The 115343-nt window shown below is 43.9% G+C and carries 111 protein-coding genes, 1 pseudogene and 1 riboswitch (2 of these 113 cut by a window edge); of the genes and pseudogenes, 74 read left to right on the forward strand and 38 right to left on the reverse strand.

Annotated features, from left to right (window positions below):
* The 3 genes from IE164_RS00445 to rocD form a co-directional block, all read right to left on the reverse strand.
* Positions 1 to 1576 carry the 5' portion of an ATP-binding protein gene (locus tag IE164_RS00445; protein ID WP_189628217.1) on the reverse strand. 668 nt of this gene lie to the left of the window's left edge, so only the first 1576 of its 2244 coding nucleotides appear in the window; it begins with the start codon at positions 1574 to 1576; its stop codon lies beyond the left edge, outside the window.
* 182 nt (positions 1577 to 1758) lie between these two features.
* Complete coding sequence (locus tag IE164_RS00450) at positions 1759 to 1926, reverse strand: hypothetical protein (RefSeq protein ID WP_189628218.1); 168 nt, start codon at positions 1924 to 1926, stop codon at positions 1759 to 1761.
* Between the two features lie 161 nt (positions 1927 to 2087).
* On the reverse strand, positions 2088 to 3368 hold the full coding sequence (gene rocD / locus IE164_RS00455; RefSeq protein ID WP_189628219.1) for an ornithine--oxo-acid transaminase: 1281 nt from the start codon (positions 3366 to 3368) through the stop codon (positions 2088 to 2090).
* A gap of 83 nt (positions 3369 to 3451) precedes the next feature.
* Here rocD and IE164_RS00460 point away from each other — a divergent pair, with 83 nt between their 5' ends.
* The 10 genes from IE164_RS00460 (at position 3452) to IE164_RS00505 (ending at position 11535) form a co-directional block, all read left to right on the forward strand.
* Positions 3452 to 3613: a C1orf53 family protein gene (locus IE164_RS00460; RefSeq protein WP_189628220.1), complete on the forward strand. Its 162-nt coding sequence runs from the start codon at positions 3452 to 3454 to the stop codon at positions 3611 to 3613.
* On the forward strand, positions 3610 to 4149 hold the full coding sequence (locus IE164_RS00465) for a PH domain-containing protein (RefSeq protein WP_189628221.1): 540 nt from the start codon (positions 3610 to 3612) through the stop codon (positions 4147 to 4149). Before IE164_RS00460 ends, IE164_RS00465 begins: the two co-directional genes overlap by 4 nt.
* Positions 4130 to 5647 (forward strand): PH domain-containing protein, encoded by a 1518-nt coding sequence (locus tag IE164_RS00470; RefSeq protein WP_189628222.1) that lies wholly within the window; start codon positions 4130 to 4132, stop codon positions 5645 to 5647. Before IE164_RS00465 ends, IE164_RS00470 begins: the two co-directional genes overlap by 20 nt.
* 162 nt (positions 5648 to 5809) lie before the next feature.
* Complete coding sequence (gene rpmB, locus IE164_RS00475; RefSeq protein WP_189628223.1) at positions 5810 to 6049, forward strand: 50S ribosomal protein L28; 240 nt, start codon at positions 5810 to 5812, stop codon at positions 6047 to 6049.
* A gap of 25 nt (positions 6050 to 6074) precedes the next feature.
* On the forward strand, positions 6075 to 7544 hold the full coding sequence (locus tag IE164_RS00480; RefSeq protein WP_189628224.1) for an aminopeptidase P family protein: 1470 nt from the start codon (positions 6075 to 6077) through the stop codon (positions 7542 to 7544).
* Between the two features lie 30 nt (positions 7545 to 7574).
* Positions 7575 to 7856 (forward strand): tyrosine-type recombinase/integrase, encoded by a 282-nt coding sequence (locus IE164_RS18495; RefSeq protein ID WP_189628225.1) that lies wholly within the window; start codon positions 7575 to 7577, stop codon positions 7854 to 7856.
* A gap of 285 nt (positions 7857 to 8141) precedes the next feature.
* A complete protein-coding gene (locus IE164_RS00490) occupies positions 8142 to 8447 on the forward strand; it encodes a helix-turn-helix domain-containing protein (RefSeq protein ID WP_189628226.1) in 306 nt (101 codons plus the stop codon).
* Positions 8444 to 9358, forward strand: a complete 915-nt coding sequence (locus IE164_RS00495) for a hypothetical protein (protein ID WP_189628227.1) — start codon at positions 8444 to 8446, stop codon at positions 9356 to 9358. The genes IE164_RS00490 and IE164_RS00495 overlap by 4 nt, the downstream gene beginning before the upstream one ends.
* 1 nt (position 9359) lies before the next feature.
* Positions 9360 to 10862, forward strand: coding sequence for an Eco57I restriction-modification methylase domain-containing protein (locus tag IE164_RS00500; RefSeq protein ID WP_189628228.1), 1503 nt, complete (start codon positions 9360 to 9362; stop codon positions 10860 to 10862).
* Positions 10863 to 11100: 238 nt separating this feature from the next.
* Positions 11101 to 11535: a hypothetical protein gene (locus IE164_RS00505; RefSeq protein WP_229838467.1), complete on the forward strand. Its 435-nt coding sequence runs from the start codon at positions 11101 to 11103 to the stop codon at positions 11533 to 11535.
* A gap of 301 nt (positions 11536 to 11836) precedes the next feature.
* Here IE164_RS00505 and IE164_RS18500 read toward each other — a convergent pair whose 3' ends face one another.
* Positions 11837 to 12160, reverse strand: a complete 324-nt coding sequence (locus IE164_RS18500; protein ID WP_229838469.1) for a group II intron maturase-specific domain-containing protein — start codon at positions 12158 to 12160, stop codon at positions 11837 to 11839.
* A 506-nt stretch (positions 12161 to 12666) separates the two neighbouring features.
* Here IE164_RS18500 and IE164_RS00515 point away from each other — a divergent pair.
* The 6 genes from IE164_RS00515 (at position 12667) to IE164_RS00540 (ending at position 17618) form a co-directional block, all read left to right on the forward strand.
* On the forward strand, positions 12667 to 13080 hold the full coding sequence (locus tag IE164_RS00515) for a hypothetical protein (protein WP_189628229.1): 414 nt from the start codon (positions 12667 to 12669) through the stop codon (positions 13078 to 13080).
* 269 nt (positions 13081 to 13349) lie between these two features.
* The gene (locus tag IE164_RS00520) at positions 13350 to 14069 is read left to right on the forward strand and encodes a hypothetical protein (protein ID WP_189628230.1); all 720 of its coding nucleotides are present in this window, start codon (positions 13350 to 13352) and stop codon (positions 14067 to 14069) included.
* A gap of 213 nt (positions 14070 to 14282) precedes the next feature.
* Positions 14283 to 14798, forward strand: coding sequence for a hypothetical protein (locus IE164_RS00525; RefSeq protein WP_189628231.1), 516 nt, complete (start codon positions 14283 to 14285; stop codon positions 14796 to 14798).
* A 228-nt stretch (positions 14799 to 15026) separates the two neighbouring features.
* Positions 15027 to 15485 carry a hypothetical protein gene (locus IE164_RS00530; protein WP_189628232.1) on the forward strand — a complete coding sequence of 153 codons (459 nt, stop codon included), beginning with the start codon at positions 15027 to 15029 and terminating at the stop codon, positions 15483 to 15485.
* A 171-nt stretch (positions 15486 to 15656) separates the two neighbouring features.
* Entirely contained in the window at positions 15657 to 16547 is an 891-nt protein-coding gene (locus tag IE164_RS00535) for a TolB family protein (protein WP_189628233.1), read from the forward strand.
* Positions 16548 to 16946: 399 nt separating this feature from the next.
* Complete coding sequence (locus IE164_RS00540) at positions 16947 to 17618, forward strand: class I SAM-dependent methyltransferase (protein ID WP_189628234.1); 672 nt, start codon at positions 16947 to 16949, stop codon at positions 17616 to 17618.
* A 45-nt stretch (positions 17619 to 17663) separates the two neighbouring features.
* Here the strand turns inward: IE164_RS00540 and IE164_RS00545 are convergent, their stop codons facing one another.
* From IE164_RS00545 to IE164_RS00560, 4 genes are read right to left on the reverse strand one after another with little or no spacing between them, the layout of a single operon-like run.
* Entirely contained in the window at positions 17664 to 17936 is a 273-nt protein-coding gene (locus IE164_RS00545; protein WP_229838471.1) for a Trm112 family protein, read from the reverse strand.
* A 17-nt stretch (positions 17937 to 17953) separates the two neighbouring features.
* A complete protein-coding gene (locus tag IE164_RS00550; protein WP_189628236.1) occupies positions 17954 to 18601 on the reverse strand; it encodes a thiamine phosphate synthase in 648 nt (215 codons plus the stop codon).
* Positions 18598 to 19665: an AIR synthase-related protein gene (locus IE164_RS00555; protein ID WP_189628237.1), complete on the reverse strand. Its 1068-nt coding sequence runs from the start codon at positions 19663 to 19665 to the stop codon at positions 18598 to 18600. The genes IE164_RS00550 and IE164_RS00555 overlap by 4 nt, the downstream gene beginning before the upstream one ends.
* Positions 19665 to 20390: a class I SAM-dependent methyltransferase gene (locus IE164_RS00560; RefSeq protein WP_189628238.1), complete on the reverse strand. Its 726-nt coding sequence runs from the start codon at positions 20388 to 20390 to the stop codon at positions 19665 to 19667. Before IE164_RS00560 ends, IE164_RS00555 begins: the two co-directional genes overlap by 1 nt.
* A 55-nt stretch (positions 20391 to 20445) precedes the next feature.
* Positions 20446 to 20548: riboswitch (TPP riboswitch) on the reverse strand.
* Positions 20549 to 20676: 128 nt separating this feature from the next.
* On the opposite strand from IE164_RS00560, the gene IE164_RS00565 reads away from it, so the two are divergent.
* The 9 genes from IE164_RS00565 to ftsY all read left to right on the forward strand — a co-directional run bounded on the left by IE164_RS00565 (position 20677) and on the right by ftsY (position 26339).
* A complete protein-coding gene (locus tag IE164_RS00565; RefSeq protein WP_189628239.1) occupies positions 20677 to 21219 on the forward strand; it encodes a GNAT family N-acetyltransferase in 543 nt (180 codons plus the stop codon).
* A gap of 125 nt (positions 21220 to 21344) precedes the next feature.
* Positions 21345 to 22406, forward strand: coding sequence for a sensor histidine kinase (locus tag IE164_RS00570; RefSeq protein ID WP_189628240.1), 1062 nt, complete (start codon positions 21345 to 21347; stop codon positions 22404 to 22406).
* Positions 22407 to 22409: 3 nt separating this feature from the next.
* Positions 22410 to 22826 (forward strand): response regulator, encoded by a 417-nt coding sequence (locus IE164_RS00575; protein ID WP_189628241.1) that lies wholly within the window; start codon positions 22410 to 22412, stop codon positions 22824 to 22826.
* 73 nt (positions 22827 to 22899) lie between these two features.
* Positions 22900 to 23475 carry a Crp/Fnr family transcriptional regulator gene (locus IE164_RS00580; protein WP_189628242.1) on the forward strand — a complete coding sequence of 192 codons (576 nt, stop codon included), beginning with the start codon at positions 22900 to 22902 and terminating at the stop codon, positions 23473 to 23475.
* 56 nt (positions 23476 to 23531) lie between these two features.
* A complete protein-coding gene (locus IE164_RS00585; protein ID WP_189628243.1) occupies positions 23532 to 23969 on the forward strand; it encodes a carboxymuconolactone decarboxylase family protein in 438 nt (145 codons plus the stop codon).
* A 5-nt stretch (positions 23970 to 23974) separates the two neighbouring features.
* Positions 23975 to 24664, forward strand: a complete 690-nt coding sequence (locus tag IE164_RS00590; protein WP_189628244.1) for a DJ-1/PfpI family protein — start codon at positions 23975 to 23977, stop codon at positions 24662 to 24664.
* A 176-nt stretch (positions 24665 to 24840) separates the two neighbouring features.
* On the forward strand, positions 24841 to 25023 hold the full coding sequence (rpmG, locus tag IE164_RS00595) for a 50S ribosomal protein L33 (protein WP_189628245.1): 183 nt from the start codon (positions 24841 to 24843) through the stop codon (positions 25021 to 25023).
* A 2-nt stretch (positions 25024 to 25025) separates the two neighbouring features.
* The gene (locus tag IE164_RS00600) at positions 25026 to 25181 is read left to right on the forward strand and encodes a DUF4295 domain-containing protein (RefSeq protein ID WP_084375596.1); all 156 of its coding nucleotides are present in this window, start codon (positions 25026 to 25028) and stop codon (positions 25179 to 25181) included.
* A gap of 204 nt (positions 25182 to 25385) precedes the next feature.
* Entirely contained in the window at positions 25386 to 26339 is a 954-nt protein-coding gene (gene ftsY / locus IE164_RS00605; protein ID WP_189628246.1) for a signal recognition particle-docking protein FtsY, read from the forward strand.
* A 16-nt stretch (positions 26340 to 26355) separates the two neighbouring features.
* Here the strand turns inward: ftsY and IE164_RS00610 are convergent, their stop codons facing one another.
* Entirely contained in the window at positions 26356 to 27456 is a 1101-nt protein-coding gene (locus tag IE164_RS00610; protein ID WP_189628247.1) for a hypothetical protein, read from the reverse strand.
* Positions 27457 to 27641: 185 nt separating this feature from the next.
* Here IE164_RS00610 and IE164_RS00615 point away from each other — a divergent pair, with 185 nt between their 5' ends.
* The 4 genes from IE164_RS00615 (at position 27642) to IE164_RS00630 (ending at position 31533) form a co-directional block, all read left to right on the forward strand.
* The gene (locus IE164_RS00615) at positions 27642 to 27902 is read left to right on the forward strand and encodes a hypothetical protein (RefSeq protein WP_189628248.1); all 261 of its coding nucleotides are present in this window, start codon (positions 27642 to 27644) and stop codon (positions 27900 to 27902) included.
* A gap of 108 nt (positions 27903 to 28010) precedes the next feature.
* A complete protein-coding gene (gene rimO, locus IE164_RS00620) occupies positions 28011 to 29324 on the forward strand; it encodes a 30S ribosomal protein S12 methylthiotransferase RimO (RefSeq protein ID WP_189628249.1) in 1314 nt (437 codons plus the stop codon).
* 63 nt (positions 29325 to 29387) lie between these two features.
* Positions 29388 to 30971 carry a bacillithiol biosynthesis cysteine-adding enzyme BshC gene (gene bshC / locus IE164_RS00625; RefSeq protein ID WP_189628250.1) on the forward strand — a complete coding sequence of 528 codons (1584 nt, stop codon included), beginning with the start codon at positions 29388 to 29390 and terminating at the stop codon, positions 30969 to 30971.
* On the forward strand, positions 30964 to 31533 hold the full coding sequence (locus IE164_RS00630; protein ID WP_189628251.1) for a 5-formyltetrahydrofolate cyclo-ligase: 570 nt from the start codon (positions 30964 to 30966) through the stop codon (positions 31531 to 31533). Before bshC ends, IE164_RS00630 begins: the two co-directional genes overlap by 8 nt.
* Positions 31534 to 31536: 3 nt before the next feature.
* Here the strand turns inward: IE164_RS00630 and IE164_RS00635 are convergent, their stop codons facing one another.
* The 5 genes from IE164_RS00635 to IE164_RS00655 form a co-directional block, all read right to left on the reverse strand.
* Complete coding sequence (locus tag IE164_RS00635) at positions 31537 to 35247, reverse strand: T9SS type A sorting domain-containing protein (RefSeq protein ID WP_189628252.1); 3711 nt, start codon at positions 35245 to 35247, stop codon at positions 31537 to 31539.
* Position 35248: 1 nt separating this feature from the next.
* Entirely contained in the window at positions 35249 to 35647 is a 399-nt protein-coding gene (locus tag IE164_RS00640; protein WP_189628253.1) for a hypothetical protein, read from the reverse strand.
* A gap of 74 nt (positions 35648 to 35721) precedes the next feature.
* Positions 35722 to 36402, reverse strand: a complete 681-nt coding sequence (gene mnmC2, locus IE164_RS00645; protein WP_189628254.1) for a tRNA (5-methylaminomethyl-2-thiouridine)(34)-methyltransferase MnmC2 — start codon at positions 36400 to 36402, stop codon at positions 35722 to 35724.
* On the reverse strand, positions 36399 to 36878 hold the full coding sequence (gene ispF / locus IE164_RS00650) for a 2-C-methyl-D-erythritol 2,4-cyclodiphosphate synthase (protein ID WP_189628255.1): 480 nt from the start codon (positions 36876 to 36878) through the stop codon (positions 36399 to 36401). Before ispF ends, mnmC2 begins: the two co-directional genes overlap by 4 nt.
* Positions 36868 to 38121 (reverse strand): M16 family metallopeptidase, encoded by a 1254-nt coding sequence (locus IE164_RS00655; protein ID WP_189628256.1) that lies wholly within the window; start codon positions 38119 to 38121, stop codon positions 36868 to 36870. Before IE164_RS00655 ends, ispF begins: the two co-directional genes overlap by 11 nt.
* An 84-nt stretch (positions 38122 to 38205) precedes the next feature.
* Between IE164_RS00655 and IE164_RS00660 the strand changes: the two genes are divergently transcribed.
* Together IE164_RS00660 and ytxJ are read left to right on the forward strand one after the other, a co-directional pair.
* The gene (locus tag IE164_RS00660; protein ID WP_189628257.1) at positions 38206 to 40185 is read left to right on the forward strand and encodes an alpha-ketoacid dehydrogenase subunit alpha/beta; all 1980 of its coding nucleotides are present in this window, start codon (positions 38206 to 38208) and stop codon (positions 40183 to 40185) included.
* A 66-nt stretch (positions 40186 to 40251) separates the two neighbouring features.
* Entirely contained in the window at positions 40252 to 40560 is a 309-nt protein-coding gene (gene ytxJ, locus IE164_RS00665) for a bacillithiol system redox-active protein YtxJ (protein WP_308440948.1), read from the forward strand.
* A 9-nt stretch (positions 40561 to 40569) separates the two neighbouring features.
* On the opposite strand, the gene IE164_RS00670 is transcribed toward ytxJ, so the two are convergent.
* Together IE164_RS00670 and IE164_RS00675 are read right to left on the reverse strand one after the other, a co-directional pair.
* Entirely contained in the window at positions 40570 to 41073 is a 504-nt protein-coding gene (locus IE164_RS00670; protein ID WP_189628258.1) for a hypothetical protein, read from the reverse strand.
* Between the two features lie 110 nt (positions 41074 to 41183).
* Complete coding sequence (locus IE164_RS00675; protein WP_189628259.1) at positions 41184 to 41930, reverse strand: DUF4488 domain-containing protein; 747 nt, start codon at positions 41928 to 41930, stop codon at positions 41184 to 41186.
* Between the two features lie 197 nt (positions 41931 to 42127).
* Between IE164_RS00675 and rpsT the strand changes: the two genes are divergently transcribed.
* The 13 genes from rpsT to IE164_RS00740 all read left to right on the forward strand — a co-directional run bounded on the left by rpsT (position 42128) and on the right by IE164_RS00740 (position 61182).
* Complete coding sequence (gene rpsT / locus IE164_RS00680; protein WP_189628260.1) at positions 42128 to 42379, forward strand: 30S ribosomal protein S20; 252 nt, start codon at positions 42128 to 42130, stop codon at positions 42377 to 42379.
* Positions 42380 to 42488: 109 nt separating this feature from the next.
* Complete coding sequence (radC, locus tag IE164_RS00685; RefSeq protein ID WP_189628261.1) at positions 42489 to 43178, forward strand: RadC family protein; 690 nt, start codon at positions 42489 to 42491, stop codon at positions 43176 to 43178.
* A gap of 98 nt (positions 43179 to 43276) precedes the next feature.
* Positions 43277 to 43894 carry a DUF1684 domain-containing protein gene (locus IE164_RS00690; protein ID WP_189628262.1) on the forward strand — a complete coding sequence of 206 codons (618 nt, stop codon included), beginning with the start codon at positions 43277 to 43279 and terminating at the stop codon, positions 43892 to 43894.
* Between the two features lie 64 nt (positions 43895 to 43958).
* On the forward strand, positions 43959 to 46373 hold the full coding sequence (gene pheT, locus IE164_RS00695) for a phenylalanine--tRNA ligase subunit beta (RefSeq protein WP_189628263.1): 2415 nt from the start codon (positions 43959 to 43961) through the stop codon (positions 46371 to 46373).
* A complete protein-coding gene (locus tag IE164_RS00700; protein WP_229838473.1) occupies positions 46373 to 46666 on the forward strand; it encodes a coiled-coil domain-containing protein in 294 nt (97 codons plus the stop codon). Before pheT ends, IE164_RS00700 begins: the two co-directional genes overlap by 1 nt.
* An 11-nt stretch (positions 46667 to 46677) precedes the next feature.
* Positions 46678 to 46965 carry a cell division protein ZapA gene (locus IE164_RS00705; protein ID WP_189628264.1) on the forward strand — a complete coding sequence of 96 codons (288 nt, stop codon included), beginning with the start codon at positions 46678 to 46680 and terminating at the stop codon, positions 46963 to 46965.
* A 59-nt stretch (positions 46966 to 47024) separates the two neighbouring features.
* Complete coding sequence (gene rny / locus IE164_RS00710) at positions 47025 to 48590, forward strand: ribonuclease Y (RefSeq protein ID WP_189628265.1); 1566 nt, start codon at positions 47025 to 47027, stop codon at positions 48588 to 48590.
* 294 nt (positions 48591 to 48884) lie between these two features.
* A complete protein-coding gene (locus IE164_RS00715; protein ID WP_189628266.1) occupies positions 48885 to 50633 on the forward strand; it encodes a LytTR family transcriptional regulator in 1749 nt (582 codons plus the stop codon).
* 27 nt (positions 50634 to 50660) lie between these two features.
* Positions 50661 to 52439, forward strand: coding sequence for a LytTR family transcriptional regulator DNA-binding domain-containing protein (locus tag IE164_RS00720; protein ID WP_189628267.1), 1779 nt, complete (start codon positions 50661 to 50663; stop codon positions 52437 to 52439).
* 188 nt (positions 52440 to 52627) lie between these two features.
* Positions 52628 to 52858, forward strand: a complete 231-nt coding sequence (locus IE164_RS00725) for a response regulator transcription factor (RefSeq protein ID WP_189628268.1) — start codon at positions 52628 to 52630, stop codon at positions 52856 to 52858.
* A 143-nt stretch (positions 52859 to 53001) separates the two neighbouring features.
* Complete coding sequence (locus IE164_RS00730) at positions 53002 to 55902, forward strand: tail fiber domain-containing protein (RefSeq protein ID WP_189628269.1); 2901 nt, start codon at positions 53002 to 53004, stop codon at positions 55900 to 55902.
* 15 nt (positions 55903 to 55917) lie between these two features.
* Positions 55918 to 60720, forward strand: coding sequence for a tandem-95 repeat protein (locus tag IE164_RS00735; protein ID WP_189628270.1), 4803 nt, complete (start codon positions 55918 to 55920; stop codon positions 60718 to 60720).
* Positions 60721 to 60726: 6 nt separating this feature from the next.
* Positions 60727 to 61182, forward strand: coding sequence for a hypothetical protein (locus tag IE164_RS00740; RefSeq protein WP_189628271.1), 456 nt, complete (start codon positions 60727 to 60729; stop codon positions 61180 to 61182).
* 635 nt (positions 61183 to 61817) lie between these two features.
* On the opposite strand, the gene sucD is transcribed toward IE164_RS00740, so the two are convergent.
* Entirely contained in the window at positions 61818 to 62693 is an 876-nt protein-coding gene (gene sucD / locus IE164_RS00745; protein ID WP_189628272.1) for a succinate--CoA ligase subunit alpha, read from the reverse strand.
* A gap of 416 nt (positions 62694 to 63109) precedes the next feature.
* On the opposite strand from sucD, the gene IE164_RS00750 reads away from it, so the two are divergent.
* The 3 genes from IE164_RS00750 to IE164_RS00760 all read left to right on the forward strand — a co-directional run bounded on the left by IE164_RS00750 (position 63110) and on the right by IE164_RS00760 (position 66108).
* Entirely contained in the window at positions 63110 to 64558 is a 1449-nt protein-coding gene (locus IE164_RS00750; RefSeq protein WP_189628273.1) for an SLC13 family permease, read from the forward strand.
* A 1-nt stretch (position 64559) separates the two neighbouring features.
* Positions 64560 to 65288, forward strand: a complete 729-nt coding sequence (locus IE164_RS00755; protein WP_189628274.1) for a nitroreductase family protein — start codon at positions 64560 to 64562, stop codon at positions 65286 to 65288.
* Positions 65289 to 65418: 130 nt separating this feature from the next.
* Positions 65419 to 66108: a hypothetical protein gene (locus tag IE164_RS00760; protein ID WP_189628275.1), complete on the forward strand. Its 690-nt coding sequence runs from the start codon at positions 65419 to 65421 to the stop codon at positions 66106 to 66108.
* A gap of 58 nt (positions 66109 to 66166) precedes the next feature.
* Here IE164_RS00760 and IE164_RS00765 read toward each other — a convergent pair whose 3' ends face one another.
* The 3 genes from IE164_RS00765 to IE164_RS00775 form a co-directional block, all read right to left on the reverse strand.
* Positions 66167 to 67822: a M28 family metallopeptidase gene (locus IE164_RS00765; RefSeq protein ID WP_189628276.1), complete on the reverse strand. Its 1656-nt coding sequence runs from the start codon at positions 67820 to 67822 to the stop codon at positions 66167 to 66169.
* 218 nt (positions 67823 to 68040) lie between these two features.
* Entirely contained in the window at positions 68041 to 68610 is a 570-nt protein-coding gene (locus IE164_RS00770) for a hypothetical protein (protein WP_189628277.1), read from the reverse strand.
* Positions 68611 to 68682: 72 nt separating this feature from the next.
* Positions 68683 to 69951: a replication-associated recombination protein A gene (locus IE164_RS00775; RefSeq protein WP_189628278.1), complete on the reverse strand. Its 1269-nt coding sequence runs from the start codon at positions 69949 to 69951 to the stop codon at positions 68683 to 68685.
* Between the two features lie 401 nt (positions 69952 to 70352).
* Here IE164_RS00775 and IE164_RS00780 point away from each other — a divergent pair, with 401 nt between their 5' ends.
* From IE164_RS00780 to IE164_RS00815, 9 genes are all read left to right on the forward strand, one after another.
* Complete coding sequence (locus tag IE164_RS00780; RefSeq protein ID WP_189628279.1) at positions 70353 to 71729, forward strand: cytochrome ubiquinol oxidase subunit I; 1377 nt, start codon at positions 70353 to 70355, stop codon at positions 71727 to 71729.
* Position 71730: 1 nt separating this feature from the next.
* Positions 71731 to 72765: a cytochrome d ubiquinol oxidase subunit II gene (gene cydB / locus IE164_RS00785; RefSeq protein ID WP_189628280.1), complete on the forward strand. Its 1035-nt coding sequence runs from the start codon at positions 71731 to 71733 to the stop codon at positions 72763 to 72765.
* Positions 72766 to 73135: 370 nt separating this feature from the next.
* Positions 73136 to 74017, forward strand: a complete 882-nt coding sequence (locus tag IE164_RS00790; protein ID WP_189628281.1) for an alpha/beta fold hydrolase — start codon at positions 73136 to 73138, stop codon at positions 74015 to 74017.
* Between the two features lie 154 nt (positions 74018 to 74171).
* The gene (locus IE164_RS00795) at positions 74172 to 75212 is read left to right on the forward strand and encodes a sensor histidine kinase (RefSeq protein WP_189628282.1); all 1041 of its coding nucleotides are present in this window, start codon (positions 74172 to 74174) and stop codon (positions 75210 to 75212) included.
* Positions 75209 to 75928, forward strand: a complete 720-nt coding sequence (locus IE164_RS00800; RefSeq protein WP_189628283.1) for a LytR/AlgR family response regulator transcription factor — start codon at positions 75209 to 75211, stop codon at positions 75926 to 75928. Before IE164_RS00795 ends, IE164_RS00800 begins: the two co-directional genes overlap by 4 nt.
* Before the next feature lie 81 nt (positions 75929 to 76009).
* Positions 76010 to 76540, forward strand: a complete 531-nt coding sequence (locus IE164_RS00805; RefSeq protein ID WP_189628284.1) for a DinB family protein — start codon at positions 76010 to 76012, stop codon at positions 76538 to 76540.
* 1066 nt (positions 76541 to 77606) lie between these two features.
* Positions 77607 to 78245: a Gfo/Idh/MocA family protein gene (locus IE164_RS18585; RefSeq protein ID WP_308440949.1), complete on the forward strand. Its 639-nt coding sequence runs from the start codon at positions 77607 to 77609 to the stop codon at positions 78243 to 78245.
* A gap of 9 nt (positions 78246 to 78254) precedes the next feature.
* Positions 78255 to 78704, forward strand: a complete 450-nt coding sequence (locus IE164_RS18590) for a Gfo/Idh/MocA family protein (RefSeq protein ID WP_373298960.1) — start codon at positions 78255 to 78257, stop codon at positions 78702 to 78704.
* A 1-nt stretch (position 78705) separates the two neighbouring features.
* Positions 78706 to 79221, forward strand: coding sequence for a hypothetical protein (locus IE164_RS00815; protein ID WP_189628285.1), 516 nt, complete (start codon positions 78706 to 78708; stop codon positions 79219 to 79221).
* 495 nt (positions 79222 to 79716) lie between these two features.
* Here IE164_RS00815 and IE164_RS00820 read toward each other — a convergent pair whose 3' ends face one another.
* From IE164_RS00820 to IE164_RS00850, 7 genes are all read right to left on the reverse strand, one after another.
* The gene (locus IE164_RS00820) at positions 79717 to 79986 is read right to left on the reverse strand and encodes a hypothetical protein (protein WP_189628286.1); all 270 of its coding nucleotides are present in this window, start codon (positions 79984 to 79986) and stop codon (positions 79717 to 79719) included.
* Between the two features lie 272 nt (positions 79987 to 80258).
* Positions 80259 to 81431, reverse strand: a complete 1173-nt coding sequence (locus IE164_RS00825; RefSeq protein ID WP_189628287.1) for a lactonase family protein — start codon at positions 81429 to 81431, stop codon at positions 80259 to 80261.
* Positions 81432 to 82448 carry a threonine aldolase family protein gene (locus tag IE164_RS00830; RefSeq protein ID WP_189628288.1) on the reverse strand — a complete coding sequence of 339 codons (1017 nt, stop codon included), beginning with the start codon at positions 82446 to 82448 and terminating at the stop codon, positions 81432 to 81434. It abuts the gene before it with no gap.
* Positions 82438 to 83379, reverse strand: coding sequence for a glycerophosphodiester phosphodiesterase family protein (locus IE164_RS00835; RefSeq protein ID WP_189628289.1), 942 nt, complete (start codon positions 83377 to 83379; stop codon positions 82438 to 82440). Before IE164_RS00835 ends, IE164_RS00830 begins: the two co-directional genes overlap by 11 nt.
* 166 nt (positions 83380 to 83545) lie before the next feature.
* Positions 83546 to 84004, reverse strand: coding sequence for a MarR family winged helix-turn-helix transcriptional regulator (locus IE164_RS00840; protein ID WP_189628290.1), 459 nt, complete (start codon positions 84002 to 84004; stop codon positions 83546 to 83548).
* Between the two features lie 216 nt (positions 84005 to 84220).
* The gene (locus IE164_RS00845) at positions 84221 to 84634 is read right to left on the reverse strand and encodes a DUF2721 domain-containing protein (RefSeq protein ID WP_189628291.1); all 414 of its coding nucleotides are present in this window, start codon (positions 84632 to 84634) and stop codon (positions 84221 to 84223) included.
* On the reverse strand, positions 84631 to 84864 hold the full coding sequence (locus IE164_RS00850) for a hypothetical protein (RefSeq protein WP_189628292.1): 234 nt from the start codon (positions 84862 to 84864) through the stop codon (positions 84631 to 84633). The genes IE164_RS00845 and IE164_RS00850 overlap by 4 nt, the downstream gene beginning before the upstream one ends.
* Before the next feature lie 137 nt (positions 84865 to 85001).
* On the opposite strand from IE164_RS00850, the gene IE164_RS00855 reads away from it, so the two are divergent.
* The 5 genes and pseudogenes from IE164_RS00855 to IE164_RS00875 all read left to right on the forward strand — a co-directional run bounded on the left by IE164_RS00855 (position 85002) and on the right by IE164_RS00875 (position 90303).
* The gene (locus IE164_RS00855) at positions 85002 to 85655 is read left to right on the forward strand and encodes a DUF4331 family protein (RefSeq protein ID WP_189628293.1); all 654 of its coding nucleotides are present in this window, start codon (positions 85002 to 85004) and stop codon (positions 85653 to 85655) included.
* 22 nt (positions 85656 to 85677) lie between these two features.
* Entirely contained in the window at positions 85678 to 86217 is a 540-nt protein-coding gene (locus IE164_RS00860) for a DUF4331 family protein (RefSeq protein WP_229838474.1), read from the forward strand.
* 71 nt (positions 86218 to 86288) lie between these two features.
* Positions 86289 to 87590, forward strand: coding sequence for a tetratricopeptide repeat protein (locus tag IE164_RS00865; RefSeq protein WP_189628294.1), 1302 nt, complete (start codon positions 86289 to 86291; stop codon positions 87588 to 87590).
* Positions 87591 to 87962 carry a hypothetical protein gene (locus IE164_RS00870; protein WP_189628295.1) on the forward strand — a complete coding sequence of 124 codons (372 nt, stop codon included), beginning with the start codon at positions 87591 to 87593 and terminating at the stop codon, positions 87960 to 87962. It abuts the gene before it with no gap.
* A 79-nt stretch (positions 87963 to 88041) separates the two neighbouring features.
* A pseudogene (locus IE164_RS00875) lies at positions 88042 to 90303 on the forward strand (TonB-dependent receptor).
* Positions 90304 to 91152: 849 nt separating this feature from the next.
* Here IE164_RS00875 and IE164_RS00880 read toward each other — a convergent pair.
* The 3 genes from IE164_RS00880 to lpdA are packed head-to-tail and all read right to left on the reverse strand — an operon-like array spanning position 91153 to position 93935.
* On the reverse strand, positions 91153 to 91977 hold the full coding sequence (locus IE164_RS00880; protein WP_189628296.1) for an anti-sigma factor: 825 nt from the start codon (positions 91975 to 91977) through the stop codon (positions 91153 to 91155).
* Positions 91978 to 91979: 2 nt separating this feature from the next.
* Positions 91980 to 92507, reverse strand: a complete 528-nt coding sequence (locus tag IE164_RS00885) for an RNA polymerase sigma factor (RefSeq protein WP_189628297.1) — start codon at positions 92505 to 92507, stop codon at positions 91980 to 91982.
* Positions 92508 to 92540: 33 nt separating this feature from the next.
* Positions 92541 to 93935, reverse strand: coding sequence for a dihydrolipoyl dehydrogenase (lpdA, locus tag IE164_RS00890; RefSeq protein ID WP_189628298.1), 1395 nt, complete (start codon positions 93933 to 93935; stop codon positions 92541 to 92543).
* Positions 93936 to 94089: 154 nt separating this feature from the next.
* On the opposite strand from lpdA, the gene fabG reads away from it, so the two are divergent.
* The 4 genes from fabG (at position 94090) to IE164_RS00910 (ending at position 98373) form a co-directional block, all read left to right on the forward strand.
* Positions 94090 to 94836 (forward strand): 3-oxoacyl-[acyl-carrier-protein] reductase, encoded by a 747-nt coding sequence (gene fabG / locus IE164_RS00895; protein ID WP_189628299.1) that lies wholly within the window; start codon positions 94090 to 94092, stop codon positions 94834 to 94836.
* 106 nt (positions 94837 to 94942) lie between these two features.
* Positions 94943 to 97030 (forward strand): vWA domain-containing protein, encoded by a 2088-nt coding sequence (locus IE164_RS00900; protein ID WP_189628300.1) that lies wholly within the window; start codon positions 94943 to 94945, stop codon positions 97028 to 97030.
* 80 nt (positions 97031 to 97110) lie between these two features.
* Positions 97111 to 97923, forward strand: coding sequence for a tetratricopeptide repeat protein (locus IE164_RS00905; RefSeq protein WP_189628301.1), 813 nt, complete (start codon positions 97111 to 97113; stop codon positions 97921 to 97923).
* Positions 97924 to 97959: 36 nt separating this feature from the next.
* Positions 97960 to 98373: a DoxX family protein gene (locus IE164_RS00910; protein ID WP_189628302.1), complete on the forward strand. Its 414-nt coding sequence runs from the start codon at positions 97960 to 97962 to the stop codon at positions 98371 to 98373.
* On the opposite strand, the gene IE164_RS00915 is transcribed toward IE164_RS00910, so the two are convergent.
* Positions 98324 to 99061: a hypothetical protein gene (locus tag IE164_RS00915; protein ID WP_189628303.1), complete on the reverse strand. Its 738-nt coding sequence runs from the start codon at positions 99059 to 99061 to the stop codon at positions 98324 to 98326. The genes IE164_RS00910 and IE164_RS00915 overlap by 50 nt on opposite strands.
* Before the next feature lie 252 nt (positions 99062 to 99313).
* Here IE164_RS00915 and IE164_RS00920 point away from each other — a divergent pair, with 252 nt between their 5' ends.
* Positions 99314 to 100624, forward strand: a complete 1311-nt coding sequence (locus tag IE164_RS00920) for a hypothetical protein (protein ID WP_189628304.1) — start codon at positions 99314 to 99316, stop codon at positions 100622 to 100624.
* A gap of 50 nt (positions 100625 to 100674) precedes the next feature.
* On the opposite strand, the gene IE164_RS00925 is transcribed toward IE164_RS00920, so the two are convergent.
* Positions 100675 to 101127: an Lrp/AsnC family transcriptional regulator gene (locus IE164_RS00925; protein ID WP_189628305.1), complete on the reverse strand. Its 453-nt coding sequence runs from the start codon at positions 101125 to 101127 to the stop codon at positions 100675 to 100677.
* 135 nt (positions 101128 to 101262) lie between these two features.
* On the opposite strand from IE164_RS00925, the gene IE164_RS00930 reads away from it, so the two are divergent.
* The 5 genes from IE164_RS00930 (at position 101263) to IE164_RS00950 (ending at position 106575) form a co-directional block, all read left to right on the forward strand.
* Complete coding sequence (locus IE164_RS00930; RefSeq protein WP_370299794.1) at positions 101263 to 102522, forward strand: cystathionine gamma-synthase family protein; 1260 nt, start codon at positions 101263 to 101265, stop codon at positions 102520 to 102522.
* Positions 102523 to 102803: 281 nt separating this feature from the next.
* Positions 102804 to 103139, forward strand: a complete 336-nt coding sequence (locus IE164_RS00935; protein WP_189628307.1) for a PadR family transcriptional regulator — start codon at positions 102804 to 102806, stop codon at positions 103137 to 103139.
* Positions 103126 to 105696: an ABC transporter permease gene (locus tag IE164_RS00940; protein ID WP_189628308.1), complete on the forward strand. Its 2571-nt coding sequence runs from the start codon at positions 103126 to 103128 to the stop codon at positions 105694 to 105696. The genes IE164_RS00935 and IE164_RS00940 overlap by 14 nt, the downstream gene beginning before the upstream one ends.
* Before the next feature lie 139 nt (positions 105697 to 105835).
* Positions 105836 to 106201: a hypothetical protein gene (locus IE164_RS00945; protein ID WP_189628309.1), complete on the forward strand. Its 366-nt coding sequence runs from the start codon at positions 105836 to 105838 to the stop codon at positions 106199 to 106201.
* Between the two features lie 80 nt (positions 106202 to 106281).
* Positions 106282 to 106575 (forward strand): hypothetical protein, encoded by a 294-nt coding sequence (locus tag IE164_RS00950; RefSeq protein WP_189628310.1) that lies wholly within the window; start codon positions 106282 to 106284, stop codon positions 106573 to 106575.
* On the opposite strand, the gene IE164_RS00955 is transcribed toward IE164_RS00950, so the two are convergent.
* On the reverse strand, positions 106554 to 107408 hold the full coding sequence (locus IE164_RS00955) for an aminotransferase class IV (RefSeq protein WP_189628311.1): 855 nt from the start codon (positions 107406 to 107408) through the stop codon (positions 106554 to 106556). The two genes, IE164_RS00950 and IE164_RS00955, sit on opposite strands and share 22 nt — an antisense overlap.
* Positions 107409 to 107502: 94 nt before the next feature.
* On the opposite strand from IE164_RS00955, the gene IE164_RS00960 reads away from it, so the two are divergent.
* The gene (locus tag IE164_RS00960) at positions 107503 to 108306 is read left to right on the forward strand and encodes a J domain-containing protein (RefSeq protein ID WP_189628312.1); all 804 of its coding nucleotides are present in this window, start codon (positions 107503 to 107505) and stop codon (positions 108304 to 108306) included.
* On the opposite strand, the gene thiL is transcribed toward IE164_RS00960, so the two are convergent.
* Together thiL and mce are read right to left on the reverse strand one after the other, a co-directional pair.
* Positions 108292 to 109329: a thiamine-phosphate kinase gene (gene thiL / locus IE164_RS00965; RefSeq protein ID WP_189628313.1), complete on the reverse strand. Its 1038-nt coding sequence runs from the start codon at positions 109327 to 109329 to the stop codon at positions 108292 to 108294. The genes IE164_RS00960 and thiL overlap by 15 nt on opposite strands.
* Positions 109330 to 109598: 269 nt before the next feature.
* The gene (gene mce / locus IE164_RS00970; RefSeq protein ID WP_189628314.1) at positions 109599 to 110000 is read right to left on the reverse strand and encodes a methylmalonyl-CoA epimerase; all 402 of its coding nucleotides are present in this window, start codon (positions 109998 to 110000) and stop codon (positions 109599 to 109601) included.
* Positions 110001 to 110128: 128 nt separating this feature from the next.
* Here mce and IE164_RS00975 point away from each other — a divergent pair, with 128 nt between their 5' ends.
* Together IE164_RS00975 and IE164_RS00980 are read left to right on the forward strand one after the other, a co-directional pair.
* Positions 110129 to 110536, forward strand: coding sequence for a hypothetical protein (locus IE164_RS00975; RefSeq protein ID WP_189628315.1), 408 nt, complete (start codon positions 110129 to 110131; stop codon positions 110534 to 110536).
* 1 nt (position 110537) lies between these two features.
* Positions 110538 to 110864: a HesB/IscA family protein gene (locus tag IE164_RS00980; protein ID WP_189628316.1), complete on the forward strand. Its 327-nt coding sequence runs from the start codon at positions 110538 to 110540 to the stop codon at positions 110862 to 110864.
* A gap of 387 nt (positions 110865 to 111251) precedes the next feature.
* Here IE164_RS00980 and IE164_RS00985 read toward each other — a convergent pair whose 3' ends face one another.
* The 3 genes in view from IE164_RS00985 to IE164_RS00995 are tightly spaced (at most 9 nt apart) and all read right to left on the reverse strand, a layout consistent with a single transcriptional unit that may run on beyond the window.
* Positions 111252 to 113138 (reverse strand): amidophosphoribosyltransferase, encoded by a 1887-nt coding sequence (locus IE164_RS00985; protein WP_189628317.1) that lies wholly within the window; start codon positions 113136 to 113138, stop codon positions 111252 to 111254.
* A gap of 9 nt (positions 113139 to 113147) precedes the next feature.
* A complete protein-coding gene (locus tag IE164_RS00990; RefSeq protein ID WP_189628318.1) occupies positions 113148 to 114668 on the reverse strand; it encodes an NADH-quinone oxidoreductase subunit N in 1521 nt (506 codons plus the stop codon).
* Positions 114665 to 115343, reverse strand: partial view of a complex I subunit 4 family protein gene (locus IE164_RS00995; RefSeq protein ID WP_189628319.1) — the final stretch only. 1019 nt of this gene lie beyond the right edge of the window; 679 of the gene's 1698 nt are visible here — the last part of the coding sequence; the start codon falls outside the window, past its right edge — the gene reads right to left on this strand; its stop codon occupies positions 114665 to 114667. The genes IE164_RS00990 and IE164_RS00995 overlap by 4 nt, the downstream gene beginning before the upstream one ends.

The raw sequence follows: 115343 nt of genomic DNA on the forward strand, positions 1-115343 counted from the left end.
TTACTGCGTTAATCTCTGCCTCTCTTAACTTTAGCTTGGTCTCTTGCTCCAACAGAGCTTTTTCTTTCTGCGATCGGTTGCGAACGAGCAGTACAATAACAACCAGCAGAACGGCCATTATTATCAAACTAACGATAACAATCTGATTGCGCTGCAATTCTACATCTTGCTGCATAAGTCGGGCGTTTTGCAGGGCTATTTGTTGTTCTTTCTTTTCGGTTTCGTAGCCAATGTTTAGGTCTGCCACGGTGGCCAAATGCTCCCGGTTGAGCAGCGAGTCTTTGGCTATATTCATTTTTTCCAGGTAGTTGAGGGCGGCTTTGTATTGGTTGCCAGATTTATAAAACTCATAGAGTGCTCCATAGGCTCGTTCCCTGTCGCCCAACTCGTTAATTTCTTCGGCCAACTTTAGGCCTGACAGCAGGTTTTCTTCAGCCTTAGCTCTGTTTCCCATGCTCTGGTAGGCTTCTCCCAGTCCCACATAAACAGCCGATAGGCCCGACCGCTCCCCCATGGCGGTCTTCAGCTCCCTGGCGCTCTCCAGGTATTCAATGGCTTTGTGGTAGTCTCCTTTATCGGCATAGATCGACCCTAAGTTATTGTGGCTAATGGACAGCAGGTAATTGCTCTGAGCCTGCCTGGCGTTGTCAGCTCCCAGCGAATAATAGTGCAGGGCAGAGTCGGCATCGGTATAGACTTTTTCGTGTACGACCCCAACGCCATTGTAGGCAAAGGCCAATAGCTGAGGGTTAGGATCGGTCTTCAGTAAAATATTGAGGCTTTGCCGATAGCCCGCTTCTGCATCATCCCAATTGTCCAGCTCAACCGCCACCGTTGCCATGTTAATGAGCGCGTAGGTCATCATCACATTGAGCCCGAGTTTTTCATAGGCCTTGAGAGAACTCTGAAAACTGAGATAGGCCGAATCAAGGTCGCCTTTATTGGTCAACAAGTTGCCTTTGTTGAGGTAAGAGTCGGCCATGGAGCGCTCCATACCCAGTTCTTCATAAATTTTAATACTCCTATCAATGAGTTGTGCCGCCCTGGCATAGTCGGCTGTTCGCTGATATATTATGGAGAGGTTGTTCATTGAAACAGCTTGAGAGGGCAAGTCATTGGCCTCTACCCGCTTGGCCAGGGCCAATTCATTGTAGTAAATGGCGCTGTCGAACTGATTGCGATTATTGAAAATACTACCAAAAGTATTGTAGATATCAGAAGTGACCAGTGCATCGTCCAACCCTTCGGCATGGGTCAGAGCTTGCCGCGCATAGCTGGTGGCCGAATCGAACTCGAACCTGTTTTTTAAACCCCAGGCTACCTGATTCAGGGATAAGGCCTTGTTTTTATCGGACTGTGAAAGCTCAACGGCTTGCCGGGCCCATTGCAAGGCTTCAGACTTATCGGCCGCAGATTTCGATAGCTGCAAAAGTATTGCCACCCGATCCTCTCCTTTGGCACTTTTCAGTGCTCGTTCCAGACTATCGGTAAAGGAGGTTTGTGCCTGAAGATCCTGAAACAAAAAAATAGCTAACAACAGGTATGCAAAAGTGAGCGGAAAGGTTCTTTTTTTCAAAAGGATTGGTTTGAAGTTGTTTTGAAAATAGCAAAAAGACACAAAAGATGCTCAAATAAAATTGCGGCTTCTCAACAACCATTGGGACCGATGCCGGCAGAGGACGGTTCTCCACGGGCATAAAAAAAGCAGGAATTAAGACTGATGGTCCTAACTCCTGCTTCATTCAAATCTATACACAACTAGTCCGGTTCGGCAACCCGAAGGGTTCTATCCTTGAGGGGTGTTGAATCGTCTGTATGTTTTACCAGCTCGGAAGAGTGTCCTTTGCTTTCCAACGTTTCCGGCTTGTTCGAATATTTTAAGAACAGGCCATAACCGAAGGCTATTAGCGCAAGTGTAACACTCACGATGTGAAAAATTCTGCGACTTTTGGTTGAAGACAGCATAAAAATTAACTCTTACTGTGTGATAACGCACAAGTTAGTTACAACCCTACCTAAAAACTCATCTTTTTCCATAAAAGCTGGAAAAAATTTGATAAGTGACACGATAGCTGGGTTTTGGTCAACTACCGACCTTGCTTTTCGAACTCACGAATGGTCTTCTCTATGATATCGCAGCACTCATGTAGCTGTTCTTCTGTCATTACCAAAGGAGGGGCAAAACGAATGATGTTTCCATGAGTTGGCTTGGCCAACAAACCATTGTCTTTGAGCTTAACACAAATATCCCAGGCGGTAGAGCTGGATGGCTTGTCGTTGATCACAATGGCATTGAGTAAGCCTCTGCCTCTTACCAAAGTAACCAACTCTGTGGTTTCGATGAATTGATTCATCCGCTCTCTGAAAATCTCGCCAAGCTTTCTGGCATTTTGGGTAAGTTTTTCATCTCGAATTACCTCTAATGCGGCCATGGCTACTGCTCCGGCAACGGGGTTTCCGCCAAAAGTAGAGCCGTGGGTTCCGGGCGTTATAACTTCCATAATGTGGTCATCGGCCAGCACTGCCGACACTGGGTAGACGCCTCCGGAAATAGCCTTTCCTAATATGAGCATATCCGGACGAGCATAGCTTGATTTGCGCTCGCAATGCCCTGCACAGTCACACTCACCACAAACGGCCAGCAGAGAGCCTGTTCTACCTATACCGGTCTGAATCTCATCGGCCATAAAGAGCACATTACTCTCTTTGCACAGTCTGGCTACCTCTTTCATAAAGTCAGTGGCCGGCACATTTACTCCGGCTTCTCCCTGAATTGGCTCTATGAGCACCCCAACCACATTGTCTATTTTCAGAGCTTCTTCCAAAGCAGCCGTATCGTTGTAAGGTATTTTAATGAACCCTTCAGTAAAAGGTCCAAAGTTTCTTCTGGCGTCCTGATCGCTACTAAATGAGATAATGGTAGTGGTACGGCCATGAAAGTTTTGGTCGAAGACTATGATTTTACTCTCGTTTTCTTCTACTCCCTTCTTCTCGTACCCCCACTTTCGGGCAATTTTTATGGCTGTTTCTACAGCTTCGGCTCCGGTGTTCATTGGCAACACCTTATCGAAGCCAAAATACTCGGTCACAAAGCGTTCGTATGGTCCCAGTACATCATTGTAAAAAGCTCTGGACGTAAGGGTAAGCTGTTCGGCCTGCTCTTTGAGAGCTCCAACAATTCGGGGATGGCAATGCCCCTGATTTACCGCACTATAGGCCGACAGAAAATCGTAGTATTTCTTTCCCTCTACATCCCACATGAAAACGCCATCGCCCTTAGACAACACCACCGGTAGCGGGTGGTAGTTATGAGCTCCGTGCTTATTTTCTAATGCGATTGCTTCTTTGCTAGATTGTACCAATTCCATATTGTTTACTTTAACTTTGTTTCTGTTTTCCTCCAAACAAATTTCCTGAACCAAAGGTATCAAAATCATTGCAGCCTTAAAACATGACAAAGCAGAGAAAGGAACAACGTACTTTTGCCAGTAAAACGGAAGATTACTACATTGACAAAAATGGGTTGTTGGTATTTACTGAGCACTACCTGAAAAAGCGCGGCTATTGCTGCCAAAACGGATGCCGACATTGCCCCTATGGCTTTAAAAAATGACAGACACTTTTCAGAACCTATCCGTCAATATCTCTGAATTACCGGAGGTAAAACATTCAACTTTTTTTGGCATTGAGCAAAAGTACCTGTCGGTGACGCTCATTGTTACGGGGGTTACTTTTTTGGTACTTATGGTTGGTGCGGGGTGCATCGTCTATTTCAGCGATGAAATAGACAATGGCCTTACCGAATTTGGCCTGGCTCTGGGTCCGCTGCTCTTACTCTGGATCGGTAGCAGTCTGTACTCCATCAAGGCCTTTGCCAGAAAACGCTATAGCCTGCGAGAAAAAGACATCATTTATTGCAAGGGTCTGCTATGGCGCAAGCGCACCTCTGTTCCCTTCAACCGCATTCAACATGCCGAAATAAAGCAGGGACCCATTGAACGAATTTTCCACCTGCATAGCCTAAAGGTATTTACAGCCGGGGGCGATAGCAGCGATTTGGTAATTCCCGGGCTCAAAGAAGAAAATGCTCAGAAAATAAAAGAATATATAATGGGTAAAACCGCACTAGATGGAGTCGATCAGCAGTAAATATGCTTCGCCCACCAGGCAATCGAGGGTAGCCATTGGTATTATTCTTATCAAGTTTATTCGCTTTACCTTGCGATCTTTCTGGCCATTGGTGCTCAGCCTTTTTATTGGCCGAAAGGCCGGCAACTCCTTTGAGGAGGTAATTGGCTACGTAGCATTGGGCATTGCCGCACTCAACCTTCTTGGTTCTGTACTTACCTATTTCAGGTTCTATTTTCATATCGAAGGAGGAGCCTTTATTATCGACAAAGGGGTGCTTAAAAAAACCAAGACCAACATTCCCTTTGAGCGCATTCAAACCATCAACTTACAGCAAAACCTGTTGCATCAGATGTTTGGCGTAGTGAGCCTTGAGATTGATACGGCCGGAGCCAAAAAATCTGAACTGACCATAGATGCGCTTCGAAAAGAAGATGCCGAAGCTTTGCGCAAGTATATACTGGAAGAGCGAGAGCAACTGGTAGACAAAACAAGCCAGGAGAGTGCCCAGGTAACTACTGCCGAAAGAGAAGAGGAAGTAGAAGAAACTATTCTGAGCCTTTCGATAACAGACCTTTTTAAAGTTGGTGTGAGCCAGAACCATTTGAAGTCGATGGCCATACTCTTTGCCTTTGTTTTTTCTACCCTCAACGAATTGACCGATGATGTGGAGGACCTGGTGAGGGAACAGCTTTCGGGTTTTGAAGAATACGTGGTCACCAATAGCTGGATTGTCTTTTTGGGGTCGGTTATTATTGTGGCCATAATTGCCTTCCTTTATTCACTCATCAATACCGTGCTCAAGAACTTTGAGCTAAAGCTTTCTACCCGTAAGCGAGGTCTGAAACTAGTAAGAGGCCTTTTCAACAGGGAAGAAATAAGCATTAATCGTTCTAAGGTGCAAACCATTAGCTGGTCCGACAACCCATTGCGCAAAGCATTTAAAATGTTCACTCTGGAGATTGAGCAAGCCAGTAGTGCTCAGGCCGACCAGTTAAAGGCTAAAATTAAAATTCCGGGTTGCTACCACCAGCAAGTAAAACATGTGGTTCAAATGGTTTTTCCTTTCGATATAAGCAGCGAACACGAAAAACACCGGGTGAGTCACCTGCTCAGGTATAGGTTATGGCTTACGGTTAGTCTATTGCCGGCACTGGTCGTTATACTGCCAGCCTATTACTTCTGGAACCCCAATGCGCTTTGGTTGCTGCTTTGGATTCCTACCTCCCTGCTGGCCATAGAACTCTACTATCGTAAACGCTCTTTTGAACTCACAGCTGAAATGTTGAGAAATAACAAAGGTACATTTGGCAACACCCACGAGATCATTCAGCTTTACAAAGTACAGGCGGTAATTATTAAACAAAGCTGGTATCAGCGAAGAAAGAATTTGGCCACCGTAGAGCTAAGTACTGCAGCCGGAGACATTAGTATTCCGTTTATAGCCATGGAAAAAGCGGAGGCATTGGAGAATTATGTGCTCTATAAGGTAGAGAGCAGTACAGAAAAGTGGATGTAAGCCACTTGTACTTGGGGCCAAAAATGCACTGTACAGCCTCTGGAAGGCTTCAATACCTTAGAGTTTATTTAGACCGGGAGATTTTTTAAAGATTGTTGGCAGTTTTAGGAATAATTCAGATATTTGCAGTCCGTTTAGAAAAAGCGGATAATTCACTAAGTTATGGCAAGAGTTTGTGACATCACAGGAAAGAGAGTTCAGGTAGGAAACAACGTTTCTCACGCTAACAATAAAACCAAAAGGAAATTCTATCCTAACCTTCAAAAGAAGAGGTTCTATATTCCGGAAGAAGACAAATGGATTACTTTGAAAGTATCTACTTCGGCAATCAGAACCATCAATAAAAATGGTATTTCCGCTGTTCTAAAAAAAGCAAGACAAAACGGCAACATTTTAGTATAATAGCGTCTCAGAACGTTATTATGCTATGATTAGACCTAACAAAATATACGCAATCCTGATAGTATTTTTCCTGTCAGGATTTTTTGTTTCCAGGGCTCAGGAGAAGCCTACCGACTATCTTTCTACCGAGTTTCATAAAAACAGGCGCGATGAGCTACGCAAGCGCATGCCTAAAAACTCAGTGGCCGTATTTTTTGCTAATCCGGTGCGCAACCGCTCCAACGATGTAGACTATGTCTACCATCAGGACCCGAACCTTTACTACCTCACAGGCTACAAGGAACCTCATGCCGTGTTGCTCATTTTCTCAGAAAACCAGACGGATGAGGAAGGCAGCAGTTATAATGAGATATTTTTTGTTCAGCAGAAAAACCCAATGGCCGAAATGTGGACGGGCAGACGCCTGGGCGATAGCGGGGTAAAAGAACAACTAAAGATTGAGAACGCCTATAACGGCTCGGCCTTCAAAGACTACAACATAGACTTTGCAAAATTCGACAAAGTGTTGTTTTACGACTTTAAAAACGATGTGCGCGATAACCCAAACGATCAGGCAGACCTTTATAGCCTGATTGAGCAGTTCAAACAAAAGGCGGGCTACTCCAGCGGAACCAACTCTTTAGGCAGAGAGCCTCAGCGCAACAACCTGGATACCCGCAGCCTCAATAGCATTATGGCTTCATTGAGAGGCATTAAAACCCCCGAAGAAATTGAGCTCTTGAGAAAGGCCGTATTTATTTCGACCGTAGGCCAGGTAGAGGTAATGAAAGCCATGAGACCGGGCATGTCTGAAACAGAGGTACAGGGTATACATGAATTCGTCTTTAAAAAATACGGCTCGGAATACGAAGGCTATCCATCCATTGTGGGAGCGGGAAACAACGGCTGCATTTTGCACTACATTGAGAATCACAAGCCCCATATTGAAAGTACGGAAATGATATTGATGGACTTGGGGGCAGAATACCACGGCTATACGGCCGATGTAACCCGCACCATACCGGTTGACGGTGAGTTTTCTCCTGAAGAAAAGGCCATATACGACCTCGTATATAAGGCACAAGAAGCGGCTATTCAGCGGTGCAAACCTGGGGTTAGCTTCGCAGAGCTTACCAAACTAACCAAAGATATTATAAACGAAGGCCTGGCCGAATTGGGCATTATAGCCAACCCCAGCAGCCCGCATCTCTACTTTCCGCATGGCCTATCGCACCACATAGGGCTTGACGTACACGACCTTGGCCCCTACGATGTGCTGCGCGAAAACATGGCCATTACCATAGAGCCGGGCATCTACATTCCCGAAGGCAGCAAGTGCGACCCTAAGTGGTGGAACATAGCCGTGCGCATTGAAGACGATGTGCTTATAACCAAAGATGGTTTTGAACTGCTTTCGGCTTTTGCCCCACGAACTACAGAAGAAATCGAGGCATTAATGAAGCAGTCGAGCCCGCTGGACGCCTTTAAGCTACCTGAGCTAAAAGGAGGTAAATAGTTTAGCAATAGGGTTACTGACTTAAACCGCATGGCATTAACATTTTGCCTCCATTTGTGTTTTCACAGTGCCCCTATAAGGCACTGTGAAAACACAGTTTGTGGCTTAAGCTTCCAAACCGAGGAAGAAATTACATTACATGCTTGGCGACATAGTTTTGCCACACATCTTTTTTTAGAGCAAGGTGTTGATATTCGTTATATTCAAGAATTGCTAGGTCATAGCTCTAGCAAGACGACAGAAATTTATACACATATAACTCATAAAGGATGGAAAAAAATCGCTTCACCTTTGGACAAACTCAATATTTGAGAGATTCATTAAAAACTCCTTATAGCACACCCTATTGAAAGGCTATAAGCACCTTTTCTCAATCTATATTAAATATAACCGCCACCACAGTGGCGCATAGCTAACGTTACCTGCAAGCTGGAAAAAGCCACCACACGTTCAAGCACATTTCATTTTGCTCGTTCCTCACAAAATAAAAAGAGCTTTCACTTCCCCACCACCACCCAAAAAATAAATGACAAATTCGACTGAAATTCAAAACCAATTCTTATATTTGACAAATATTGTCAAGACAATTATAAGCGAATGAAAAATATAGGACAGACATTAAGGGAGTTACGTGAATTGAAAGGATTGCTTTTACGAGAAGTCGGAGCTGCATTATCAATCGACCCAACTCTATTGAGTAAAATTGAGCGTAATGACAGAATGCCCACAAAAGAACAAGTTATTGCCTTATCAGAATTCTATCAAGACAAAAAAAATGAAGTCATAATTGCTTGGTTAAGCGACAAACTTGTTTACGAAATCCAAGATGAAGATTTGGCATTAGCAGCAATGAAAGTTGCAGAACAAAAAATTGAATACTTAAAAACTCATAAAGCTCAATGAATATAACTAAGGAAACAGCAAAGAATAAAGAAGGTCTCTTGCAATACTTTAGAGATAGGTCAAGTGAATTTTTGTCAGAAGTAAATGGCGAGTATGGTAATACTGAATACAAAAAGAAAGCAAAGAAATTAAACACACTTCTTGTTAAAGCCAGAACTACGATTATTGAAATAATTGAGCAAAAAGGAAAAAAAGAAAATTGGACAAATAAAGAAATTCTCGAGTGCGTGTTGATGGTTACTTACTGCAATTATGTTGTAATGCTTGAAGTTCGTCATTCGGTTTGGCCTTATGAATATATGGCTTTCTCACGTAGAATAGGAGAATTATGGGAACCATTTTGCAAATTAGCTTTTGAGTACCCCATAAACGATTTAGAGCTTTTTGTTCCACCTTTATTTGCTGATGTAAAAAAGCAATTAGCTGATGAAATTGAAGATTTCATTAACGGATTGAATCTCACGAATGAAGAAAAGGAGCAACTAATCAAATACTACAACAAAGTTTGGAGTTTGGTAATGTCTGGAGAAATTCAACTTGAACTTGATTTACATTTCATATTTGAAGGCAAAAAATATGTTGTGGATTTTAAAAGTGGATTTGGCTCAAATGAAAAAGGAAATACGAATAGACTATTATTAGTTGCAAGTATCTACCACAACCTTGAAGATAATTACGAACCGTTAATCTTCGTGAGAGCGTCAGAAAACAACAATTACTTTAACACATTGAAAAACTCTGGAATTTGGAGTGCCTTTTCAGGTTCAGAAACCTATGACGAACTTCATAAATATTCAGGATTTGACATTCGCTCTTGGATTAACCAAAATGTGAATTGGGCAGAAGATTTAGATGATGACTTTGTAGAGCATTTAGAGTCTAACGATTTAACACAATATTTAACTTGGTAATATGATAAGCGAGCAAAGAATATTTCAAGCATACTACACAAAGTCAGAGCCAATAGTGTCTTATATGGTTGATTTGTTAGACCTTAATGGTACAGAAACCATTTTTGAACCTTGTGCTGGAGACGGAGTTTTTTTAGACTCTATTTTGAGTAAATATGAAACAGTAAAAGTTGATGCTTTTGAACTTAATCTTTCTGCTTACAATAAATTAAAAAATAAATATTCTGATTTAGAAAATGTTTCAATAAAACAAACAGACACGTTAACCGATTTGGATTTGGAATTTCTATGTTCAATGGGCGGGAAATATGATGCTGTAATTGCAAATCCACCATACGGAGCTTGGAGAAACACCGAAGATAAAGCCTCTTTAAAAAGAAGATTTAATGGTTTTTATGCCAAAGAAAGCTACTCACTATTCTTATACAGAAGTATTGAAGCATTAAATGAAGGTGGTAAGCTTGTTTTCATTATTCCCGATACTTATCTAAACTTAAATATGCACAAGGATATTCGAAAATATATCCTTACAAACACCAAGATTAAAGAAATCTCATTGTTCCCTTCTTCATATTTCCCAGGAGTAAATTTTGGTTATGCTAACTTATCAATTATTGCTTTGGAAAAATGCAGTAATTATTCTTCAAACCTGAACAATTCATTCAATATCTACAAGGGCTTTAAATCGGTTGAAGAACTTGGAAAAAATGAATTGCAACATTTAACGAAGTTGAATTTCAAACAAGAAAATGTTTTAAATAATGATGGTCATATTTTTTTAACAAGTAAAAATCAAAATGTTTCTGATACAATTAGAAAGGCTAAATTAACTATCGGAGATATTTGTGATTGTGCTACAGGATTTTATTCAGGTAATGACAAAGACAGATTGAAAGTTTTAAGCAAGTCAATCAGAAACTCAAAAAGATATGAAGAAGTTGATAAGACCAAAATAACTTATGACTGTAGCTCAAGACCGTTAAATGGGATTGAAACAGAAAAGGTATATGTTCCAATTGTTAAAGGCGGTAATGTAAAATATTTCAAAGCAGACAATTGGTTTATGGAATGGTCAAAGGAGATTGTCGACTTCTACAAAAAGGACAAAAAAGCACGTTATCAAAATTCGTCATATTATTTCCGAAAAGGAATAGCAGTACCAATGGTAAGTTCAAGTTCAATAACTGGAGCGATAATAGAAAACCGACTTTTTGACCAATCAATTGTTGGAATTTTCCCTAAAAATGAAGAATTGATTTATTATTTGTTAGCATTTTTCAATTCACCAACTTGTAATAAATTAATTAGGACAATTAATCCTTCAACAAATAATTCTTCTAACTACATAAAGAAAATTCCATTCTTAGAACCTACACCAGAGCAAGAGAGAATAATTACAGAAAACATAAAGCAGATAATTGAACAAGTCAAACTTTCAGGCAACTATGATTCAGACCTTGAAAATGAGAACAACAAATTAATAAATGAACTGTACGGATTTTAGCCAACGCAAAGTTCAAGCACATTGCAATCCTCGTTCCTGCGGTTGCAAAGAGCTTTTACGCCAACGCTGACGGACTAGAAAAAAGAAAGCCAGCAGGTAACAATGTATATAAAAAATAGGCGAAATAGTAGTAAAATCAAGGGTTTTAGCTCGTATCAAAGTTCGGGTTTAACTGAAAGTTTGGTGCTTGGAAATCGCCTACTTTTCATATACTAAACGTTGGCATTAATTAAAAAACATGAGAAATCAACTACTATTTACTTGTACCCTTTTTGGACTACTTTCTTGCTCGACAACGAAAAAAATTTCTAAGGATACTAAACAAACATTATTAGATGATAATACTTTCTTGATTACTGAAATATCTTCTGACCCTTCATATGGACTTACTCCAAAAAATCCTATTGAAGTTGGCAGTGAAGATAGTGGGCCTAAAAATGAACGAAGATTTCTAAACGCATTAACTGGACCAAACGGAGAAGCAATTTCATATTATAGATCTGGCAGTTGTTGTCCAGTTAAAAGTGATAAAGCAATATATGGCAATAAGGTTATGCTTGATAAATATAGGGTGACATGGGAAGGATCTCAGGACACTATTTCAATTTATATAAACATGTATGATTCAGGAGAACTTAAGGCTCCTAAAGGATTTGGAATAAAGAAAAACTAATGCCAATCGAGTAGACGGCCGTGAGCCATAAGCCCACGGTGCGCCTCTCACACCACCAAGCGTACGGGTCTCGTACTTGGCGGTTCATTGAATTTGAGGTTTGAGTTTCAAGTAGTAATCCATCATACTTTCATAACCTTTCTTCCTAAGTCGTGATAAGGTGATCGTAGTACCCAAGATGGGGCTTTGGGCTACAGCCCAGCCTCCCATTCTAGTTCTACTCCAAGCGTATGCCTGACCTTGGTTCACTCCTAGTCTAATAAGGTTTTTACGCTTCCTTTCCAGCTTTTTCTCCCGATAGCTATCGGGACCAAATGCAGTATCGAAGCCGGTTTCGAAGCCACTCATCGAGCTGTTTGAGTTTATGATGAATACTTGCCAAACGGTAGTTATTCACCCAGCCCATCCATATCTCTTTGAGTTTTTGCAATCGCTCTCTAAAACTGTAAGGCATCGTTTTCTTGGTTGCTGCTTTCAATTTGCGCTTAAGGCTTTCCCAACCTCCCTTCTTCACTATCAACTGGTATTTGCCTCTTTCCCCTTTCTTATAGGTCGGCACAAAACCGTGGCCTAAAAACTCAAAATTGTTGGCTAACTGCTTGCTGAAGCCCTCTGTCTTTATCATTGAGGTGACAGCTCGTTTCCCGATCCGTACTATGGCCTCTGCTGACTTCCTGACAGAGTTTACTCTCGTCAGGATCTCCCCAGGTAAGGACATATTCCTTCCCCCAATATCCACTGGATCTACTACACAGGTGCTTTATAGTTTCCTACCACTTAGGACGTCAGTATGATGTGCTACCTCATCCCACCTGTAAAGCCTCTGTATCCAGTTCCTGTTCGTTGGAACCGGGGTTTGCAGTCTCACTTCCTTCAGCGTGAACCTCACGGTAAACCACTTTGCGACTTGCTAGTGCTTCGGGACACGACTCCCGCACACAAGGGACTTACACCCTCTGGAATAATTTGGTATCTTAGATACCAGATGCCCATGCTGGGCAAACACATTGCGTATAAGCAATAGCAGGTTCAGTGCTATTTTGAAACGTAAAACTATAAATCAAAGGTCACAGTTTAGTGGGTTAAAATCCGCTACTGCTCATACACGAGACCGTTGGCAAGCATCCCAGAATGGAATTAGATTATTTACTTTTAGGAATAGCTCTTTCTCTTGGAATAAACTTTGGGCTTTTATACACTCGAAAGTATAAGTGGAATTCTGATGCTCTTAGGTGGTCATTAACAGTTATCCTTTTAATCTTAGGTTTTCTTGGGTTATTAGGAATAATAGAAAATGACTCTCCTAACTTTTCTTATTTTTCTTGGTGTTTAATTACACCGTTCATCTACAATGTTTTCGACTGGACATTTAAAAAGATAAGTATTAAAAGAAATAAAAGAGATTTTTATCTCTGGCTTCAGGGCTCAAACGAGATTGATGACACTATTGATGGTAAGAACCCACATGTAAATAGTATAGACAAACTATTCTCATTAATACTTTTAATCATAATTATAAGTTTGCCACTAATGGGAATGACTTAAACGCTTGCCAACAAAACCTAAAGTGCAGTACCTCATAAAGTTTCGATTTTCAAAAGACCACTTAAACTAAGCCTTGCCGCAAAGCCTCGTGGGTGAGCTATGGCTGTATAAGTATCGGTATAGGCCAATCTTGATACTATATCGCGTGGGCGTTCTTTCCTGCTTCTATACTTTCTCGGACTTTGCTATATTTCGTTATATCAAACAAAACACGAAAGCGGCAGCCGCACACTAGCCAGACCGTTACCAGCAATTAAAGCTAATCTAAGATGAATAAACTATCCTCTATCTTTCTCCTATTCGTTGTGGTTGGGTGTACGTTTTCACAGCCCGAAGAGAATTCTCTTAGAATAATAGAACTTAAAAATGAAATTGATCAGAGGAACAAGATAATTGATTCACTAGAGCTGGAAATTGAAAGACATGATTTAAGCTATAGCAAAGAAATTGGAAGTCAATACTCTAGTAATGAAGAGGTATTATGGTATGCTTTTAAACCAAACACTGAACACAACATCGTAAAACTGAGTAATGGTGAATCAATAAACATTGATGAAATTGAACTCAGCGATTCTGTAGATACCAAATATCGCTTTGATCATGCTGCGATCATCTCACAGATTAAAGATTTGAGACTTGATAACCTCCTATCAAATTTTGTCGAAACTAGGGACATTTATCATGAGAGTGATAAGTATGGCCCTATGGCTGATAATCTGACTTATTATGTTAGGGTTTTAGTCGTATGTGAAGAACCAGGATTACCCATAGAAACTGAAAATTGTACTAGTAATATTTATATACTAGTTGAACCCACCGAACTTGGATTCGAAAATAATCTTTTCAGAATTTCTAGACTCTACAGGGCTAAAATTAAAAAGCTTGAGGATAGCAAAGACGGTATTATTCTCACATTGGAACACAGTAAATTTCCCCCCAAAGATTTGAAAGTTTTGATCAAGCCTCAACTTGTGAAATTCATCAAATAAAAGCTGTTAACATTACCTATACGCAATGCAGTTGAAGTGGTGTCGAAACTTCTCCGCTTCCACCCCACCAAAGCTGCGCTTTTGCATTTATGAAAATGAAATATAACTTAAACCACAGCTTTGGCTACCGAACGTGCGTGATTCAAAACTATCGCTTTTGAATCACGCACTGCGCATAGCCAGACCGTTACATGTCAGTTATGCCTCGATCATATGAAAGCAATAATTTCAAAAGAACTATTTAAAAAGGAACCGAAAAAGATAATTCGAACGGTCGGACTATCCTATGCAGGAATTGGAGCGTGGTGCTTCTTCGGACTAACACTGATGAACTCGACTATGAACAACTTCCCTGAAGAAGAGGAATTTGACGGATTCAACAGAACCTCCGAGATACTCCAGAACATCTGGACAACTTACATGCCGCTGCTGATCATGATTGGACTGAGCATGGTTGCTTTTTCATTTGCCCTTGAACGACTTAAAGAACAACGAATAGCAATTCAAACTGGAATTTTGATGGCGTGTACAATCTGGGTAATTGCTTACTCAATAGCCAGCATCCCCTATCTTGAATCATTTCGGTCAATCTCACCTGAACAGGAGGGTGTATTTAACGGACTAACTTACATTTTCGCAATATTTGGATTTGGTGCTGTATTCACACTAATGACAATCCCTAATTACAAAGTACTCCAGAAACTGAAAGCGGAGAATACCGCCATGTAACAAACGATATTGCGCATGGCCTTACTTAGTCATCTGCAAAGTTCCTACCAAACACTCCACTTATTTACCAAGGAACAATTGCGTTTTCCACCCCATTATGCTTGCAGGGGTTCTTTATCATTCTAATGCAGGGGCTATTTGATACTTTGCCTGTTTCGATAGATTCGTTAGTTTAACCCTATGCTTGGCCCTCTTCCATTGTGCCGTGCATAGAGTAGTTGACAAAAAATGAAACAAAATAAGAAGCCGCTTTATAGAAAAGTCAATACGCGTGCGCGGGGTGTTCCCCATAAATTTGGTAACGATTTTAAACACACTAGAAGCAAGAAAAAGGAAACCACGGGGCAAGTTCGAGGATCCATGCGCGGCAAAACTCAAAGAGGACTAGATTATACACCACTCTTTCAATTTCTTATTTCTAAAGTTGGCAAAAACTGGGACGAAGTTCATCAAGAAGCCGTTTCCCGCTTGGATAAGCCCGACCCCATTTTCTGGGTGGTAGCCTTAAACCAAAAGGATAAGAAAGACTTTGTTAGGGTAGGCGAAAGCACCTACTTTTCAGGACTGTACGTAGACCACAGCAATACACTCCAGCTCACCAACCCTGGCTTAAAAGCCAAAAATATGATACCCTTCTGTGAATGCTGTACACACACTCTGAATGGAAAAGTGTTTGGCACAGAATAAAAAGCCTTACACTATTTTTTTGAGAGGCATGCAGTCCATCCCACCCCAATAATTCATCCATAGAAATCCTAAACAGCCACCACTAAACCCACTTACACAACCCTTATAACTCACTGATAACCATTTACATAAAACCAAAAAAGGCAATATAAACCCTCCGTTAGCTGACCTATGAACTATGCTAAAACTACTTCAATTGTTCTGGCCACGCTTATGGTTCTCTCAGCTTGCCAAAACAACCGATCTTCAAAACCTACCTATGTAATCGCGTACTCTTCGGCCGAATCCGGCAATGGAGAAATCTATCTGACCGATGCTGCCGGTCTGGCGAAAATTAAGCTCACCGATCATCCGGAAAATGATGGCTACCCGGCCTGGTCGCCCAGTGGTGAGCAAATTGCCCTATACGCCTACCACGACAACCGAACAACCTGGTCCATACACACCATAAACGCTGATGGCAGCAATAGAAAGCGGCTCACCCATGCCAAGGGCATGTGGGACAGCTCCCCTAGCTGGTCGGCAGACGGCAAACAAATAGCTTTTGCCAGAGAGTATCCTGATGAGGCCGGAAATTGGCAGGAAGAAATATGGATAATGAACTCCGATGGCAGCAACCAGCGTCAGATCATGTTGCTTGAGGGTGGCGGGCCTTATTTTACACCCGACAATAAGCTATTGTTTCACTCCAAAACTGGGCAAAGCGAAATTTGTATGGCCAATGCAGACGGAAGCGATTTAACTCAGCTAACCAGCAATAAAGCCGAAGACTGGCATCCGGAACTTTCGCCCGATGGCCAACAGATTGCCTTTATGTCGGACAGAGATGGAAATCACGAGATCTATATAATGAACATAGACGGCTCCGACCAAAGACGCATCACCCGAAACCCCGCCCGCGATTCCAGCCCCTCATGGTCGGCCGATGGTTCTAAACTTATATTTGCCAGAGAAGATGCCAGTGGCAATTATCACACCTATATGGTGAATAAAGATGGCACCATGGAAAGGAAGCTCATAGACAATGCAGGAACCCCGGTATGGCTCAAACTCAAGCGGTAAACCATTCGCTACATTAAGCTTAATCAGCCCCTCATTTTGGACTTACTCTAACCAGAAAAGTAATCACAAGGAAGAAGACCTGTTTTTATGGTTTCACCACATTTCAACAATCTCTTTTCGGTAACTTACTTGAATTATTTAAGGCAAGTAATATAGATTTAAAGCATATTGAGGAGATAAAAAAATACTAACTATGCTCTTGTTGCTCAACCTGAGAACAATTTCTTCTCGAGATAAAAAGACCTCATGTACACGTAAAAGATGGAGCGACACCATAAAAAACCATATCCTCAAAATCAACAATAACCCAAAAACCTTAGATGTAGAGGTATTTTTCAAACTTCTTGCAACTCTTGCCTAAGAACACGGGTTTATGAGCATAGTAAACCCACCCCAACCATGAGCGCTGTAGAGTTATTCGAAAAACAAAGAGCGGCCGGCTACAACCGGTTTGTTGAAACCTGGATCCCTAATTACAGATACTTTTTGAACCTCTTACCCAAATTATTGCTTCCGCTGAAGGAGCAAAAACTACTGGTGGTAGGTTGTGGCACCGGCAACGAAATTGAGCCTTTGGTTTCGGTTCATAAGAACTGGGATATTACGGGCATAGACCCTTCTCCGGAAATGATTGATCAGGCTCGCCAGAAGTTGCAGCCCTACTCCAACGTAAAGCTCATTGAGGGAGTAGTGCAAAACCTCAAAGACAGCGAACGGTATGGTGCCTCCACGCTGCTGCTGGTACTGCACTTTCTAAAAGATGATGGTAGCAAGCTGGAGCTGTTGCAGCAAATTGCTCAACGGTTGACCCCGGGAGCTCCTTTAATTCTTTTAGACATTACTGGCGACAGTCAACAAATAGAAGGAAACCTAAACGTTTTGCGTGCCATGATTCCTGAAGATGTGACTACGGAAGAAATTGAGCAGCGAATCAACCGAATTGCCAACGAACTCCACCATGTTTCCGAACCGCGGCTAAGTGAGTTACTGGTTCAGGCAGGGTTTACCTCTCCGCTACGATTCTTTCAGTCGGCTATTTACATGGGCTGGCTGACCACCAAAGCCGGATAAGCTTTCGATTATCCGGATCTTGATTTCGTATGGTGCAAACCGAAGTTATTTAAGCAATGGCCGGTGATTTTCGAGCAAAAATGTTCCGTTTTCCTCCTTGCCCACATCAATACCCCACCGCTCCATCATAGGCGCTTCGAGGGCCTTCTGACGATATTCATCCGGGGTCATTATGGGAATGCTATAAATAATGGGGTAATAACGCTTGCAAGTTGGGCATACCATTAGCCCCTCCAGTACTTCGCCCGTTTCATCTTCATTGTATATATCTATGTGCAAATCGCTTTTATCAATAGGACAGCACAGTTTTTTAAGCATTGATTTTTGCATGGTTGCTAATTCTTTTTTGTTGCTTTCAATTCATGGAGTAACGCTCTGTAGACACCAATTTGTCCGGCAGGATCTTCCGTATTCATAATACCGGAAATAATGGCCACACCATCGAAGGGCAGTTGAGCAAGTTTTTTGAGGTTATCGGGCCGAATGCCCCCGGACAGAAAAATAGGCAGGGAACTAATGGATCGCGCCTTTAGTACCGTTTCCGGCCTCACTATCTCACAGCTGTCTACAGAGGCTGAAGGGAATAAAGCGCAAAAGCTCACATAATCTGCCCCTTCACTTTGCGCCCACCGTATTCTTTCCACATTGTTGCCCACCGTAAATCCTACCAGACGCCCCTTTAAAGCCTCTTTTATAGCAGGCCAATCTTGTGGTATGGTATCAAAATGCACTCCGGCTGCATTGCACTGCAGCGCAAGTTCCCAGTCTTCATTCATTAAGACAGGCGTACCGTACGGCTCGGCCATGTCTACAACCTCTTTGGCCAATTGTATTTTGTCGCTATGCGTAAACTCCGGGGGCCAATGGTTCCATAGCTGCAACACATCGACACCCGCCCTGAGCGCTTCTTGAAGCTTACTGAACAGCAGGTTGCCTTGCATGGCCGGATCGGCCACTAGATAAACACCCTCCAACCGCTTCATTTCCACCCGGCTTTAAGGGCTTTGAAAAAAGCTCCCCAATAAGGGTCTTTACCCTCTATACTAAACTCAGACTGCCTTCCGTCAGCCTCTGTTATTCGATAAACTCCCTGTTGCGGAGTAAACTTTCCCACCACTGCAGACGGAATACCTTCCTGCTCGAGAGCTTTAATAAGTTGCGCTTCGCAGCCGGATTTAACCGCCAAGGCCATAGCTCCCGCTCCAATGGAAAGTCTCGGATCAATCTCAAACAACCGAGCCACTGCATCTACTTCAGGCTTTAGTGGCAAAGCCTCCCCCAACAGGTCTACACCACACTTGGATGCTCCGGCCATTTCGGCCATTGCCCCCAACACTCCCCCTTCCGTTACATCGTGCATGGCATGTAGCCCTTTGTGTATTCCCAGGGTTTGAGCGGCCAACCGCGCCTCTTTGAGCACCGAAAGATTCCAAAAATTTGATTCAGCCTGCTGCTGCACCTCCGTGCCGCAATGCCGGCTCACACTTTCCGGAAAGGCCATGGCCAAAATGGCCGTAGAGGAAAGTGCCATGCTTTTAGTGAGTATAATGCTATCGCCAGGCTGCGCACCATTGCTGCTAAGAATCTGGTCGCGGGGAGCTGTAAGAAACATAGTTCCTCCTCCTGCTATGGTTGAGTTTTGTCCTTCAATTTGCCCGGTATGCCCCCCTGTAATGGCCACCCCCATTTGCTCACAAAGCTCATGGATATGTCGCCAATAGTCCTGAAAGGCTGATAACCCCATGGCTGTAGGCAGGTTAAGGACAAACTGAGCGAACTGCGGAGCATGGCTGGTTGTACTCATATCGTTGGCCAGCAAGTGTACAGAAAGCCAGGCCGAGGCTTTTGCCCCCATGGAGGGTATCCACGATAGCGGATCGCTGGAGGTGGCCATAGCCAAACCATTACCCAAGTCTATTATTGCGGTATCTACACCAAACTGTGGCCCTTGAATAACTCGTTGGCTAGCCGCACCGGTATAAGGAAACAGTTCCGACTTGAAAACCTGTTCATCTACCTTTCCACTCTCATCTACGAATGCCGCCATCACACATCATTGAGTTGAACATGAAGACCAAAAAAGTCGCCATAAGGCTGGTGCCACTGCTGTACCGGAAACCACTTGGGCAGCCCGGTAGCCTGCCATTTTATGCTATAATCTCTGTCGAACAGTGCTTCATCAATGAGTTCTTTAAGACTGGAAGGCGTGTAGAAATGAGCTGTAACATAGTAGTTGTTTCTGCCAAAAACCTGCTGCACACGCCTCCTCACAAGCTTGGGCGTGTTGCGGTTCATCATACCAAATACGATTCCGTACTTCCCTACCCTAACGGCTTCGCGAATTACTTTCACGGGGTCCTTGTAATACTCAAATGTGGTAACGAAGGCCAGGGCATCGAAACTATGATCTTTGAAGGGCATATGGTGCGAGTCGGCCAACACCAGGTCGCCATCAAAGAGATGCACCCCTTGCCCCAGCATAAATGGTGAAATATCTCCCCCTGTGGCCTCTATACCTATTTCTTTCCACCACCGGGTAAAACGGGTGGTACCACAGCCAAACTCAAGAAGGGTTTTCACCCTTGAATCGCTTTTTATCAGGTTTTCCAGGGTTTTCTTTTGCCACACCTCTTGCCTTTTATAAGGGCCTTCGTAGTACATTTCGTAATGATCGGTGTCATCGCGATTGAAGAACCACTCCTTACGCCCCTGCCAGTTGCGCAACTCACCGGTGGCTACATCGAATTTTTGCTTTTTTTCAATATTACTCATTGATCAACAGTATTGTTGATCGGATGAATGCCTGAAAAACAGAAGGATAATGATAATGGACATCATTACAATTCCCTACGCTGGCATTATCCAGATCAGGTTAGCGGGTATAATCTCAGCCGTGCCTAATTTCCGACACAACACCCCGGTTGTAACATTAACTAATGCAAAGGTATACAGCGGTAGCAGTTTGCAAAACGCTGCTCCTCTTTTCCGGAAAATATTTTATGACAGCTACACCCGGAGAGCTACATTGTATATGGCCAAGCCTGATTATCTTTAGCTCATGACTTTTAGCCTGCAACCCTCTTTGGCCAATGAAAAAGTGCGTCTGGAACCATTACTTCCTTCCGACTTTGACGCTCTTTATGCAGTAGCCTCCGACCCGGAGCTTTGGAAACAACACCCTAACCAAAACCGATGGCAGAAGCCGGTGTTCGAAAACTTTTTTAAGGGAGCCATAGAAAGCAAAGGGGCTTTTATAATTATAGATAGCCAAACGGGTGATGTTATTGGAAGTACCAGACTATACGATTACAATGCGAAGCAGAACAGCATACTTATAGGCTATACCTTTTTTGCTAAAAACAGGTGGGGAAAGGGATATAACCATGCCACTAAAACCCTGATGCTGGACTACTTATTTGAACATATCAGCCGGGTCGATTTTCACATTGGTGCACAAAACTTTAGATCGCAATCTTCGATTGAAAAACTGGGGGCAAAAAAGATCGATGAACTTGAGGTAGCCTACTATGGTGAAGCGCCCAAACTGAACTTTGTGTACCGAATATTGCGCAACGACTGGCTCAAATGGAGAGAGAATTAACTCCTTAAAAATAGACTCCTGCTCAACGACCCCAGGCAGCTTACAAAACCCTCATTTGTAACTTAGCGCGATTAGTGTCGTAAATCTATTTAATTTTCTATATTTAATAGAAACATAGGTGCAACATGATTACTCAAGACAACTTGCAAAGCAGTACCCTGTTGGGGCCCGGAAAGTCTTCAGGACCAACCCGGGAGGTTCAGCTTAGCTTGTTCATGATTCTTGTAGTATTTGCCGTAGATCTTATCATTCCTCTTGGAGTAGCCGTGGGTATATTGTATGTCTGTTCAATGGCAGTCATATTAAGCCAAAAGCCTAAAACACTGCTTTATTTCTCTATACTCATCTCAATACTTATTTGGTTAATCCCGCTTATTACCTTCAACAACCAAACCACATGGATGGCCTTTGCAAACCGTGGCATTTCTACGCTGGCCATATGGGTTATGTACATTATTGGAATACGGCACTCTCGGTTAAATTTACAAGTACAAAAGCACAACCGGGAACTGGCCCACAAAAACAAAGAGCTGGAACAGTTTACCTATGTGGCCTCTCACGACCTGCAAGAACCACTGCGCACCGTTACTAACTTCACTAAAATTCTGGTTGAAGACTACGGCACCAAGCTAGACGATACCGGCAAAAAAAGCCTGAAATTCATTAGCGAGTCGGCTACCAGAATGCGACAACTGGTAAAGGACTTACTGGACTACAGCCGAATAGGTCAGGAAAGGCAGCTTACCATGGTAGACTGCCATAGTCTTCTGGTTCATATTCAGAAAGATCTTTCTTCGGTACTGGAATCTACCCACACCACCCTGGTTTTGGGTGAGCTGCCCGAGGTAAGAGGTTACCAAACAGAACTTCGGCTTCTATTTCAAAACCTCATTAGCAATGCTATTAAGTTCAGAAAAAAGGAGGTAGCCCCGCAAATTCAAATTACTGCAAAAGAAGACAACGGATGGGTCTTTGCCATACAAGACAATGGTATTGGTATATCTAAAAAACACCAGGAAAAGATCTTCACCATTTTTCAACGTATTCATTCCAGAGAAGCTTATGAAGGCACCGGCATTGGCCTGGCCCATTGCCGCAAGATAGCTGAGGTACACAAGGGCAGAATCTGGGTTGAATCTGAGCCTGACCAGGGCAGCACTTTCTATTTTTATTTACCAAAACTATGACCCATGAAGCCCATACTCAACTCTATTTTGCTCATCGATGACAGCGAATCTGACAACTTCTTTCATCAGCGCGTCATCAATCAAATAGGATGCACCAACCATATAGTAGCTGTTGAAAGTGGGCAGGCCGCTTTAGACTACCTCACCTCCAAAGTAGGCGGAGAGCATCCTCAGCCCGATCTTATCTTTCTGGACATTAACATGCCCGGCATGAACGGCTGGGAGTTTATTGAGGAGTATGACAAGCTGGACCCCAAGTACAAAGGCAATGTAATTGTAGTAATGCTCACCACCTCTCTAAACCCGGACGACAAACACAGGGCGGAGGATATTGAGAACATAAAAACCTTTATGAGCAAACCTCTAACCAAAGAAATGGTGAACAACCTGCTGCTAAAGCATTTTAAAGACCGGCTTTAGTAGACTTTCAGTTACCTTTACAAGGCCTAAAGCATTAATTTACGGCAGGAGCAACTGCCAAAGCCACTGTTGTATGCAAGACTCCTTATTCCGGCACATCAATAGATTTGTGGGTATTTCTCAAGAAGAGTTCGGCCAGATCTTGGGCTATTTCGATCCCATAACTACAGAAAAGAAAGAGAATTTAACCCACTCAGGCCACCTCTGCGATCACCTCTTTTTTGTAGCAAAAGGATGTGTGCATGCCTTTTTTACCGATCGCCAAGGAGTAGAAAAGACCATTATGTTTGCCATTGAAGATTGGTGGATTACTGATTTTCTGGCCTTTCACCACCAGAAGAATACAGATCTAAGCATTCAGGCTGTTGAACCCAGCGAATTATGGCATATCTCTTACGGCAACTACCAACAGCTCCTCCGGGCCCATCCTTTACTGGAAGTATATTTTCGCAACGTATACGAAATTGCCTACGGAGCCTCTGTAGTTCGCACCAAATATGTTTTCGACTATTCGAAGAAGGAAATATTTAATCACTTTAGAAGAGACTTTCCTGAGTTTGTCAATAGGGTGCCTCAGTATATGGTTGCCACTTACCTGGGCCTTACTCCGGAGTATTTAAGCAAAATAAGGGCGGAGAAGCTTTCTTAAACCAGTTCAAGTTTTTTGGTTCGCAGGGCCTATACATTTGCTCAAAACAAAAGCAAATGAAAAAGAGAATTCAGATTGAAGAAGTTGAGCCAAAGAGCTATGAAGGCATGTTTGCCCTGGAGAACTATATAAAAAACTGTGGAATTGCCGGCAAAATGGTTCACCTGATTAAAATGCGGGCATCGCAAATCAACGGCTGCGCATTTTGCATAGACATGCACAGCAAAGAGGCTCTTAAAGATGGTGAAACTGCCAGGAGGCTTTTTCTCTTAAATGCCTGGCAAGAAACCACACTTTTTACACCAGAAGAGCGCATTGTGTTGAAAATTACCGAAGAGGTAACCTTAATACATAAAGGAGGCCTAAGCACAGAAACCTATAATGAAGCTGTCGCCACTCTTGGCGAAAACTACCTGGCTCAGGTAATTATGACTGTTGTGGCCATTAATGGCTGGAACAGAATAGCCGTTAGCACTCACAAACCCATCAATTGAGCACTATGAAAAAGACCAGCCTACTCATACTAACTATCTTTTGTGGCCTAATCAGTTGCCAGGATCACAAAAACCGGCCCTCTAAATCTTTCAACAATGAGTTACCCACCATAGGGCTACTCATTTTTGAAGGAGTACTAATGACAGAGGTCACCGCTCCAATGGATGTTTTTTCCAAACCCGATCAAGATGGCACACCGCTGTTCAATGTCGTCACCATTGCCCAAACTCCCGAACCGATAACCACCGAAGAGGGACTAACCATAATACCCGACTATACTTTTGCCACTGCGCCCTCTCTCAACGTGCTCTTTGTGCCCAGCGCCTACGATATGTGGTCTATGGTGCGCAACCAAACACTTCTGGAGTTTATAAGGGCCAAAAATGAAGAAACCACCTATACGGTAAGCAATTGTGCGGGAGCTCAGCTCATAGGAGCATCTGGCATTGCCAATGGAAAGAAAATAGTAACCTGGATTGGCGGAGGAGAACAATTACAGAAAGACTACCCCAAACTGCTGGTTCAGAACGACAGTCTTGTAACCTATATTGAAGATGGAAAATTTTCATCTTCAAACGGCAATCTGGCCACTTACGTGTCGTCTTTAGAACTTCTGGAAAAAATGACAACACAAGAACACCGCCATTTTGTAGAGTCCTATTTATACCTAAACCGACTGAAAATGTGGGAGTAAGCAGAATTTGATATATTCGAATTCCATGGCCAAATTAGCAGCCAACATTTGGGTAGTGTGGCAGGGTCATCTACCTGAAAGACAGTGTATTTATTTTAAAGATTTTTTGATTCTTAGGTTTTAATATCAGAATCACTTCCCTATATTTGCAGTCCGAATTTTGAAAGCATAGAGAAATGGCTAAGAAAGGCAATAGAGTTCAGGTGATATTAGAGTGCACAGAGCACAAAGAAAGCGGCATGCCAGGAACATCTAGATACATCACCACCAAGAACAGAAAGAACACAACTGAAAGATTGGAGTTGAAGAAATACAATCCAATTTTGAAGAAACATACCGTTCACAAAGAAATTAAGTAATCATGGCTAAGAAAGTAGTTGCAACCCTAAAGAAAGAAGGTGGTGTAAAATACGCCAAAGTGATCAAAGCAGTAAAATCTCCTAAAACTGGTGCATATACCTTTAAAGAAGAGATGGTTACTGAAGATATGGTTAAATCTGTTTTAGCCGATAAATAAGAAATTGCATTTATCAATTATATTAAAGTCCCGTTAAGGGACTTTTTTGTTTACCATTCTTTTCGTCATTCTGAACCTGCCTTTGTCGGCAAACAAGCTAGTTTCAGAATCTTTGTATACGGGGGGATATATTCCGAAATAATTTCGGGAACGTACTTTAGCTATATAGGCTTATTTAAGATAACTTCATCAAACCTTACTGTTATGGCACTATTCGGTTTATTTTCTAAAGAGAAAAAAGAGAAGCTCGATCAGGGACTCGAAAAGACTAAAGAAAGCTTATTTAGTAAGCTCGGTCGTGCCGTAGCCGGAAAATCTAAGGTAGACGATGAAGTACTCGATGAGCTGGAAGAAATACTAATAACCAGCGATGTTGGTGTAGAAACTACCGTAAAGATTATTGAGCGCATTGAAGAACGAGTGGCACGAGACAAGTACATGAACACTACCGAGCTCGATCGCATTTTGCGCGAAGAAATTGCCGAACTGCTAGCCGAAAATAATACCCAGGATCTTGCCGACTTTAAACTACCCGAAGGCCACAAACCACATGTTATTTTGGTGGTAGGTGTGAATGGTGTGGGTAAAACAACCACCATTGGCAAACTAGCCGCTCAATTCAAGAGCAAAGGTAAATCTGTTGTACTGGGTGCTGCCGATACCTTTAGAGCCGCAGCTGTAGACCAGTTAAAGCTTTGGGGCGAAAGAGTGGGCGTACCAGTAGTTGCTCACGGCATGAATACTGATCCAAGTGCTGTAGCTTTCGATGCCGTAAAGCAAGGAGTTGAAACCGGTGCGGACCTTGTAATTGTAGATACTGCCGGTAGACTCCACACCAAAGTGAACCTGATGAATGAGCTGACGAAGATCAAACGCGTGATGCAGAAATTCATTCCTGAAGCTCCTCACGAGATTCTGTTGGTGCTCGATGGCTCTACTGGTCAAAATGCCTTTATTCAGGCCAAAGAATTTACCAAAGCCACTGAAGTTTCTGCTTTGGCCATTACCAAGCTCGATGGCACAGCCAAAGGTGGAGTAGTGATTGGCATCTCAGACCAATTCAAAATCCCTGTGAAGTACATTGGCGTTGGTGAGAAGGTAGAAGATCTACAGGTTTTCAACAAAGCTGAGTTTGTAGACTCTCTTTTTAAGAAATAGACAGATCGATTAGCCTTCAAGGATTAGCCTTTAGCGCTTTCAACACAGACTCAATATTGTATCTAAAAAGGGTCTCCTGCTGATAGGAACCTCCATATAGATATCCATTTTCCTCATCTACAGATAAATTCCAAAGTTTATCAGGGCAGGCCAGCTGAGCTTTTAAGTTTCCTTCCCAATCAAAAATGCGAATAGTGGTAGGGTGAAACTCAGCCCACTTTTCCACAGAAACATCATAATAGAGTGTAAATAAGAAGTCTTTCGTGGCAGCCGTTCCATAATAATAATCCCTGTACTGCCTAGGGACAGATTTCGAGGGTGTAATAATGTCTGAATAGTTGTAAAGAGCATACTTTTCAGGGTCTCGGTAAGACATAATAAATTGTCCATCTCTGTCGAAAATGTCTAACCGATCATAGTAATCCATTGCAACGGCAAAACGAGATTGGTCAGGCTTCATTGAAAGAGAAACACTGTTAAAGTTTGCCCATTTTTTCCATCGTTCCTCATCAAGTATATTATTGACTTTGGGATACTCACCATAGGCTTTAATTTCACCGTTCTTTAACATTACCAAGGGAGCCATATTGGTTCCGTCATAATAACCAGGTTGATGACCTACTAAACCCACTGAGTCAACAACGAAAAGTGCATTCATAAAGTCATATTCGGGTCTATGTGTCACTTTTCTTTCAATTATGGTCTTGCCTTGTTGAAGGCTCTTGGTAATATTGATAAGACTTATCCTAAACCTTGGTGGGTCATTTACCCAAATCAAATAATCTCCATCTCTCTCTAAATATTGACCCCAGTAACTAGCTCCATAGAATGTATCAGGCCCTTCCCTTCCCCGCTCACCTATCTCACCTAAAAACTCAAGATCAGATGAATTGTAAACAGTAAAAACCACCCTATCAGCCCTATTTTGATCTTGCTTAATGAGTAAATATGAGCCTACTATAAAGGGAGCCAAACCAATCTCTTTCTCAAGAAATTGTTCACTGACAAGACTGTCCACCATTATCTTCTCCTCTACAATGCTACTTGAAGAGTAGTTTGAACAACTAATGGTAATGGAAAAAGTAATAAGAAGTAATAAGCATGCCGTTGCTTTCATATTGAATGTGTTACTTCGGAATATATCAAATTCCTGAACGTTTGCGTACAATTTACTGCACTTTATCGGTCAAACCCTTTGTGTATTAAATCATAATTATTTGATTTTCAACACATTAAATTCATGGCACTTATCTTGTTCCATGAATAACGGATAGAAAACATTTGTACATTAACGAACAACCTATGAGTGCTATAGCTATACAAATTCCACAAATCTCTGGCGAGCAAGACATTGAAGTGGAAGTAAAAATCAACGGTCAAAAACGTTCTTACAATTATCGGGTAGAAGTATTTTACTGGGCCGATTGTGAAAACCCAAGTGACGACCGGGTAGATTGCATTCGTCAGATTCTCGCCAAATACGACTCTGAATGGGAGCTTTACCAAATCGGACTTCCAACAGACGAGTTAGTGCCTATTACTTTCAGAAAGAAGAGAGGGTAGTTTTAAGTTCAAAATTTCATACCTCAGTGACCGAACTTTGAAGGTGAAGCCCAAAGCTTAAAACTTATCAATTCTTCTTACCTTTGCCCTCCAAATTCATTGATATTCATGAAGGTTAAAGGGCTGAAGAAAGATAAAGTCAACATTGTTACGCTGGGTTGCTCCAAAAACCTGGTCGATTCTGAAGTAATGTTGACCCAGTTGAGGGGCAATGGTATTAAAACCACTCATGAGTCTAAAAAAGACGATGCCAATATCGTAATCATCAATACCTGTGGTTTTATAGACAATGCCAAGCAAGAGTCTATAGACACCATTTTGCGGTATGTAGATGCTAAAGAAGAAGGTCTGGTAGAAAAGGTGTATGTCACCGGATGCCTCTCTCATCGGTACAAAGACGACCTGGAGAAAGAAATTCCTCAGGTAGACGCTTTTTTCGGCACCATGGAATTGCCCGCTCTGCTAAAGAAGTTCAAGGCTGACTATAAGCACGAACTGCTTGGCGATAGAATTACCACCACCTCTAAGCACTATGCCTATCTGAAAATCGCTGAGGGCTGCGATAGGCCCTGCTCTTTTTGCGCTATACCTTTAATGCGTGGTGGGCACAAGTCCAGGCCGATAGAAGAACTCGTTACCGAAGCTAAAAACCTGGCCAAAAATGGCACCAAGGAGCTTTTGCTCATTGCCCAAGATTCTACTTATTACGGCCTTGATCTCTACAAAAAGAGAAATCTGGCAGAACTAATGCAGCGACTCTCTGATGTGGAGGGTATTGATTGGATAAGGCTTCATTATGCATTCCCGACAGGCTTCCCTATGGACGTGCTGGATGTGATGGCCGAACGCCCGAACATTTGCAATTACCTGGACATTCCTCTTCAGCATGGCTCTACCAAAATGCTCAAATTAATGCGCAGAGGCACTACCCGCGAAAAAACGGAAGCCTTGCTGGCCGAAATGCGATCCAGAGTACCAGACATTGCCATAAGAACCACCCTTATTGCAGGGCACCCGGGAGAAACCGAAGAAGACTTTGCCGACATGGTAGACTTTGTAGAAAAATCAAGGTTCGACCGGCTGGGCATATTCACTTATTCGCACGAAGAAAACACCCATGCCTTCTCAATGACCGATGATGTGCCTGACGAAGTGAAACAAGAAAGAGCCAATCACGTTATGCAGGTTCAGGAGCAAATTTCCTATGAAATAAACCAGGCTAAAATCGGGAAAACATTTAAAGTATTGATCGATAGAAAAGAAAGCGGAAGCTTTATTGGGAGAACCGAACATGACTCTCCCGAAGTTGACAATGAGGTTTATATAGACGCTAAAAAGCATTACCTGAGAGTTGGAGATTTTGCCCAGATTAAAATAACGGATGCCACTGAATTTGACCTTTATGGCGAACCGTTGCTGTAGTTATTGCACATTTTTAGAACTTGAAGCGTACTAAGACAGTTACCTTCAACATAAACCAATAGTATGAGCACTTTAACCGAGACTGACTGTCTGCTATCAACGATAGAATTTTCGAAGACCAACAGTTTTTCATCGTTTTTTTTAGACTACATCTCCAACAAAGAAGAGCTCAAACCTTTTCATAACGGCCTACCTTCTTTAGCCAATCTTAGACAGCAAATTGAAAAGAGGAACTTCCCTGTAGAACACCGCTCGGTGGTGTCTGCAGTACTCTTCGACCAATACGCTGATACTAAGACCTCTGAAATGACGCTAGCCAACATAAAGGCACTGGAAGACCAAAAAACCTTTACTATAACCACGGGCCATCAGCTCAATATTTTCACTGGGCCTCTGTACTTTATATACAAAATTGTTACCGTTATCAGTGCCTGTCAAAGGCTAAAGCAAACCTACCCTGAATACAACTTCGTACCGGTATACTGGATGGCCTCCGAAGACCATGACTTTGAGGAAATATCGCACTTCAGACTCAACGGTAAAAAACTGGAATGGAAGACCAATCAGCAGGGAGCCGTTGGCCGATTTCACCTCAAGGAAATGAACAGCATCTTTGAACAGGTAATTGGCATGCCTCAGTTTTTTGTTGAAGCCTATCAGAAAAAAAATCTTGCGGCAGCCGTAAGGCATTATGTCAATGCGCTGTTTGGAGACAAAGGGCTTGTGATTGTAGATGCCGATGACCGACAGCTCAAACACCTCTTTAAACCGGTAATAACTGCCGACCTTTTTGATCACAGCCCCCAAAAAGAAGCTCAACACACCACCGAACAACTAGAGAAAATCGGTTACTCTACCCAGGTATTCCCCAGGGAAATCAACTTGTTTTACCTAAAGGAGAATATCAGGGCACGGATAGTGAAGGCTAAAGGTGCCTATGAAGTGTTGGGCACAGGCATTCGGTTCACTGCTCATCAACTGGAAGACGAAGTAGAGAATCACCCGGAGCGTTTTAGCCCAAATGTGCTCCTCAGGCCTCTTTATCAGGAGTTTCTCCTCCCCAACCTGGCCTATGTAGGTGGCCCCAGTGAGCTTGTATATTGGCTTCAGCTAAAAGGTGTTTTCGATCGGTTCAACACTACCTTTCCGCTCTTAATGCCACGCAACTTCGCAGCCGTAATAGACAAAAACAGCTTGCGTAAGATTGAACAAGCTCAACTCAGCTGGGAAGACTTGTTCAAAGATGAACACAGCCTTGTCAATGAAAAGGTAAGGGAGCAGACTACTTTTCAGCTCGATCTTGCCGAGCAAAAGCAAAAACTCAATCAGCTGTTCGATGATGCCCACCGGCAGGCCATTGCTATTGACCCTACGTTAGATAAAATGGTAAAAGGTCAGCACAGGCGAGCCGAAAAGACCCTTGAAAAGGTTGAACAAAAAATACTCAAGGCCGAAAGAAGAAATCAGGAAGTTCTGGTAAACCGAATATATGCCATCAAAGAAACATTGTTTCCGGGCGGAAGCCCCCAGGAACGAAAAGACAACTTCCTGAACTTCTACATGACCGACCCGGGCTTTATTGAAAAGTGTTTTGATGCTTTTGATCCCTTCGATTATCGCTTCCACCTTATTAAAGCCAATGAATAAACAGGTTTTGCGCAGTATGTTTCTGGAAAAAAGGCTTACGCTAAGGCCTGCGGAATACGCTCTGCGTAATACCCTGATGATAGAAAACTGCAAGCAGTTTTTAACGGCCCATAGCGAGCTTAAGCATGTGCACATTTTCGGTTCAATGCCTACCAAATTAGAACCCGATACTGCTCCGCTGATCGACTGGCTGCTCTTGGAGCAGAAGCAGGTCTACAGCAGCAAAACTCATTGGAAGAAAAGAAGCCTGAGCCATCACCCCATAAATCATTCGGCTGACTTCCGGCCAGACTCAAGGGGAATTCCTGAACCTACGAGCAGCCAAGAAGCACAGGCTACTTTGTTCGATTTGGTTTTTGTACCATTGATAAGTTTCGATGAATCGGGCAATAGGATTGGCTATGGAGCCGGCTTGTACGATCGCTTCTTGGCCGAACTGAAGCCTGAATGTAAAAAGGTGGGATTGGCCATAACCCCACCTTTAAATACTATTCCTTATGCCGATACTCACGACATTCCCTTAAGTGCCTGTATTAATCACCTGGGCATCTATACCTTTTGAGCCCTAACGACTTCTTTTCAACAGCTTGACACTGGCCTTTCTATTGGCGTTTACAGCCTCGAAAATATAAACTCCATCTGCCGAAGACCGCAAATCGAGCCTGATTTGAGCTCCTCTCTGATACTGTTTCACTTCATTCATGGTCACGCTTCTGCCCTGAGCATCTATGACCTGATAGCTTACCGCTCCCGAAAAAGTTCGCGGTAATACCAGATGAAACACTCCATTGGAAGGGTTAGCGTCTACCACAATTGTGGTGGCATTTTGTATCAACTCATTGTCGATAGAAGCAATTACATTTTCAATGGTATAGGTTTCTTTTTGAGTGAAACTACCATCAAAATCATTGCCTGCCAGGTCTTGTACATCTTGAGAGGACACAAAATTGATATCAATTACGCCATCGGCCGCAATATTAGAAACCGTCACGGTAAATACCCTGGTACCGGTAACTGCCAGCAGTTCGCTTATCTCAGCCGAAGGAGCACTGGAAGACAACTCCAAATCGCTTATATCCATATTCTGCACATTTTCAGTAAAGGTTAGGGTAAACGAAACAGTGTTCTGGTTGGTAACTTCAGTGCCGGGATCATTGCGGGTGAGTGATGCACCGGGGGCTGTCACATCGGTAATAGTATACGTTTGTTCCGATTCTATAGTACCGGCAAAGGCGTTGCCCGAAGTATCTTCAATATCGTTTGAAGCGGCCACTCCCAAGCCCAAGGTTCCGGAACCTCCTATATCTCTCACCGCAACCCTGAATACCTGACCGGCTGTAACCACCGCCACGTTGTCTACTACACCCGAAGCTGTTCCGGTGGTCTCAAAATCATCTGCGCTAATATTAATGACTTCTTCATCGAAGGTAACTTCAAACTCTACTGATGTACCATCTGTGGCCTCTGTGGCCGGATTGAAACGGTTGATGGAAACTATTTTTGGAGCCTGGCCATCCAGGTTTAAAGAAACTACATTTGAAAGCCCGGTTCCTTCCACTCCCTGAATACCCAGGCGCAACTGATAATCGCCACCTTCGGCAACAGTTAGTTCTGCGGAGTTGGCTCCATCAATTTCCTGTCCGTTTCGAAGCCATTGATAGCTCATTGGAAAACTGGCATTATACGATATGTTGCCGCGTAAAGTAACCGCTCGACCATTTTCGCTAACGGAGTAATTGATGTTTGCCACCACTCCTTCCACATCGTAGTACCCATAAAAACAACCATTACCATGGGTGCTGACCATAATCATGCCTTCTACCGGACGAGCCACAATGTTTGCTACGACTACATTACCAATGCTTTGTGATGCTTGCTGTGTCCAAACCGTATTGTCACCGTCCAGTGCCTTTGTCATGTATAACCCTACAGAAGTTCCTACAAAGTAGTAGTTCCCCCCGGCACCATCGGGCATTATCTCTACAGCTCTCACAGATGGCCCGGCTCCCGAACCATCGGGATTTTCTTCCAAATTACCCGAAATAGAATGCCAGCTTTGTCCTCCGTTTTCGGTGTACCAAACACTCACCAAACCATAGTTGGAGTATGTAACAATTACCTTATCAGCATCTTGAGGATCCACAGCTATGCCCGAAATATTGGCAAAAGGCAGACCGTTTGATATTAACTGCGCCTCAGTTTGATCGGCCAGATCTTTTGTATTGGCCACTTTATATACCCCGCCTTGTCGAGTACCGAAGTAAAGTACTCCCTCGGGCTGAAAAGACACATCGAGAGCAGATACCTGCTGAGTGGCCAGGTTGGTATTAATTATAGTAGACCACTGCCCTTCTCCCGGATTGTTTCGCACATCGTTGGTGAAAAACACTCGGCCTCTTGCTGCCACAAATACCTGGTCTTGATGCACAGGATTTACATGGTATGGATTGACGAACAGATAATCACTGTCATTGTCGGTCGGTGAAATATTGCCTACAAAATTATATTCATTGCCTTGCAGCTCATATCGAATAAGGTTTCCTCGCTGAGATGACGCAAAAATGGAGTTATAGTTAATGGCCGTAAAGGCACCATCTCCTCCAAAAACTTCTACCCAATTCTCCTTGGCATTAGAGGTGAATTTTGCCCAGGTTCCATTGTCTTGCATTCCACCGGCCAACTGCGGATCGCCCAGATCAAACTGGTGAATATCGGCATGATAAAACTGCGTGGTAATGTAGCCATTGTTCAGGCTCTTCCAGGTAATGGGATTGTTGGCACTTACATTGGCCTTATTGTTCTCGGTTAGATGCAAACCTCCATCGGTAGCCGAAATCATACGGTTCGGGTTAGAAGGAAAGAATGCATAGGCATGATTATCGGGGTGATGATTGGGATACCGCGGAAAACTGTTCGGGTTATTGTCGTTGTTGTAGCCTCCCACCTGTTTGGTTTGAGCAGTGGTACCAAAGCCATTGGTAGACCTGATTAGGTTTACCCCACCAAGGAATATAACGTTCGGGTCACTGGGGTGTACGGCAGCGTATAGATCATATCCTCCCTGCGAGCCATGCCCGGCCCCTACATCTCCGGTACTCACATTGATGTTGGCTGAAAGATCGGTCCAGAAGTTTGCCGATTCATTATAGGCAAACAGCCTGTTGCCGCTCACAAAGTATACTTTGTTTTCATCGTTAGGGTCGATGGCAATCTCAAAGCGGTCGAAGCTACTTGGGAAATTGGAAGGTGGCTGGATTTTGGTCCAGCTCAAACCATCATCAGACTTATAAAATCCATCTTCACGATTGTTACCATTAAAGCTACTGTTAGCAATGGCCGCATATACTTTTCCGGAAGAGCTTACGGCTACATCAGAAAAGTTATTTCCGGTATTGTTAGCTCCAAGCACCACTTCAAACGTTTCGAAGCCATCGGTACTGCGAATAATTTCGCTGAGCCCGGCCGCATAAATTTCTGTGCCCGAAGAGGCCGACTTATCGATGGCTAGCTGATGGATGATACTAAAGCGGTCGGTGCTGGTTACCACATCACTCTCAGAGGTACCGGCTTTTGCCGTTGCCTGAATGAGCGACCAGGTTTCTCCGCCATCGGTAGATTTATAAATGCCATTTCCCAGATAAAACGCCCCGCTAGCCGAGGCCGAATTACCAGTGAATTCCCCGGTAGAGTAATACCACTCATTGGTTTTACCGGTTCGGGTGTCTTGTACTATACTGGTAATAGCTGGGTGCTGCTGCAAACCGCTCTTTCTGGCCCAGGTCTGCCCCTGATCAGTACTTTTCCATACCCCCCCGGCAATTCCACCGGCCACTATTATGTTTTCATCGGTAGCATCAATAACTACTGCGCGGGTTCGGCCTCCAATATTATATGGCCCCACATTGGTAAAGTTCTGGCTATTCTGGGCTTTGGCTTGTTTGCCAAAAGAAAACGGACTCACACTGCTGGGGCTCGCATTTACAGCTTGGCTGAGTTTGGTTTTAGCATATTCCAGCTCTCGTTCATAAATATTTTCCGGCAACCGCCCTGTCCTGGGGTCTACGAGTTGGCCCATTTCAAACTCAAGGCGTTCAATGGGGTTTTCACTTTCGTCTTCCTCCAACCGATCCATCAATTCGGTGGGAATGGCTCCCATGCTCAACGACCGGACAGAGTAGCTGTATTTCTGTTCAACAGGCCGATTTGTAAACACCGCAACGGCCAGCAAAAACAGTCCTGCACTGCCAACCAGTAATTTCTTCCAATTCCTCTTCATTCTATTCTATAATCATATTTAAGACCAAACTCCCCTCCGGTCGGTTAATGGGAGAAAGGACATCCAGGATCACTTCACTATTATTTTTAAATCGGGCATTGGTAGGGGCAATTAGCGTTACCTTTTCTCCAATGCGTGGCTCTATGCCCGCAAAAGTGCCCCCCTGATCTACCACCTGCAGAATCTCTACAGTATAGCTAAGCCTATCGCCCACTTTTTCAGGAGTGCCTAACACTTTGCCTTTTATTCGTAGGGCGTCTTTTCTCATGCTTTCGGTTTGTGCCTGAATTACCCCGTTTTCGTTGGTTGGAAACTGACTTTTAGTACATGAAAACGTAAGCAAGCCAATTATTACGTAAGGTAGAAATGATGATGCATAGCACCATTTTTTGAATATCATTGGTAGTAGTTTTATCTCGAAATATACACAATATTGAGAACGGACAAGAGAGAAAACCTACTCAATTTTAGCACTTAGATCTTTCTGGCGCGTACCATCTCCTTTTTACCGGGAGGCCCTTTTAAAGTCTCTACTTCCATGCCCAATCCGGCCAGATTTCGTTTAAACTGCCCTTGCGCACAATAAGTCACCAAAAAACCTCCATTGGCCATCTTATTATAGATACTTTCAAGTGGCTCAATACCCCAAAGTTCGGCTTGCTTGCTGGGAGCAAAAGCATCATAAAACACAAGGTTGAATTTCTCGTCTGTGGTAAAATCTTCCAACTTGCAGGGTTGTTTCAACAAACTAAAATTGGGAGCTAAAACATGGTTTTCAGACCACTCCACTTGATGAAGCCTAAGCAAGTCGGCTTGGGTAAGGCTTCCATTCAGTACTTCTGCATAATTTAAGCCACTGTAAATCTCTTCTGGCAGAGGGTAAGGCTCCAAACTGGTTACATGAAAATCATTCTGAGCGTGCTTTAGAGCATAGTCCCAAACCAGCATTACATTTAAACCCGTACCAAAACCAATTTCCAAAATATGGAAAGCCTTGAAGCCCGTAGCCAACATATGTTGAATACCTTCCTTAATGAACACATGAAGGGATTCGCTCAAAGCACCATGGGTTGAATGATAGGTTTCTTTGAGTTCGGGGTTATACAAAGAATGAGACCCATCTGAGGTAACTATGAGCTTAACCGAACCACTCATGATTTATAAATCAATACGGTAGCGTAGGCAGCCACCCCTTCTTCCTTCCCCACAAAACCCAGTTTTTCAGTAGTGGTAGCTTTTATGGAAACATCCTCTTCCTCCACCCCCATAACTTCGGCAAGGCAAGCCTTCATGGCCGGGATATGAGGATTAACCTTGGGTCTTTGAAGGCAAATTGTTGAATCGATGTTAGAAATCTTGTAACCCGCCCCTCGAATAAGCTCCATTACGCGCCTAAGCAGAACTTTACTATCAATACCCTTAAACTGTGGGTCAGTGTCTGCAAAATGATATCCAATATCGCGCATATTGGCAGCCCCAAGCAGGGCATCGCATATCACATGAATTAGCACATCGGCATCGGAATGCCCCACAGCGCCATGAGTATGTGGCACTTGAATTCCGCCTAACCAAAACGCTTTGCCTTCTTCTAACCGATGTACATCGTAACCGAACCCTACCCTAATTTTCATTACTTAATTGATTTGATTTGTACCTTAAAACAGAGGCATTCTCTCGCACAAGCAAATGCTCAGCCTGCCTTTGTATATCTTCCGGCCTAACTTTTCGAATCATCTCCCTTTCCTGATTCACCAGATTGGCATCTCCCAACATTTCTGCATAAGCAAGGTTCATGGCTCTATTGAGTAGTTCCAGTTCTGAGAAGACTAAAGTTGACTCTGCTTTGTTTTTAACCTTTTCAACCTCTGCTTTTCCGAGCTCATGTTGTTTAAAATCTTCAATGAGGTTCCAAATAGCCTCTTCACCCTCTTCAATGGAGTGCCCCCCATTGAGCTTACCTTCAATGACCAACAATCCTGGATCTACCGATCCGGAAACATGGGCCGATATACTGTTGAATATTCTCTTTTTCTGAAGTAGCTGCTGATATAACCTGGACGATTTACCCCTACCCAACACATCGCTCAAAAGGTCTGTGGCATGATACTGAGGATCGGTTCTGCCGGGCATATGGAAGGTCATATAAAGCGCATCAACCGGAACATTTTCTTCTACTTCGAGCTGCCTGTACTCTGACTGAACAGGCTCGGGAGGAATATTGCGTTTCACCTCAGCTCCTGCAGGTATTGGCCCAAACCATTTTTCGGCCAAACGCTGAACCTCTACCAACGAAATATCTCCGGCCACAACTAAAACAGCATTGTTGGGTAGATAGTAAGTGTAAAAGAACTCTTTCACATCGGCCATGGTGGCCTGCTCTATGTGGGCAATCTCTTTGCCTATGGTAGCCCAACGGTAAGGATGTTTCTTATAAGCCAACGGACGCAATTTGAGCCAGGCATCTCCATAGGGCTGATTAAGATATCGCTGTTTGAATTCTTCTATAACTACCGACCTTTGCACCTCCAGCACCTTCGGATCGAATGACAAGCTGAGCATACGGTCTGACTCCAGCCAGAAGGCTGTTTCCAGATTAACAGCCGGCAGAGTGATATAATAGTTGGTAATGTCGTTGCTTGTAAAGGCATTATTGTCGCCACCTACACGCTGTAAGGGTTCATCAAACTGAGGCACATGACGAGACCCCCCGAACATTAAATGCTCAAATAAATGTGCAAAACCAGTTTTTTCAGGGTGCTCGTCTCTGGCTCCAACCTTATAAAGTAAATTGAATGCAGCCATAGGTGTGCTATGATCTTCATGAACGATCACCTTCAGCCCGTTGTCCAGAGTAAAACTTTCGAATGGAATCATGTCAGACAGCGAAATTAAAAATAATGCCCCTTAATTTTCGCAATCGGCCCTTTACTTTATTTTTGTTCGCTATATCACCCACCTATGAGATTTAACAAGAGCGGTTACAGCAACGAAGAACTCCTTCATCTATACAAGGAACTTATTACCCCAAGGCTAATAGAAGAGAAAATGCTCATCTTGCTAAGGCAGGGAAAAATCAGCAAATGGTTTTCCGGCATTGGGCAAGAAGCCGTATCAGTAGGTGCTGTTCAAGCCCTGAATCAAGACGAATACATTCTACCAATGCATAGAAACCTGGGGGTATTCACCGGTAGAAACGTTCCCTTTAGCCGACTTTTCGCTCAGTTTCAAGGCAAACTAAGTGGCTTTACCAAGGGTAGAGATCGTTCTTTTCATTTCGGCTCCCGAGAACACCATATTGTGGGAATGATCTCACACCTGGGGCCTCAAATGGCACTGGCCGATGGGATAGCCCTTGCCAATCGTCTGAAGGAAGACAAAAAAGCAACACTGGTCTTTACCGGTGACGGAGCCAGTTCGGAGGGCGACTTCCACGAAGCCCTCAATGTGGCAGCAGTCTGGGATTTGCCGGTCATTTTTGTAATCGAAAACAATGGCTATGGCCTTTCTACACCAAGCCATGAGCAATTTAAATTCGATAGCTTTCTCTCCAAAGGCCCGGCTTACGGAATTGAAGCTGTACAAGTAGATGGCAACAACATACTGGAGGTTCACAAAACGGTGAGTCAGTGGGCCAAAGAAATTCGCAAAAACCCCAGACCTGTTATTGTTGAGGCACTCACTTTTCGTATGCGCGGCCACGAAGAAGCCAGCGGCACCAAATATGTGCCCAAAGCACTCATGGAACACTGGGCCAAGAAAGATCCGGTGGAAAACTACGAGCAGTACCTTCTTAAAGGGAAAATACTCACTCAAAAGCTTATTGATAATTACAAAGCAGAAATAAAGGCCGAGATTGACAAAGGCCTTGACACAGCCTATGCCGAAAGCCTGCCTGAGTTTAAGGAAGAAACAGAACTTAGCGATATGTTCTTCCCTTATGAAACTCGTGCAAAGGCTCCTGAAAGCAAGACGAAAACCGAAAAGCGTTTTGTAGACGCCATTTCAGATGGACTAAAACAAAGCCTGGAGCGGTTTGAAAACCTGGTGGTTATGGGGCAGGACATTGCCGAATACGGAGGCGTTTTCAAGATTACAGAGGGCTTTATTGATACTTTTGGTAAAGACCGAATTAGAAATACACCGCTATGTGAATCGGCTATAATTGGCACAGGACTGGGGTTGAGCATTAATGGCTACAAGTCGGTAGTAGAAATGCAGTTTGCAGACTTTGTAACCTGCGGATTTAACCAGATAGTGAATAACCTGGCCAAAATCCATTACCGCTGGGGGCAACAGGCCGATGTGGTGGTGAGAATGCCTACGGGTGCCGGAGTTGGGGCAGGCCCCTTCCACTCACAATCGAACGAAGCCTGGTTTTTTCATACCCCGGGGTTAAAAATAGTGTACCCCTCTAACCCATACGATGCCAAAGGGCTATTGAACGCAGCCATCGAAGATCCCAACCCTTACATGTATTTTGAGCATAAGGCGTTATACCGTTCCTTGAGCCAGGAAATACCGGACGATTACTATACCCTGGAGGTAGGAAAAGCTCAGGTGGCATTAGAGGGTAACGATCTTTCCATCGTCACATATGGCATGGGAGTGCATTGGGCAAAATCCTTAGCCGAAGAGCTTCCCCATATTTCAGTAGAGGTCGTAGATTTGCGCACTTTATCTCCGTGGGACAAAGAAACCGTGAGTGAATCGGTGAAGAAAACAAATAAAGTTTTGGTATTGCACGAAGACACCCTGATAGGCGGAGTTGGTGCAGAAATAGCGGCTTGGATATCGGAACACCTATTTCAATGGCTCGATGCACCTGTTATGAGATTGGCTAGTCTGGACACTCCTGTACCTTTTACCAAAACACTGGAAGAAAACTTCTTGCCACAAAAAAGACTTAAAAGTAAAGTAACCGAGCTGTACGACTACTAAGATATGTTCTGGAAAAAAGATAAAAGGCACGAATGCTCCGGTATGCAATGGACTCCACTCACAACAATGAGCCAACTAGAAACCATTGTTGAAGAGAGTCACAAACACCCGGTACTAATTTATAAGCATAGCACGCGTTGCGGTATTTCTTCCATGGCTCTTGGCAGGTTAGAGAGAGAATGGAGCCATAATCATTCGTCAATAAAGAGTTATTACCTCGACTTAATTGCTCACCGGAACATATCTAACCAAGTATCTGCCTCATTTGGAGTGACGCATGAATCGCCCCAGGTGATACTCATAAAAAAAGGGAAGCCGGTATACCATGCTTCCCATTTATCAATTTCGGCTAACGATTTAATCAGCTATCAATAGCTGAACAAGTTAAAAAACCGTCCAACACCCCTCTACCCAAATTCTTATGCCATTAAACACCCGATAATGTCCGGGCACCCATCTATGGTGAGACCTTCTCACACTCCAATGGCCGTCTATCCAAATATCGCGTCTCAACCGGTGATCGTAGTGCCAGTAACCTGACACCCAAATATGACGGTTACTTGGTCGGTACCCTCTTCGCACGGCTATTCTCCGGCCATTACGGAAATCATAATCGTAGTAAACCCTGGTATTTCTTACAGGAGTCGGTCGTCTGTCATATCTCCAACCACGATCTCTGTAAACCCTGCGGTCAATCACACGAACCGATCGACCATGACGATCTCTTATCTCGTCCCGATCGCGGTGACGATCGTTTCTGCGCACATCTTCTCTTCTGTCTTCTCTCCGGTCTCTATCCCTATCGTTCTGCCTTCCTCGTTGTGCGAACATCTCAGAGGCAGAAAAGAATAAAAACACTGCTGATATAATTAGTATTACTCTTTTCATAACCTTGATCTTTAGTTTAAAACTTACTTCAAGGTCCGGACCTGGTAATTAATGCATTGTGCTTATCTATTCCATTACCGTGCCAAAAAGAGCGAGGAGCTTTAAGAGGGCTATTGTCTTGTCCAGATTTCTTTAATAGGCTCACCAGCAGAACTCAACCCGCTATGCACCCATTTGTTCCCATTTACCTCATAATTAAAAGTAAGCGATGCCCCCACCCTATCCGGGTTTCGCGAAAAAAACTCAATGTGCTCAGTATACTTACCATCCTTCAGGCTAATGGTCCCTCCCCCTGTTCCTGAAAACTGCTTATTTTCAGGGTTATAGGCCGCCCATTGAAAGCGGGTACCGGTTATTACTTTTATGGTCTTTCTCGCCCCCTGCGACATGGCACGCATTTCGCCCTCCTGCATTCTATCGGTAATGCGCCACGCTCCGGCCAGGTCGCTGTTACCCGTATCAATTCGGTTAAAAACCATGGTATTCGTAGCTTCCCCAACGGTATAGCTAAAAGTTACTTTATTCGCTTTCAGTTCGGCCGTCATCTCTACACGTTGCCCAATTTGGCTTTCGTCCCAGGTATTGAACTCATTGGTGTAAAACAGTTTATTGGCAATGATTTCTACCATTCCTCCCTGACTACCAATAAAACGCTTCCCTTCCTCATCGAACTCGGTGTAAAAAACATAAGGTTCTTCAATGAGCAACACAGCCCTATGCGCATAGTGCTCACCATTTACAGTTTCTAGCTCCCAGGCACCTTCCAGTGCATTGGCCCTAGACTCACCGGTAGAAACTGAAGAGCCCGGGAAAACATGGGCAGCCCAAAAGACAAGAAGAATTATTAAATATTTCATAGCCAAGCATTTAAGAGGAAAAGATACGTAATTTTGAAATCAATTAGAGTGGCAGAGTCAATTTTGAGGCCCCGGAATGGCTTGCGAGAGGGTAATTGCTGTGCGCCAAAACCTTAGGCTTTAAATTTCTTTACCATACTTTGCAAATTATTGAATTAGACCTATCTTTGCATCCCAATTCAGAAAGCAGAAATTAAATGGCAAACCATAAGTCAGCATTAAAGAGGATCAGATCAAACGAAGCAAAGCGTTTGAGAAACAGATATCAGAACAAAACGACTCGTACGTTTGTAAAGCGATTGAGAAATACTTCTGATAAGTCTGAAGCACAAGAGCTTTTGAAGAAAGTTATCAGCATGTTGGATAAACTTGCTAAGAAAAACATCATTCATAAAAACAAAGCTTCTAACCAAAAGTCTAAACTGACTAAACTGGTAAACAGCCTCTAAATCATAGGTTAAAGAAATTTTGAAAACCGAGTACTTACTACTCGGTTTTTTTGTGCCCTCAATTTATTTTCACTTAAATTTTACCACATTATTTCTTTATTATTGAATAATGGAGAAACCACTGGGTATACAAAGTTGGGCCGAAGAAGATCGCCCCAGAGAAAAGCTACTGCTCAAGGGTCGCACTACGCTTTCGGATGCAGAATTGGTTGCCATACTCATTGGCTCAGGCTCTACCGAGCTCAGCGCAGTAGAATTATCGAAGAAAATACTGGCCAGTGTAAACCATGACCTTAACCACCTGGCTAAACTCTCCGTCAGTGACTTGATGCAATTCAAAGGAATAGGAGAAGCCAAAGCGATTAGCATTGTTAGCGCCCTGGAGTTGGGCCGAAGAAGAAAAACAGGCGAACAACGAGCCAAAGTTAGAATTAAGTGCTCTGCCGATGCCTATGAGGCCATTTCGCCTGAACTACTCGACCAACCCGTAGAACAATTCTGGGTAATTATGCTAAGCAGGAGCAATCAGGTACTTAATAAGAGACCCATTAGCCTGGGAGGAGTGAGTGGTACAGTGGCAGACCCAAAAGTTATTTTCAAAAAGGCTCTGGAAGATCTTGCTAGCGGTATAATACTGGTGCATAACCACCCCAGCGGAAATCTAAAACCCAGCCGGGCCGACCTTCAGCTAACCGAAAAATTAGCTCATGCCGGCAAACTTCTTGAAATACCTGTGCTAGATCACATTATTTTTACTGACAACGGCTACTTTAGCTTTGCCGATGAAGCCCTGCTCTAGGGAACTGACCATCAAAACACTTGTGCTTCACTTTTTAAACTACCACCCTTAACTTCGCGTTCTGAAAAATACGCTAACACAGCATAGCCTCAAGCCTTATGAAAAAGAGCAACTTGTTCATTCTACTAATTGTAGCCATAGTAGCCATTACCATTTTCAACTTCCTGACCATTGGCGAGAGCTCTGCAGATTACAAAGCTCGGTTGGAAACCGAGCGAAAAGACAAAAACGGCTTTATGCTCTCCTCCTCTTCGCCCCTACTCGAAGAAGACAAGCTCAACTTTAAGGGGCTCAACTACTACCCGATTGATGAAAGCTATAAAGTAACCGCAAGAATAGAACTCACTGAAAAAAAGCAGCCCATATTTATAGAGTCCACCACAGGAGAGCAGCTCAAGTACATTCCTTTTGCCAAAGCAACCTTTAAACTTAAAGAAAGGGAGCACACAGTAATGCTCTATCAGGACTGGGAAGAACGCAACGCCAACAAGCTATCACTCATGTTTGCCGATGAAACCAGTGCTATCGAAACCTACGGTGGCGGCCGCTATGTTGATGTGATGTATAGAAACACCAATTCGGTGGTTATAGATTTCAACACCGCTTACAATCCCTACTGCCACTTTAACCCAGAGTATAGTTGCCCTATCCCCCCGAGAGAAAACATGTTGAATGTAGCTATAGAAGCCGGTGAAAAAATTTACAAAAACGATTAAACACACGGACAGGATCAATTAATCACTAATTTTGCCCATTCTCTGAAAAAGCATTTAGCGCAAAATGAAAATATCACTCAACTGGCTCAAACAATACATAGACCTTCATGAAAGCCCGGAAGAAATTGCCACCCTGCTTACCGCAACCGGACTGGAAGTAGAAGGTATTGAAGAGGTTGAAAGCATTAAAGGAGGACTGAAGGGGCTGGTTGTAGGCCAGGTAACCAACTGCATACCACACCCCAATGCCGATAAGCTTAAGCTCACCCGGGTTGATGTGGGCACTAATGAGCCACTCCCCATTGTATGCGGAGCTCCTAATGTAGCAGAAGGACAAAAAGTAGTTGTAGCCACCGTAGGTAGCACACTTTACCCTACTACAGGAGAGCCTTTCCAAATTAAAAAAGCCAAGATCAGAGGCGAGGTTTCTGAAGGAATGATTTGTGCCGAAGACGAAATAGGCCTGGGACAGTCTCACGATGGCATAATGGTACTCGACACCCAACTGCCCAACGGTACACCTGCTGCCGAATACCTTCAGCTAAGTTCCGACTTTGTATTTGAGATAGGACTTACCCCCAATAGAGCCGATGCGGCCTCTCACATGGGAGTAGCCAGAGACCTGAAAGCGGTACTCAAAAGGGAACTTAAATGGCCAAAGGTAAACGATCTTAAACCTGCCCCTAATTCTAAGGGAGTAGACCTCAGTGTGGAAAACACTGAAGCCTGCCCAAGGTATTCGGGCCTCACAATTGAAGGTGTCACCGTTCAGGAATCGCCCGAATGGCTACAAAAATACCTTAAGGCGATTGGTATAAACCCTACCAACAATGTGGTAGATATTACCAACTATGTCTTACATGCCATTGGCCAACCAATGCACGCCTTCGATGCGGCCGCTATTGATGGACAAAAAGTAATTGTTAAAAACCTTGAAGAAGGCACTTCTTTTACCACCCTCGATGAAAAAGAGAGAAAGCTTTTTGCAGAAGATCTAATGATTTGCAGCGAGAAGGGAGGCCTATGCATTGCCGGAGTATTTGGAGGTATAAACTCGGGAGTAACAGAAAAAACAACCACTGTTTTTCTTGAAAGTGCCTATTTTTCTGCCGACAGCATAAGAAAAACAGCGCAGAGGCACCAGCTCAAAACCGATGCTGCCTTTCGCTATGAACGTGGCACCGACCCTAATCTTACGCTCTACGCCCTCAAGTATGCGGCCCAGCTCATTTTAGAAATAGCCGGAGGCCGGGTAGTTGGCCAAATACACGATATATACCCTCAGCCAATAGAGAATTTCCTCATAGACGTTTCCTATAGCAGAATCAATCAACTTATAGGAAAAAAACTGAGCACTCGTGAGGTCGATGAAATATTGGCCGGACTGGAAATACAGCAGGAAAATAAGACTGAAGAAAACTTTACGGCTATAGTACCTCCTTACAGGGTAGATGTGCAGCGCGAAGCCGATATTGTCGAAGAAGTGTTGCGGATATATGGCTATAACAATGTGGAGTTACAACCAACTTTGAGCTCTACTTTTCTTTCGGAGTTCCCGAAAAAAGATGCTGACTCTCTTCAACAAGAAACTTCCAGGCTATTGAGTGGTGCAGGATTCAACGAGATCATCACCAACTCATTGACCAAACATCAGTATGCCGAAGCCTCCGCGAGCATTAATTCAGAAGAAGATGTTCACATATTAAACTTTTTGAGTGAGGAGCTTAACGTAATGCGCCAATCACTGCTCTTTTCAGGCTTAGAAGTTTTGGAGCGTAACATTAAACGCAGACAAACCGACCTGAAGCTTTATGAGTTTGGCACCACTTATCATAAAAAGAACAACAAGTACACCGAGCAATCAAGGCTAAGTTTGTTTATTACCGGAGCCCAAGCGCAAGAGTCATGGCTAGACAAAAGTAGATTGGTTCGCTTTCACGACCTCTCGCAAATAGTCTATCAGTTACTCAATAAGTTTGGAATTCACCAACTCGACATTGAAGAGGCCAGCTCAGATGTTTTTGCCTATGGTATAAGTCTTAGTTACAGAAAAAAACCGCTGGTACATCTCGGCAAGGTTAATCCTAAACTGGCCAAACTTTGCGATGTGAAGCAGGAAGTTTTCTATGCCGACTTCGACTGGGAGGCTCTTCAAAAGTATTATCCATTAACGATTGACTTTGAGCCACTTTCCAAATATCCGGAAGTGAAAAGAGACTTATCATTAGTTGTTGACAAATCGATAAAATTTGAGGACATTAGGAAGCTTGCCGTAAAAAATACAGGCAAATTATTGACAGGCTTGCGCGTGTTCGATGTATATCAGGGAGACAAAATTGGGGCCAATGAAAAAGCCTATGCCATGAGTTTCTTTTTACAAGACCAGCAACAAACACTGACTGACAAAGTAATTGACAAAACCATGCAAAGGCTGATAAACGTCTTTGAAAAAGAACTAAAAGCAACAATTAGAAGATAATGAGCAACCATCCGATTGACCAGAAGCTTGCTGTTCTCGAGAAACGAGTAAACGAACTGATCAAGGCCTACCAGTCGGAAAGAGCTAAAAACACACAATTAGAGCAGGTAAACCAACAGTTAAAAACTGAAGTTAATGGCCTTGAAGCCAAACTTGCTGATTTTCAAAATCAGTACAAAATCGCTAAAATTGTATCTAGCACAACAGTGGAGAAGGATGAAGCTGTTGAGTTGAAAAATAAATTAAACGAGTACATTAAAGAGATTGATCGTTGCATAGCTCATTTGAGCTAACTTTAAGATAAATGGATCTTCTATCAATAAAACTTAAAATAGGAGACCGCGAGTACCCAATGAAAGTGAAACCTGAAGAGGAAGCTAGGGTACGTAACGCAGGCAAATTCATCAACGAAAGACTTCGGTCTTATCGGGAAAAGTTTGGTATTGATGATAAAGAAGACCTGCTGGCTATGGTGGCCTTTGACTGTATGGTAGCTAAACTGAAAAGTGAAGAAGAGTTTACTGCAATCGATAGCACAGCTGAAAACACCATTGACAGACTGGATAGCCTCATAAAGCAAGCACTCTCTTAATACCGTCATTTCATTTCAACTCAGGTTTTATTCGGTCTCCGCATAGATTATAAATACATATGGGAGAAACGCTAACTATTTTGCTGACAGCCATCGGATCTTTGGCAGTTGGCTTTTTATTAGGTCGCTTTGTGTTGCAAAAACTCAACACAAAAGCCACACTTGAACTCGAAGAGAGGGGAAAACAAATCATTAAAGAAGCGGAGCTAACGGCCGAAAACATTAAGAAAGACAAAATCTTAGAGGCCAAAGACAAATACTTTAAACTAAAGGCAGAGTTTGAAGAAGAAGCCAACCGCAAAAAGAATCAGATAATAGCCAACGAAAATAAGCTCAAGCAACGAGAGAGTAAACTCAATCAGCAACAAGCCGAAATTAGCCGCAGAGAAGCCGAACTCGACAGCCTCAAAGAAAATGTAGAAGCGCAACTGGAAATTGTAAGAAAGCGCAAGGAAGAACTCGAAAGCAAGGTGGAAGAAAAGGTAAAAGCCTTAGAAAAAATTGCTAACCTTTCGGCCGATGAAGCAAGAGAGCAGCTTATTGAAACCTTGAAAGACGAAGCCGAGAGTAAAGCTTCGGCCCTCATTAAAGACATTATAGACGAAGCCAAACTCTCCGGTGCCAAAGAAGCCAAAAAGATTGTAATAGAATCTATTCAGCGCACAGCCACTGAGCATGCCATTGAAAACTGCGTTTCTATTTTCAACATAGAAAGTGACGAGATCAAGGGTAAAATCATTGGCCGTGAAGGCCGAAACATTCGTGCCCTCGAAGCAGCCACCGGTGTAGAAATAATAGTAGACGATACGCCCGAGGCCATTATCATCTCCGGTTTCGATCCTGTACGAAGAGAAATAGCCCGCCTGTCGTTGCACCGATTAGTGACCGATGGCAGAATTCACCCCGCCAGAATTGAGGAAGTGGTGAACAAAACCACAAAAAACATTGAGGAAGAGATAGCCGAAACTGGTGAGCGCACAGTCATAGACTTGGGCATTCATGGCCTTCATCCGGAGCTGATTAAACTGGTAGGCCGAATGAGGTTCCGATCTTCCTATGGCCAAAACCTGCTACAGCACTCCCGCGAGGTAGCCAACCTCTGTGCCACTATGGCCTCAGAGCTGGGGCTCAACCCTAAGAGAGCAAAGCGTGCCGGACTATTGCACGATATTGGCAAGGTATGGCCGGAAGAACCTGAAATGCCACATGCTATATTAGGTTTTGAGCTAGCCAAAAAGTACAAAGAGCATCCGGAAGTATGTAACGCCATTGGTGCCCACCACGATGAGATGGAAATGACCTCTCTCATTGCTCCTCTGGTTCAGGCTTGCGATGCCATATCTGGTGCAAGACCGGGAGCCAGAAGAGAAGTGATGGAGTCTTACATAAAACGACTCAAAGAACTTGAAACTCTTGCCCTCAACTTTGAAGGAGTAAATAAATGCTACGCCATTCAGGCCGGACGAGAGCTGCGTGTAATGGTTGATGCCGAGTCAGTTACCGATGCTCAGGCGGCTCAGCTTTCATTCGATATTTCTCAAAAAATTGAAAAGGAAATGCAATATCCGGGGCAAATCAAAGTCACGGTAATTCGCGAAATGCGTGCAGTAAACTACGCCAAGTAGTCTATCAAAAGCAACGCAGGCTGTTTCAGATGGCTAAATCAGAGGTAGTGTCTTTCTACCCATGTCACATGCCGGTTCATGTGCCAATTTTAGCCTTTCGAAACAGCCTGTTTTTTTACAAACTAAAATATGTTCCCCTTCCGGCTTGCTCGGGTCGAGTATTCCTGATATTTTAGGAAAGGCGTGCACTTATTGGAGTCGTGATTCCATCCGTTGAATCATACAGCATTTCTCCAGTGGCAGTTTGCGTCAGGAGGTTTTTCCTCAATTTTAGATTAACCTTAAACATCTACTGTGACTAAGTCTTTTGAGGCAGTAATTGCCACTGTGCGAATGTCTTTGACCCCTGGCAGAATCTATTCAATACTGCTCCTCCTTGTGCTCACCACCATGGTCTCTGCGCAGCAAAATTTCGACTACCTGATGAGTAAAGCGAGGGAAAACTCCAGAAACCCGGACAGCCTCTCTTACTATGGCAAATTACTATTAGAAAAAGAAGACAGCCTTTCAAGACTAGAAGGGTACTTTGCCATAGGTTATGCCGCCTACCAGTCGGGAAGCATTAAACAGGCCGTAGCTTACTACGATTCTGCCCTCGTCTTTACTAATCGGAAAAAACTACGCACTACCTACGACAGAATTGTACGCAATCAGGCCATTGCCTACCAGCGCATGGGCGAAATTGATAAGGCCAAACAGATTTACGAGCAAATGCTGGTACTGGCAGACGATGAAAAAAATCCTATAGGACGGGCACTAGCCCTGAATCAGCTGGGTATATTAGAACAAATGGATGGCAATTTCGAAAAAGCCTCCAAACAGTTCAACGAAGCCCTCGACCTATACAAAAAACATAGCCCTGAAGGCATGGTGAACACCATGCTCAATTTGGGAACGCTCTACGGCCGAATGGATCTTATTGATAAGTCCAACACTATACTCAAAGAAGCTGCCGCCACAGCCATGAGCTTCAAACAACCGGTATTAGCGGCCAGATGCTACAATAACATTTCTGTCAACTTCAGAAAAATTGCTCAACTCGATTCCAGCAACACCTATCTGAAAAAGTCACTCCCTATATACACAGCCACAAGAAACACTCTGGGTTTAGTAAACACCTATCAGAATATTGCTCATAACTTTTTAGAAGCTGAAAATCAAGACAGTTGCTATCACTATCTCCACCAGGCAAGAGCACTCAACGAACCTGGCGAAGACATGTTTCTATCAGGTGAGCTTGATTTTTTAGAGGCTCAGGCCGAACTGAAGTTTGGAGAAACCGCAAAAGCCATTGCACTCATTAACCAGTCAATTACCAAAGCACTTACCCAGCAAAGAATAGACGACTTACGCGATCGGTACGAATTTCTTTCCGAAGCCTATGAAAAAGATGGGCAGGACAAACTAGCCCTGCAAATTTTAAAAAAATGGAAAGCTCTGGACGACAGTCTGGAGTACTTTAAAAACATAAAGACTATCGATGAGATTACGGCAGAATACGATCTGGCTCGCAGCGAAATACTGGTAGAATCTACCAGAGTAAAAACCAACCTCACCCGAAACCTCATCATAGTAAGTGTTATTACACTCTTAGTAGTTGGCCTCGCCTATACGTACTATAGAAACTTTAGAAAAGAACGGAGCGAGAAGTTGGTAAAAGAAAATGAGCTTGAACAACTCAAAGAAAAACTGAGAGACTTAACCCATCGATCGCAACTGGCCACTCAGCGAGAATTTATAACGCTAAAAAGCAAAGCACTCCTCAAACTGGAAGAAATCAAATACATTCAGTCCGATGGGCCTTATATTGAAATCTATCTGGACGAAAAACAGAAACCGGAAGTAGACCGAAATACGCTCAAGAACATTCTTTCCGAGCTCCCCTCCAATAAATTTATTCAGGTACACCGGAGCTATATTGTAAATATAGACCACATTAAATCTATATACGCCACCAAACTGGTGCTTGAAGATGGCACCGAGTTGAATGTGAGTAGAAGCTTCAAAGAAGAGGTAGAATCACTATTGAACATGCCCGCCTAAAAGGACAATGGCAAGAGTTGATTAATAATGAAGAACACAAGAACAAGACTATTCCCCATCGCTCAATTCATTCTGTATTTAGGACTTTTGCTAAGCGCGGAGTCAAAGGCTCAGCAAGACTTTAATGACCTTAAGTCAGATATTTTAATGGCAAAAACGGAAAGGGCAAGACTCGAAGCCATTGTTACCCTAAGTGTAACTTATAACCGGAACCAACTGGATAGCCTGTACTACTACTCCGAAGTACTCTCCGACCCCGATATTAACGACAAAGAATTTGCTGAAGCTGCTAAGGACCTGATAGAAGGAGTTGCCCTTTACCATCAGAGCAGACATGCAGAAGCCATAGACCTTTTGGAGATAAGCCGGAAGAACTTTGCCGAGCTAGGCTCCAAAAACCTTCAAATACGAAGCATGAGTTTTCTAGGGCTGGCCTACAACCGTTCGCGCGAACATGCGCAATCGGCCGATGTTTTCAGAGAAGTACTGAAACTTACCGAAAACGATAGCGAATATACCGATGCCCGAATTGCCGCCTTCGGCAACCTATCCAACGCCTACAGAGCTCTTGGTCTTTTTGCCGAAGCTATTCACTCCTTGGAAAGAGCCATTGAACTATCGGGCGATGTTCGGCCAGAAACCCAACAGATGAGCTACTTCAACCTTGGTCAGATGTTGGCCCAACTGGAATTATATGATCGCGCACTAGATGCCCTCCGACTTATCGATGTAGAAAACTTTCCCTCAGAATCTGTTCAAACTGCCGTTTACTCCAATATGGCAAGAGCCTTCAAACAGCTTAACCTTTCAGACTCTGCTCATTTCTACTATCAAAAAACCCTTAACAAAGCTCAAACAACCAACAATTGGCAGCAAGCCCTAAAACCCCAAATAGAGTTGGGTAGAATTGCTATAGAACGTCAACAATTTCCGCTGGCAGAAACATTACTTAACAACGCAGACGATTTTTATAAGCAACACCGTTTTCCTCCACCTGCTTACACCGACCTGCTACTTGCCAAAATGGAGCTCTATATAGCCAGTGGCCAGTGGCAGAAAGGCCTCCAGGCATCTAAAACCTTCGAGCAGTTCATCAATACAAATAGCATTATACACATGAGTCAGAATGGCTTTGAGCTTGTGGCGCAAATCCATGAAGGGCTTGGCGACACTGAGTTGGCGCTTCAATATCAGAAAATGTACAACGACCTGGGCCTGGCGGCCAAAGAAGCCGTTCAGACCAACCGACTGATTGAACAAAGAAACCAACTGGCCCTGCTCGATGCTAACGAACGCCTTGAAGAAGAGAGCTCCTCTAAAGAGTTTTATCAGGGGCTTACCTTTCAGGTGATTGCCCTAAGCCTGATACTTTTAACAGTACTTTCAATTGTATACAGATACTATCACCGGGTTAAAAAAGACAACGTAGTAAAATCTACCGAGCTGAGCCAGTTAAAAAGCCAGCTGGAAGAAGCGCAGAGTCAAACTCAGGAGGTAGAGTTTATAAGTCTTAAAAGCAAGGCCTTGATAAAGCTCAGTGACCTCCGCTTTGTTCGTTCCGATGGTCCATATCTGGAATTTCATTTGACCAGTAAAACCAAACCGGAAATTGACAGAAACTCTCTTAAAAGCCTCATGGATGAACTACCCAATAATTTCATTCAGGTTCATAGAAGCTTTATTGTAAATCTAAACCAGGTAAAGTCTATCTATAAATCAAAATTGGTACTTAATGACGACACAGAGATTAGTGTGAGCCGCAGCTTTAAGGACGACATAGACGAACTGCTGCGCAACACCGCCTGACATTTAGTACTACTTTTAACGTTGTTCGTGACAACACCAAGCCAACCCCTTCTATTCACAAGGCTTTTTCAACATGTCGTTCATGACAACTAACCCGTCAGTCATGACATTTATCTGAAATTGGGCCGCTCATTCACCAAATTGAGTAACAACAATCAGTACTCCAATTAGGGTACCCACACATTCCAATGACCAACAAAATTCAGACTAAAGACAAGAAGAGAATTCTTGAGCTTCTCTCTGCCAGAGAGGTTGAGATTCTCACGCATATGGCTAAGGGCAGTTCCAGAAGCGACATAGCATCGGCCCTTTCCATTTCGGTGCTTACCTATGATGAACATAGGAAGAACATCAGAAACAAACTTGGCCTGCACTCCAGTGCCGACTGGGCTTTGGTTCTGCTCCCTTTTATGGGCTAACCATAAAAGGCAATAAAAGAAATATAGTCGGTTTAGTTGAGTCTCTTGGTTGGGGAGTACACACGGTTCTCCCCGCCATTCTTGCCCAAACCAGCATATCAACATAAGTCAAAAAAATTATCACAACCAAAATGTTAACAAAAATGAAAAAACGACTACTCCTCGTTCTTAGTTTCGCACTGGTTTTGGGCATGCCTGCCACTATGGCTTTGCCTTTACAAGACGGTGCAGCTCAGGTTCAGGAAGGCAAAAAAATGAGCTTTCAGGGAACCCTTTATGAAAATGGAACACCGGTTACCGGTGAACGTAACTTTACCTTTTTAATAGATCTTGGTGAAGGCAACAGCTGGACAGAGACCCAGAGCAATGTTCAGATTATAGAAGGCCTCTATGCTGTTACACTCGGTTCGGTAAACCCAATGCCCGAAGACCTTTTTCATGGAGTAAGTGGCCGTACGCTTACCATTAGCATTGGCAACACCGTATTGGGAACCACAGAGCTACTTGCTCCATTCTCGCCAAAACCCATTGGCCCTACCGATGACCTCCCCAGAAGAATAAGCATAGATAACTCTACTACAGACTCAGACACCATCTTCTATTTCAATATTTCCTCAGACAACCTGAACAGAGGAACCCAAAGAGGTATTCAGGTAGATATGACCGGAGCAGGGTTCAAAACCGCCCTCAGAGGCAACGTAATCTCCCTCGAAGGAAATGAACAAGGAGGCATTGCCATAATAGGTAGCGCAATAGGCCAGGGCAACGGCAGCCACGAAGGTGTGAGAGGACAAGCCTTTGGAGCCGGACGAAACAATGCTGGGGTACTAGGGTTAGCCGGAGGTCCGGGCAATGGTGCCACAGGATATGAAGAAGGCTCTTACAACAACGGGGTGGTAGGCTACGGCCAGTCTAACCCATGGGGAAACACCGGTGTAAGTGGTTGGGCCCTAGGTAATGTTGGGGTAGACAATATTGGAGTTGCCGGTATCTCCGCTGTAGGAGGAGAAGACAATACAGAAATAGAAAACAAAGGTATTTTAGGAAGAGCCGAAGGCTATGGCATTAACAAAGCCATATGGGGCCGTGCCATGAATGGCGTAGAAAACTGGGCCGGATGGTTCGAAGGAGACGTGGCTGTGCATGGAGGAAACAACCTGAATGTATACGGTTCTAATCCGGAAGACAGTATTAAAGTACAGCTCAACTATTACGAACCAAATCACTCTGGTTCGGTGCTTACCTTTGGCCACAATAAAACCAGGCGCTCGCTCATTGGCAGCGACTCCTATCGCACAGGAGGCTTGCTACACCTATACGATTCATTAGACAGGGCCATGGCTCAGCTAAGAGCAACCGGCAGAATAGCCGAATGGGTAGCCGACCAACACCCACATGGACAGCTCTCCTTGTGGGGCAATACCAGCCAGAATTTCTACATGGGAGCAAGAGTATGGGAAGAAGGAGGATCGGACTTGCCGGTATTGCAAATGTTTGGCAAGAGAATCGAAAATCCGGATAACCCCGGCAACTTCTCTCCAATGGAAGGAGTATTCATGTCCATTCAGGACTTTGGTGACGGAAAGCAACAAGGCCTATTGCAATTAGGCAAAGAAGGAGAAGCAGCTGCCGTTATGAGCAAAGACAATCTGCAAGCCATGCTCAATATAGTAGACCACAACAGCAAAACCCGCCTTGAGGTGAACGAGCAAAATTCAGGTTCTATCAAGCTAATGAGTGCCGTTGACTCAGTAAATGTGCTCATAGACTCCAATGGAGAAAAAGCAGGTCTTATTCACCTCAACGATTCATTGGGAAGAGCCAACATGAGAATGCTCACCTACTCTGGTGGTGGTGCATACCTCGAGCAGCACGCAGGAATTTCAGAAATTGGTGAAACACGTGTTACCTACCAACTCGTTGGCAATGCCAACCCCTGGAGCAATATGATCGCCCGCAATGCCGATGGCACAGCCAAAGGCCGCGTTCAAAGTGGCTGGTTGCCAGGAGGTGGTGAAGAAATAGGGCAATTCCGAATTTCAGATGGCAGCAACAGAACACTCGCACAAATGTTTGCTAACGGAACAACTGGTGGACGACTCGCACTGGAAGGTCCAAGCTCATCAAACTTCTTTATGGGCGGAAAGGATTGGGAAAATGCCGACCTGGCTTTCTTCGCAATGCGAGGAGCGACATCAGTTAATGACGGAAACGGAGGCTCTTACTTCCCAGATCTAATTGCCCTTAATATTAATCAAAAAGATGGAGTGGACTATGGCTCGTTTGACATGAACAACTCCAGTTATTCAAGCATAAATCTAGGTGTTAAATCATGGGAAAGTGATGGGCTAAAGAAACCCATTTTCCAAATGATGAGCGACTTTGAAAAGTCCGATGGAAACGGAGGTACCTATAGGCCGTCCTTAGTAGATATGCAGGTAAATATTTCGAATGCAGGCACATATTCTGGAGACTTCAACCTAAACAGTTCAGCAGGCACAGGTATAAGAATGTATGGAGGCGCAGACTTCAATAATGATGCTTCCGATGTATATAGTCACATTGCTTTAGATGGTTTAAATAACAACCACATCTACCTTGACGGGAACGGTAATGGTGACTTTACAGGCAATATCAGTGCTGTTTCTATCAATCAAACCTCTGATGCTCGTCTCAAAACTAATGTAAGTACCCTAACCTCCGGCCTGGCCATGGTAAATAATCTGAGAGGTGTACGCTATAACTGGAAAGATACAAGCCGACCTGAAAACAAAATTGGCTTTATCGCTCAGGAAGTAGAAAAAGTAGCCCCAGAACTGGTTATAACCAAAGAAGATGGCTTTAAGGCTGTGAACTATGGAGAAATGACCGCCCTTTTGGTTGAAGCTGTAAAAGAACTTACGGCTCAGGTAGAAGCGCTCAAAGCAGAAAATGGCCAGCTCAAAGCCGAGGCCAACAAAGTAGAGGCCTTAGAAGAGCGTTTGGCAAAAATTGAAGCCTTGCTTTTAAACACCCCTAAAACTGTTAACGCTGATCAAAAATAATCAGACATGATTAGCATGAAACGATCAAAAACAGTCAGATACCTGGCAACCCTTCTGATGGTAGCCCTCTATGCCTTGCCAATGCAGGCACAGGAAGGCTCTACCGATAATGCGCGAAACAAGCGTATGACCACAGCCAGTGGAGGATGGTTTTCAGGGGGTATAAACACCAGCTTTATTTCCGTAGGGCAGAATGGTGCGAGTACCTTGCTTACCGCTACCGATGGCCAAACCCAATACAAAGGCAACTTTGGCTTTGTGGTACCATTGGTTGAAAAAATAGAGCCCAATCAGGCACCAATAGCCATATCGGCAAGCCGATCGGTATTCTATAAACTTGGCGATGTACTGCGTCTCAATGGTTTCGACCCGGATGGAGACGCTATAAGGTTCGAGGTAACTCAAGGACCTGAAAATGGAGAATTAACAGTATCAGGTGCTCGTGCAGGACGTTTTATGTTCACACCGGCCGGTAGCCTTTTGCCCAAAAATGGTTACAAAGACACCATTCGGTTCAAAGCTATAGAAGTTGAAGGCGAGAAACTAGAATCTGAAGTGGCCATGCTGCCCTTTACTTTCAACGTGGCCGATGAAGCACATGAAATCACGAATCTGACCGTTGCCTCTTCTTCAGAAAGTGCCAAAACCCTGGCCCTGACACTGACCGATTCACGGTTCAATGCCAACTACACCATAGACATTGGCTATATAGACCTATCGAATCCTTCGGCTCCAAAACAGGTATCCATTGTAAATTCAGGCTTTAGCCTGGAGAGTTTCACACAAGACTCCAATACACTCACCCAAACCATTAGTGTGAGCAAAACGGACCATCCCTACCTGTTTAGTGCTGAAAAAGCCATCATTACCGTTTTGGTTAAAACACGTTCCGGATTTAGTGACGATGACCTGTTTGTTTTGACCAATACAAGCAACGGCAGTGGTGGTACTATTAGCCATTTAGATTCGGATACCCGATTCTTTACTCAAAACGGAGACACAAAAAGCCTTACCAATCAAACTTCTTCCGATGGGCTATTCTTCAGTTTTGCTTCGGAGAAAGAAACTCCGGAAAATACGGCCGTTTCTATGAACTTATTTGCTGTAGAATTAGGTGACTTTGACCTTAACAATGCCTCAATAGCTATAACTACCAACCCCAAGAAAGGCTCTATTACCGACCCTGTTTTGGTAAAGTCTTCCGCCAACCTGGCACAATGGACGGTGTTTTATAGCCCGGTAGGCGATGTGGGTTATTTAGATTCGCTGGAGTTTACAGTGACCAGTGCCGACAGAGAAGCTTCGGTTTCCGCGTTTGCCAAAGTGCAGGTGGTAGATGTAAACGACCCGCCAACACTTTCGGCCATTGCCGATCAGCAACTAAATGAAGAGGAAGCCGGAACCGTAGACCTGAACTTTGCCGATGTAGATAACGACCTTATAGTTACCGTTACTTCATCCAATGCCAACCAGGTAGCGGCCACAGTAAGCAATGGTCAGCTAACGTTAACTCCGGCCCTCAACTTTAATGGAAAGGTAAACATTACGGTACTGGTAGAAGAAGAAGGCACCAGCGAGGCATATTCAAAATTAGAAACCTTTGAAGTAGAGGTTGTTGCCGTGAACGATGCCCCAATTATGGCCTCAATTAGCGATCAGGTGATAGATGAAGACAATGTATTTACATACACGCTATCTGCCACTGATGTTGATGCTGCAGTGCCATTGTTCACTTACAAAGCAACCCCCGATATAGCCGGTGTAGCCACCGTTTCCATCAATGGGAATGTGCTAACAGTAACTCCTTCGGCCAATTACTTCGGTACTATAAACTTTAGTGTAACAGCCGATGACCGCCTGGGAACCAATACTTCTGTTTCGGCAGCAGAGACATTTAGCCTTACCATTAACCCGGTAAACGATGCTCCCGTTTCAGTAGCCACCATTCCCGCCCAAAACCTGGTAGATGTTCAGCCCGCTTATATAATGAATCTTGGGCTATACTTCGATGACGTGGAAACATCAGATGCTAACCTTACCTTCACTCATAATGCTACCGGCACTCTGTTCACGCTTTCGGTAGAGCAAAACAACCTTACCGTTACTCCAATTCAAGGGCAGAGTGGTAGTGAAGACGTAACCATTACTGTAAGTGATGGAGAGCTCTCTGTATCGCAAACCGTTACTTTCAATATTCAGGGCAATAGTAGTGACATTACAGCCGCAACTATAGATAACGTGAGCATTGATGAAGATGCCGGAGCCTACACAGTAAATTTGAGTGGTGTTTTTGCTGACACAGGCGATCCTTCCGCTCAATTCTCCTACACTATTGGAGGTCTTTCAAAGGTGAGCTCATCGCTGAATGGCACGGATCTGGTGTTGACTCCCGAGGCAAACTTCAATGGCACAGAAACCATTTTAGTAATAGCCAGTGCGAATGGGAAAACTTCATTTACCTCATTTCAGATTAATGTAAATGCCGTAAACGATGCCCCTACCCTGGGTTCTGTCAGTGCACAAAGCATTCAGGAAGATGGCCTGTTGAGCGATCTGTATATAACGTTTGAAGATATAGATACAGACGCTTCAGACCTCAGCTTCACAGCCACTTCATCTAACGAATCGCTCATTGCTTCTACAGCTATTGGTATAAGTAAAGGAAGCAATGGTATAACACTTTCTGCCCCAACCCTTGCCAATGCTTCGGGCAGTACAACCATTACCGTTACTGTTTCTGATGGTGAACTTACCGCCACTCGTCAGTTTACGGTAAACGTACTTTCTGTAAACGATGCGCCAACAGTCATTTCTACAACTATTGCGGCCGCTTTGGAAGATGCTGCTTACGAGCAAGCATTGTCCGGTTTGTTTGCCGATGTGGATGGTGATAACCTGAGCTACAGTATAGAGGGTGGTCCTGAATGGCTAAGCATTGACAACGGCTCTTTGAGCGGAACGCCAGGCAATGATGATGTGGGAAATACCTCCTTCTATATTACCACAAGTGATGGTTCGGGCGGCAGTGTACGACAGCAGTTTAGCATTACTGTTACCAATACCAACGATGCCCCTGTGGTGGTATCTCCTGCTGCGGATATCACTGCTACTGAAGATGTATTACTGAGCTCATTTATCAGTAGCTCAATCTTTAATGATGTAGATGGAGATAATCTAACTCTCTCGGCCACTTTTAGCGGAGCAAATTGGTTAACCTTTGATGCAACCAACAATCGCTTTACCGGAACCCCGGGCAATGATGATGTCGGTACGGTGAATATTACCATAACCGCTACAGATCCTGATGGGGCCTCTGCCTCGGACGAATTGGTACTTACGGTAGTGAATACCAATGACACTCCCACCGATTTGGCCCTTTCGGCAATAACAGTAGCCGAAAACAGCGACATAGGTACAGTAATAGGAAGTCTTTCAACTACCGATGTAGATGCCGGAGACTCATTTACTTATACTCTGGTGTCCGGATCGGGTGCAGAGCATAATGATGTCTTTGCCATTGCCAATGGCAATTTGGTAACCAATGCAGCTATTGACTTTGAAAGCTCAGCCAGTCTTAATCTAAGACTGCAAACCACCGATGAGGCCGGAGCCACTTACCAGAAGTCTTTTACCATTGTGGTCACCAATGTAAACGAAGCTCCTACCGCACTAAGCCTGAGTAATTTAAGCCTGGCTGAAAACAGCGGAATCAATGCTGAAGTGGGTAGTTTGAGCACTACCGACCCGGACAATGGAGACAGCTTTACTTACAGCCTGGTTTCAGGTGCTGGAGACACAGACAACAGCGGCTTTGACATTAGCAATGGAAAACTGGTGTCTAAAAACAGTCTGGACTTCGAAACTAAAAGCAGCTATTCGGTAAGAGTGAAAACCACTGATGGCGGAGGCCTGTCTACTACCAGCAGCTTTACCATTACCGTAACGGATGTCAATGAAACACCAACCGACATTGGTATATCGGCCAGTTCAATTGATGAAAATGTGGATGAAGGCACCGTAGTGGGCGTACTTAGTACTACCGATGAAGATGCTAACGACAGCTTTACTTACAGTCTGGCTTCAGGAAGCAATGACAATGATGCCTTTAGCATTGACGGTAGCAATCTAATTACTGCCGCAGCAGTAGATTTCGAAACCAAAGCGAGTTATACAGTGATAGTTACCACCACTGATGGCGGTGGCAATACGCTGGATAAAACCTTGACGATTACTGTAAACAATGTGGCCGAACCTTCAATAGCCGCTATTGACGGGTTGGTATTTGCAACCACTGATATTGAAGAAACTTCTACCCTTATGTTTACCGTGGAAAACACAGGAGATACAGAAATTGAAGTTTCTTCTATTGCGCTACCAGAAGGCTTTTCTGCCGATAAAACTGCATTTAATGTAGCCATTGGCAGTTCTGCTGATGTAATGGTAACTTTTGCCCCGAACGAAGCCAAAACCTACAGTGGCGAAATAGTAATGCAATCGACCGTAGGCGAAACACGAATCAACGTGGTGGGTGAAGGAACAATTGTTACCGGGCTTGATGACGATATGCTTAAGGCAACCCAGATTGGGTTGTATCCCAATCCGGCTCGTGATGTTGTGACCATAGACCTAACTCAGCTACCTCATATTCAACCGGACCTTGCCATTATAGACTTAAATGGCAACAGCGTTTGGAGCAAACAAAAGGTGCAGGAATCAAAGGTAGAGCTGGATACAGGTACTTATCCGGCCGGCACTTACCTTATCAGAATATCTTCTGATAAGGGCAGTGTGGTGAAAAAGCTAATCATTGTAAAGTAAGTCAGCATGAAACAGAAGATCATTAGAACAAACTATATGTTGCTGAAGAGTCTAATGCTGGGAATCATCTTGTTAACCACCGCCTCTTGCAAAGGTGGTGGTGATGATACCCCTCAAAAGACTCCTCAAGAAATAGCCCAGGAAGTAATGGAAGCTACCTGGAGCCTGGAAAATGGAGGGTCTATAACCCTGGATGGCAGCAATGTCTCTAACCGCTATGAAGGCTTTACCCTTCGTATAGGAAATAAAACCTACACCACTACCAATGCTGGAGAACTTTTTCCTGCTACAGGTACATGGAACTGGGTGGGAACATCGGACGACCAGGTAACTACAGAAAGCGGTAAGGAAATAACCATTACCGAGCTAAGCTCTACTCGTTTTGCCTTTTCATTTAGAAAAACCGACCAAAACGTGGCAGCAGGCGTACCCGGCAATTATGTGGTTACTCTTACCAAGTAACCTGGCAAAACTTAAAAGCATACGCTGTTTTTTTTAAAAAATACCTAGATCAGGGTATTGAGTACGGAAGTAATCTGTGAGACCTTTACATCGTCAGTAAAGATTCATATAGTAGTCTGATTTAGTTGAGTCTCTTGGAAATGGGAACCGCAGAAGGTGGTTCCCATTTACCCCTAACCCTGAAACCCTATGACTGAAAAAGCCATCAATACCATTTCAAAATTTGTAAGCAAGGTTTCTGATAATTTTGAGGTAATTATTCTTGTGGCCGTTATACTTTTTATTCTGCTCTAGCTCCATAAGCCGCAATATCCCAACCCCACTATTGCACACCTGTCTGATTACCTTCCTCCCGCGCACACCCCCTTTTAATTATCACTCCTCTCTTTTTTAGAAAGAATCATTTTATGGGGTTACAATTTAGATTGCATAGAACTAAACTTCTATCATAAACCGCGTTTTACAACACCTTATAAGAGCCATTGATGAAGATACAAATGGTAGCCAGGCATAATTGGTGTCATAAGGAAGTAACCCTGTCATTTTAATTAGTGGTCCGGGAAAAAAATTACATACCATAGCAACAAAAAAGGCCGGTAAATTACCGGCCTTTTCGCAATATCTATGAATAGGAATTACCCTTTCAGCACTTTGGCCATGGTTTCACCAATATCTGCAGGAGATTTTACTACATGGATTCCACATTCGGCCATAATTCTCATCTTGGCTTCAGCAGTATCTTCAGCACCTCCAATAATGGCACCGGCATGGCCCATTCTTCTACCCGGAGGAGCTGTTTGGCCGGCAATAAAGCCAACTACAGGCTTTTTATTTCCGGTAGACTTAATGTACTCTGCAGCCTGGGCTTCGTAGTTTCCACCAATTTCACCAATCATAACAATGGCATCGGTTTCATCATCTTCCATCAACAGCTGCACCGCATTTTTAGTTGGTGTGCCAATAATTGGGTCGCCACCAATACCAATGGCAGTAGAAATTCCCAAACCGGCTTTAGCCAATTGATCAGCAGCCTCATAGGTTAGGGTTCCTGACTTGGAAACCAACCCTACTCTACCCTTCTTAAACACAAAACCGGGCATAATTCCGACTTTGGCTTCTTCCGGAGTAATGACTCCCGGGCAGTTAGGACCAATAAGAGTAACATCTTTTCCTTTAAGGTATTCTTTGGCCACAACCATATCTTTTACAGGAATACCCTCAGTAATAGCAATGATTACCTTAATGCCGGCATCGGCTGCTTCCATAATGGCATCGGCCGCAAATGCCGGTGGAACAAAAATGATCGAAACATCCGCTCCTGTTTCTTTCACGGCATCGGCTACGGTATTAAAAACAGGTCTGTCTAAGTGCGATTGGCCACCTTTTCCTGGTGTTACACCACCAACCACATTCGTTCCATATTCTATCATTTGACCTGCGTGGAATGTACCTTCAGAACCGGTAAATCCCTGCACAATCACTTTTGAATCCTTATTCACTAAAACGCTCATTGCTATGGGTTTAAATTTGTGGCAAAAATAGAACATAATATCGCACGACCAAAGGGAATATTGAGTATCGAACAGTGTTCCATCAGCTCAATTGGCCGTTTGTCTGGTACATTAGATCATTAACAGATTTTAACCGAAAATTTTTATTCTTATTGAAACCATTTGAGCCTACAGAGCGTCTAATAGACAGAAGTTAATTCTGAAAGAAAGGAGCTCAATAAAGCTCATCAGAATTTAATTCCAGGAGAAGACGTTTAAAACATAGTTAGTTAGTTTTTAGTATTTTAAGGTTGAAGATGAGAAAAGCCCCAAATGGGGCTTTTTTCGTTGATGGGCCTAACCCCGACTAAACAAACAGGCCTTCACTCCATCAAATTTTTATACTATTTTCGGTCTTCACGAAAAGCACAATCACCTTGAAAGAACCACAGTTTTTTGGAGCAAAACTGTTTGGCCTGATTGCCGGGCCGCTCTTGTTTTTCCTTATCCAGTTTATTCAACCTGGCGATGCCCTGAGTGCCGAAGCATGGAAAGTGATCGGTATAGCCCTTTGGATGATTATATGGTGGATTACCGAAACCGCTCCTATACCGGTAACAGCTTTGTTACCTATTATTCTTTTTCCATTGACCGGGGTGTTTACGGTAGATGAAGCCACTGCTCCCTATGCCAACAAAATCATCTTTCTATTTATGGGAGGCTTTATGCTTGGTTTGGGTATGGAAAGGCACAATCTGCACAAGCGAATTGCACTAACCCTTATAAAGAAAACCGGCACTAACCCCAATGGCATCATTTTAGGCTTTATGCTTACTACAGCTTTTATATCTATGTGGATTAGCAACACAGCCACCACCGTTATGATGCTCCCCATAGCCCTATCTATCACCCAGTTGTTAGACATTGATGAAAGCGCAACCAAAGGCAAAAGGCGTTTTGCTCTGGGGCTAATGCTAGGAATTGCCTATGCAGCCAATGTGGGTGGAACTGCAACTATTATTGGAACTCCGCCCAATGTGGCCTGGGTAGGCTTTATGAACGACATGATCGGTTATGAGATAACCTTCGCGCGCTATCTTATGATTGGCCTCCCCATTTGTTGTCTAATGCTGACCATCAGCTATTTGGTTATTACCAAAGTAATGTACCCCAGTGGTCTCAAATCATTGTCCGAATCGGCCGAAGTAATTGATGAACAATTAAAAAGCCTTGGTAAAATTTCGAAACCCGAGAAATATGTAGCGGCCATATTTGTGCTTACAGCCCTTACATGGATTTTGAGAGGAAGCATTAACAACTGGTTAAACACCGATCTACTAAACGACTCGGTGATAGCGGTAACAGGTGGTACTCTTATGTTCATTACTCCCATAAAGCTTAAGGAAAACAAGTTCCTGCTCGAATGGGAATATACCCGTAAACTACCCTGGGGCATACTCTTGCTTTTTGGAGGCGGGCTCACACTGGCCAAAGCCATGGAGAAATCGGCCATAGTAGAGTTTGTGGGAGAGAGTATTGCCGGGGGAGGCGAATTAAATACCATTCTACTAATTGCCGGGCTAACGGCCTTCATGCTTTTTATGACCGAAATTATGAGCAATGTAGCTCTCACAGTCATCTTTGTTCCAGTGGTTATAGGCATATCGCAAACACTCGACATGAATCCGGTATATCTCACTCTACCGGTTACCCTTGCCGCCAGTTATGCCTTTATGATGCCTATCTCCACCCCCCCCAACGCAATTGTTTTTTCCAGCGGAATGATACGCATGAAAGAAATGATTAGGGCAGGTCTGGTGCTCAATCTTATAGCCATTGCCTTGCTTGTACTTCTTTCTCAAACACTCTTACCTCTGGTTTACTAAGATGAAAGAAGCAACCAAAATTTTCGATCGGCTAGTTCAGGAAAGAAGGTCGGTAAGAATCTATGATCAAGAAGCTCCATTCGATGATGAAGCTGTACAGAGAAGTATTGAAAGAGCTGTTCTAGCTCCAAATAGTAGCAACATGCAGCTTTGGGAGTTCTACAGGGTTAAATCAGATGAGGCCAAAAAACAGGTAGCCTGGATGTGTATGAACCAAAAAGCGGCCAAAACAGCCCGAGAATTGGTAGTGGTGGTAGCCCGCAGAGACCTTTGGCGAAAAAGGCAGAAAGTATTGGTTCAGGAAATGAAAAGAGTCTATCCCGATGCTAAGTCTAAGCAAGCACAGCGGGCTATGAACTACTACAGGAACCTCATACCCAAGTATTATTGGAGCGACTGGTTCGACCTTTGGGGCTTTCTTAAAAAGTGCATTTACTTTTTTGTTGGCCTCAAGCGCCCAATGGTGCGCCATGGCAATCGAACGGATATCCGAATTTCTGTTCATAAAAGCGCTGCACTTGCAGCTCAAAACTTTATGATGAGCATGAAGGCCGAAGGTTATGATACTTGCCCGATGGAAGGAATGGACTCCCTCAGAATCAAACGCTTCCTAAGACTTCCCCGAAAGGCTGAGATCGTAATGGTTATTGGTTGCGGGCCTTCGGCAGAAGGAGGCATTTATTCTGAAAGGTTCAGAATTCCGAACGAAGAAGTCATTTTCCGGGTATAGATAGTCCTACCTTTGGGTTTAAAGCTACCCTATATCTTTTGTTATCGGAAAATATACCTCATCTTCAGAGGTAGTAGGCATTTTAGATACTGAACTATTTCACCATATTTAAATAACCAATTATTGTATTATGAATTCAAGACGCACAGTTTCCCTACTGGTCATTTTTTGTTTACTAAGCACTACCTCATGTATGGAAATGCTCGAAAGAGTCTTTTTCCGATCCAATGGAGGTGGCACATACACCTTTGCCATCAATATGTCCGGAATGAAGTCTTTGCTTGCCGGCTATGGTGAAGAGCTGGATATGAAAGACCTGATGAATGAAATAAAAATGGGGGACTCCACCTTAACCCGAAAAATAGGAGGTATAGAAGGTATTAGTAACATTAAAGCCAACTTCGACACCACCAATTTTACTATTGAAATGTCGTTTGAATTTGCTAACCTCGAAGCACTTAACCAAGGCATCAGTGCCTATTATCACGATGAATCATCTCCATTGGACATAGAGCAATACACACTTTATGAACAGAAAGGGGGCGAAATAATTCGTACCAACCAGAATGTAATGTTAGATCAAATCATGAAATCCATTAAAGAAGAGGCTGGTGGTTCTGAAGAACTAGACATGGAATTTGTAGAAATGTTTCTGTCCGATATGAAGTATACCCAAGAGATCTCTTTCGAAAACGAAATCAAAAAATTTTCTAACGATGAGTATACGCGCACAAACAGTAACACCATTACTTGGACCAAATACCTCTTTAATAAACTCGATGTTAAATCGAATATTGGGGTAAAAGTGAAAACAAAATAGAGATACACATTTAAACCCTCCCCTTAATTCAAGGGGAGGTGGTTGAAGACCGGAGAGATCACTTCTTCTTCATACTCATATCAGAATCACGTTTGGCTTTGAACTCAGAACCCTCATTCCATTGCGGCCAGTAGGTTTCATTGGCCAATCTGTAGCCTACGTTAAAGAGTAACTTGGCATCTTGAACGATACCTTTCAAGTCCCATTCCTCCGGCTCATAGTTATCTTGAGGCTGATGATATTTTACTGCGAGATACTCCTTGGTTTTCTCTTCAATATACTCCACACCTTTCTCCTTAGACTCATAAGAACCAGAAGCATACAATGCAGGAATACCCACTTTAGCAAAGTTGAAATGATCTGATCTAAAGAAATATCCCTTTCCCGGGTCTGGATCAGGAATAACGTATCTCCCTTGTTTCTCAGCAGCCGTTGTCGCATAATCATCTAGCTCCGACTGGCCATAACCTGTAATGGTCAGATCTTTCATTTCGCCATAAGCCGGCAGGCCATCAATGTTGATATTCGCTACGGTTTGGTTAGGAGGGAAAATCGGGTTTTGAGCGTAGTATGCCGAACCAAGAAGTCCCTGTTCTTCGGCCGTCACGAAAAGGAAGACCACAGATCTTTCCGGCTTTTTCTCCAGCCCGGCAAAGGCTTCGGCAATAGCCAATAGGCCAGTGGTACCGGAAGCATTGTCATGAGCCCCATTGTAAATGGAATCGCCATCGATTGGTTCGCCCACACCCAGATGATCCCAATGCGCTGAATAGATAATGTATTCGTCTGGTCTTACAGAGCCTTTTACGATACCCACTACATTTCTCGACATATCACGCTTTACTTCGTTAGTCACACTAACTGTAGCAGTTAAGCCCATAGGAATAGGTTTGAAATCTTTGGTTTTGGCTATCTCAGAATAGTCTTTAATTCCGGCAGCTTTGAACAATTCAACAGCAGTGTTTCTGGTAATCCAACCTTGAATTGGGCATTTGTAGCCAGCATTCGGATCGTCAAGATTTAGTTTGGAACCTGTCCACGAGCTTTGAACTACCAACCAAGGGTAACCAGCCGGAACAGTTTCATGAACTATCAATACACCGGCAGCGCCTTGTCTGGCAGCCTCTTCATACTTATAAGTCCATCGACCATAGTAGGTCATTTCTTCTCCTTTGAAAAAAGTGGGATCACCAGAACTAAAACCCGGATCGTTCACCAAAACCACCACAGTTTTGCCCTTTACATCCAGCCCTTCATAGTCATTCCATCCATATTCGGGAGCTACAATGCCATAACCGGCATATACCAACTCAGAGTCATCAATACCCACAACCTCGTCCGTTCTCTCGGTATAAACCACCACATCTTTCATGGTTTCGAAGGTCATGATTTGCCCCTTGCCTTTGACCACCATGGTTGGTGATTGCGTTCCGGTAATTTCTACCAAAGGCACATCCTGAAAGTAAGAGTCGCCATTACCGGGAGCCACACCCATAGCCTTTAATTCGGACTCCAGATAATGAATGGTTTTCTCCTCCCCTTCCGTAAAAGGCTTTCTACCCATAAAATCATCAGAAGCCAATACCTGCAAATGCCTGTCGATAGATAGCGTGTCCATTTCAACATCGAGCTCTGCGGTTTCAGTGGATGAACCTCCACAGGAATAAATCAAGGCCAGAACAGCCAGAAGCGATATATTTTTGAATAGTCTCATAAGTCTGCTTTGTGCTTTGAAGTTATGGAAAATTAGTTCTCAATTAAAACTCCTATCTACAGTAGATAAGAACCAACCAAGGCCTGATTTAATAGAATAGTATAGACTCCGCATACTTAGCGAATTCTTCGAGTATCTCAACTTCCAAGAACAGGAATAATCTGATAATCATCAAAAAGGAAATCAACCGGTTAAGGGTTATCTTAAATGGATAAGAATTAAATCGGAGACACCCCACTCGGAAGGAAATATTGATGCTCTTTCCCCGATTTATCAATGTAAAAGAAAACCCCTGTTACTGAAGGATGACCAATTGTGATGAAGTACCATTGTTCACTTTGAAATTCTAATGGGCAAACTTCATGACTTTCCGATAAAGGTCTCCATGGAGAGTTGTATGTTGAATCTGTGGTGTATCTGGACAGTCCCCTATGGACAAACTCAGTTTCTACAAATTCTTCTGTCCACGAATACTTACCCTTTTTACCGAAAAAAATTTTATCTGGAGGATTAGGTGGTTTGTTTTCAGGATGCTGGATATGGCAAGAAGCTCTATAAATCACAGTATATTTTGTGGGATAATTTTCTATGCCAATTGAGTCTACTTCAATTTTTTCAATGGTGATACCATTAATGAAGTCTCTATTTGTTGAAATATACTCTTTGTTAATTTTCACCTTCGGGGGTGCAAAGGCATTGAAAAAATAATAAAGACCATATGCACCACAGCCAATAATCACTATCAGTGTTGTAAAAGATATCAAAATGATTTTAGCTGTTTTAGTCATTACAATATTGAATATATAGAGCTCAACCGAGATTATCTCGAACTTCTAGCGTCCATCCTCCGACTCCCGACTTCAATACCCATACTTCTCCTTCCACATAGCTTTCAAGCGTTTACGCATTTCATCTTCGCGTGCATTACTTCCCGGATCGTAAAGTTTAGTGCCTTTTATTTCCTGAGGCAGAAACTCTTGCTGCACAAAGTTTCCCGGATAATCATGGCTGTACTTATAGCCCTGACCGTAACCCTCTTCCTTCATCAGTTTGGTTGGGGCATTGCGAATAGGCATTGGAATGGACAAATCACCGGTTTTTCGAACTAAATCTTGCGCCTTATTGATCGCCATATAAGCCGCATTGCTTTTAGGCGATGAGGCCAAATAAGTCACAGCCTGAGAGAGTATAATCCGACCTTCAGGGTAGCCAATCATATTCACGGCCTGAAAAGCATTGGTAGCAATAACCAAGGCCGTGGGATTAGCATTGCCTATATCTTCTGAAGCCAGAATCACCAGCCTTCGGGCAATGAATTTGATATCCTCACCACCTTCAATCATTCGGGCCAAATAATACACTGCAGCATTAGGGTCGCTTCCACGAATGGATTTAATAAAAGCTGAGATCACATCGTAATGCATATCTCCGGCTTTATCGTAAGTCGCTACTCGTTGCTGGGCAATGTCTTTGACCAACTCATCAGTGACCACGGCCGGATCGTCTTCAATATTCTGAACTACCAGATCTAGCAGATTGAGCAATTTGCGAGCATCTCCACCTGAAATATTAAACAGTGCCTGCGCTTCTTTCAGCTCTACTTGTCGCTTGCTAAGTATGGTATCTTTCTTTAAAGCCTGCTCTATCAAACGGAACAAGTCTTCTTTAGAAAGTGCCTTGAGCGTATACACCTGGCTTCTCGATAGCAAAGCGGAATTCACTTCAAATGACGGGTTTTCGGTAGTGGCACCAATCAGCGTAATATCTCCCTTTTCAACAGCCCCAAGCAAAGCATCTTGCTGCGACTTGTTGAAACGGTGAATCTCATCGATAAAAAGAATAGTATTCGACTGAAACTTGGCCTTTTGTATTACCTCTCTTACTTCTTTCACTCCCGAACTAATAGCACTCAGGGTAAAAAACGGAGCCTTCACCGAGTTGGCAATGATATTAGCAATGGTGGTTTTACCCACACCCGGAGGTCCCCAAAGAATCATAGATGGGATTCTGCCTGCGTTAATAGCTCTTCGCAAAACTCCCTCCTTTCCTACCAGATGCTCCTGTCCAATCAGGTCATCAAGCGTCTGAGGCCTCACTCTTTCGGCAAGCGGTTTTCGGGTAAAATCCATGCGGCTAATTTAAGTTCTCTAAGCTAGAAGGAAACCTTCGTGCCTGAAAATCGACAGAATTATTTCTAAGCTCGAAACTGCCATCAAGTCGTACGACCGCTTGTAGCGGTCGGACGACTAAGCAACATTCCGGTAACTAAGTCACGGACAGAAAGGACTTTGACCCCAACCCTTCCCGAGGCTTCGGAAGGGTAAGGCGATGAAGCTTTTCGACCTGATAAAGCCAAAGTTTCCTTTAGGGGATTTAGGGGTACTATTTCAATCCAATCGTTGGTAGAGAAAAGTAAATTTTCAGGAACATGATCACTGTTTATTCGGTTCAAGATTGTAATAGTTGTTACTTCTTCAAAGTATGCGTGCTATACCTTTGAAGAAGCTTTTCCACCCCTAATACAACCATTATGGATGTAGAAATCTTAGCCCGAATCCAGTTTGCCTTCACTGTGGCCTTTCACTACATCTATCCACCCTTGAGCATTGGCCTCGGACTGGTCATGGTCTTTATGGAAGGGCAATACCTTCGAACCAAAGACAAGACTTATGAGGTACTCACTAAATTCTGGACAAAGATTTTCGCTCTGACTTTTGGCATTGGCGTAGCCACCGGAATTGTAATGGAATTTGAGTTCGGCACCAATTGGGCCACTTATTCGCGGTTTGTAGGCGATATTTTCGGGAGTGCTTTGGCGGCCGAGGGAATCTTTGCTTTTGCTCTCGAAAGCGGTTTCTTAGGCGTTTTACTCTTTGGTTGGAACAAGGTAAGCCCTCGGGTACATTTTATCTCCACCGTAGGAGTATGGCTGGGCAGTATGTTTTCGGCCATCTGGATTGTAGTGGCCAACAGTTGGCAACAAACACCGGCAGGTTATCATGTAGTAGGAGAAGGAATCAATGCCCGGGCGGAGGTCACCGATTTCTGGGCGATGGTTTTCAATCCCTCGAGCGTTGAAAGAATTCTCCATGTATGGATTGGTGCTTTTCTGGCCGGAGCATTCCTCATCATCTCCGTTCATGCCTATTATCTACTCAAAGGAAGGCATGTAGAGCTTTCTAAAAAAGCCATCAAAATGGCACTTGGCGTTGCTTTGATTTCTTCTTTAGCTCAACTCGTTACTGGTCACGCTTCTGCTGAAGTGGTTGCCGAACATCAGCCAGCCAAACTAGCGGCCATGGAGGGGCACTTTGAAGAAAACGCCCCCGCTGACCTTTACCTGTTCGGCTGGGTAGACAAAGAATCGAAAGAAGTAACAGGCTTAGCCATTCCGGGCGGGACTAGCTTTTTGACACATCAGGATTTTAATGCACCCATACGTGGTTTGGACAGCTTCCCTCAAGATGAAATTCCTACGCAAATCAACGCTGTATTTCAGTTTTATCACATCATGATTGCCATAGGAATGGGCTTAATCGGTCTAACTATTCTGGCCACATTCTATTGGTGGAAGGGCAATTTATTTGATCAAAAATGGCTTTTAAAAATATTGGTGATTTCGGTACTGCTTCCGCAAATAGCCAATCAGGTGGGTTGGTTTACAGCAGAAATGGGCAGACAACCTTGGGTGGTTTATGGGCTTTTGAAAACTTCGGATGCTTTGTCTGAAGTAGTCACGGCAAATCAGGTATTGTTCTCCCTTATCCTATTCTTTATGATTTACGCTTTGCTTTTCACCTTATTCATTTATCTATTGAATAAAAAGATTAAGCACGGCCCTGATGAATCGCCATTGATGGATCAAAGGCCAAGACAAAGAGATGTAAGCAACGCATTTAGCAACTAATATGGGAACGTTCATAGGCATAGAATACTCAACCTGGTGGTTTTTTGTGGTAGGAGCCCTGTTCTCTGGTTATGCCATTTTGGATGGCTTCGATCTGGGTGCTGGCGCATGGCATTTATTCTTTAAAAAGGAAGAAAGCAGGAGAATCGCCTTGAATGCAATAGGCCCGGTTTGGGATGGAAATGAGGTTTGGTTGGTGATTGGGGGCGGTGCACTCTTTGCCGGTTTCCCTGTGGTATATGCCAATATGTTCTCGGCCATGTATATTCCCTTTATGCTGTTTTTGGCCGCCCTGATCTTTCGCGCGGTGGCTATAGAGTTTAGATCCAAAGAAGAAATGGCGTGGTGGCGAACCATGTGGGACGTGAGCTACAGTGTGAGCAGTATTTTACTAGCCTTGCTCTTGGGCATTGTTTTAGGGAACATCCTCATTGGAATTCCACTAGATGAAAACAAGCAATTCACAGGTCATTGGCTCAGCTTCCTGAACCCTTATGCGATTATGGTTGGGGTCACCACACTAGCTGCATTTATGATGCATGGCGCTATTTATCTCGGCATGAAAACCAAAGGAAAGCTTTATGCTCAGATCTATCAGTTTCTGAAAAGAGCCATCATCTTTTTTATTGTCAGTTTTGCGCTGGTAACGGTTTACACCCTCATCTACATTCCACACCTAACCGACAAAATCAGTAGAAACCAGTGGATGTTTATTATTCCGGTAATTGCCTTTTTGGCTATCGCGAATATTCCGAGACTTGCCACCAAGAAAAAATTTCTTCAGGCATTTCTATTTTCTTCACTCACATTGGCCATGCTTCTGGTTATTGTAGCGTTAGAGCTTTACCCAACCATCATTTACAATACTGCCGACCCAGCACATCACATTACAGTTGCCAATGCAGCATCTTCATCAAAATCCCTAAAGATCATGCTGATCATGGCCGCTATCGGTATTCCGCTGATTGCCACCTACACCTACTTTGTCTACAAAACCTTCTGGGGAAAAGTGGAATTGGATGAGCATAGCTATTAGTTTGAAGACGGAAGACAGAGGTCGGAAGACGGAAGTCGTTGATCGATTAATCGGAAACCAGAAAACAGGTTTGAAATTCAACCCTTGTTAGTCAATTTAAATGATATCCTCCTCCGCCCTTTGGGCACCTCCTCCAGAGGAGGACATCAGTGCCATATTCAGACTGCCACAAGTTCATTTATCTCTATCTGGCTTCTGACCTCTGAAGTCTGACATCAAATCTCTGAAGTCTCAATCAACTTTAAACCTAAAACATTCAACCTTGAACAAGTAAATTCCACTCCCGAGCAATTTCTTCCGCTCCCTTAAAAGCTCCGGTTCTAGCCATGGCCACAGCGTACTTTTGATCATCACAAAAACTCAAAATGTTATGAAAAAAGTAGTTGTACGATTGATAGCAATAATCGCGTTTGTAGTTGGCTTGCAGGTTCAGGCCTCTACCCCCTCTAAACTTAATGCTAGAGTCATTGGTGAAGGTCAGCCCATGATTATGATTCCTGGACTCACCTGCGATGGAGCTGTTTGGGATTCAACCATAGAAGCTCTGGGTGACAAATATCAGTACCACGTACTCACGCTTCCTGGTTTTGCAGGTCAGGCTCCATTGGCAGATGTGGAAGCCGGTTTCTTCAGTCAAATCAAGTCATTGGTATACCAGTATATAGAAGACAACAAGATTGAAAAGCCGATCATTGTTGGCCATAGCTTAGGCGGCTTCCTGGCGCTTCAAATAGGTATAGAAAAGCCTGAACTGGCAGAAAAGCTGGTGGTAGTGGACGCACTACCGTTTATGACGGCCATTCAGATGCCCACCGCAACAGAAGAGAGTGCCAAGCCATTTGCTCAGAATATGAAAACTCAAATGAAAGCCGCTGCCAGCCAGACCGATGAACAAAAAAGAACCTTTCAGCAGATGCAATTGCAAAGCCTCATCCGCAACAAAAAGTACATTGAAACCGCCACCAACTGGGGTGTCTCCAGCGATATGAACACCGTTGCCCAAGCCATGTACGAGATGTACACCACTGATATTCGTGCCGATTTGGCCAAAATTAAAGTACCCACTTTAGTATTGGGCGCATGGGCTGCCTATGAGTCTTATGGTTCGACCAAAGAGAGTGTTATGAACATGTATAAAGCTCAATATGCCAAGCACCCAAATCTGAAACTAGATATTTCCGAAGGTGGCTACCACTTCATTATGTGGGACGATCCCGAGTTCTTTCTCAACTGGCTCAACAAATTCTTGTAACAGAAAAGAGGGGTAGTGTCTGCGAAGATTCACTACCCCTATCTTGAGGGTAAAACATAAAAATTGCATAACAAATACAACAGTCCCTTTCTGAAGATTTAGGAGAGAAAAGATTTATTTCAAACTTTACCCAATTGAAAAGTCATTTTTTAAGATGAACAAGCGTGTAGTCTATTGGATTTGCCAGGTTGGAGGCTGGGGGCTTTATACCCTCTTCCTCATTGGCATGATTGCCCTGTTTGGGGGAGAAAATTCCATTACTCGTTCTACGCTCATTTTACAGTCCATTATCTATGTGTCGTTAATTTTATTTTCACACCTCTTCCGTCTTCACATCCAAAGAAAAAACTGGTTAGACCTAAGCATTGGCAAGCTCATACCAAGGGCCATTCTTGGCACCTTTATTACTGCCACACTAGCTCAAATTTTCATCCACATAATCATATACCTATTAGTACCACTTTCAGGAATATCCGGTTTTAGTTGGGGAGGTTTTGTGGGGTATGTCTTCAACATTTTTCTAGTTCTTATTCTTTGGGCCGCTATCTATTTCATCATAAAATTCATCGAAAAGAACCGTAACTCTGAGCTGGAAAAACTAGAACTAAAATCGGCCTTGCAAGAAGCTGAGCTAATGATTTTGAAGAACCAGGTAAACCCCCACTTTCTCTTCAATGCCCTCAACAACATTCGGTCACTCATCTTGGTAGAACCTGAAAAGGCCCGCAAAATGGTAACTCATATATCCGATCTGCTGAGATACTCCATTCAGTTCAATGCCTCAGAAAAGGTTGGGCTTAAAGCCGAAATCGAGATAGTGAAAGACTATCTGCAATTGGAATCCATACAATTTCAGGAGAGGTTGCGCTATACTTTTACTATCGACCCGGAAACAGAAAACGTTCAAATCCCTCCTATGGCCATTCAGTTATTGGTTGAAAATGCCATCAAGCACGGACTTTCAACCCAAAAAGGAGGAGGAGAAATACACATAAAGACTAATATTGAACAGAACCACCTGCTTATAGAAGTAACTAACAGTGGCCAACTAAAACCAATACAAAAAAGAGAAGGCGTTGGGCTGAAAAACCTGGTTGAACGCATGAAGATTCTCTTCGGACACTTTGCTGAATTCAGGCTTGAAAATAGCAGCAAGGAAACCGTCACGGCCACCTTAAAGATTCCACTAAAATGAAGGCACTTATAGTAGACGACTCTCAACTGGCCCGACAGGAACTAAAACACCTGCTCAAACACTTTAGCCACGTTCATATTATAGGCGAAGCAGAAAATGCTGAACAAGCATTAACCCTTATAGAGGAAAAACAGCCTCAACTGCTATTTCTGGATATTCAAATGCCCGATAAAGACGGCTTTGAACTGCTGGAAGAACTAATCGATGTGCCAGAAGTAATTTTCACCACGGCATTCGATCAGTATGCCATGCAAGCCTTTGATCATAATGCGCTCGATTACCTTCAAAAACCCATCAAAGAAGAACGGCTGAGTTTAGCACTCGAAAGAGCTTCTGAGAAAATTCGTCTGCGAGAAGAAAAAGAAAGCAAGGTCAAGCTTTTGGGACTTTCCAGCCAGGTGTTTGTAAAAGATGGCGAGCAATGCTGGTTCGTGTCTCTTGCCTATGTGCGCATGATGGAAATTATGGGAAGCTACACCCGAATCTTCTTCAACAACCAACAACCCATGATCCCCCGTTCGCTCAACTACATGGAGTCCCGGCTCGATCCGGAAGTATTCTTCAGAGCCAACCGCCAACAGATTATCAACCTCAAATATATCGACCGAATTGAACCGTGGTTCAGCGGAACATTAAAACTATACCTGAAAGGTGGTGAAGAAGTAGAAGTGAGCCGCAGACAGAGCATTCGCTTTAGGGAAATTATGAGCTTTTAATAGCAATATGCCCAACAAAAGTTCATGAATGAATTATAAGTTTGCTTTTGCCTTCCATAGAAAACCAAGTAATTTTCGGCCATGAACAAGGTGGAGATTAAGGCAAGGCTAGAAGATTCTTACGATCATTTTCTAAAGTTCATCGGTGGTCTTTCGAAAGACGAATTTGAATATGCCCCGGAGAGAAAGTGGAATGCCGGACAACAGGCCGATCACCTTATAAAAAGTACACGCCCGCTAGAGAAGGCCCTGGGCTACCCCAAATTTCTCATCAAGTTTAAATTCGGTCTTGCCAACCGCCCCTCTAGAACTTATCCCGAGTTGGTAGAGCGATACAAACAAAAGCTTACCACGCTGGAGGGAGATCCTCCCGGAAACTTTGTACCCAAACGGGTACCTTTTTCAGACCTAAACAAAGTCACAAAAACACAAAAAGAGATTGTTTCCGGCATACAGGAAAAACTCTCCAAATGGTCCGAGGATCAACTAGATCAATACATCTTTCCTCACCCTTTACTCGGCAAAGTTACCGTACGCGAAATGCTCTATTTCACCATCTACCATGCCGAACACCACCAGAATGTGGTGAAGATCTATTTGAAGGGAATCTGACCCTCTCCGAGCCCCCCTATTTCAGAGGTAGAATTAGCCTCGTTTATAAGGATCAACTTTGGAGAGTAGAAACTAATTCCCCTCCTGTCGCCAGTTATGGTGTCCCCACCATGACACAGCAAAAGCACCAGATTAGATTCCTATTATGGGCTAGAAGCAAGTAGTTATTTGAAGCGAATCAATCCTAAAACACCCGGCAATCGGTGAGGACACCGATTGTGGCGACCAGGCACTATTCTGACTTAGACATTTTTTCGCCAGTCATGGCTCCCCTTCCTGTCGCCAGTCATGGTGTCCTCACCATGACACCACAAAAGCACCAGATTAGATTCTTGTTATGGGCTAGAAGTCGGTAATTATTTGAAACAAAGGTTAAACACTTATGTAGCGGATACGGATTCAAACACGTGGTGAGGACACCACCTGTGGCAGATAAGGGCATATGGTCAACTTATCTGATGGGTAAAAATCTCAACATCTGCTATCGCCAGTCATGGTGTTCCCACCATGACACAGCAAAAGCACCAGATTAGATTCCTATTGTGGGCTAGAAGCAAGTAGTTATTTGAAGCGAATCAATCCTAAAACACCCGGCAATCGGTGAGGGCACCAATTGTGGCGACTAGGCACTATTCTGACCCATACATTTTTTCCGCCAGTCATGGTGTCCCCACCATGACACCACAAAAGCACCAGATTAGATTCTTGTTATGGGCTAGAAGTCGGTAATTATTTGAAGCAAAGGTTAAACACTTATGTAGCGGATACGGATTCAAACACGTGGTGAGGACACCACCTGTGGCAGATAAGGGCATATGGTCAACTTATCTGATGTGTAAAAATCTCAATATCTGCTATCGCCAGTCATGGTGTCCCCACCATGACACAGCAAAAACACCAGATTAGATTCCTATTATGGGCTAAGAGCCATACAAAAACGATCCTAAAACACCCGGCAATCGGTGAGGACACCGATTGTGGCAGCCATGTGTTATTCTCACTTAGACATTTTTTATATGGAAAGAGGACCTAGAGATGATTTAAGACACTTTTCCTAAATTCCGCTATGAAACGCGTAATTACTTTTATCCTGACTATCTTTTCCTTCGCAATGATGAAAGCTCAGGAACAAAATCCTCCTGTAAAAGTGGCTGTTATCGGGCTCACTCACACCCATGTGCATTGGATTCTTGGCAGGGAAGACCGTGGCGATATAGAAATAATCGGCATTGTAGAACCAAACACCGACCTGGCTGAGAGATACACCAAACAACACGGCTTTTCTATGGATATAGTATACCCGACCATGGAGGCTTTGATGCAAGAGGTTCAACCCGAAGCAGTAACCGCTTTTGGTACTATTTACGATCACCTGGAAGTAGTCGAATTCTTCGCCCCGAAAGGCATTCATGTGATGGTAGAAAAGCCACTGGCTGTTTCTCTAGCTCATGCTAAGAAAATGCAGGCTCTAGCGAAAAAGCACAACATCCATTTGCTGACTAATTATGAAACCACCTGGTACGGCAGCAACTTGAAGGCTTATGAAATGGTGCATCAAGACAATATGATAGGCGATATCCGCAAGATTGTGGTACATGACGGACACCCTGGACCAAAGGAGATTGGAGTGAATGTAGAGTTTTTAGAATGGCTCATCGATCCTAAGTATAATGGTGCAGGTGCCCTAACAGACTTTGGCTGTTAGGGAGCCAATCTGGCCACATGGCTGATGAAGGGAGAAAAGCCCCAATCCGTTTTCGCCATGACTGCTACCAATAAGCCAGATATCTATCCTAAAGTGGATGACGAGGCTACTATTATTTTACAATACCCCAAAACACAGGTGATCATTCAGGCCTCATGGAACTGGCCCGTTTCCCGCAAGGACATAGAAGTTTATGGTGTCAGCGGACAGATTTTTGCGGACAATAGCAGCACCATCCGCTATCGCTTGGGAGACAATGCCCAGGAACAGAAACTAACCGACCTGAAAAAGGAAAGCCCGAATGATGATCCATTCACACTTCTAGCAGCAGTTGTCCGTGGACAAATTACACCACAAGATGCCGACCTCTCTGCTCTTCAGAATAATATGGTGGTAATGGAAATTCTTGATGCTGCTATGAAAAGTGCTAAGAGTGGGAAGGTCATAAAGCTAAAGTAAATTGGATCCACTACTGAAAATATTATTTGTTGCCACCATTAGCCTTATAGCCATCTCTATTAATCTGTTAATTTTCAGAATCACCAGGGTGAAACAAAAGCTTAGAGCACCAATAATAGCCGTAGTAGTAGCCTTGCTGTACCTACTATTCATTTGGCCAACACTAAAACCTCAAACCCAGAAAATCTTCATTAAAAATTATACTCTGAAAAATAGTTCACTGGAAGTTTCAATCTGTTTGAATAAAGACCTTCTATATGAAGGTTCAATTAATCAGCAATTAATAACCCATCGCTGGTCTAAAAAACTTGAACTAAAAGGAAGCTTTGAGGAAGGGGACTTGCTTATAGTGACAGCTCCTTCTTTGAAGTTGGCAGATTCGATCTCATTAGATATATCAAAAACCTACATCACTATTACTCTGTCTGATATTGAGGGATTACACATAGAATCTTCAAGTATGAAACCTCCTTGGACAACTGGACCTGATTTTGAAGTAATCGAAATATCTAAATAGTCTTCTCAAGCACAAGCTGAAACAAGCCCACCCGTATTAGGAGGGCCGCTCGTTATAGTAAAGACTGGGAGACGGGCGTAGGAGGGTTCTTCTGATCAGATTAATCGGTGAGGACACCGATTGTGGCGACCAGGCACTATTCTGACTTTGACATTTTTTCGCCAGTCATGGCTCCCCTACTGTCGCCAGTCATGGTGTCCCCACCATGACACAGCAAAAGCACCAGACTCAATTCTTGCTATAGGCTAGAGGCCTGTAATTATTTGAAGCAAAAGTTAAACACTTATGTAGTGATACGGATTCAAACACGTGGTGAGGACACCACCTGTGGCAATGACGACCCCTGGCTCCTCCTTATCAAGGAGGGGAATCAGCGCCAGCAACAGTTTTCACCAATATTGATTATCATTTGCATAGTTCCCCAGCCTTCAATCCTCCACTGGAGGAGGTGCCCAAAGGGCGGAGGAGGAACTTATAAAACAAAACTCATCAGCCCTATTGGATGGCCCAGTTTCTCAGACTATCGAAGTCTTCAGGGGCAACTGGTATTACTCGAATATCTTGCGTTGTATCTCCGTAAGTCATTACCAAAGTAACTTTCCAATGCGGTTCATATTGATAGTTATATTTCCTTTCAAGAATGTAGCCGGTATCAATATAATTGACTCTGTATCGGTCAACTTCGTAAATCAACTTATTATCGAACCTTCTAATTTCCTTCTCATAATGCCCTAAGGTTACGCTTACCTCATAAAGAGGATTCAAGACTTGAGTTGTCCAATAATGATCTTGTAGATGCCTTCTCCCAAAAAAAGGCCCTGGCTTTTGTGAAGTTGATTTCGTAATCCAATCACCTGGTAATTTCTCGAGTCCAACAGCTTCTCTAAAATCATTATACTTTATACCATATGGCTCAATTTCTGATTGATTTTGATAGAAGATGATAGTATCACCGAAAAGTATATTGTCTCGGTAGATTCTATACGCATATAATATAATCACCAATAAGGCTCCAATATAAAGAACCCTCTTCTTGATCACTGAACTAGGAATTTAATACAAACCGGGGTAGGTACTTCTTCGATATAACCCGTATCAATAAGCTCACCGGTTTCCTGATTGATTTCATAGGTCACAATGGTGTTGGTATCCTGATTGGCCACAAGCATAAACTTACCTGATGGATCAATCTCAAAGTCCCTTGGTGTTTTTCCTTGCGATGGATAAGCACCGATTTTTATCAGCTCACCATTACCACCTATTTTGAAGGCAAGAATTTCATTAATCTCACCTCTATTGGAAGCGTAAAGAAACTGTCCATTCGGATGAATCTTAATGGCTGCTCCTGAAGGCTCTCTTTTATCGTCATGTTCTTGCAGGGCAATCATCTGCACCTTTTGCTCCAGACGGAGGCTATCAGAGAAAGTGGCTACTTCAATCGTTCCAATGAGTTCATTCAACACGTAGACAATATCTTTTTCAGGATGAAAAACAATGTGTCTGGGCCCTGCCATTCTTGGTGGGTTAATAAAGTCTCTCAAATAATTGAGGGTTCTGCTGAGTGTATCCAACTCATAGGCGTAAATTTTATCGGCACCAAGATCTACGGCAGCCACCAAACCGCTCTTCGGATGCTGAATAATTTGGTGAGCGTGCGGAGCCTCTTGTCTGGGGTGTTCAGAGCCACCCTCATGTTTTTTGTACGAAGTATATGTCCCAAGCATTCCACCTTCTTCAATGGGCAACAAAACCACACTACCTCCAACATAGTTGGCTACCATAACAAACTTCCCCGTATTGTCTATGCTCAAATGACAAGGATATTGCCCCATACTCGAAGTCTCATTAACATAAGACAGCGTATAGCTTTCATGGTCATAAGAAAAAGCAGTGACAGCAGCAAAGCTATCTTCTCCCCCGTCAAATTCATTTACCGCATATACATAGTTTCCACTAGGATGTACGGCCAAATAAGACGGGCTAATCACCCGTTCACTCGTACTTTTATAGGCAATAGCACCCGTCTTTTTATTCATGCTATACACATACACTCCTTCACCCTGACCATCTACATGGCCCTCTTTCTTGGTATAGGTACCTACAAATAATATGGCTTCGTCAGTTTCTGGTTTTGCCACTTGCTGTTCGGTTTTCTTTGATCCACAAGCTGTAATAAGAGCCAGTAGAGCAAGGAGGATTATCTTCTTCATTTATAGTTTTTTCAGCACCTCAATTGTTTTGGTGAGGTGATCATCGGTAAAATCGTAATGTGTCACAAAACGAATAAGCTGGGGGCCAAAGCCAAAAGCCAGAATTCCATTTTCTGCCAGCTTATTTAAAAAAGTACTATTGGTATACTTATCCGTTAGTTTAAAAATTAAAATATTGGTTTCGCAAGGCAGTACTTCCTCCACATAATTCAGCCCTCGCAGCACCTTGGCCATTTCTTTGGCTTTGTTATGGTCTTCCACCAATCGCTCTATATGATGCTCCAGTGCATACAAACCAGCTGCGGCAATATATCCGGCCTGCCGCCAGGCTCCACCCATTACTTTTCGAATTCTTCTGGCCCGCTTAATATCGTCATGCCCACCAATGAGTAATGACCCAACCGGAGCCCCAAGCCCCTTGCTCAGGCATATGGAAATGGTATCGAACACCTCTCCATATTCCTTTGCATTTTGTCCTTTGGCCACCAGTGCATTGAAGAGGCGTGCCCCATCCAGGTGTAAAGCAAGTCCATGCTCATGGCATGTCTCTCGAATGGCCCAAATCTCGTCCATATCGTAGCAGCTTCCACCTCCCTTGTTCATCGTATTTTCCAACGAAACCAATCTGGAAACCGGAGAGTGGATATCATCTGGCTGAATAGCAGCCTCTACATCTTTAGCCGTAATTAAGCCACGATCGCCCTCCAGCAACCGAACGGAAGCCCCGGCATTGGCCATAATACCACCTGACTCATACAAATAGATGTGTGAATATTTATGACAGATCACCTCGTCCTGAATTTGGCAGTGCAATCGGATACCTATTTGATTGGTCATGGTACCGGAAGCACAATACAGGGCAGCATCTCTACCAAACATTCGGGCAGCTTTCTCCTCCAAGGCCGCCACAGTCGGGTCTTCTCCAAACATATCATCGCCCACCTTAGCCGACATCATCGCTTCATGCATGGCCGGTGTGGGCCGGGTTAGCGTATCACTCCTTAAATCAATATCCATAGAAAAATTTTGCTTTTGTACTGGTCTCCGGCACAGCCAACTCAATAGCTTTAGCCGCCTCCAGAGGACGGTCTGTAGCCAGAATATCTGCACCACGTTGAATATAGCCTAAATATGTAGAATCTCCTTGTGCTATGGCCTTCCTATCCAGGTTTCCTAATACTCCCAATATGCAGGTAATCCCTTTGCGATGTAAAAAATCGAACCATTCCGGTGATGGTTCTGACACCCCCACAAAAGCAACCATTTGTTCATCAGGAATACCAGCAGCCCTATGAGCCTCATAGGCCTCCTGAGAGCCCAGACTTACGGAGAGTTTGAGCGAAGGATCCAGCGAATATACCAGGGCTGCATCGCGAGCCCCATAGGTTATAATAATTGAGTAGTCCTGTGCTTCCATCTCTTGCACAGCCTCTACTACTCGCTCAAAAGGTACACCTCGTTTTACATCCAGAGTTAATACAGCCTTACCTCTTGCCCATTGCAATACGTCATTCAAGGTTGGCACCTTACAGGCCGTAATTTGCCCCTCATTGTCTACCAAATTCAACGATTGTACATACTCATAGTCTACTTCCAATACTCTGCCACTCCCGTTGGTAGTTCGGTCTAGCGTATTGTCATGCATCATTATGAGCACTGAATCTTTGGTCATAGCAATATCACATTCTATAACCGTAGGAATTTGAGAGGCTATGTATTCGAACGTCTCTATGGCATTTTCCGGGTAGCCGGGATATGGCCCACCCCTGTGAGCGCTCACCAACGGAATCCGATCTTCCGACCATTGGATAAGCTCAGTCAATTGGCCTTTGGGAATGACTATCCCTTTGGTTTCTGAAGCCGTTGAACTATCCTGTTTGGGCGAAGAGCAAGCGTATAGAAAGCAGAAGAGAATAAGAATCTGGGGGAAGGATTTTCGCAGAAACATCTTTTTTACCCGAAAGTACATGGAGAAGAAACAAAGCACAAGAGAAAAAGTGAAGTCATTTCCGAGGCAGCAAACCTTATGTCTACTGCCTCGGTAATCCTCTCCGTTTCAACCTAAACATATGAAGAGATTATGGTGCAAGCACCTTAAATGACCGGACCGTCTGTCACTCAATGGGTGTGTAATCTCCTAACTTGCTCCGCAATTGAAGCAGTTCGTTCTTTATGGCATTGTGCATGCCTTTGGGCACTTCTTTTAAGAACCCGTTGAAGTGATTATCCAGTTTAATAATCATTTCATTCTTACTTCTCCTCCCTCTTTCGGTAAGCTGTACATGAAAAGATCTCCCATCTTCCTCATTATCGACCCGGGTTACCCAGCCGTTTTTTTCCATACGCACCAACATGCGCGATATGGATGGAAGATCCTGGAGCGTAACCCGGCTAATCTCGGTAGGGGTCACGCTTCCATGGTTCCATAAAATAATCAACACCTGCCACTGCTCGGGCGTTACCGAATACGCCTTCAACGCTCTGATCAGCTCCCTATGAAAGAGCAAATACGCGCGATATAGATTGTAGCCGAGATTGTTATTGAGGTGAAAGAGAGCCTTACCGAAATCCATAGTGGTTGTAAGTCAGACCAAACTTATACAAAAATACTTGTCTGCACAAGTATTTTTGTATATAAATTCTTTTTTAGCCGGAACAAAAGGGCTATGTAAACCTAGCGAATGGCACTATGGCCATGCATTTACCAATTTTACTAAGCGATATCATGCCGGTCGGCTGACCAACATTTGAAACTTCGGTGCAGGGTAAAAAGAAGTGTAAAATGTCTATTAAGAGGCAGAGGAAGAGTTTTCTTCTAAATCTCTCAGTTCCAGGTTGATAGCCCTGGTGCTAATTTGGGTTTCGATAAAAGAAAGGAGAAGCGAACCAAGTAACAGAAAAAGACTGGCTCCAAATACGTAATCTGCAACTACTTGTCTGCCTAAGTACATAAGCACCATAGAGAGCACGCAACAAAAGAAACTTGCAATACCAAGGGCCTGCATATTGCGAATAAGCAACAAGCGAAGCCTCAGGTTTTTAATCTGACCGAAAATGGTCTTGCGCATTTCAGGAGCTTCTTTATACCGCACCCTCAAACCCCTCACTAAGGTGGCCAGAGCCACAAAGCGATTGGTAAAAGCTAATAAAAGCAGGGTAATGGCAGGAAACAGCAATGCTGGCGTAGAAATATCAAGACTCATTTTTCTTGTTTTTGTGAGGGTAGTTTTTTGTCTAGTGTGAGCTTCCACAAACCTCTTAACCACACCAGACCAAACAGGTACAGCCCAAATTTACTCAAATATTCGCTGAGTACAGGGTTTGGCAGGTTTTGAGGTTCTACTATATATAGCAAAACGAGAGTTAACCCCACCACTACTGAAGCTATCCCAAACATCCATTTTTCGGTCTTTACGCCAATTTTTAGATCCATGTGTTTTCTAGTTTTCAAAAAAACTTACTCATCCCCTCAATCCGGAGCCGGCAACCACCTCGTAAGTAAGCACAAAGAAAACAACAATTCTTAACGCATTGGCAGCTCACACGCTTCCAATTTTCAAATCAAACATTATGAAAAAGAAAACAATCCTTTTGCTGAGCTGTGCAATACTGTTTGCCACAGCACTGATCTACGCAGCAGATCACATTGATGCTCCGGGTGTAACTGAAACTACCTCAGACATTACCGATTTCTACGCCTTTCAAAGCCCAGAAAACAATTCAAACATTGTCTTTGTAGCCAACCTTCAGGGCTTGTTATCTCCCTCAGCCAGTGCCGGTGCCACCTTTGACGAAAACGTGATGGTGGAATTTAATATTGATACGAATGATGATGCTGTGGAAGATCTGGTGATTCAGTGCACCTTCGAAAACGGAATGGTAACTGCTTATGGCCCTGTTGCCCCGGTCTCTACAGGTACCAGCAGTACCCTGGTAACCAGTGCTAATACTGTTTCTACCAACATTACGGCTTACGGATCTAATGCTTCAATTGGCAACCAAAATGGAGTAAAGCTATTTGCCGGCCCCAGAGACGATCCGTTCTTCATGGATTTTGCTCAGTACGGAGAGATCATTGCCGGAAATGCCTCCAGTTTCAATGATCCGGGAACAGACACTTTTGCAGGCACTAACGTAATGTCGGTAGTTATAGAGGTTCCCAAATCAATGATTGGCGGTTCAGGCACAATCAACACCTGGGTAACCAGCAACAGAAAACAATAACCAATTCACCTTTAACAGAACAATGATGAAAAGCATAAATAAAAAAACAGCAATAGTCGCGGTAGCCGCTATTCTGGCCCTAACCATGATTTCATGTAAAAATGACGATACCACACCGGAAATGCCTTCTATGTACACTCAGGAAGATCAAATGGGGCGACCTGCCATTAACACAGTATTTGTAGGCAGCTCCATGAAAGACAACTTTAACACCACTGCTCCGAGTGCTCAGGGGGCCGCTTATCAATCGGCTTTCGAAGCCAGACTTTTGGCCTTAAACCCTAATTATAGCACCAATGCCCTGGGTCTGGATGCCGCAACGTTTACCACCGTATTGGCCACCGATGTGCTTTCCGTATCCTTGGATGGAACCACCACTTTCTTTGATGGCACCAACGTATTGACAGGAAGGGCACTAGCCGATGACGTTATCTCTGTAGAATTGCTATTGATCTTTGGAGGGTCTGACGGCTCGGAAAACCCGGGACTTACTGATGATCATGTAGATAGCAATGATAAGGCGTTTCTGACCACATTCCCTTACCTGGCTTCTCCTTGGTAAAGCTTAACACTCCGTGCTTAGGCAAAACTATAAGCACGGAGTATTTCTCCTTTCGACTTAAACTCAACGATATGAAAAAAATAATACTACCCACCTTTTCGCTGCTGTTCTTAATAATGGCTTGTGAGCCAAAACAGAGCAATTCATCAATAGTTTTGAAATCTGACTATGCCCATCTTTTACAAGCAGCAACAAATGAACGCGACACTCTTCTACAATCAGACATTCACTTTTGGTCCGATAAACTTAAAGCGGCCCCTAATAACATTACCTATCTGAGTAAACTTGCTGCCGCATATAGCCGCCTCTTTAAGGCAGAAGGAAACGTTGAATACATTTTCAAGGCAGACAGTCTTTATGCCCTTGTAGAATCTCGCAACCCATTCTCTAATGCCGCTACCTACCAGGCACTTGGTGTAAACGCCATTACCCGCCACCAATTTGTTGCGGCTAAAAACTACGGAGAAGCAGCTCTTTTGGAAGGCGACATGAAGTCTGCTTCTTTCAATCTCATTTTTGACGCGTCTATGGAGGTTGGCGACTATGACCGTGCGAGGAGTATTCTGAACGGCCAAATCCAACGAAACAGCTTTCAGTACCTCATTCGAGCCTCAAAATTGGCCGATCATGACGGAAATCTTGAATTGGCCATTGAGCTGATGGAAAAAGCCCATGCGCGAGTAAAAAACCACCCGGAGCTCTCCCTTTGGTCGCTATCTAATTTAGGTGATCTATATGGCCATGCAGGCCGAATTGCTGACTCTTATGGAGCCTATCTGGATGTATTGCAAAAAGACCCAACACACTGGCACTCATGGCAAGGAATTGCCTGGATTTTATATTCACACGAAGGGAAAGTAAGTGAGGCAGAAGTCATACTGCAACTGATAAACCAAAAACACCACAACCCTGAACTCAATCTTTTGCTGGCTGATTTGGCTGACTATAGTGGCAAAAAGGAGCAAGCACTGAAACTTAGAAAACAGTTCTATACAGAGGTTTCTCAGCCAAAATATGGCCACATGTACAGCAAATATCTCATACTTCTCGATGCCGAGGATCTGAATTCTCCAAAGCGGGCTGTAGCTCGGGCTGAAGCGGAAAAAGATTCGCGCCCCACACCGGAAGTATATAGTCTTTTGGCATGGGCCAAATTGCACAATGGAGAAAAAGAGGAAGCATTACGTATGGCTCAGCAATTTGTGGAGGACAAAACCAGCGAGCCTGAAGCTGTTTATCACCTGGGCATGATCTACAAGGCCAATGGAAAAACCAGACGCGCCAGACAGTTACTCAAGGAGGCTAACGATGCCGCGTATGAGCTTGGCCCCATAACTGCTCAAGCCATTGAAAAGGCCCTAAAGTCATTTTAAGTGAGAAAGCTAACGGCAGTTGTTTTATGGGGCTATTTCTGCATACTGATATTCGGTTATGCAGGCGCTTATTTTACCCATAAAGCACTGCACTCTTTGGCCAACAGAGTTCATCATCATCACCCAAACACTTCTTTAGATGTAGAGCATGCCATAGATGATCACTGTGCATGGATTAAGCCTCAGCACGAACAAAGGCAAGAAGAATCGCACACTAATGAAAACCGCCTGAGCCTCTATGGTTTTGTGTTACCCCTAATCAGCAGCTTCAGTTTTTCCTTTACCATAAAGAAAACCAAAAACACCACTCTCTACCCAACCTTTTATACTACGCCCGAACTACCCACTCCAACCCCTCCCCCCAGTGCCTGAACAGCCATAACCCATTAACCTACCGACTCGTGAGCCGGGCAGGAACTCCTATGTCTTTCCAATCTAAAATGCACTAATTATGAAATCATTTACCCTATTTATATGCCTTATTGGCCTTTTAGTATGTACAATTGGCTATGGGCAGCAACATACAGTTGCAGGAACTGTAAGGGATGCTGAAAACGCAGAACCACTTCCGGCAGCTACTATTTACATTCAAGAATTGAATGTAGGCACCACAGCCAATGCTATGGGCATCTTTCAGTTTAAAAACCTTCCTAATGGCGAATACACCCTGGAAATCAGTTTCGTAGGTTTCGCAAAGAAAATCATTCCTTTCACCGTAGCTTCAGGTAGTCCTCAATCTATCGAAGTAACCATGCAGCCGGAAGTTGTTCGTATGGAAGATGTAGAAGTGAGTCAGAACCTTCAGTACAATGCCACCTCATTTTCGGCAATGGACCTTCGGCTAAGGCCTATACAAACTTCTCAGGATGTACTAAAAATTGTTCCGGGGCTATTCATAGCTCAACATGCCGGAGGAGGCAAGGCCGAGCAGATATTTCTAAGAGGATTTGACATTGACCACGGAACCGACATTTCCCTGGAGGTAGATGGCATGCCGGTGAATATGGTTTCTCATGCCCATGGGCAGGGCTATGCCGACCTCCATTTTGTAATTCCCGAAACCATAGACCGGGTAGCTTTCGACAAAGGCCCATATTATAGTAGTATAGGCAATTTTAACACGGCTGGTTATGCACACTTTTCTACCAAAAAAAGACTTTCGGAGAGTTCGGTAAAACTAGAGGGCGGACAGTTCGGCACATTTCGAACCGTGGGCCTTCTCAACCTTATATCTCCCCAAACAACTTATGCTCCCAGCCTTTATCTGACCACTGAGTTTTTTCGATCTGATGGGTATTTCGAAAGCCCGCAGTTCTTCAATCGTCTAAACGCATTGCTAAAATATCATCAACGACTGGACAGCAAACGTACGCTGGATATTTCGTTGTCGGCATTTAATAGTAGCTGGGATGCCTCCGGCCAAATACCTGAAAGAGCTGTAGAGAGTGGTACTATTTCGAGGTTTGGAGCTATTGATGATACAGAAGGGGGCATGACAAGCAGAATGAATGTAAATGCCCGATTGGCTCGAGAGCTACGCAATGACGCCTGGACTGAAAGCCAGTTCTATTTTACTCAATACGACTTTGAACTGGTTTCTAACTTCACCTTCTTTCTTAATGACCCGGAAAATGGTGATCAAATAACCCAAAGCGAGCAGCGGCAAATATTTGGAACCCGCCACAACTATTGGACGGAACACCAACTGTTGGGTATTTCGGCACAAACTGAATTGGGTGTTGGTTTCAGGCACGACATCAATGAGAATGTACGTCTTTCCAGAACATTGCAGCGCCAAACTGTACTGGAAGACCTTGCCTATGGCGATGTGCAGGAAACCAACATTTTTGCCTTTGCTGAGGAAATTTTTACCCTTTCTCCCCGATTTACCATGACTACGGGGTTACGGTTCGACCACTTTACATTCGACTATAGAAACAAACTATCTTCCACCTACGAGCGATAGGCCATTAACAAAAGTGTGTTAAGTCCCAAACTACAGTTGAGCTACCAGGCCTCTGAGCGATTGAATCTTTACCTTAAAAGCGGATTGGGCTTTCATAGCAACGACAGCCGGGTGGTTGTTCAACAAACCGGGCGGGAGATTCTGCCAAAGGCTTATGGCGTGGATGTGGGCATTCACTGGAAACCTGTTGACCGACTGCTCATAAACGCTGCTTTATGGCGCCTCGATCTTGATCAGGAGTTTGTTTATGTGGGCGATGCGGGCATAGTTGAACCTTCGGGCAAAACACGCAGGGAAGGTATCGATTTGAGTATACGATATCAGGCCAATGCCTGGCTCTATTTTACCTCAGATGTTAACTACACCATTCCGAGGGCAGTTGGCACGGCAGAAGGGGAACACTTCATTCCGCTGGCTCCCACGTTCACAAGCATTGGTGGGCTTACTGCAGAATTGACGAATACCCTAAGCGGAAGCTTAAGGTATCGGTTCATGGACAATCGCCCGGCCAATGAGGACAACAGCCTGCATGCGGAGGGCTACTTTTTAATGGATGCTGTACTGAACTATACACTGGGAGCCTTTGAATTGGGGCTTTCTATTGAAAACCTGACCAATGCTGCGTGGAAGGAGGCACAGTTCGAAACCGAATCGCAACTAAGGAACGAAGCAAAACCTATATCTGAAATTCACTTCACACCAGGCACTCCGTTTCAGGCCAGACTTTCGGCCACTGTGAGGTTTTAGTGGGCCTCTTAGGGAAAGAAAATTACACCTTTCTAAATCTAAAAAACCTATGGACTTCGTATGTCTATTGTATGCGAGTCCCATTCACCTAATAAAACGCATTGCAATCGAATAGAAGGGCCGGAGTTCAGATAGTTTTATAGGGCTACTCATTTAGATCGCATTTGTTAGATCCAGTATACTAGCCACAAGCGGTGTCCTCACAGCGTTTTTTAACAGCCATTGGTGAAGACACAAATGGAGGCAAGGTTTAGAAATGTACTGCTTGCGACTTAAGTAAGTAACCCTGTAGTTCTATATGCGATATTATCAGTAGGAAAGCATTCGTAGATCAGGAATACGATTATGTCCTAAATCTACTTTGGTTGAGGTGTCGGAGCTTACCAGATGGGTAGGCTCCTTTTTTTATTTTAACCTAAGTTCGATGCAAGTAAGTAGTAAAGTATCTCCTCTTAGGACGCCATTGCGGAATTTTCCTCTGAAAACTTCACATACGCAAAGGAAAATATCCGCAATCTCATTTAGGCTCGGTTGAGAGACCAAATAAAACAGCCCTTTTTGAGAGTTTAAGACCTGTTTCTCCGGCATGACGTTCTTTTCGTACATCGAACTCAGGTTTTTTTAATAACATCTCTACCTATTTAGCCTGCATGCTCAATCCGCTACAAACTGCAGTTGAAGTAAGCCATTTGGTGAAGACTCCAATGTATGTGGTAAGGTACTGCATGAGGAAACTCTGTCTCGTTCCTCTTTAGCTCTAAACGACTCCCACGGGTTGACGAATGACTTTCTCTGGAAGATGGATAAAACAGGAAAAGTTTTAAAATGGGTGGAGATGGCTAAAGCTACCTAGGACTTCTTTACATTGCCCAATACCTGCATGGTTTCCAACGAAGGACTTTCGCTCCCTCCCTTGGGCTCTACCGTTACAGCAAAAGCAGCCGATTGAGCAATGCGCTTCATTTTCACCAAGCCCTCAGCATTCCAATCGAACACCCCGGCATCTACCGGCTGACCGTCTACTATAGCCCAGAGCTGATACTGCTTGTCGGCAGCCAACTCTTGCAAGTTGACTATATTCAGATAGAGCTCTTCAGTGGTTTCGTTCCAGTATACATCGGCATAAGCCTCTTTGGCATTGTCAGTGCCTGCCATACCAATTCTTCTGAAGTTGGGATTGCTCAAAATTCCGAAATCTGTTTCCAGCTGATCGAGCTTTTGATTGACCTGATTGTACTGTTCGGCCATCTGCGAGTTACTGGCCAGTAATTGTGCATAGGCCTGGCTGCTCGACTTCCACTTGCTGCGGTAGTCAATGGCCAGATAACCGCTTACCAACGCCAACACAAGCGAAGCTGCTACTGCATACTTCCAGCCCCGGGAGGCTGGTAAGGAAACTACTTTTGGAGTATCCTGCCGGGTTGTCGGTTGTTCTGCAGAAGGCGCAGTCTGCTCATCGATTTTATCGAGAATAGCCTTTTTCATTTCAGGTTTGGGAGCCACCTGAGTAGCCATAGCCATATCTTCAAAAGCCTTCTCAATAGCATTGAGCTCGGCTTTCACTTCCGGATACTTAGCCATAACAGCCTCCACTTCTCTCATTTCCTCTGCAGAGAGCTCGTTGAGTGCGTAGGCCTCAAGTATTCCTGACGATATGTATTCTTCTATATTCACGGCTAAGCCAGCTTTTTTCTCATATGTTTTAGGGCAGAGCGCAGCCTGGATTTAACAGTACCTAAAGGTATGTCATATTCTTCAGCAATTTCTGTGTGAGTGAACCCTTCGAAATATACCTTCTCCAGAATGAACTTCTGTTCTTCTACCAAGTCGTTTAATAAGGCACGCACCCCTATTCCATCGGTGTGCATTTCGGTGCTGTTGCGGCTGTCGACTCTATATACGTAGTCATCCATTGAGTCGGTTTTAGACGACCTGGAAATTTCTTTCGACCGCAGTTTATCGATAGCGGCATTCCGGGTAAGGTTCATCATCCAGGTAAAGAACCTGCCTCTGGAAGCATCGTACTGATCGATTTTATTCCAAATTTTCATGAAGACATCCTGAAGAACTTCTTCAGAGATGTCATCATCTTTTATAATTCTTGAAGCCACCCCCAAAAGTGCTGCGCTGTACTTATCATAAAGATAAGCCATGGCATTTTTGTCCCGATCCTTCAGCCGAAGCACCAGTTCACTTTCTTCCATATGTTGGGGAGTGGCTTTGATTTACTTCATGAATTAAAGGTGAATTACTTCGTCATAAGCTGCTGCGGTGGCTTCCATAACGGCCTCAGACATGGTTGGGTGAGGGTGTACCGATTTAATGATCTCATGACCTGTAGTTTCCAGCTTTCTGGCAGCTACCACTTCGGCAATCATTTCGGTTACGTTGGCGCCAATCATGTGGGCACCCAGCCACTCACCGTATTTGGCATCGAAAATCACTTTTACAAAACCATCGGGCACTCCTCCTGCCTTGGCCTTACCTGAAGCAGAGAATGGGAATTTGCCCACTTTCACTTCATAACCGGCTTCCTTAGCTGCTTTTTCAGTATAGCCTACAGAGGCAATTTCAGGCTGGCAATATGTACAACCCGGAATGTTGTTGTAATCCAAAGGTTCTACGTGTTGACCGGCAATTTTTTCGACACAAATAATTCCTTCGGCCGAAGCTACGTGTGCCAGAGCTGGCCCATGCACTACATCGCCAATGGCATATACACCGGGAATGTTGGTTTTGTAATAGTCGTCTACCAGAATTTTACCTTTATCGGTAGCCACACCTACATCTTCCAGACCAATGCCTTCAATATTTGTGCTTATACCTACGGCTGAAAGTACCACATCGCACTCAAGAGTCTCGTCACCTTTCTTGGTTTTCACCGAAACTTTGCAAGTTTTTCCTTTGGTATCTACGGCCGTTACTTCGGCATTGGTCATGATCTTCATGCCTGCCTTTTTATAGGTTCTTTCGAGTTGTTTCGATACTTCTTCATCTTCTACCGGAACAATTCGATCCATATACTCAACAATGGTTACTTCAGTGCCAATGGAGTTATAGAAGTAGGCAAACTCTACCCCAATAGCTCCTGAACCAACTACCACCATAGATTTTGGCTGTTTTTCTAAAGACATAGCCTGACGGTAGCCAATAATTTTCTTGCCATCGATTGGCATGTGGGGCAATTCTCTTGCACGGCCTCCGGTGGCTACAATTATATGCTCGGCAGAGTAGTCAGTCTTAGACCCGTCTTCGGCTGTTACTTCTACTTTCTTTCCGGCTTTGAGCTTTCCGAAACCTACTATATGATCAATTTTATTTTTCTTGAAAAGGAAGTTGATCCCTTTGCTCATACCATTGGCAACATCACGACTTCTTTGCACCATGGCTCCAAAATCGGCAGAGGCTTTATCTACCTTAATTCCGTAGTCGCTGGCATGCTGAATATATTCGAATACCTGAGCACTTTTGAGCAGTGCTTTTGTGGGAATACAGCCCCAGTTCAAACAAATTCCGCCCAGTTCTGCTTTTTCTACCACACCTACTTTCATGCCGAGTTGTGAGGCTCTGATTGCTGCCACATAACCGCCCGGTCCACTTCCAATAACTATTAAGTCGTACTTTGTTGCCATAATTTTACTTTACCTGTTTTTGGGAAGGGCAAAGTTAATCCAAATCCAGTCACATCAAAACCAGGAAATTGGAGGAGTAAAGGCTTTTGGCTTTATTTGAAACTCTAAACTGACAAGAACATTTTTTGAAAAAAAAATTGATAACAAATACACTATGGGTTTATTAACTGGAAAAACGGCTCTGGTAACCGGAGCATCGAAAGGCATTGGGAAAGCCATTGCTACAAAATTTGCTCAGGAAGGCGCCAATGTGGCTTTTACCTACTTATCTAGCGTAGAAAAAGGACAGGCACTTGAACATGAGCTTGCTGCTTTTGGCACCAAGATTAAGGGCTTCCGATCGAATGCTGCGGAGTTTGCTGCTGCAGAGCAACTGGTGAATGATATTGTAGCTGAATTTGGCAGCCTCGATGTAATTGTGAACAATGCGGGAATTACCAGAGATAACCTGTTGATGCGAATGACCGAAGAGATGTGGGACGAGGTAATGAACGTGAACCTAAAATCTTGCTTCAATACGGTTAAAGCAGCTACCCGAACACTAATGAAACAAAGGGGTGGTTCTATTATTAATATCACTTCTGTGGTGGGCATAAAGGGCAATGCCGGACAGGCTAACTATGCGGCTTCCAAAGCAGGAATTATAGGTTTTACCAAATCGGTTGCTCTTGAGCTTGGTTCCAGAGGAGTACGCTCCAATGCTGTGGCCCCGGGTTTCATAGAAACAGAAATGACTGACGCACTTGACGAAAAAACTGTTCAGGGCTGGAGAGATGCCATTCCTCTTAAGCGAGGTGGTAGTCCGGAAGATGTGGCTAATGCTTGTCTATACCTGGCTTCTGATCTATCGGCATATGTAACCGGCCAGACATTGGTGGTTGACGGAGGTATGCTCACCTAAGCACCGCTTATCAAATCATTGCAATTTTCATCATCGGTTGATGACCAAATTTCGCTCGAATGCGTTATTATGCCATCAACCGATTTTCATTCCATACTAAAAGCCATTGCGTAGTCTTCTGCTATTTCTGAGTAAAGTCACCTTACAGACAGACGCTTCTCCGTGGTTCATTCCGCTTTGTCTGATAGCGGGGTTTAGCTATGGCTTTATCCTTTATTCCAAAAAAAGCCCCTGGAGCAGGAGTATTAACTACGCACTCTTGATTCTTAGAGCGGCTGCCGTGGCTTTAATCTGCTTTTTTCTTCTGGGGCCCCTGCTCAATCAGGTAACCTATCTGGAAGAAAAGCCAATTGTAGTTGTGGCCATCGATGATTCTGCTTCCATAAAAGATGCTTATGATTCGACCGATTTTACAAGCATAAGAAATCAGATAGAATCTTTGTTTAACATCCTAAACCAAAGTGACTATGATGTTCGGCTTAGGGGCTTAAACGGCTACTTAGGTGGCATAGAAGAGCTTTCCTTTTCGGCAGAATCCACCAACCTGCATGGAGTACTGCAAGGAATAAGACAAGACTTTGAACAACAGAACCTTACGGCCACAGTATTGGTAAGTGATGGTATACACAACTATGGCAGTTCTCCTCAGTTTCTTACCCTCAATTACCCTGTGTTTAGCCTGGCCCTTGGCGATACCATTCCTGAGCAGGATTTGAGCATCAAGCGACTCAACTATAACAAAATAGCCTACCAGGGCAACCGCTTCCCCTTAGAGGTGGATCTATACAACAATGGCTATGTGGGTGAGGAGGTTTTTGTTGATGTGTTGCGCAATGAGCAGGTGGTAGAAAGTAAATCGGTAACTATAAAAGGCGATCAGGAGATTAATACTGTTTCATTTTTACTAGATGCCGAAACATTGGGCATTGAAAGCTACAGGGTTTCTGTACGCCCCAAGGCAAATGAAAGCTCGGTGAGTAACAATTCTCGCACAGCATTTATTGAAGTGGTTGACAGTGAACAACGCATTTTAATTGCGGCTGCCGCACCACACCCCGATATCAAAGCACTGCGAGCGGTTATAGAAAGCAAAGAGGGGGTTGAGGTTGATGTTTTTATTGAGGGAATAGCACAAGAAACTCCCGAAGGGCCGTACGACCTGATTGTTTTACACCAACTGCCCCAAATAACTGACATGCCCAATTGGTTGAGTGCCTGGATAAGCCAAACCAACACCTTTTATATTACCGGAGTTGAAGACCTTAACACGGTGAATGCGCTCAATCCGGTATTGGCCTATAACAACTTCGGTCAGTCAGACGCTGTATCGCCTAACTTTAACCCCAATTTTGAACTCTTTAACATAAACCAGGAACTGCTCTACCGTGCCGGTAACTATCCACCTGTGAGAGCTCCATATGGCAATTTTGAAATAAAAGCCAATGCAAGTGTTTATCTCTATCAGAAAGTTGGCAGTGCGCAAACCAGCCGCCCATTGCTTACTGTGCTCAATGGAGACGATACCAAGTCGGCCGTTTTTTCGGGGGCGGGCTTTTGGAAGTGGCGTCTTCAGGAAAACGGTCAGTTCGAAGAGAGTAAGTTGTTTGATGAATTGTTTGGAAAGTTGATTCAGTTTTTAGCCACTAAGGACGATAAACGCAACTTTCGCATTAACACCACCCAAGAGAGTTATTTCAACACGGAAGTGATTGAGTTCAATACAGAAGTATATAATCAGCTGTATGAAAAGGTGTATGACTACAGCATAGACCTGCAGCTAACCAATGCGGCAGGCGAAACGGAAGAGTATAATTTTGTGAACTCCCCAACCGAAAATTTTAAAATAAGAGGGCTGGAGCCGGGCGTATATCGCTATACGGCCAACACCAGTCTGGCCGGCAAGCGAGAAACAGCCGAGGGCACTTTTTCCGTGCAGGCCCTGCAGTTGGAAGATATAGACCTAACGGCCAATCATCAGCTACTAAGGAATATTGCCAAAAATTCGGGAGGCCGGTTTTATCTGCTGGCGAACTACGAAGATGCCCTGCGGCAGATCGATGAACTCGATGCGCGGCCAATATCGAGGGCTAACGAAAAGCTCAACCCAATCATTAACAACCCGTGGTGGCTATACCTGCTGCTTGCCCTATTTTCGCTGGAATGGTTTACCCGTAAATATCACGGCAGCTATTAAGCCCCACCGCCCACACCTGCCAATGTCAATTTTTTCTTGATTTTTTTATTGAAAAAACTAATGTTTTAGTTTATTTGTATATGCGCACTAAATCATTAGTTATTTACCTAACTCTTTTGTTGACCACCCTCTCCTGCGATATGTCGGCTACGAGAGAAGAAGCAGATGAGTACCTTCAACAAGGAATGTACGAAGCAGCCGTTGCAACTTATGATCGGGTGATAAGACTTGAGCCGGAAGATGCTTTTTCGATCTTTAACCGTGCCACTGCCAAAGAAAAATTAGGCCTGTACGATGAAGCCTATGACGATTACACACTTCTGGTGAATCGTCAGAAAAACACCCGCCTGAGTATGCTTGGCCGTAGCAGATGCCTGTTTGAAATGGAGAAATATGAGTATGTAGTATTCGATATGAACACCTTGCTTAAAGGAGATCCGAACAATATGGAGGCCCTGGAGTTGAGAGGGCGCTCGTATGTAAAGTTGGGTAAAAACCGTAGCGCCATTGCCGATTTAACCAGGGTAATTGATGAGGACCCACAAAACGTACAGGCCATTATTAGCCGGGGAGCTGCCTATGCCCGAGGTTCTGCAGGCAGTGCTGCCATTGTAGATTTTGACCGTGCCATTCGGCTGGACCCAACCTTGCCTATACCCTATTTTAATAAAGCCATGGTATTTTTTGTCTATGAAAATTACGAAGCTGCCATAGAAACTTTTAATAAAGCCATTGAACTTAACCCAAAATATGCCGAGGCCTACACACGAAGAGGTATGGCCAAATATCAGTCGAAAAAGTATGGTTTGACAGGAGCCTGTGAAGACTTTAAGATGGGCGATGAGCTAAAAGACCCGCTGGCTACCGAATATATAAATGAGTATTGCAAATAATGTCCGGATGGGCTATTCTCGAAAAAAAAGCGAGATATGCTCAAAAGACTACTCAGAACCGGCAAACACTCTGCCTCAATAAACATTGGTCTACTCCTCTTTAGAGTGGGTGCTTCGGCCATGATGATTACCCACGGATGGGGTAAGTTTGAACGTGTAATTAATGGAGATTTTCGCTTTGGAGACCCGCTAGGCATAGGCGTGGAGGCTTCTTTAATTTTGGCCGCCTTTGCCGAATTTGTATGCTCCGTATTGGTGATACTCGGCCTAACCACACGGCTAGCGGCAATTCCGCTAATCGTTACCATGCTGGTGGCCTGGCAAGTGGCTCATGCCGATGACCCGTTTAGCTCTCAGGAGAAAGCGGTCTTTTACCTACTTTCCTTTCTAACCATTCTCATTACAGGCCCCGGGAAGTACTCTCTGGATCAGAAGATTTTTGGGAAATAGCCAGTTCTTCGTCTATCAGGGCCAGGGTTTCACGAATATCTTCGAGCACCTGCTCAAAGCTATATTTGGTACTGGCCTTGTAAGATGCCCCAAACTGTATCAGATGTTTGAACTTATCGGCCTGCACTGCCCGAAGAAACTCTCTTTGAGTGCTTGCTGCTGCACGCCCGTACTGAAAGCCTAAGACAAAGGGAAACTGTTCTTCTACATACGAAATCATCTTTAGCCTCACATGCTCAGAGTCTATGTCAGTCCAGGTATTTACCAACTCAAAACCATTTTCATACAAGCCGATAATCTTAGCGGTTAGGGAGTCATTGCCGATGATTCGTGTAGAACCCACACTCTTCATTTCCTGATAGGTAATGTCGTTACTGCTGAACGGTACGTAGTTGAGCAAAGAAACCACCCATACCACCGTGGAGTCGGAATATTCTGCAGGGGTATTAACGAGCAGCTTTTGAGCATTTTTTAGCTGACCTTCCAACTGCTTAATGCCTTGGTGCAGAATGGTACTATCTACTACCAAATTGGCCTTAAAGCTCTTAAGCAAGTCTTTTTGTTGCCGTTGCTCCTGCTTGTTTACTCTAAATTCATTGAGTGCAAACGAGGCCGTTATGCCAATTATTAGTATAAGTAGTTCGGCCAAAAAATAACGAAACTTCTTAAAGCTGCTTTCCTTTTTCATGGGTGGGAGTGGTTAGCTAAAGCTAACAAACATATTGGAAACTTGCTTTTTTTGTGTTTCGGTCAATTAGAGGATTAGGTATTTTTATTTTCACCTTTTGGTAACTTAGTTAAGTCTTCTGTGGTAGACTTTCATGCCTGACCCACATTGGTGTCTTCGCCATTGGCTATTTGCGGCTAGCGGCAGGTACAATGGGGCTACGTCCAGATGATCTAAGTAGGCAAGCCCATTACCTTTTTTAACGAATAGCTTATGTACCTTCCTCAGGCCTGGTCTCCCATCCAAAAAGTAAGCTTTAGGTTTACTTTTATCTTCTTTTTGCTCTTTATTCTGCCCTTTCCCTTTTCTACTATACTGGGCTTTTTCAATGAGTTTACACTCGCACAGGCCTTTTCAGACTTCTGGACCTGGTGTGCCGAACAGGTGGCTACCTCCTTGCTAGGCATGGAAGGCCTACCCGATGGCAGCCCCGGCAGCGGAGACAGAACCGAAAACTGGATTCAATACGGCCTTTTTCTATTATTGGCTATTGTGGGCACCCTTGTATGGAGCCTTGCCGATAGGAACAGAAAGAACTACTACCGTCTTTGGAGGGTGTTTGTAATGGTGGTGGTCTATTATTTAGTCTATTTTATGGCCATTTACGGATTCATTAAGGTGTTTTATCTGCAAATGCCCGAATTGAGAATTGACAGATTGCTGCGCACCTATGGTCAGTCATCTCCCATGGGGCTTTTATGGACCTTCATGGGGGCCTCCAAAACCTACTCGGTATATGCAGGGCTGAGCGAGGTTATAGCCGGCACCTTATTAATCTTTAGACGCACCCGAACCCTGGGCGGACTGGTAACCTTTGGCGTAATGTTCAATGTGTTTATGCTCAACATGGCCTATGATGTGCCGGTAAAGCTTTTTTCTGCCCAGCTAATGCTCATGGGGCTTTATATCGCTCTTATAGATTATAAAGCCATTTTGGGCGTATTCATTTGGCAAAAGCCTCAAGCTGTTACACCCTGGCCTCCTTTCTTTAAGTCGGCTCAGAAACAATTGGGGCTACTCATTGTTCAGATGCTCTTTATTGGCTACATCTATTATGAGCGAATTGAAGCGGGGATTTCCGGGAGGTCGCAATACGGAGAACTCAGGCCTAAATCGGCCCTATACGGACTTTACGATGTAATTACCTTTGTTAAGAATGGCGACACCATACCTCCACTTCTTACCGATGATGAGCGTTGGCAGCGAATGATCTTTGAAAGCCCGCAGAATACCATGGTAATGTATATGGACGACAGAACCCGCTTCTACAGCTCGGCCATAGACACTACCACCCAAACCATTACCATTTCTATTGGAGCCGACTCGCTGCGCAAAGACTATCCGCTGCGCTATGAAAAGCTCAACGATGGCTTGCAGATACGCGGTGTTCTGGAGCAAGACAGCTTGTTTTTACAGCTTAAAACCTACGATCTCTCACGGTTCTATTTAACCAACCGTGGGTTCAACTGGGTCAATGAGGTGCCCTGGCATCGCTATGACCCTACACCAAAAAGCAATTGGTAGCCAAGGGCCAATGCCTCACCATGCTCGCTTTGTTAGGGTTCTAATTAAGATTAGAGTGGAAGCTTATTCGATTTTTTCACCTCAGACATAACAAAAGAACTCTGAACATTGCCTATGTTATCGAGTTCGGCCAGTTTTTGCGAAACAAAACTTCTGTAGGCTTCCATGTTATGTACCGCCACTTTGAGCAGATAATCAAATCGCCCACCAATATGGTAACACTCTATAACCTCTTCCAGAGCCATCACATCCTTTTCAAACTGCTCAATGAATTCCTTTTGATGATCTTTGAGCGAAACACTACAGAAAACCTCAAGCCCTAGTCCCACTTTCCGACTGTTCAAAATAGCCGAGTAATGAGAAATAAAACCTTCTCTTTCCAATTTTTTGATTCGCTCATGAACAGGAGTAATGGTAAGCCCCAATCGGGCAGCCAGCTCCTTGTTGGTAAGCTTGGCGTTAAGTTGCAACGCCTTTAATATTTCCCTATCGATAGCATCCATAAAGATTTTTTTTCTTTTGAGGCACCTATTCCAAGCCTCATCAAGTAAATATTTCTTAAATGGAAATATAAATAAGATATATTTTCTGATCAATTGACATCAAAAAGATTTTTGATCTATTTTCTATCTCAAACTATGGAAATGGAACAACCCGAACTACGCATGAGGCCCGAGAGCCTCATGATGTCTTATGGCTATAAGCCGGCCCTTTCTGAAGGAGCCATTAAATGCCCGATTTTTCAAACCAGTACTTTTGTTTTTAAGAATGCCGAAGAAGGCAAGTCGTTTTTCGAAGTAGCCTATGGCCTTCGAGAGAAAGGAGAGTCGGAGGAACTGGGACTTATTTATAGCCGACTGAACAATCCGGACCTGGAAATTTTAGAGAACCGGCTCACGCTGTGGGATAAAGCAGAAGATTGTGCCGTTTTTGAAAGTGGCATGTCGGCCATTACCACTGTACTGCTGGGCTTCCTGAGCCCTGGCGATGCCTTACTCTACAGCAAACCTGTTTATGGTGGAACCAGCCATTTTATAGAAGAAATATTAACCCGTTTTGGCATAGAAATCATCGGCTTCGATGCACACCAGCAAGAAGAAGAGATAATGAAAGCCATAAGCGACAGGGGACTGGCCTCCAAACTCAAGATGATCTTTGTGGAAACTCCGGCCAACCCCACCAATGCGCTGATCGACCTGGCCATGTGCAAACGAATTTCCAACGCTCTGGCCTCTGAAGATAACCAGCCTTTGATTGCTGTTGACAATACTTACATGGGGCCGCTTTGGCAACACCCGCTGCAACACGGAGCAGATTTTGTTCTCTACTCGGCCACCAAGTACATAGGCGGCCACAGCGATGTAATAGCAGGAGCTTGCCTGGGCTCTAAAGCTTTAATTGCTGAAGTAAAAGCCATGCGGACTTTTCTGGGTAATATGGCCGGACCATGGACAGGGTGGCTACTAATGCGAAGCCTTGAAACACTCAAAGCCCGAATGGACCTGCAACAACAAAATGCCATAGAGGTAGCCGAATTTCTGACGAAACACCCTAAGGTAGAGAGGGTTTATTACCTCGGCTCTATAGAAGACAAGAACCAAAAGCGAATTTTCGAGCAACAGTGCGAAGGAACTGGCGCTATGGTCTCTTTCGATATTAAAGGAGGAGAGAAAGAGGCATTCCGCTTTCTCAACAACCTTAAGCTTATGAAATTGGCCGTAAGTCTTGGCAGCACAGAATCACTGGCAGAGCATCCTGCCTCAATGACTCATGCCGGAGTACCCATTGAAGACAGAATAAAATCGAACATTACCGATGCGCTGGTAAGGCTTTCCATTGGAGTTGAAAATATCGAAGACCTCAAATGGGATATTGACCAGGCATTGGCGGCTGTCTAAAATACTAGTCTGATCCGGAGGGTGTCTTATGGGTTTCTAAGCTTATGCATCTGTGACTGCCAATTGGTTAAAGGCCCAGGCGGTTAATAAGCTGATCCTGGAGGCACCCTCCACTTTCTTCTTATGCCACTCTCGCTAAAAAAGAATCAAGAGTCGATAAGCTTTACGCTGCGTATCCATCGGTTCACTACATAAATTTCCCTCTTCATTCAAACTATTTTGATTTTTTAAACATCTGTTAATTATATTCGTCAAATATATTTTAAACAAATGTTAACAATATGAGCGATTACTCTTTGGGTACCCTGGAAGAAACCATTCTCATTATTCTGCTCATGCAGGAGGAGAGCCACGGTGTAGAGATTGCCAAAGTATATGAAGAACACATGAAACAAGCCATCTCTTTACCGGCCATTCACATGGTGCTTAAGCGCATGGAAAAAAAAGGACTGGTTAAATCAAGCTTTGGCGAACCCACCCCGGAACGGGGAGGAAAACGCAAAAAGCTCTACCGAGCCACGCCCACCGGCTACAAAGTAGCTCACGAAATTCAGGAAAGAAGAACACAAATGTGGTCTCAGGTTCCCAAAGCCTCTTTCAATTATGGCATTGCCTAAACCTCCACAGTGGGCCGTTAGGCTGTTGCAGCGCATTTGCCCAACCGAGGTGCTCGAAGAGGTAGAAGGCGACCTGCATGAGGCTTTTGTGTGGCGCCATAAAACGCGGGGGGCTGCCTATGCCAAAAGAAAATACATCTGGGAAGTCTTCAAAAGCTTCCATCAAGTAAAAATTAAGGTCAAAACTCAACATTCAGGAATCATGCTACTTCACAATTACTTCAAAACGGGGCTTCGTTTTTTATGGAAAACCAGAGGCTACTCTACACTCAACATTCTAGGGCTGGCCATAGGCATAGCCATCAGCTGGCTCGCTTTTGTCTTTGTAACAGACGAATACTCCTTTGATGGGTTTTATGAAAAAGCAGACCGGACATATCGCATTAAGGCTTCCATGGGTTTTGGCGACAAGCCCAGCATTTTTGCAGGCTCCTCCTATCTTATGGGTGAAGAGTTGCCTCGACAGATAGCAGGAATTGAACTTTCGAGCAGGTATAAAAGCGGCTTCTTTCTGGGTAAAATCGACAGGGAGTTCATTAATCAGGTAACACACTATGCCGATGGTGACTTCTTTGACATATTTGATGTAAACTTCTTAATTGGCGGAGCAGGCACCTTCAATGACCCTTCGACAGTGGTTATATCGGAAAGCACCGCCCTGCGCTACGGCATTCCTGCCGACCTGAGTTCGGATGAAATTACCTTAGTGTTAGACAACGAGGAAGCACGCTTTAAGGTGATTGGCATATACCGCGACTTTCCTGGCAACACCTCTATACGGCCCGAAATACTGATGCCTTTCAGCCTGTGGGCACAGGCCAATCAAAGACGCACAACCATTTGGTTCGACATTAATATGAATTGCTTTTTCACTCTGGCTGAAGGGGTTTCGGTGAATGAAGTAGAACAACAAATGACCGATATTCTATTACAGAACGATGAGTTCGAAGCTGACGTGGCTCTGGGGCTTCAGCCACTTACGGACATTCACTTGAACCCGGAACTTCGTACGGGCAACGGCATAAATGCGCGGGGAGATAATCAGATGATACTTATAACGGCCATTATAGGAGCATTTTGCCTGCTAATTGCTTGTGTAAACTACGCCAACTTTGCCGTGGGCAATTACCTTGTTCGGCTCAAAGAAGTAGCCTTGCGCAAAGTTTTTGGCGCAGAGAAAACCGGTATATTCAAACAGTTTGTAGTCGAAGCCTTTACTTCGTCATTCCTGGCCTTATTTCTTTCGGTGGGCATTATCTATATAATTATGCCGGCCTTTGCCACATATGCCAACAAAAGCTATGAGTTGTCAGTCATTTTCTCCCAAAAATTTCTTCTTGGCGGAGTAGGCATAATGTTGCTCAGCACCGTGCTAGCCGGTTTATATCCGGCCTTACTCCTTTCTCGCTTCAAAACGGTGGCCGGGCTCAAGGGCAAAGCCAGGTTGGGCGGTAGAAATCTGCTTTCTAAAATGCTGGTTACCCTACAGTTTTGCATAGCTGTTTTCTTATTGGCCAGTATGCTCACACTGAACAAGCAGCTTAACTTTTTATTGAACTATGACATTGGCTACAACGGAGAAAACCTGGTACGCATTTTCAGACCTATTGAGGAGGAGTCTCTGAAAAACACATTTAAGAATCGCTTACTTGGCCTCTCAGGTATACAAAATGTGTCCATAGCCTCCGGCTTCAATGGCACCGACTATCGAACCGATGAGGGTGAGCAGGTTATTGTACGCCATGCCAGGGTTGACACAGACTATCTGGAAACCATGGGCATGGAATTATTGCAAGGCAGAAATTTTGACCCCGGTATAGCCACAGACTTCACCAAGGCCTGCATTGTAAATGAGGCCTTTGTAAAAGCGCGTGGCATGGAAAATGCCGTAGGTACTACCATAAATTTCAGCTATGGCGATTTTAGTAAGCCCACGATTATCGGGGTAGTAAAGAACTTTAATTTCGAATCGCTGCACACTCCCGTTCAACCACTGATACTGTATATGGGCGGCTACCTCACTACTTACGATACGCACGTGAAAGTTGACGCTATGAACCAGGCACTAATGGAGCAGATAGAGGCCATACACAACGAAATGTTTGCTCCTTATCCACTCAACTACACCCTTGTGGAAGATGACATTGCCAATCAGTATGAGCTGGAAACTAACATTCAGAAAGTATCTAGAGGGGGCAGCATTATTGCCATAGTGCTTTCATGCATGGGGCTCATGGGCTTTGTTGGCACTCAGATCAGGCAGCGCCTCAAAGAGGTAAGTATCCGAAAAGTAGTAGGCGCCCGAGCTCGCCAAATATTCGGGCTTTATCTTGGGAAATACCTTCTTCTTTTAATTCTGGGAGTAGTTACGGGCATAAGTGTAGCCTATTGGATTATGCAGGGTTGGTTAAACAATTACCCCGAACATGTTAGTTTCGGAATGGGCATTATGTTTTTCTCCGTATCCAGTGTCTTAGTGGTTGCCATACTCACCATCTACTCACAACTGTTCAAGGCCATGCGGCTCAATCCGGTAAAATACCTGAAAGAAGAATAGGACGAGCGGTGGCACACAGCGGAGTTTAAACGTATCTGGGCAGCCTTACTCATGACATGGAATACGCCTTGTCCCCTCACATTTATACTTGTTGGGCTTAAGGTTTCTCTACTTGCTCACTTAGCCTTAACTTTGCGCTATGCAGAACGATCCGGAATTGAATGGCAAATACCTGGGCACCATTACCAAAGACTTTGTGGTGGTGGCCGATACCTTGAAAGAAGCTGCCTATCAGGTGAAAAAAAGAGGCTTTTCGGAGTATCCCATATTTCCGATTTCTAAAGTAGACATTGCCATTGGGCAAAAACTTATTGGCAAAGAAGACCTGGCCATTAACTGGAATTACTACATCACCTATATCGATGAGTTTGTGCAACGCAAGCTTATAGAAGATGCGGAGGCTTTCAAAAAAGCATATAAAAACCCCGATGAGTTTTGTTGTCTTTTTGTGGTGGAGCCCGACTTTACCAACTTTCTTTTTGTGCCTTACCCGGAAGATGACTGATTGAGCAGACCCCGGTAAATTTTACCAAACTTAACCTTGCAAATAGCGTTGTCTTAGTATATTGTATCAACGTTATTGCAATGATTCAGCTATTTCACGAGAAAAAAGAAACTGTCCGTAGCCTGCTTAACAAGCTGGTAGAGATAGGGAATAATGTGACCTGGCGAATCAACAACACCTACAGCAATGGCATAGACCAGACTATTCTGGAGATTCAAATCTTTGAAAATAAAATTCAGACAGGGCGTATAGCCTTTCAGCTTGAAGATGGCCATGTAATTAACTATAGATACAAGGAAATGGAAAAGCGTATTCCTGTGCAAATAGTAGACATGTTGCTGGATGTAATTGGCTATGAAATGCAGGCTGCCTGATTGCCGGCCAGGTGATCTTCTATATAGGCATTGAAGACCTCTAACGCAGCTTTGCTCACAAGACCCGGTGAACCCGTACCAATCTGATGATCTCCAAGTTTCACAACCGGTAGAATTTTCTTTGTGGTGCTGGTAATGAATACCTCATCGGCACTTAACAATTCTTTTAGTTTTAAGGGAGCTATTTCTACGGGCCACCTATTTTTAAGAGCTTCGATGGCATGCATTCTGGTAATTCCGCTAAGCACTCCTTCCTGATTGGTTTTGATCACCCCGTCTTTTACCATAAACACATTGCAGCGCGACACTTCCGAAACATACTCTCCCTTGTAATACAACACATCAATATGCCCTTGCTTCTTCCACTCTGGCTGAAGCGCAACAGCGTTGGCATAGTACAAACTCTTAATATGCGGAAAGTCTCGCTCGTATTGGCAAAGCATAAGGCTTACTCCCTGCGCATAAACCGAAGCGTCTAAATCGGCAAAAGGCATATTTAAAATGAGCACCTCCGTAGGTCCCGGTGTAAACCCATCGGTGGAAGGCCCACCGCTCAAGACTATTTTAACCGAAGAATAGGCCATGCCATTTTTCACCAACAGTTGCTTAACGGTCTCGCGGAACTGTTCTTTACTCAAAGGCACCTCGAGGCCTAATCCTGCTGCCGATCGATACAGCCTTTCCAGGTGATCCTCTATAAATATGGGCGAAGAGCCTTTGGCCTTAAAAAATTCAAAAACCCCAAACCCTCTTAAGAAGCCCACATTATCGACCGAAATATGGATGTCTACTTTATGTAAAAATTCACCGTTGAAATAATGTATTGGCTTCATAAACAAGATTTAATAATTTGAATCGGAATAGCTTCTTAAAGGCCTGAAAGTAAAAAGAAATAGCTCTCCCTAATAGCATTCCAATCAAAATGATATGAGTAAAGATTACTATGAGATATTGGGAATAGGACGGTCGGCCACACAGGAAGATATCAAAAGAGCTTATCGGCAAAAGGCCAAGCACTTCCACCCCGACCTTAATAGTTCGGCCAATGCTCAGGCTCGTTTTCAGGAGCTCACTGAAGCACACTCCATTCTCAGTAATGAGGACACTCGCAGGCGATACGACAATGGAGATTTAAATGAGCCGGAAATAACCTTTACCTGGGCTGAGGTACAGGAAATGCTCAGGAGACAGGAAGAAGAGCGGGCCACCAGCTGGGTACAAGACTTGGGCTACTCCGGGCGAAATCGCTACAGCCCAACAGACTACAAGGCCAATGCCCGAACAGCTGCCATCATTAACAGGATTATGATGTTGTTTGCCTTCAGCTTCATTCTGGATTTTTTCATCTTTACCGATGCAGGCTCTGCCCAGGTCATCAATCTGTTTGAACTTGTGAATGTGGAGTGCCAAAGCCCAGGTGGCTCACCCGATGCTCCTACCAAACGTATTACGATAAAGGTCTCTGACCCTGCTTTAGCCCCTGCTTTAGGGCAAACGGTTGATTTGCGGAAAAGCCTTTTTTATGGAGTACACAGCTTTAAAACCCCGCAGTCGTCAACATATATTAAATCCATTAACCCACCTCCTGCTATTTACCTGTTCGCACTTTTGGTATTTATTGCCGGGGCACTGGGTAGTTCTCGATGGTTTACCCCTGAGGCCAAGTTCAACGCAGCAATAGTCAGTACTTTCTTTGGCTTAATTGTACTAACCCTCCTACTTCTCAGCTAGATGGTTCCACCCCTGAGCCTTAATGGGTACACGGTTGCCATTCTTAGTTACCAGCAAATTGCCTTTATCTAAGGCTTGTGCATGGCCAATAAAATGTATGTCAGGATGTTTTTCCAGCTTCTTATGATCTTCTTGCTTTATGGTAAAGAGTAGTTCGTAATCTTCTCCCCCATTGAGCACTGCTGTAATGGGATCGAGGTTAAACTCTACTGCAGTATCATAGGTCTGCTTATCGATTGGCAACTGATCTTCATACAGCGCAAAAGCTACCTGAGAGTGTTTCGAAAGATGGAATACCTCTGACGCCAGCCCGTCAGAAATATCGATCATGCTAGTAGGCACTACCCCGGCTTCTTTCAGCTCGTGCACAATGTCCATTCGGGCAACCGGCTTCAATTGACGCTGTACTATATACTGGTATTTATCCAACTGTGGCTGCATTTGTGGGTTGGCCAGGTAGGTTTGTTTTTCTCTTTCCAACACCTGAAGCCCGATATAGGCCGCCCCTAAATCGCCAGTAGCACAAAGTATATCGTTTTGCCCAGCGCCTTTGCGATAAACCACCTCATTTTTGGCCACTCGCCCCAGTACAGAAATAGAGATAATAAGCCCACTGGTTGATGCGGTGGTGTCTCCTCCTACTATATCTACTTTAAAATCTTTGGCTGCAGCTTTAATACCAGCATACAAAGCCTCTATGGCTTCTAGTGAAAAGCGATTGCTCAAGGCCAGAGACACTGTTATTTGTTCGGGAGTTCCATTCATGGCCGCTATGTCTGAAACATTAACCGCCACCGCCTTATAGCCTAAATGCTGAATGGGTGCATAGGAAAGATCGAAGTGTATACCTTCTACCAGCATATCGGTAGAAAGCAGACTATACTCTTCGCCACGATCCATCACAGCCGCATCGTCTCCAATGCCAAGCACCGAACTTGAATGTTGTCTTTCAATCCCCTCAGCAATTCGGTCGATAAGACCAAACTCTCCCAAATCCGATAGTTCTGTACGCTTTTCTGCCATAGTTTTCTATTCTGGGGCAAAGATACAATTTCAGTTTAGGAGTTTTATGTTTCAGGTTCAAAGTTGGAAATCTGCTCATTTTAAGGGTACAATCCTAAGGCCAGTATTTGGATAGTTCTTATGGAACGGATGGGCCAATCCTTGGGCCAACGCTGCCTGAAAAGTCTTTATAGCTTATGGCAGCCAAGGCACAAAAGTTTTACCTCCCCCAATCTAAAAAAGATGTCCCATGAACTATGAATCATAAACAATGAACTTTGACCTATGAACTACCCCGCATCCTGGCACAGCTCAATCAACACTCCGTTGGTAGTTTTTGGGTGTAGAAAACACACCAGTTTATTGTCTGCTCCGCGCTTGGGTTCCTCATTAAGAAGCGTAAACCCCTCAGCCTCCAATCGCTTCATTTCGGCCCTTATATCTTCCACATCGAAAGCTATATGGTGAATACCCTCTCCCTTCTTTTCAATAAAACGGGCAATGGGGCTGTCTGGGCGCGTAGCTTCCAGTAGTTCAATCTTATTTGGACCAACCTGGAAAAAGCTCGTATTGACCCCTTCAGAGGCTACTTCCTCAATCTTATAGTGGGCTCGACCAAAGAGCTTCTCAAACAACACATTCGATTCTTCTATGCTCTTTACAGCAATGCCAATGTGTTCTATTTTTCTCATTTCGTAGTTTTTAATCAATTGATTTTCATTGGTTATCTTTGCGGCTGCATGTGAACTTAATCGACCCAAGGTTGGTTAAGTTAATCGCTTGAATATAGCGATGAAGCAGCACAATAGACAATAAAAAAATGACTACAGGAACGGATATACACGTAGAAAGCGTAAAGCTTCAAAAAAAGATAGAAAGCCACCTGAGCATAACCGGCAGTGAGCTGAGTTTTGAATTTCAGACGGTTGAGGGTAAGGTAAAACTAGACCTTATTACCATTAACCCCAGGCACAATCAGTCCTTCCTGTTTCACTCTGAAGTTGGAATCGACAAGCTCGATGCACTGAAAAAGATGTATGACTATGTACAGTCTTACAAAGACAAGTATCAGTCGTACACCGTACAGTGGATCGCCAAAGGCGACAATGAGCTACACACTTCTTACTTTAGAGCCAGCAATATGTACGATGCCCTAGACAAACTGTATTATGGCAGAGACATCAATACCATAACTGTTTTTAGTGTAGTTTTAAATCCAGTAGCGTAAGATGATAAAAGTAACCGACATAGCGAGAGAGAAGATTATTGAGCTACGTAAGAAAGAGGGCAAAACCGACAATCATAACATTCGGGTAGCTGTACAAGGAGGAGGATGTTCCGGCCTAATGTATGACCTGGAGTTTGATGCCGAAATCCGTGAAAAGGACGAGGTCTTCGAAGATAAAGGAGTGAAAATTCTGGTAGACAGAAAAAGCTTGCTTTACTTGTTGGGGACAACGTTAGACTTCTCTGACGGATTGAACGGCAAAGGTTTTCAATTCATTAACCCGAACGCTTCCAGAACCTGTGGTTGTGGAGAGAGCTTCTCGGTTTAAGAAGTTAGCATCACCCTGAACCTGTCTGCCGACAGGCAGGCTTGATTCAGAGTCCTATCACTTATATATGCTGAAGTATGTTCAGCTTCACGAAAAAAAATGAATAATGAAGCCACTCAATGAGTGGCTTTTGCTTTTTATGGACATCCAAACCACTCGGAGCGGTCTGACGACTAGGAGTCTCTACCGGCCTTAAGTGCCAATTTGAGGGATTCCCGATCGGAGCCGGGAATGACAACCAGCTTTTGAAACAGTCTCTAATTTTTTTATGTCAAGTAGGAGATTCTTCAGTCGTGCCGCCTTCAGAATGACGGCTCTAACAGTCAAAACACTAGTATTAAGGTTCAGTAGTCTCTTTACTAGGTACTTTGTACCCAATACTCAGTACTAATAAGCTCTTACCTCCTTACCCTCCATAAAGTTAACGAAGGCCTTATTTACCACCCGCATACCTCCAGGAGTTGGATAGTCTCCGGTAAAATACCAATCACCCAAATTGTTTGGGCAAGCCTTGTGCAAGTTATCTACCGTTTGATACACTACCTCCAACTCAGCCTTTAAGCCCTCCGGCCTAATGATCTCCGTAATCTTGGCTGAAATCTGCTCATCTGTAAACTGATTGTACAAAGTTTGCACATAGTTTAACTGCTCTTTAGATTCCATATTGGCCAGAATCTGATGGTAGGCATCTTCTAGCAGGTCTTCTTTATAGTGCTCTTTTATGAGCTGAAGCATGGCTCGGAAAGCCACAAACTCCTTAATCTTGCTCATATCAATGCCGTAACAATCGGGATAACGGATTTGTGGTGCCGAAGAAACCACCACAATTTTCTTAGGTTCCAGCTTGTCGAGCATGCGAAGAATACTCTTCTCAAGAGTAGTACCCCTCACAATGGAGTCATCTATAACCACCACCGTATCAATGCCTTTTCTAATCACCTCATAGGTTGTATCATAGACATTGGCCACCATGTCGTCACGGCTGGCATCGTCTGCAATAAAGGTTCTTAGTTTTGCATCTTTGATCACAAGCTTTTCTACCCTGGGCCTAAAACTGAGCATTTGCTCAATATCGTCTAGCGTAGGTTTCTTATCTACAATTACCTCCTTTTGCTTTTGCATGAGGTAATCATCCAACCCTTGCATCATCCCCAAAAACGAGACTTCTGCTGAGTTAGGAATGTATGAAAACACAGTGTTTCTGAGGTCGAAGTTGATCGCCTTCAATATCTGAGGTACCAAAAGGCGCCCCAGTTGTTTTCTTTCCTGATAAATTTCGGGGTCGTTTCCTCTGGAAAAGTAAATCCTCTCGAACGAACAGGCCTTAAGCTCTTGCTGCTTCATAATAGGCACTTCATCCCACTCACCACTTTTGTGAATAATAAGAGCATGCCCGGGCTGTACATCGGTTATCTCATTGTATTTCACGTTGAAAGCGGCCTTGATGGCCTGCTTCTCTGAGGCCACCACTATTACCTCATCGTCTATATACTTATAGGCCGGGCGAATTCCGTTTGGATCGCGCACCACAAAAGAAGCGCCATGCCCCAGCAGCCCCACCATTGCATAACCACCGTCAAAATCTTTGAATGAACGTTTGAGCACACGCTGCAGGTCCATTTCATTTTCAATAATATCGGTAATCTCGTGGTTCTCCTTTTTCTTCTTGTACTTATCGAAAATGCGCTGGTTCTCTTCGTCAATAAAGTGACCGATCTTTTCCATTACCGTTACGGTATCGGTCTTTTCTTTGGGGTGCTGCCCTAGTCTAAGTAAAATATCGAAGAGTTCGTCAACATTGGTCATATTGAAGTTTCCGGCCATTACCAGGTTTCGGCTACGCCAGTTGTTCTGCCGCAAAAACGGATGACAGCTCTCTATACTGTTAGTTCCGTGGGTACCATACCTAAGGTGTCCAAGCCACACCTCTCCGGTAAAACCCATGTTGTTTTTAAGCCATTGTGCACTTTTGGGGTTATACCCCTCCTTCTTCTTGGCCTTGGCAAACTTCTTGGCAATTTTGGTAAAGATCTCTTCAACCGGTTCAGAGTTAATGGTTCTGTAACGGCTGATGTATCGTTGGCCGGGTGCAACACCCATTTTAATATTGGCCACCCCTACACCATCCTGGCCACGGTTCGACTGCTTTTTCATCATAATGTAAAGCTTGTTCACCGCGTAGGTTGCCGAACCATACTTATCAATATAGTATTGAAGGGGTTTTCTCAGACGAATGTGGGCTATACCACACTCATGTTTAATGGGCTCTAGCATGTCAACTTCTCAAAGCACAAAATTAATACTATTCAATAGGTCAACAAACCAATCGGACCTAAAGAATAGTAACAACACCGACAACACCAGTAAAGTGCCGGGTATTAATGCTCTAATGGTGTAGGCTCCAGGAGCTACATTGCCCTCACCTTCTTTAAAAAAGAGCAGGTAGGGAATCTTAATGTAATAGAAAAGTGAAACAACGGTATTGAGAAGCCCCACAAGGAGTACCCAAAGCAAAATAGTGCTCTCTGAGCGACCAAACTCATCATAAACAGCACTAAACAAATAGAGCTTGGCATTGAACCCTACTGTGGGCGGCAGTCCGGTGAGGGCAACCATTACAATAAGCAGCAAAACAGAAACGTATGGTATCTTCTTGCCCATCCCTTTAAGCTGCTCGTACGATGTACTCCCTACTTTATTTTCTACCATTTGAATAAGGTAAAACGCTGCCAAATTCATGAGTAAATAGGCCAGTGCATAAAACACGGTAGCTTCCAGACCGGTACGATTCATAATTGACACTCCGGCCAGTAAAAAAGCAGCATGAGCAATAGAAGAGTAGGCCAGCATTCGTTTAGCGTTGTCTTGCCAAAGTGCGGAAAAGTTACCCACAACCATTCCTCCTATAGAAAGTATTCCCAGCCAGGTTTGCCAGTCGAAGTGGGTTGCACTTGTAGCCGCCACCAGCCTAAGCAATACCAAAAGAGCAGCCAATTTGGGTACTACGGAAAACACAGCAACCGTTGGAAGCGGTGTGGCCCTATACACATCGGGAGCCCACACATGCAGGGGAAAGGAGCCAAGCTTAAAGAGCAAACCACACAGCACCATAAATACAGCAATATTGAGTGGTACCACCACAGCATAATCAAGACCTATTTTGAAGGAGTCGGAGTTAAGATCGATTGATCCGGTTAGCCCATAAAGCCAACTCATTCCGTACAGCATTACCGCAGAAGCCGCAGCGCCATAGAGCAGGTATTTAATGGCCGCTTCCGATTTCTTTTTACCCTTGCCCAAGCCTGTCAATAAATAACTACAGATAGACACCAACTCTACGGCCACATAAATCATCAGCAGGTTGGAGCTCATAACCAGAAGAAACGCCCCAAGAAGCACTCCCAGCAAACACACCAATACTTCGCTGGAATCGAAATAATGCAGACTATCTTTTCGGGAAGTAACAGCCATTAGAAGAGCTACTAAAAGACTGAGCAAGAAGCCGATCTTAAACAAATTAGCTCCGGCAGAATGAGTCACAAGACCTTCGAATAAAGGCAGGGCATTTGCCTCGGGCAAGAAGCTCAATACCTGAAAAACCAGCAAAAAACTAAGCGCAGAAAACAGTATGGCAGCTAGTCCGACAGACTTATTCTTCTGAAAAAGGAGATCATAAACCACCAGCAAAATAATGGTAATTACAATGCCTATTTCGGGCAACATAAAATGAAGCCCTTCTTTTAAGCGCTGAAGTTGCTCAGCAAGTCCTCCCGGGTTTTGCATGCTGGCCACCAGAACAATCATTTAGACCACTCGGTTAGGTGTCCGACAAAAGATTCCACTCCGGTATTGATTAAGTTTAGCAACAAGCCGGGGTATATACCAAAGGCAATGATGAGAACCACCAGCGGAACTAATACCATGTATTCGCGAATGGTCAGGTCTTTAAGCGCAGGCAGCCAATTCTTTTCCTTTACCCAAAACTTACCAAGAAACATCTTCTGGAAGGTCCATAGGTAGTATCCGGCAGCCAAAACCAGTCCCAAAGTAGAAACTATGGCCATCCATGCAGGGATTGCACCGATTACTGCAGAAGACTTAAAGGCCCCTATAAACACAAACAACTCCGCTATAAACCCACTAAAGCCCGGCAAACCCAGCGAAGCGAAAAAGGCAATTCCTACAAACACGGTGTAATAAGGCATTTGATGAGCCAAACCTCCGTAATGTTCAATGGTACGGTTATGTGTTCTATCGTAGAGTACCCCGGCAATTAGAAAGAGCATAGAAGAAATGAGCCCATGCGAAAACATCTGATAAATGGCTCCGCTAATTCCCTCGCTGGTCATTGCCGCTAAACCTAAAAGCACAAAACCCATATGAGAAACGGAACTAAAAGCTATAAGCTTCTTTAAATCCTTTTGGGCCAAAGCATTCATAGCTCCATAAATAATGGAGAACATACCCAGAAAACCAATG

Source organism: Roseivirga thermotolerans (assembly GCF_014653175.1).
GTDB classification, from domain to species: domain Bacteria; phylum Bacteroidota; class Bacteroidia; order Cytophagales; family Cyclobacteriaceae; genus Roseivirga; species Roseivirga thermotolerans.

Excerpts from the sequence above, each read along its gene's own strand:
- rocD (WP_189628219.1), bottom strand. The coding sequence starts at position 3,368 with ATGGAATTGGTACAATCTAGCAAAGAAGCAATCGCATTAGAAAATAAG.
- IE164_RS00460 (WP_189628220.1), top strand. The coding sequence starts at position 3,452 with ATGACAAAGCAGAGAAAGGAACAACGTACTTTTGCCAGTAAAACGGAA.
- IE164_RS00465 (WP_189628221.1), top strand. The coding sequence starts at position 3,610 with ATGACAGACACTTTTCAGAACCTATCCGTCAATATCTCTGAATTACCG.
- IE164_RS00470 (WP_189628222.1), top strand. The coding sequence starts at position 4,130 with ATGGAGTCGATCAGCAGTAAATATGCTTCGCCCACCAGGCAATCGAGG.
- rpmB (WP_189628223.1), top strand. The coding sequence starts at position 5,810 with ATGGCAAGAGTTTGTGACATCACAGGAAAGAGAGTTCAGGTAGGAAAC.
- IE164_RS00480 (WP_189628224.1), top strand. The coding sequence starts at position 6,075 with ATGATTAGACCTAACAAAATATACGCAATCCTGATAGTATTTTTCCTG.
- IE164_RS18495 (WP_189628225.1), top strand. The coding sequence starts at position 7,575 with ATGGCATTAACATTTTGCCTCCATTTGTGTTTTCACAGTGCCCCTATA.
- IE164_RS00490 (WP_189628226.1), top strand. The coding sequence starts at position 8,142 with ATGAAAAATATAGGACAGACATTAAGGGAGTTACGTGAATTGAAAGGA.
- IE164_RS00495 (WP_189628227.1), top strand. The coding sequence starts at position 8,444 with ATGAATATAACTAAGGAAACAGCAAAGAATAAAGAAGGTCTCTTGCAA.
- IE164_RS00500 (WP_189628228.1), top strand. The coding sequence starts at position 9,360 with ATGATAAGCGAGCAAAGAATATTTCAAGCATACTACACAAAGTCAGAG.
- IE164_RS00505 (WP_229838467.1), top strand. The coding sequence starts at position 11,101 with ATGAGAAATCAACTACTATTTACTTGTACCCTTTTTGGACTACTTTCT.
- IE164_RS18500 (WP_229838469.1), bottom strand. The coding sequence starts at position 12,160 with ATGATAAAGACAGAGGGCTTCAGCAAGCAGTTAGCCAACAATTTTGAG.
- IE164_RS00515 (WP_189628229.1), top strand. The coding sequence starts at position 12,667 with ATGGAATTAGATTATTTACTTTTAGGAATAGCTCTTTCTCTTGGAATA.
- IE164_RS00520 (WP_189628230.1), top strand. The coding sequence starts at position 13,350 with ATGAATAAACTATCCTCTATCTTTCTCCTATTCGTTGTGGTTGGGTGT.
- IE164_RS00525 (WP_189628231.1), top strand. The coding sequence starts at position 14,283 with ATGAAAGCAATAATTTCAAAAGAACTATTTAAAAAGGAACCGAAAAAG.
- IE164_RS00530 (WP_189628232.1), top strand. The coding sequence starts at position 15,027 with ATGAAACAAAATAAGAAGCCGCTTTATAGAAAAGTCAATACGCGTGCG.
- IE164_RS00535 (WP_189628233.1), top strand. The coding sequence starts at position 15,657 with ATGAACTATGCTAAAACTACTTCAATTGTTCTGGCCACGCTTATGGTT.
- IE164_RS00540 (WP_189628234.1), top strand. The coding sequence starts at position 16,947 with ATGAGCGCTGTAGAGTTATTCGAAAAACAAAGAGCGGCCGGCTACAAC.
- IE164_RS00545 (WP_229838471.1), bottom strand. The coding sequence starts at position 17,936 with ATGCTTAAAAAACTGTGCTGTCCTATTGATAAAAGCGATTTGCACATA.
- IE164_RS00550 (WP_189628236.1), bottom strand. The coding sequence starts at position 18,601 with ATGAAGCGGTTGGAGGGTGTTTATCTAGTGGCCGATCCGGCCATGCAA.
- IE164_RS00555 (WP_189628237.1), bottom strand. The coding sequence starts at position 19,665 with ATGGCGGCATTCGTAGATGAGAGTGGAAAGGTAGATGAACAGGTTTTC.
- IE164_RS00560 (WP_189628238.1), bottom strand. The coding sequence starts at position 20,390 with ATGAGTAATATTGAAAAAAAGCAAAAATTCGATGTAGCCACCGGTGAG.
- IE164_RS00565 (WP_189628239.1), top strand. The coding sequence starts at position 20,677 with ATGACTTTTAGCCTGCAACCCTCTTTGGCCAATGAAAAAGTGCGTCTG.
- IE164_RS00570 (WP_189628240.1), top strand. The coding sequence starts at position 21,345 with ATGATTACTCAAGACAACTTGCAAAGCAGTACCCTGTTGGGGCCCGGA.
- IE164_RS00575 (WP_189628241.1), top strand. The coding sequence starts at position 22,410 with ATGAAGCCCATACTCAACTCTATTTTGCTCATCGATGACAGCGAATCT.
- IE164_RS00580 (WP_189628242.1), top strand. The coding sequence starts at position 22,900 with ATGCAAGACTCCTTATTCCGGCACATCAATAGATTTGTGGGTATTTCT.
- IE164_RS00585 (WP_189628243.1), top strand. The coding sequence starts at position 23,532 with ATGAAAAAGAGAATTCAGATTGAAGAAGTTGAGCCAAAGAGCTATGAA.
- IE164_RS00590 (WP_189628244.1), top strand. The coding sequence starts at position 23,975 with ATGAAAAAGACCAGCCTACTCATACTAACTATCTTTTGTGGCCTAATC.
- rpmG (WP_189628245.1), top strand. The coding sequence starts at position 24,841 with ATGGCTAAGAAAGGCAATAGAGTTCAGGTGATATTAGAGTGCACAGAG.
- IE164_RS00600 (WP_084375596.1), top strand. The coding sequence starts at position 25,026 with ATGGCTAAGAAAGTAGTTGCAACCCTAAAGAAAGAAGGTGGTGTAAAA.
- ftsY (WP_189628246.1), top strand. The coding sequence starts at position 25,386 with ATGGCACTATTCGGTTTATTTTCTAAAGAGAAAAAAGAGAAGCTCGAT.
- IE164_RS00610 (WP_189628247.1), bottom strand. The coding sequence starts at position 27,456 with ATGAAAGCAACGGCATGCTTATTACTTCTTATTACTTTTTCCATTACC.
- IE164_RS00615 (WP_189628248.1), top strand. The coding sequence starts at position 27,642 with ATGAGTGCTATAGCTATACAAATTCCACAAATCTCTGGCGAGCAAGAC.
- rimO (WP_189628249.1), top strand. The coding sequence starts at position 28,011 with ATGAAGGTTAAAGGGCTGAAGAAAGATAAAGTCAACATTGTTACGCTG.
- bshC (WP_189628250.1), top strand. The coding sequence starts at position 29,388 with ATGAGCACTTTAACCGAGACTGACTGTCTGCTATCAACGATAGAATTT.
- IE164_RS00630 (WP_189628251.1), top strand. The coding sequence starts at position 30,964 with ATGAATAAACAGGTTTTGCGCAGTATGTTTCTGGAAAAAAGGCTTACG.
- IE164_RS00635 (WP_189628252.1), bottom strand. The coding sequence starts at position 35,247 with ATGAAGAGGAATTGGAAGAAATTACTGGTTGGCAGTGCAGGACTGTTT.
- IE164_RS00640 (WP_189628253.1), bottom strand. The coding sequence starts at position 35,647 with ATGATATTCAAAAAATGGTGCTATGCATCATCATTTCTACCTTACGTA.
- mnmC2 (WP_189628254.1), bottom strand. The coding sequence starts at position 36,402 with ATGAGTGGTTCGGTTAAGCTCATAGTTACCTCAGATGGGTCTCATTCT.
- ispF (WP_189628255.1), bottom strand. The coding sequence starts at position 36,878 with ATGAAAATTAGGGTAGGGTTCGGTTACGATGTACATCGGTTAGAAGAA.
- IE164_RS00655 (WP_189628256.1), bottom strand. The coding sequence starts at position 38,121 with ATGATTCCATTCGAAAGTTTTACTCTGGACAACGGGCTGAAGGTGATC.
- IE164_RS00660 (WP_189628257.1), top strand. The coding sequence starts at position 38,206 with ATGAGATTTAACAAGAGCGGTTACAGCAACGAAGAACTCCTTCATCTA.
- ytxJ (WP_308440948.1), top strand. The coding sequence starts at position 40,252 with ATGAGCCAACTAGAAACCATTGTTGAAGAGAGTCACAAACACCCGGTA.
- IE164_RS00670 (WP_189628258.1), bottom strand. The coding sequence starts at position 41,073 with ATGAAAAGAGTAATACTAATTATATCAGCAGTGTTTTTATTCTTTTCT.
- IE164_RS00675 (WP_189628259.1), bottom strand. The coding sequence starts at position 41,930 with ATGAAATATTTAATAATTCTTCTTGTCTTTTGGGCTGCCCATGTTTTC.
- rpsT (WP_189628260.1), top strand. The coding sequence starts at position 42,128 with ATGGCAAACCATAAGTCAGCATTAAAGAGGATCAGATCAAACGAAGCA.
- radC (WP_189628261.1), top strand. The coding sequence starts at position 42,489 with ATGGAGAAACCACTGGGTATACAAAGTTGGGCCGAAGAAGATCGCCCC.
- IE164_RS00690 (WP_189628262.1), top strand. The coding sequence starts at position 43,277 with ATGAAAAAGAGCAACTTGTTCATTCTACTAATTGTAGCCATAGTAGCC.
- pheT (WP_189628263.1), top strand. The coding sequence starts at position 43,959 with ATGAAAATATCACTCAACTGGCTCAAACAATACATAGACCTTCATGAA.
- IE164_RS00700 (WP_229838473.1), top strand. The coding sequence starts at position 46,373 with ATGAGCAACCATCCGATTGACCAGAAGCTTGCTGTTCTCGAGAAACGA.
- IE164_RS00705 (WP_189628264.1), top strand. The coding sequence starts at position 46,678 with ATGGATCTTCTATCAATAAAACTTAAAATAGGAGACCGCGAGTACCCA.
- rny (WP_189628265.1), top strand. The coding sequence starts at position 47,025 with ATGGGAGAAACGCTAACTATTTTGCTGACAGCCATCGGATCTTTGGCA.
- IE164_RS00720 (WP_189628267.1), top strand. The coding sequence starts at position 50,661 with ATGAAGAACACAAGAACAAGACTATTCCCCATCGCTCAATTCATTCTG.
- IE164_RS00725 (WP_189628268.1), top strand. The coding sequence starts at position 52,628 with ATGACCAACAAAATTCAGACTAAAGACAAGAAGAGAATTCTTGAGCTT.
- IE164_RS00730 (WP_189628269.1), top strand. The coding sequence starts at position 53,002 with ATGAAAAAACGACTACTCCTCGTTCTTAGTTTCGCACTGGTTTTGGGC.
- IE164_RS00735 (WP_189628270.1), top strand. The coding sequence starts at position 55,918 with ATGAAACGATCAAAAACAGTCAGATACCTGGCAACCCTTCTGATGGTA.
- IE164_RS00740 (WP_189628271.1), top strand. The coding sequence starts at position 60,727 with ATGAAACAGAAGATCATTAGAACAAACTATATGTTGCTGAAGAGTCTA.
- sucD (WP_189628272.1), bottom strand. The coding sequence starts at position 62,693 with ATGAGCGTTTTAGTGAATAAGGATTCAAAAGTGATTGTGCAGGGATTT.
- IE164_RS00755 (WP_189628274.1), top strand. The coding sequence starts at position 64,560 with ATGAAAGAAGCAACCAAAATTTTCGATCGGCTAGTTCAGGAAAGAAGG.
- IE164_RS00760 (WP_189628275.1), top strand. The coding sequence starts at position 65,419 with ATGAATTCAAGACGCACAGTTTCCCTACTGGTCATTTTTTGTTTACTA.
- IE164_RS00765 (WP_189628276.1), bottom strand. The coding sequence starts at position 67,822 with ATGAGACTATTCAAAAATATATCGCTTCTGGCTGTTCTGGCCTTGATT.
- IE164_RS00770 (WP_189628277.1), bottom strand. The coding sequence starts at position 68,610 with ATGACTAAAACAGCTAAAATCATTTTGATATCTTTTACAACACTGATA.
- IE164_RS00775 (WP_189628278.1), bottom strand. The coding sequence starts at position 69,951 with ATGGATTTTACCCGAAAACCGCTTGCCGAAAGAGTGAGGCCTCAGACG.
- IE164_RS00780 (WP_189628279.1), top strand. The coding sequence starts at position 70,353 with ATGGATGTAGAAATCTTAGCCCGAATCCAGTTTGCCTTCACTGTGGCC.
- cydB (WP_189628280.1), top strand. The coding sequence starts at position 71,731 with ATGGGAACGTTCATAGGCATAGAATACTCAACCTGGTGGTTTTTTGTG.
- IE164_RS00790 (WP_189628281.1), top strand. The coding sequence starts at position 73,136 with ATGAAAAAAGTAGTTGTACGATTGATAGCAATAATCGCGTTTGTAGTT.
- IE164_RS00795 (WP_189628282.1), top strand. The coding sequence starts at position 74,172 with ATGAACAAGCGTGTAGTCTATTGGATTTGCCAGGTTGGAGGCTGGGGG.
- IE164_RS00800 (WP_189628283.1), top strand. The coding sequence starts at position 75,209 with ATGAAGGCACTTATAGTAGACGACTCTCAACTGGCCCGACAGGAACTA.
- IE164_RS00805 (WP_189628284.1), top strand. The coding sequence starts at position 76,010 with ATGAACAAGGTGGAGATTAAGGCAAGGCTAGAAGATTCTTACGATCAT.
- IE164_RS18585 (WP_308440949.1), top strand. The coding sequence starts at position 77,607 with ATGAAACGCGTAATTACTTTTATCCTGACTATCTTTTCCTTCGCAATG.
- IE164_RS00825 (WP_189628287.1), bottom strand. The coding sequence starts at position 81,431 with ATGAAGAAGATAATCCTCCTTGCTCTACTGGCTCTTATTACAGCTTGT.
- IE164_RS00830 (WP_189628288.1), bottom strand. The coding sequence starts at position 82,448 with ATGGATATTGATTTAAGGAGTGATACGCTAACCCGGCCCACACCGGCC.
- IE164_RS00835 (WP_189628289.1), bottom strand. The coding sequence starts at position 83,379 with ATGTTTCTGCGAAAATCCTTCCCCCAGATTCTTATTCTCTTCTGCTTT.
- IE164_RS00840 (WP_189628290.1), bottom strand. The coding sequence starts at position 84,004 with ATGGATTTCGGTAAGGCTCTCTTTCACCTCAATAACAATCTCGGCTAC.
- IE164_RS00845 (WP_189628291.1), bottom strand. The coding sequence starts at position 84,634 with ATGAGTCTTGATATTTCTACGCCAGCATTGCTGTTTCCTGCCATTACC.
- IE164_RS00850 (WP_189628292.1), bottom strand. The coding sequence starts at position 84,864 with ATGGATCTAAAAATTGGCGTAAAGACCGAAAAATGGATGTTTGGGATA.
- IE164_RS00855 (WP_189628293.1), top strand. The coding sequence starts at position 85,002 with ATGAAAAAGAAAACAATCCTTTTGCTGAGCTGTGCAATACTGTTTGCC.
- IE164_RS00860 (WP_229838474.1), top strand. The coding sequence starts at position 85,678 with ATGATGAAAAGCATAAATAAAAAAACAGCAATAGTCGCGGTAGCCGCT.
- IE164_RS00865 (WP_189628294.1), top strand. The coding sequence starts at position 86,289 with ATGAAAAAAATAATACTACCCACCTTTTCGCTGCTGTTCTTAATAATG.
- IE164_RS00885 (WP_189628297.1), bottom strand. The coding sequence starts at position 92,507 with ATGGAAGAAAGTGAACTGGTGCTTCGGCTGAAGGATCGGGACAAAAAT.
- lpdA (WP_189628298.1), bottom strand. The coding sequence starts at position 93,935 with ATGGCAACAAAGTACGACTTAATAGTTATTGGAAGTGGACCGGGCGGT.
- fabG (WP_189628299.1), top strand. The coding sequence starts at position 94,090 with ATGGGTTTATTAACTGGAAAAACGGCTCTGGTAACCGGAGCATCGAAA.
- IE164_RS00905 (WP_189628301.1), top strand. The coding sequence starts at position 97,111 with ATGCGCACTAAATCATTAGTTATTTACCTAACTCTTTTGTTGACCACC.
- IE164_RS00910 (WP_189628302.1), top strand. The coding sequence starts at position 97,960 with ATGCTCAAAAGACTACTCAGAACCGGCAAACACTCTGCCTCAATAAAC.
- IE164_RS00915 (WP_189628303.1), bottom strand. The coding sequence starts at position 99,061 with ATGAAAAAGGAAAGCAGCTTTAAGAAGTTTCGTTATTTTTTGGCCGAA.
- IE164_RS00920 (WP_189628304.1), top strand. The coding sequence starts at position 99,314 with ATGTACCTTCCTCAGGCCTGGTCTCCCATCCAAAAAGTAAGCTTTAGG.
- IE164_RS00925 (WP_189628305.1), bottom strand. The coding sequence starts at position 101,127 with ATGGATGCTATCGATAGGGAAATATTAAAGGCGTTGCAACTTAACGCC.
- IE164_RS00930 (WP_370299794.1), top strand. The coding sequence starts at position 101,263 with ATGGAAATGGAACAACCCGAACTACGCATGAGGCCCGAGAGCCTCATG.
- IE164_RS00935 (WP_189628307.1), top strand. The coding sequence starts at position 102,804 with ATGAGCGATTACTCTTTGGGTACCCTGGAAGAAACCATTCTCATTATT.
- IE164_RS00940 (WP_189628308.1), top strand. The coding sequence starts at position 103,126 with ATGGCATTGCCTAAACCTCCACAGTGGGCCGTTAGGCTGTTGCAGCGC.
- IE164_RS00945 (WP_189628309.1), top strand. The coding sequence starts at position 105,836 with ATGCAGAACGATCCGGAATTGAATGGCAAATACCTGGGCACCATTACC.
- IE164_RS00950 (WP_189628310.1), top strand. The coding sequence starts at position 106,282 with ATGATTCAGCTATTTCACGAGAAAAAAGAAACTGTCCGTAGCCTGCTT.
- IE164_RS00955 (WP_189628311.1), bottom strand. The coding sequence starts at position 107,408 with ATGAAGCCAATACATTATTTCAACGGTGAATTTTTACATAAAGTAGAC.
- IE164_RS00960 (WP_189628312.1), top strand. The coding sequence starts at position 107,503 with ATGAGTAAAGATTACTATGAGATATTGGGAATAGGACGGTCGGCCACA.
- thiL (WP_189628313.1), bottom strand. The coding sequence starts at position 109,329 with ATGGCAGAAAAGCGTACAGAACTATCGGATTTGGGAGAGTTTGGTCTT.
- mce (WP_189628314.1), bottom strand. The coding sequence starts at position 110,000 with ATGAGAAAAATAGAACACATTGGCATTGCTGTAAAGAGCATAGAAGAA.
- IE164_RS00975 (WP_189628315.1), top strand. The coding sequence starts at position 110,129 with ATGACTACAGGAACGGATATACACGTAGAAAGCGTAAAGCTTCAAAAA.
- IE164_RS00980 (WP_189628316.1), top strand. The coding sequence starts at position 110,538 with ATGATAAAAGTAACCGACATAGCGAGAGAGAAGATTATTGAGCTACGT.
- IE164_RS00985 (WP_189628317.1), bottom strand. The coding sequence starts at position 113,138 with ATGCTAGAGCCCATTAAACATGAGTGTGGTATAGCCCACATTCGTCTG.
- IE164_RS00990 (WP_189628318.1), bottom strand. The coding sequence starts at position 114,668 with ATGATTGTTCTGGTGGCCAGCATGCAAAACCCGGGAGGACTTGCTGAG.